73 protein-coding genes and 1 pseudogene (1 of these 74 running past the window's edge) are annotated in these 86,733 nt (G+C 62.0%); 30 read left to right on the top strand and 44 right to left on the bottom strand.

Annotated features, from left to right (window positions below; all coding sequences use genetic code 11):
- Positions 1-111 precede the first annotated feature (111 nt).
- Positions 112-447 (bottom strand): MFS transporter, encoded by a 336-nt coding sequence (locus FYJ44_RS11165; protein WP_195841018.1) that lies wholly within the window; start codon positions 445-447, stop codon positions 112-114.
- 124 nt (positions 448-571) lie between these two features.
- On the opposite strand from FYJ44_RS11165, the gene FYJ44_RS11160 reads away from it, so the two are divergent.
- The 4 genes from FYJ44_RS11160 to FYJ44_RS11145 all read left to right on the top strand — a co-directional run bounded on the left by FYJ44_RS11160 (position 572) and on the right by FYJ44_RS11145 (position 3,955).
- Positions 572-1,378: an AraC family transcriptional regulator gene (locus FYJ44_RS11160; protein ID WP_154512100.1), complete on the top strand. Its 807-nt coding sequence runs from the start codon at positions 572-574 to the stop codon at positions 1,376-1,378.
- A gap of 84 nt (positions 1,379-1,462) precedes the next feature.
- Positions 1,463-2,257 carry a 2-oxo-tetronate isomerase gene (otnI, locus tag FYJ44_RS11155; RefSeq protein WP_154512098.1) on the top strand — a complete coding sequence of 265 codons (795 nt, stop codon included), beginning with the start codon at positions 1,463-1,465 and terminating at the stop codon, positions 2,255-2,257.
- Between the two features lie 48 nt (positions 2,258-2,305).
- Positions 2,306-3,202, top strand: coding sequence for an L-threonate dehydrogenase (gene ltnD, locus FYJ44_RS11150; RefSeq protein WP_154512096.1), 897 nt, complete (start codon positions 2,306-2,308; stop codon positions 3,200-3,202).
- Between the two features lie 93 nt (positions 3,203-3,295).
- Positions 3,296-3,955 (top strand): nitroreductase family protein, encoded by a 660-nt coding sequence (locus FYJ44_RS11145; protein WP_308578936.1) that lies wholly within the window; start codon positions 3,296-3,298, stop codon positions 3,953-3,955.
- 85 nt (positions 3,956-4,040) lie between these two features.
- Here FYJ44_RS11145 and FYJ44_RS11140 read toward each other — a convergent pair whose 3' ends face one another.
- The 3 genes from FYJ44_RS11140 to FYJ44_RS11130 form a co-directional block, all read right to left on the bottom strand.
- Positions 4,041-4,589 carry a pyruvate kinase alpha/beta domain-containing protein gene (locus FYJ44_RS11140; protein ID WP_154512094.1) on the bottom strand — a complete coding sequence of 183 codons (549 nt, stop codon included), beginning with the start codon at positions 4,587-4,589 and terminating at the stop codon, positions 4,041-4,043.
- 83 nt (positions 4,590-4,672) lie between these two features.
- Positions 4,673-6,094 (bottom strand): adenosylhomocysteinase, encoded by a 1,422-nt coding sequence (gene ahcY / locus FYJ44_RS11135; protein WP_154512092.1) that lies wholly within the window; start codon positions 6,092-6,094, stop codon positions 4,673-4,675.
- Between the two features lie 48 nt (positions 6,095-6,142).
- Entirely contained in the window at positions 6,143-7,066 is a 924-nt protein-coding gene (locus FYJ44_RS11130) for an ArsR/SmtB family transcription factor (protein WP_154512090.1), read from the bottom strand.
- Between the two features lie 99 nt (positions 7,067-7,165).
- On the opposite strand from FYJ44_RS11130, the gene FYJ44_RS11125 reads away from it, so the two are divergent.
- A complete protein-coding gene (locus tag FYJ44_RS11125) occupies positions 7,166-7,756 on the top strand; it encodes a DciA family protein (RefSeq protein WP_154512088.1) in 591 nt (196 codons plus the stop codon).
- A 425-nt stretch (positions 7,757-8,181) separates the two neighbouring features.
- The gene (locus FYJ44_RS11120; RefSeq protein ID WP_287702270.1) at positions 8,182-8,553 is read left to right on the top strand and encodes a hypothetical protein; all 372 of its coding nucleotides are present in this window, start codon (positions 8,182-8,184) and stop codon (positions 8,551-8,553) included.
- 147 nt (positions 8,554-8,700) lie between these two features.
- Here the strand turns inward: FYJ44_RS11120 and FYJ44_RS11115 are convergent, their stop codons facing one another.
- A complete protein-coding gene (locus tag FYJ44_RS11115) occupies positions 8,701-9,576 on the bottom strand; it encodes a hypothetical protein (RefSeq protein ID WP_154512086.1) in 876 nt (291 codons plus the stop codon).
- Between the two features lie 279 nt (positions 9,577-9,855).
- Here FYJ44_RS11115 and FYJ44_RS11110 point away from each other — a divergent pair, with 279 nt between their 5' ends.
- Together FYJ44_RS11110 and FYJ44_RS11105 are read left to right on the top strand one after the other, a co-directional pair.
- Entirely contained in the window at positions 9,856-13,404 is a 3,549-nt protein-coding gene (locus FYJ44_RS11110; RefSeq protein WP_154512084.1) for an FAD-binding and (Fe-S)-binding domain-containing protein, read from the top strand.
- Between the two features lie 5 nt (positions 13,405-13,409).
- Positions 13,410-15,440 carry a hypothetical protein gene (locus FYJ44_RS11105; RefSeq protein ID WP_154512082.1) on the top strand — a complete coding sequence of 677 codons (2,031 nt, stop codon included), beginning with the start codon at positions 13,410-13,412 and terminating at the stop codon, positions 15,438-15,440.
- An 11-nt stretch (positions 15,441-15,451) separates the two neighbouring features.
- Here FYJ44_RS11105 and FYJ44_RS11100 read toward each other — a convergent pair whose 3' ends face one another.
- Entirely contained in the window at positions 15,452-16,120 is a 669-nt protein-coding gene (locus FYJ44_RS11100) for a class I SAM-dependent methyltransferase (protein ID WP_229772674.1), read from the bottom strand.
- Positions 16,121-16,313: 193 nt separating this feature from the next.
- Between FYJ44_RS11100 and FYJ44_RS11095 the strand changes: the two genes are divergently transcribed.
- From FYJ44_RS11095 to FYJ44_RS11065, 7 genes are read left to right on the top strand one after another with little or no spacing between them, the layout of a single operon-like run.
- Entirely contained in the window at positions 16,314-16,988 is a 675-nt protein-coding gene (locus FYJ44_RS11095) for a site-2 protease family protein (protein ID WP_154512080.1), read from the top strand.
- A gap of 16 nt (positions 16,989-17,004) precedes the next feature.
- A complete protein-coding gene (gene trpS, locus FYJ44_RS11090) occupies positions 17,005-17,991 on the top strand; it encodes a tryptophan--tRNA ligase (protein WP_154512078.1) in 987 nt (328 codons plus the stop codon).
- Positions 17,992-17,995: 4 nt separating this feature from the next.
- Positions 17,996-18,433 carry a Holliday junction resolvase RuvX gene (gene ruvX, locus FYJ44_RS11085; protein ID WP_154512076.1) on the top strand — a complete coding sequence of 146 codons (438 nt, stop codon included), beginning with the start codon at positions 17,996-17,998 and terminating at the stop codon, positions 18,431-18,433.
- Positions 18,430-19,482: an endolytic transglycosylase MltG gene (gene mltG / locus FYJ44_RS11080; protein ID WP_154512074.1), complete on the top strand. Its 1,053-nt coding sequence runs from the start codon at positions 18,430-18,432 to the stop codon at positions 19,480-19,482. Before ruvX ends, mltG begins: the two co-directional genes overlap by 4 nt.
- A 54-nt stretch (positions 19,483-19,536) precedes the next feature.
- Positions 19,537-19,773 (top strand): hypothetical protein, encoded by a 237-nt coding sequence (locus FYJ44_RS11075; RefSeq protein ID WP_154512072.1) that lies wholly within the window; start codon positions 19,537-19,539, stop codon positions 19,771-19,773.
- Positions 19,774-19,818: 45 nt separating this feature from the next.
- Positions 19,819-21,360 (top strand): cobyrinic acid a,c-diamide synthase CobB, encoded by a 1,542-nt coding sequence (locus FYJ44_RS11070; protein WP_154512070.1) that lies wholly within the window; start codon positions 19,819-19,821, stop codon positions 21,358-21,360.
- Between the two features lie 12 nt (positions 21,361-21,372).
- Entirely contained in the window at positions 21,373-22,026 is a 654-nt protein-coding gene (locus tag FYJ44_RS11065) for a precorrin-8X methylmutase (protein WP_154512068.1), read from the top strand.
- On the opposite strand, the gene FYJ44_RS11060 is transcribed toward FYJ44_RS11065, so the two are convergent.
- Positions 21,986-22,879, bottom strand: coding sequence for a hypothetical protein (locus tag FYJ44_RS11060; protein WP_195841017.1), 894 nt, complete (start codon positions 22,877-22,879; stop codon positions 21,986-21,988). The two genes, FYJ44_RS11065 and FYJ44_RS11060, sit on opposite strands and share 41 nt — an antisense overlap.
- Before the next feature lie 138 nt (positions 22,880-23,017).
- On the opposite strand from FYJ44_RS11060, the gene FYJ44_RS11055 reads away from it, so the two are divergent.
- The 5 genes from FYJ44_RS11055 to FYJ44_RS11035 all read left to right on the top strand — a co-directional run bounded on the left by FYJ44_RS11055 (position 23,018) and on the right by FYJ44_RS11035 (position 32,405).
- Positions 23,018-24,037 (top strand): NAD-dependent epimerase, encoded by a 1,020-nt coding sequence (locus FYJ44_RS11055; RefSeq protein WP_154512066.1) that lies wholly within the window; start codon positions 23,018-23,020, stop codon positions 24,035-24,037.
- Positions 24,038-24,069: 32 nt separating this feature from the next.
- Positions 24,070-26,250 (top strand): peptidase U32 family protein, encoded by a 2,181-nt coding sequence (locus FYJ44_RS11050; RefSeq protein ID WP_154512118.1) that lies wholly within the window; start codon positions 24,070-24,072, stop codon positions 26,248-26,250.
- A 110-nt stretch (positions 26,251-26,360) separates the two neighbouring features.
- A complete protein-coding gene (locus tag FYJ44_RS11045; RefSeq protein WP_154512064.1) occupies positions 26,361-27,185 on the top strand; it encodes a tRNA1(Val) (adenine(37)-N6)-methyltransferase in 825 nt (274 codons plus the stop codon).
- 8 nt (positions 27,186-27,193) lie between these two features.
- Complete coding sequence (locus FYJ44_RS11040; RefSeq protein WP_154512062.1) at positions 27,194-30,493, top strand: UvrD-helicase domain-containing protein; 3,300 nt, start codon at positions 27,194-27,196, stop codon at positions 30,491-30,493.
- A gap of 331 nt (positions 30,494-30,824) precedes the next feature.
- The gene (locus FYJ44_RS11035) at positions 30,825-32,405 is read left to right on the top strand and encodes a S10 family peptidase (protein ID WP_195841016.1); all 1,581 of its coding nucleotides are present in this window, start codon (positions 30,825-30,827) and stop codon (positions 32,403-32,405) included.
- A 154-nt stretch (positions 32,406-32,559) separates the two neighbouring features.
- Here the strand turns inward: FYJ44_RS11035 and FYJ44_RS11030 are convergent, their stop codons facing one another.
- The 4 genes from FYJ44_RS11030 to FYJ44_RS11015 form a co-directional block, all read right to left on the bottom strand.
- Entirely contained in the window at positions 32,560-33,687 is a 1,128-nt protein-coding gene (locus FYJ44_RS11030) for an acyltransferase family protein (protein ID WP_154512058.1), read from the bottom strand.
- A gap of 191 nt (positions 33,688-33,878) precedes the next feature.
- Positions 33,879-34,130: a hypothetical protein gene (locus tag FYJ44_RS11025; protein ID WP_154512056.1), complete on the bottom strand. Its 252-nt coding sequence runs from the start codon at positions 34,128-34,130 to the stop codon at positions 33,879-33,881.
- A gap of 140 nt (positions 34,131-34,270) precedes the next feature.
- A complete protein-coding gene (locus tag FYJ44_RS11020) occupies positions 34,271-35,707 on the bottom strand; it encodes a sigma-54-dependent transcriptional regulator (RefSeq protein WP_154512054.1) in 1,437 nt (478 codons plus the stop codon).
- A complete protein-coding gene (locus FYJ44_RS11015) occupies positions 35,707-38,088 on the bottom strand; it encodes an ATP-binding protein (RefSeq protein WP_154512052.1) in 2,382 nt (793 codons plus the stop codon). Before FYJ44_RS11015 ends, FYJ44_RS11020 begins: the two co-directional genes overlap by 1 nt.
- A gap of 236 nt (positions 38,089-38,324) precedes the next feature.
- Here FYJ44_RS11015 and FYJ44_RS11010 point away from each other — a divergent pair, with 236 nt between their 5' ends.
- From FYJ44_RS11010 to FYJ44_RS10995, 4 genes are all read left to right on the top strand, one after another.
- Positions 38,325-38,792: a NapC/NirT family cytochrome c gene (locus tag FYJ44_RS11010; RefSeq protein ID WP_154512050.1), complete on the top strand. Its 468-nt coding sequence runs from the start codon at positions 38,325-38,327 to the stop codon at positions 38,790-38,792.
- The gene (locus FYJ44_RS11005; RefSeq protein WP_154512048.1) at positions 38,785-40,356 is read left to right on the top strand and encodes an ammonia-forming cytochrome c nitrite reductase subunit c552; all 1,572 of its coding nucleotides are present in this window, start codon (positions 38,785-38,787) and stop codon (positions 40,354-40,356) included. The genes FYJ44_RS11010 and FYJ44_RS11005 overlap by 8 nt, the downstream gene beginning before the upstream one ends.
- A gap of 371 nt (positions 40,357-40,727) precedes the next feature.
- Entirely contained in the window at positions 40,728-41,090 is a 363-nt protein-coding gene (locus tag FYJ44_RS11000) for a C40 family peptidase (protein WP_288228891.1), read from the top strand.
- Between the two features lie 308 nt (positions 41,091-41,398).
- Complete coding sequence (locus tag FYJ44_RS10995; protein ID WP_154512044.1) at positions 41,399-41,992, top strand: MerR family transcriptional regulator; 594 nt, start codon at positions 41,399-41,401, stop codon at positions 41,990-41,992.
- A gap of 202 nt (positions 41,993-42,194) precedes the next feature.
- Here FYJ44_RS10995 and tnpA read toward each other — a convergent pair.
- The 4 genes and pseudogenes from tnpA to FYJ44_RS10975 all read right to left on the bottom strand — a co-directional run bounded on the left by tnpA (position 42,195) and on the right by FYJ44_RS10975 (position 44,560).
- Positions 42,195-42,647, bottom strand: a pseudogene (tnpA, locus tag FYJ44_RS10990) (IS200/IS605 family transposase).
- Positions 42,648-42,865: 218 nt separating this feature from the next.
- Positions 42,866-43,315, bottom strand: a complete 450-nt coding sequence (locus tag FYJ44_RS10985) for a GNAT family N-acetyltransferase (RefSeq protein ID WP_229772673.1) — start codon at positions 43,313-43,315, stop codon at positions 42,866-42,868.
- Positions 43,316-43,328: 13 nt separating this feature from the next.
- Positions 43,329-44,108 (bottom strand): DsbA family protein, encoded by a 780-nt coding sequence (locus tag FYJ44_RS10980; RefSeq protein ID WP_229772672.1) that lies wholly within the window; start codon positions 44,106-44,108, stop codon positions 43,329-43,331.
- 74 nt (positions 44,109-44,182) lie between these two features.
- Positions 44,183-44,560, bottom strand: coding sequence for a response regulator (locus FYJ44_RS10975; protein WP_320860749.1), 378 nt, complete (start codon positions 44,558-44,560; stop codon positions 44,183-44,185).
- Positions 44,561-44,910: 350 nt separating this feature from the next.
- Between FYJ44_RS10975 and FYJ44_RS10970 the strand changes: the two genes are divergently transcribed.
- The gene (locus FYJ44_RS10970; RefSeq protein ID WP_154512036.1) at positions 44,911-45,699 is read left to right on the top strand and encodes a ParA family protein; all 789 of its coding nucleotides are present in this window, start codon (positions 44,911-44,913) and stop codon (positions 45,697-45,699) included.
- Positions 45,700-45,711: 12 nt separating this feature from the next.
- Here FYJ44_RS10970 and FYJ44_RS10965 read toward each other — a convergent pair whose 3' ends face one another.
- Complete coding sequence (locus FYJ44_RS10965) at positions 45,712-46,113, bottom strand: hypothetical protein (protein WP_154512034.1); 402 nt, start codon at positions 46,111-46,113, stop codon at positions 45,712-45,714.
- Between the two features lie 388 nt (positions 46,114-46,501).
- Between FYJ44_RS10965 and FYJ44_RS10960 the strand changes: the two genes are divergently transcribed.
- Positions 46,502-47,431, top strand: coding sequence for a ParB/RepB/Spo0J family partition protein (locus FYJ44_RS10960; protein ID WP_154512032.1), 930 nt, complete (start codon positions 46,502-46,504; stop codon positions 47,429-47,431).
- A 12-nt stretch (positions 47,432-47,443) separates the two neighbouring features.
- On the opposite strand, the gene FYJ44_RS10955 is transcribed toward FYJ44_RS10960, so the two are convergent.
- The 13 genes from FYJ44_RS10955 to FYJ44_RS10895 all read right to left on the bottom strand — a co-directional run bounded on the left by FYJ44_RS10955 (position 47,444) and on the right by FYJ44_RS10895 (position 65,019).
- Entirely contained in the window at positions 47,444-48,865 is a 1,422-nt protein-coding gene (locus FYJ44_RS10955; protein WP_288228897.1) for a transcription antitermination factor NusB, read from the bottom strand.
- Positions 48,862-49,695: a DUF116 domain-containing protein gene (locus tag FYJ44_RS10950; RefSeq protein ID WP_154512030.1), complete on the bottom strand. Its 834-nt coding sequence runs from the start codon at positions 49,693-49,695 to the stop codon at positions 48,862-48,864. Before FYJ44_RS10950 ends, FYJ44_RS10955 begins: the two co-directional genes overlap by 4 nt.
- A 160-nt stretch (positions 49,696-49,855) precedes the next feature.
- Positions 49,856-50,848, bottom strand: coding sequence for a methionyl-tRNA formyltransferase (gene fmt, locus FYJ44_RS10945; protein WP_154512028.1), 993 nt, complete (start codon positions 50,846-50,848; stop codon positions 49,856-49,858).
- Positions 50,821-51,339, bottom strand: a complete 519-nt coding sequence (gene def / locus FYJ44_RS10940; RefSeq protein ID WP_154512026.1) for a peptide deformylase — start codon at positions 51,337-51,339, stop codon at positions 50,821-50,823. Before def ends, fmt begins: the two co-directional genes overlap by 28 nt.
- 14 nt (positions 51,340-51,353) lie before the next feature.
- Complete coding sequence (aspS, locus tag FYJ44_RS10935; protein WP_154512024.1) at positions 51,354-53,213, bottom strand: aspartate--tRNA ligase; 1,860 nt, start codon at positions 53,211-53,213, stop codon at positions 51,354-51,356.
- Positions 53,206-54,462 (bottom strand): histidine--tRNA ligase, encoded by a 1,257-nt coding sequence (hisS, locus tag FYJ44_RS10930; RefSeq protein WP_154512022.1) that lies wholly within the window; start codon positions 54,460-54,462, stop codon positions 53,206-53,208. The genes aspS and hisS overlap by 8 nt, the downstream gene beginning before the upstream one ends.
- Before the next feature lie 141 nt (positions 54,463-54,603).
- Positions 54,604-56,004, bottom strand: a complete 1,401-nt coding sequence (purF, locus tag FYJ44_RS10925) for an amidophosphoribosyltransferase (RefSeq protein WP_154512020.1) — start codon at positions 56,002-56,004, stop codon at positions 54,604-54,606.
- A 4-nt stretch (positions 56,005-56,008) separates the two neighbouring features.
- A complete protein-coding gene (locus FYJ44_RS10920; protein WP_229772671.1) occupies positions 56,009-56,818 on the bottom strand; it encodes a tetratricopeptide repeat protein in 810 nt (269 codons plus the stop codon).
- On the bottom strand, positions 56,811-59,378 hold the full coding sequence (gene gyrA, locus FYJ44_RS10915) for a DNA gyrase subunit A (protein ID WP_326833684.1): 2,568 nt from the start codon (positions 59,376-59,378) through the stop codon (positions 56,811-56,813). The genes FYJ44_RS10920 and gyrA overlap by 8 nt, the downstream gene beginning before the upstream one ends.
- Before the next feature lie 59 nt (positions 59,379-59,437).
- Positions 59,438-59,752 (bottom strand): hypothetical protein, encoded by a 315-nt coding sequence (locus tag FYJ44_RS10910; protein ID WP_229772670.1) that lies wholly within the window; start codon positions 59,750-59,752, stop codon positions 59,438-59,440.
- A gap of 144 nt (positions 59,753-59,896) precedes the next feature.
- Positions 59,897-62,302 carry a DNA topoisomerase (ATP-hydrolyzing) subunit B gene (gyrB, locus tag FYJ44_RS10905; RefSeq protein WP_154512018.1) on the bottom strand — a complete coding sequence of 802 codons (2,406 nt, stop codon included), beginning with the start codon at positions 62,300-62,302 and terminating at the stop codon, positions 59,897-59,899.
- 87 nt (positions 62,303-62,389) lie between these two features.
- On the bottom strand, positions 62,390-63,544 hold the full coding sequence (gene dnaN / locus FYJ44_RS10900; RefSeq protein ID WP_154512016.1) for a DNA polymerase III subunit beta: 1,155 nt from the start codon (positions 63,542-63,544) through the stop codon (positions 62,390-62,392).
- Between the two features lie 146 nt (positions 63,545-63,690).
- Positions 63,691-65,019: a helix-turn-helix domain-containing protein gene (locus tag FYJ44_RS10895; protein ID WP_154512014.1), complete on the bottom strand. Its 1,329-nt coding sequence runs from the start codon at positions 65,017-65,019 to the stop codon at positions 63,691-63,693.
- A gap of 273 nt (positions 65,020-65,292) precedes the next feature.
- Here FYJ44_RS10895 and FYJ44_RS10890 point away from each other — a divergent pair, with 273 nt between their 5' ends.
- From FYJ44_RS10890 to FYJ44_RS10880, 3 genes are all read left to right on the top strand, one after another.
- A complete protein-coding gene (locus FYJ44_RS10890; RefSeq protein WP_195841015.1) occupies positions 65,293-66,909 on the top strand; it encodes a M23 family metallopeptidase in 1,617 nt (538 codons plus the stop codon).
- A 177-nt stretch (positions 66,910-67,086) separates the two neighbouring features.
- Positions 67,087-67,311, top strand: a complete 225-nt coding sequence (locus FYJ44_RS10885) for a hypothetical protein (RefSeq protein ID WP_154512012.1) — start codon at positions 67,087-67,089, stop codon at positions 67,309-67,311.
- A 219-nt stretch (positions 67,312-67,530) separates the two neighbouring features.
- Positions 67,531-69,069: a sensor domain-containing diguanylate cyclase gene (locus tag FYJ44_RS10880; protein ID WP_195841014.1), complete on the top strand. Its 1,539-nt coding sequence runs from the start codon at positions 67,531-67,533 to the stop codon at positions 69,067-69,069.
- Between the two features lie 25 nt (positions 69,070-69,094).
- Here the strand turns inward: FYJ44_RS10880 and larB are convergent, their stop codons facing one another.
- On the bottom strand, positions 69,095-69,913 hold the full coding sequence (gene larB / locus FYJ44_RS10875; RefSeq protein ID WP_154512008.1) for a nickel pincer cofactor biosynthesis protein LarB: 819 nt from the start codon (positions 69,911-69,913) through the stop codon (positions 69,095-69,097).
- A 109-nt stretch (positions 69,914-70,022) separates the two neighbouring features.
- Here larB and FYJ44_RS10870 point away from each other — a divergent pair, with 109 nt between their 5' ends.
- Positions 70,023-71,504: a sigma-54-dependent transcriptional regulator gene (locus tag FYJ44_RS10870; protein ID WP_154512006.1), complete on the top strand. Its 1,482-nt coding sequence runs from the start codon at positions 70,023-70,025 to the stop codon at positions 71,502-71,504.
- Between the two features lie 44 nt (positions 71,505-71,548).
- Here the strand turns inward: FYJ44_RS10870 and FYJ44_RS10865 are convergent, their stop codons facing one another.
- From FYJ44_RS10865 to FYJ44_RS10800, 14 genes are all read right to left on the bottom strand, one after another.
- Positions 71,549-72,229, bottom strand: a complete 681-nt coding sequence (locus tag FYJ44_RS10865; RefSeq protein ID WP_154512106.1) for an RraA family protein — start codon at positions 72,227-72,229, stop codon at positions 71,549-71,551.
- Positions 72,230-72,402: 173 nt separating this feature from the next.
- Entirely contained in the window at positions 72,403-73,563 is a 1,161-nt protein-coding gene (locus tag FYJ44_RS10860; protein WP_154512004.1) for a UxaA family hydrolase, read from the bottom strand.
- A 3-nt stretch (positions 73,564-73,566) separates the two neighbouring features.
- Positions 73,567-73,851 carry a UxaA family hydrolase gene (locus tag FYJ44_RS10855; RefSeq protein ID WP_154512002.1) on the bottom strand — a complete coding sequence of 95 codons (285 nt, stop codon included), beginning with the start codon at positions 73,849-73,851 and terminating at the stop codon, positions 73,567-73,569.
- A gap of 91 nt (positions 73,852-73,942) precedes the next feature.
- Entirely contained in the window at positions 73,943-74,536 is a 594-nt protein-coding gene (locus tag FYJ44_RS10850) for a FumA C-terminus/TtdB family hydratase beta subunit (RefSeq protein ID WP_154512000.1), read from the bottom strand.
- Between the two features lie 10 nt (positions 74,537-74,546).
- Positions 74,547-75,428, bottom strand: a complete 882-nt coding sequence (locus tag FYJ44_RS10845; RefSeq protein WP_154511998.1) for a fumarate hydratase — start codon at positions 75,426-75,428, stop codon at positions 74,547-74,549.
- 13 nt (positions 75,429-75,441) lie between these two features.
- Positions 75,442-76,902, bottom strand: a complete 1,461-nt coding sequence (locus FYJ44_RS10840) for a cytochrome b N-terminal domain-containing protein (protein WP_154511996.1) — start codon at positions 76,900-76,902, stop codon at positions 75,442-75,444.
- Positions 76,902-78,239 carry a 2Fe-2S iron-sulfur cluster-binding protein gene (locus FYJ44_RS10835; protein ID WP_154511994.1) on the bottom strand — a complete coding sequence of 446 codons (1,338 nt, stop codon included), beginning with the start codon at positions 78,237-78,239 and terminating at the stop codon, positions 76,902-76,904. Before FYJ44_RS10835 ends, FYJ44_RS10840 begins: the two co-directional genes overlap by 1 nt.
- Positions 78,240-78,251: 12 nt before the next feature.
- Positions 78,252-78,593 (bottom strand): succinate dehydrogenase/fumarate reductase transmembrane subunit, encoded by a 342-nt coding sequence (locus tag FYJ44_RS10830; protein ID WP_229772669.1) that lies wholly within the window; start codon positions 78,591-78,593, stop codon positions 78,252-78,254.
- 26 nt (positions 78,594-78,619) lie between these two features.
- Positions 78,620-80,347 (bottom strand): L-aspartate oxidase, encoded by a 1,728-nt coding sequence (locus FYJ44_RS10825; RefSeq protein WP_154511992.1) that lies wholly within the window; start codon positions 80,345-80,347, stop codon positions 78,620-78,622.
- 345 nt (positions 80,348-80,692) lie between these two features.
- Positions 80,693-81,994 carry a TRAP transporter large permease gene (locus FYJ44_RS10820; protein ID WP_154511990.1) on the bottom strand — a complete coding sequence of 434 codons (1,302 nt, stop codon included), beginning with the start codon at positions 81,992-81,994 and terminating at the stop codon, positions 80,693-80,695.
- Entirely contained in the window at positions 81,991-82,497 is a 507-nt protein-coding gene (locus FYJ44_RS10815; RefSeq protein ID WP_154511988.1) for a TRAP transporter small permease, read from the bottom strand. Before FYJ44_RS10815 ends, FYJ44_RS10820 begins: the two co-directional genes overlap by 4 nt.
- 67 nt (positions 82,498-82,564) lie before the next feature.
- The gene (locus tag FYJ44_RS10810) at positions 82,565-83,575 is read right to left on the bottom strand and encodes a TRAP transporter substrate-binding protein (protein ID WP_154511986.1); all 1,011 of its coding nucleotides are present in this window, start codon (positions 83,573-83,575) and stop codon (positions 82,565-82,567) included.
- Positions 83,576-83,638: 63 nt separating this feature from the next.
- On the bottom strand, positions 83,639-84,556 hold the full coding sequence (locus FYJ44_RS10805) for an NAD(P)-binding domain-containing protein (RefSeq protein WP_326833683.1): 918 nt from the start codon (positions 84,554-84,556) through the stop codon (positions 83,639-83,641).
- Positions 84,557-84,576: 20 nt separating this feature from the next.
- A protein-coding gene (locus tag FYJ44_RS10800; protein WP_320860758.1) for a molybdopterin-dependent oxidoreductase crosses the window boundary here: on the bottom strand, positions 84,577-86,733 show its 3' portion. 480 nt of this gene lie beyond the right edge of the window; the window shows 2,157 of its 2,637 coding nt (coding positions 481-2,637); the start codon falls outside the window, past its right edge — the gene reads right to left on this strand; its stop codon occupies positions 84,577-84,579.

Genomic DNA, 86,733 nt, shown 5'->3' with positions numbered 1-86,733 from the left:
TCGACCGCGTGCAGTCAATTTGGCATTCTTATGGCTGTTCACCCTGTCCTCGGCTCGGTTTACTGTTGTCTGTCAACTCCAGCTTTACCGGCTTGAGGCAGGGTGAACAACCTATTGGAACATTACACCTAGATACAAGCTCCAGATGTGGCCCAAAGATCGCAGAAGGACTCCGCCGCCTACCAGCACGAGCGCCATGCCCAATGCCGGTTCCAGCCCAAGCCTCCTGCTTACGGACGGCGCGGCCGGGGATATTGCCGCGAAGGCCAGCAGCGGCAGGGCATTGACAAGGCCCGCCGCCGCTGTGCTGAGGTGAAGAGATTCCCGCACTATTTCCAACAGCGGGCCGATACTCGTAAAAGGAGCCCGCAAGCACGTGGCGATGCATAAAATGCCCACGGCAAGCATGATTTGTTTTTTTGCCCTGGGCGACTTTCTGGAATTCATGGCAACCTCAATATTGAATTTAAACTGTCGGTCCGGAAATGTTGAATCCGGGCTGGACTATGCCATCTTTCCTCTTTGATTGAATTTGGGTATTATGCCAAAAAATATCTAAATGAGGCCATAAATGTCCTTGCGGGAATTGCTGACGGTTTTCCCTCCTGACCGGCTCGATGTGCCGGTCACAGCAAAAAAGGTGGATTTCGTCCGGGACGAAAATGCCTTGCCCACGCATCAGCATGCCGTCGGGCAGCTGCTGCTTACACTGCGGGGGAGCGCGGCATGCAGGGTTTTTGGAGATCTCTGGCTGGTTCCACCGCAGTGCGCGGTCTGGGTCCCGCCGCATACGCCGCACTGCAACCGGATAACAGCACGCTCCAGCGTCTGCCTGCTCCTTATCCGGCAGGAACGTATTCAACTGCCTTCAACATGTTGCACATTGTCAATCACGCCGCTGGTCCGCGAATTAGTTCAGCGTGTCGCCGCATTCGCGCCGGAAGCCGCGCCGACGGACCATAGCGAGCGCCTTATCCAGGTGCTTCTCACCGAATTGTCCCACATGCCCGTAACGGGCCTGCGCCTGCCGGTGTCTTCAGACGCACGCTTGCAGTCTATCGCGGAGAACATTATTGATGCGCCGGCAGAGCGGAAAGACCTTTCCGGTTGGGCCGGACATATCGGCATGAGCCGCCGCTCCCTGGCGCGGCTTGTGGTCAGGGAGACAGGCTTGTCCTTCGGGCGCTGGCGGCAGCAGCTTCTTCTGGTTATGGCCATCCAGAAGCTGTCGGACGGCGCCAGCGTGCAACAGACCGCCTGGGATCTTGGATACGAATCCGTTACGGCCTTTATCACGATGTTCAAAAAGGCGCTGGGAACCTCACCAGCCAGATATGTCCGGAAAGATGCCGCGGAACAGCGGCCTGGAGCCACATGAGAACGTACCCGCGCATCAGGCCCGCCTGTTTTCCCGCCCGGAGCCCGATCCCGCCAATCCGTCCCGGACACAAGGAGGTCCGCCATGCCCCGTTTTGCCGCCAATCTGACCATGATGTTCACGGAACTGCCCTTCCTCGACCGCTTCAGCGCGGCGGCGGATCAGGGCTTCCACTGGGTGGAGTATCTTTTTCCCTATGAATTCGCACCCGAGGATCTGGCCCGCGCTCTGGAGCGCAACGGCCTCACGCAGGCCCTGTTCAACCTGCCGCCCGGCGACTGGGAGGCCGGGGAACGCGGCCTGGCCTGCCTGCCCGGCCGGGAAAAGGAATTCGATGCCGCTCTGGAGCGGGCCGTGCTTTACGCAAAGGCCTTGCGCTGCCCGCGTGTGCACCTCATGGCGGGCAACCGCCCCACGGACGCCGACGCCGCACGCCTAGAACGAACCTATCTGGACAACGTCCTGCGGGCCGCCCAGCGCCTGGCCGATGAAGGGCTGGAACTCTGTCTGGAGCCCATCAACCAGTTCAGCATGCCGGAATATTTTTTGCGCACCCAGGAACAGGCCGCCGCGTATATCGAGAGGCTGGGCCTGCCCAACCTGCGCCTGCAATTCGACTTTTTCCACTGTCAGATGGAGCAGGGCAACGTCTCGGGACGGCTGCGGCGCTTTTTCCCGCTCATCGGGCACTGCCAGCTGGCGGGCGCGCCGGACCGGCACGAGCCGGATCAGGGTGAACTCAATTATCCGTATTTGCTGGCTCTGCTGGATGAACTCGGCTATCAGGGCGTGGTGGGCTGCGAGTACAACCCGGCGGGCAAAACCGTAGACGGGCTGGGCTGGTTCCGCGCCTGGGGCGTGGTTCCGGGCCGTTGCTGAACAGGCTGAACGGACGGGTTCTTTTTTCCATATGTAAAGGAGGATACTATGCCGCAACGGACATACGCGGTCATCGGTCTGGGGGCTATCGGCCTGGGTATGGCCCAATCCCTGCTGCGCGCGGGCCTGAAAACCATCGGCTGCAATCGCGGCCCCAGGCCTCTGGAAACTTTTGCCGCAAACGGCGGGCAGACCACCCACAACCCGGCGGAAGCCGCCGCCCGCGCGGATGTGCTCTTTCTGGCCGTGGTCAACGCCGCCCAGGCGGAAGATGTGCTCTTCGGCCAGGGCGGAGCGGCCAGGGCCATGCAGGCGGGAGACCTGGTGGTCAACTGCGTCACGGTCAAGCCCGCCTTTGCCGTGGACATGGAGCGGCGTCTGGCCGAACTGGGCCTGCTTTATCTGGACGCGCCGGTTTCCGGCGGCCCGGCCCAGTCCGCCGCCGGAAAGCTGAGCATCATGGCCTCCGGCTCGCCCGAGGCCTTCGCCAGGGCCGAAACCGGCCTGAAGGCCGTGGCGGCCGTGGTCCACCGCCTGGGGGACGAGGCGGGCAAGGGTTCGGCCATGAAGGTGGTCAACCAGCTCCTGGCGGGCACGCATATCGCCGCGGCCGCCGAGGCCATGGCCCTGGGCCTGCGCATGGGCCTGGACGCCGGGGATGTCTACAAGGTCATCACCAGCGCGGCGGCCAATTCCTGGATGTTTGAAACCCGCATGAAACATGTGGTCAGCGGCGACTACACGCCCCTGAGCGCCGTGGATATCTTCGTCAAGGATCTGGGCATCGTCAGCGAGACCACGCGCGAGCAGGCCATGCCCGCGCCTCTGGCCGCCGCCGCGCTGCAGCAGTTCGTGGCCGCCCAGGCGCGCGGTCTGGGCCGCGAAGCCGACGCGGCGGTGATCAAGACCTTTCCCGGCATTGAACTGCCGCGAAAAAAAGACTGAGGGAATAGGCCGGACACTTGATCCGGCCTCCGTGAAAGGCATACGTCTCAACCGTCCCTGTGACGGCAGGACTTTCCGACGAGGAGAAGCAAGATGTCCGCAAACAGTTTGGAAAATCGCCGCCTTGTTCTGGCCGGCCTGCTGGCTGTTCCGGTGGGACTGGCCTTGACGGACGCACCCGCCCGCGCCGCCGGGCCGGGCACGGCCCCCCCAACCGCTTCAGAGGCCGGGCAATCCGGCAGCAACGCAGCCCTGAACTGCCTGATGACCAGGCGCAGCGTGCGCAGCTTCACGGACGCGCCAGTGTCCGGGGAACTGGTGCGCCGGATGCTGGCCGCTGGTATGCAGGCCCCCAGCGCTGGCAACGAACGCCCCTGGCAATTCGTTGTGGTTACGGACAAGGCCAGGCTGGCCAGCCTGGCTCAGGTGCACGCCTATGTGCATTTCGCTGCCAAAGCGCCGTTGGGCATTGTGGTCTGCGCGGATTTGTCCAAAGCCCGGCTCAAAGGCTACTGGCCCCTGGATATGAGCAATTGCACCATGAACATCCTGCTGGCCGCGCACGCTTTGGGCCTGGGCGCGGTCTGGACCGGCATCTACCCGGAGGAGGAGCGCATCAGCAAGGTGGCGGAAATCTGCGCCACGCCCGAGGGCATCGTGCCTTTCGCCTTGGTGGTCCTGGGCCATCCGGCCCAAAGCCCGTCGCCCCAGGATCGCTTTGAGGCAGCCCGGATCCATGACAACAAATGGTAAGATGCGCGAGCGGCCACGCCAGGCCAGATATATTTCCGGTCTGACGCGACCGCCCCGTGCGCAAGCCCTTTACGTGCGGAATTTGCTAAAAATTCCTTGGCTTGCAGAGGATCTCGTTGATCTTCGTCTCCAGAATATTGTTGGCGTGCGCCGGATGCATGATGACGGCGGTGTCCGCCCCTCTGCCGCTGCCCGCCACCACGATGATTTCCTCGCCGTGGGGGATCAGGCCCGCATCCAGCGCCATGACCGCGATCTCCACACAGACTTTGACGCCCTGACCCAGCATGCGCAGGGTTTCAGCCATAAGCTCCACCGGGCTTATGCCGCCGTGCTTTCTGCTGATGCCCCGCTCAGCGCCGCTGAGCACGTGGGTGGTGGTCAGCACCCGGATGCCCGCGCGCTCCAGCTCGTCCCTGGCCGCGTCCGTCATTTTCGTCTTGCCCGGCTCCTTGAAGCCGTAGGCGTTGGTCACGCAGACCACCTGCGCCGTACTGGCGCCCGCAAAAAGCTTTGCCGTGTCGCCGCTGCCGCTGGCCACGACGATATGCCGGATGTTTCTTTCCACCGCTGCCTTTACGGCCAGATCCACGCACTGCCCGGTATTTTCCGCGCCTTTTTCCTCAAAATACATTTTCAGATCTCCTTGATAAAACAGCCCGGCAAACGTGAAGTGCACGCCTGCCGGGCCTGATGCCTTCCGCCGTCAGACGAAAATCAATACCTGTACATCTCGCCCTTGTACGGGCCTTCCACCTTCACGCCGATATAGTCGGCCTGTTCCGGGGTGAGCTTGGTCAGCTTGGCGCCCAGGCGGCCCAGATGCAGGCGGGCCACTTCCTCGTCCAGTTCCTTGGGCAGGGTATAGACCCTGTTTTCCAGCTTTTCGGCGGCCAGCTTGATCTGGGCCAGGGTCTGGTTGGTGAAGCTGTTGGACATGACAAAGCTGGCGTGACCCGTGGCGCAGCCCAGGTTGACCAGGCGGCCTTCGGCCAGGATCAGAATGCTGCGGCCGGACTTGAGGGTCCACTTGTCCACCTGGGGCTTGATGTTCAGCTTGCTCACGCCGGGCGTGTTCTCCAGGTAGTTCATATCGATTTCATTGTCGAAGTGGCCGATATTGCAGACAATGGCCTCGTCCTTCATGCCTTCCATGTGCGCGCCGGTAATCACGTGATAATTGCCGGTGCAGGTCACGTAGATGTCGCCCAGGGGCAGGGCGTCTTCCACGGTGGTCACCTCATAGCCTTCCATGGCGGCCTGAAGCGCACAGATGGGGTCGATCTCGGTCACCAGCACGCGCGCTCCGAAGCCGCGCATGGACTGGGCGCAGCCCTTGCCCACGTCGCCGTAGCCGCAGATCACCACCACCTTGCCCGCCACCATGATGTCCGTGGCGCGCTTGATGCCGTCGGCCAGGGACTCGCGGCAGCCGTAAAGATTGTCGAACTTGGACTTGGTCACCGAGTCGTTGACGTTGATGGCCGGGAAGAGCAGTTTGCCTTCCTTTTCCAGCTGATAGAGGCGGTGCACGCCGGTGGTGGTTTCCTCGGAAACGCCCTTCATGCCGGCCGTCACCTTGTGCCAGTGCTGCGGGTCTTCCTTGAGGCGCAGGGCCAAGCGGTCCAGCACGCACTGAAATTCCTTGTTGTCGGTCTTCTGCGCCAGGATGGAGGGATCATTTTCGGCCTCCACGCCCTTGTGGATGAGCAGGGTGGCGTCGCCGCCGTCGTCCACGATAAGATCCGGGCCGGAACCGTCGGGCCAGGTCAGGGCCATTTCCGTGCACCACCAGTAGTCTTCAAGGGTTTCGCCCTTCCAGGCGAAGACCTTGGCCAGCCCCAGTTCGGCAATGGCCGCCGCCGCATGGTCCTGGGTGGAGAAGATGTTGCACGAGGCCCAGCGGATGTCCGCGCCCAGGGCGTGCAGGGTTTTGATCAGCATGGCCGTCTGGATGGTCATGTGCAGGGAGCCCATGACTTTGAGGCCTTTGAGGGGTTTCTGCGGGCCGTATTTTCTGATGCATTCCATGAGGCCGGGCATTTCCCGCTCGGAAAGCTGCATTTCCTTTTTGCCGAAATCGGCCAGGCTCATGTCCGCCACTTTATGGGGCAGGCTCAAATCCAGTGCTTTGGTCATCTTAACTCTTCTCCTTGGAAGTTTTTGGCGTATGGCCGACGCAATGCCCTACCGGGCCGCGGCCTCCATCAGCAGCAGCGCAAGCCCCCGGCCCACGGGTTGCCGCGCGCTGTTCAGAATGGCGAAACCGGCCTGCTCCAGGCCCGCCGCCAGTTCGTTTTCCTCAAAGCCCAGCCAGCGGTCGCCATAGCGGCTGCGCATGGTCTCGTCGTTGTGGCGCAGGAAATCCGCCACAAACAAACGCCCGCCGGGGGCCATGATCCGGCTGATCTCGCGCAGACCTTCCTCCGGCGCGGACAAATGGTGCAGCACGAGATTGATGCAGGCGAAGTCCGCCTCATGATCGCGCAAGGGCAGATGACTGAGCTCGCCGATGCGCAGGGAAACCCGGCCACCGGCCAGATCTTCCTGACTGAAACGGCGGCGGCAGAGTTCCAGCATACGGGCCGAGCCGTCCACACCGATGACCCCGCGCGCCAGGGGCAGCAGGCGGCCGAGCACCGCACCCGTGCCGCAGCCCAGGTCCACAGCCGTGCCGCAGCCCTCGGGCACGGCGGCGCAGACCGCCTCCGGCAGGTCAAACGCGCCGAGCACCTCGCGGTTGAGTTCGTCCCAATCCTCGGCGATGGCATTGAAAAACTGGCGGGTTTTGCGGGCGCGCTCTTCCAGAATCTGCGCCGCCATACCCAGATCCGCGCGCATGACCGCGTCGGCGGGCACAAAGGGCATGACCGCGCGCAGAAAGTCGCGCTCCTCACCGGCGCGCGGCGCGGCGTAAAACACCCACAGACCGTCACGGCGCGAGGTCAGCAGCCCGGCTTCGGTCAGAATTTTCAGATGCCGGGAAACCCGCGACTGCCCCATGCCCAGAATGTGCACCAGTTCGTTGACCGAGAGCTCGTAATGCAGCAAAATGTGCACAAGCCGCAGCCGGGTCTCATCAGAAAGAGCCTTGAAATGCAGCAATGCCATGAAGCGCCTTTTTTTACGGATAAATCAACTTAATTTGATACTAATATCCGTCTATCCGGATATAGTCAAGCAAGTCTTGGCAGCGACAGGTGAGCCGGAATGAAACAGCAGCCCCAGACACAACGCCCCATGCGGAACCTGACGCGGCGCGGGCCGCGTCCACGGCGCAAAGGCGGCGGCCCCGCGTTGGCCGGAGATCTGCTGGCCGCCCTGCTGGCCGCCCTGGGCGGCGGGGCGGAGCGCGCCCGCCTGAGCCTGCTCTGGCAAAACTGGGAGCAGGTCATGGGCCCGGAGCTGGCCCCCCTGGCTCTGCCCTTGGGGCATCATAAGGATATGCTGCTGATCGGCGCGGAAGACGCCATGCTCATGCAGGAGTTGCACCTGATGAGCGGTGAAATCCTGGAGCGGGTTAACGCCTTTATGGAAAACCCCTTTTTCACCAGCGTGAAAGTTACGCTGGTGCTGGGCAAAAACGTGTTGAACACGGCCGCTCCTCCTTCCCCGACGGAAGAAACGTCACGTGGAGAGCAGTCCGACGCCCAGCCGACCCTCCGGCCTGTCCGGCCCAGCGGTTCCTTTCTGGCGGGCATGGATCCCGCCTCGCCCGTGGCCCGCTGCTATGCGCGTTTTGCCGGCAAACAGGCCGACGGCACGCCTCAGAACCCGTCCCAAGAAAACGCAACAAGCTGAGACAGCGCGCCAGCTCTTGCTTTTCAGACAATTAAAGCAGGACTTCAAAGGTGATGCTTTAAAACCGCAATGCGAAAAACAGCGCCGCGCCCAGCGGTCCGGAATCGGCTTTCGGCGCAATGGGGCCAGCGGCGCGGGCGTGGCCCTGCCGGCTGCTTTCGGCGCAGCGTGAGGCCATGGCGCTGAATCCAGGCTTATTCATGAGTTTTTTAGATGAACCGCAAGACTATTTCTAGATATGGATCGCTATTTTTATATGTTATTTCAATATATTGAAAAAATGTAACAGCCCAACGCATGCGATTTTGCTGTTTGGTTGCTGCGATTATTGACAAGGCTTTGCCTGCAATGCTAGCTTGCCTCCAGCAACACCCGCCAGTGTCCCGGTCTCCGTCCGGCAAGAGCACGCGGAGGAAGGAGTGAACGTGCAGAAGAATATGGAAGAAATCTGTCTGAAACACGACAACGGCAGCGATTTTCAGTTTCGCGGCCGCCTTTTTTCAGAGTGCTCCTGGTATGACGAGGAGCACGGCATGCTCACCCGCCAGAAGCTCTATGTGACGGACAACAACGAACAGGTGTATTACATCGTGCGTTCCAGCGGCCAGGAACGCAGCCGTCACGCCTACCGCCTGTCGGTGCGCGGCGACAATTGCATCATTGACAACGGCGTGACCGAAATGGCCCTCCAGTTCGACATGCTCATGCTGGCCGTGCGCGGCCTTTGCGGCCTAGAAGCCGGAGCCACCCCCACCCTGTCCATGGTGGAGGAAATGCTCAAGGCCGCCAACGCCTAGCGCCGCCGCTTTCCCGCGATTTTTCGCCGCTCCCCGCCGTTTCCGCCGGGGAGCGTTTTTTTGGCAAAACGAAGCCCCTCCAGTGGAATGCGGAGGGGCTTCGCGCTGTTCAGCGATGCGGGGAACGCGGCGGGCGCGTGTTCACGTTCAGTTTCCGCCGCCTTTTTCTTCCGGCTCCAGATGGGGACTGAAAAGGTTGGTGCCCCAGGTCAGCGCCAGGACGAAGAGCGCGGCGAACAGGCCGATGACCGGACTCCAGAGCGGCGGGGCCGACAGTGAAAGCCGCATGAGCAAGGTGCCGATGACAAAGCCGGAGTTGCGGAACACCGCGTGGTAGCAGGGCATGTACCGCTGGGCGATGAGCACCATGGCGATGTCCGCGAAAATCAGCACGGTATAGATGGTTTCAAAAAAGTGCTGTTCCTTGCCGGTTTGCAGATGGATCACCAGATCATACACGCCGAAGCTGAAAAAAATCACGAACAGACTCAGGGCCAGCAGCTTTTTGCTCATAACATAGCGCATACGCATGTCCGGGCTTTGAATGAAACGCTGCCGCCGCGCGATGCGCCGGTACAGGCCCAGACAGAGAAAGACGCACAATGCCCCGGCCCCGGACACGCCGATTTCCACCACAGCCTGAATATTGTCGAAGCCGATGTGCACCGGCTCCGGCAGGGCGGCCAGCTCCTTGAAGGCGTTGCGCAGCAGGATCAGGGTGAGAATCTCGAACTGCTTGCCCATGGATTGGGACAGGGACGAGGGGATCACGAAAATCAGGCTCATCACCTCCATGGCCAGGATCAGGGTGAAGGCCATATGGATGGCGTAAAAATGGCTGTCCGGAGGCTGGGGCAGCCAGAGCGGATACAGGCCCATGCGCTTCAGTTCCACGCCCGTCAGGGCAAGCAGGTAAAACCACAGTAAAAACAAGGCGATGCGCCGCTGCGTGGACGGACGTTCCCAGAAATGGTGCAGCCAGTCGAGCACATCGGTGAGCGGCTGGAGTTTGTGAATCAGCATAAAACCTCTGTATTGCGCGCCGTGCGGCGCTATTCAGGCATGGTTACGGACAGGCACGAAGATAGCCGGACGGCCGCAAATGTCAAAGACGGATACGAGGCGTTTCGGCGTCAATCACCGCACCCGCCGGACAAGGCGCCTCGCAGCCGGGGATAAAGCCCCCGCCGCCCGTCTCTCCACCGCGCTTGCCATCCGCGCCCGGACAACGTAGAAAAAGAGCTTCCTCCACGAGCCCGCGTACCTTGCGCCAGCCATTCACAGCTATTGAGGTAGATGATCATGCCCCATAAGGGTCCGCATATTTCCATTTCACCCGACTATGTGGTGAACCGCATCCTGAAGATCAATATCGACGATTTCGCGGAATGGCCCGAATCCGTGCGCAATCTGGCCATCGCCATCGCCGAGGAGCTCTTCCTGGTGGCTTACAATCCCTTTATCGACGCCGACACCGTGCGCGGCAGCGTGCGCGAGAGCTTTGAGCGGGAGTCCGTGGCCCTGGCCCACTATTACGCCACGGCCATCGGCGAGGGCATCACCATGTTCTGGTCCGCCTACGAGGCGGAGGCCGAATTCCGGGGCAGACTCATCGACGCCCTGCGCCGCGTCCTGCCCGAGGAGTGTATTCTCACCGAGCCCTCGGCCCTGGTGGAGACGGCCACCGACGCCACGGACCTGCGCATGGAGCTGCCCCTGCTGGTGGTGGAGCCGGATACCACCGAGCAGGTGGCCGAACTGGTCAAGCTGGCCAATGACATGAAATTCGCGCTGATCCCGCGCGGCGGCGGTTCGGGCATGACCGGCGGGGCCGTGCCCGCGCGCAAGCGCACCCTCATCGTCAGCCTGACCCGCCTGACCCGCATCGGACCCATTGACCTGGAGGAGATGACCGTCACCTGCCGGGCCGGGGCCATCACCCAGGAAGTGATCAACGCGGTGGACGCGGCAGGCGCGCTCTTTACCGTGGACCCGGCCTCCAAGCAGGCCTCGTCCATCGGCGGCAACGTCTCGGAAAACGCGGGCGGCCCCAGCGCCTTTGAGTACGGCACCACCCTGGACAATCTGCTCTGGTGGCGCATGGTCACGCCCACGGGCGAGATCATTACTGTGGAGCGCGAAAACCATCCCCGCCACAAGATCCTGCCCGACGAAACCGCCGTCTTTGTGGTCAAGGACGTCAGCGGCGGCGTGCGCAACGTGGTCCATCTGCGCGGCGACGAGATCCGCCTGCCCGGCCTGGGCAAGGACGTGACCAACAAGGCCCTGGGCGGCCTGCCCGGCATGCAGAAGGAAGGCGTGGACGGCATCATCACCGAGGCCTGCTTCATCATCCACAAAAAGCCGCAGCACAAGCGGGTCATGGTCCTGGAATTCTTCGGCCGCTCCATGCACCCGGCGGCCGTGGTGGTGCGCGAACTGGTGGCCCTGCGCAACCGCATCCGCCAGGAGGGCGACTATGCCCACCTTTCGGCCCTGGAAGAATTTAACGCCAAGTACGTCCAGGCCATCGAATACAAACGCAAGTCCGAAAAATACGAGGGCCTGCCCATTTCCGTGATCATCCTCCAGGCCGACGGCGACGATCCCTATCTGCTGGACAAATGCGTGGGCGACATCGTCAGCGTGGTGGAACAGCAGGACAACGTGGACATCATCGTTGCCGCGGACGACAAGGAGGCCGAACGCTTCTGGGAGGACCGCCACCGCCTTTCGGCCATCGCCAAGCGCACCTCGGGTTTCAAGCTCAACGAGGACGTGGTCATTCCCATGGAGCGCATCCCGGATTTCGCGCTCTTTCTGGAGCAGCTCAATCTGGAGTGCACCGCGGCGTCCTACCGCTTCGCGCTGCAGGAAGTGGGCCGCCTGCCCGGCTTTCCCATGGAGGACAAGGACTTCAACCGCGAGTTCTCCCAGGCCTCCAAGGCCGCGTCCGGCGACGTGCCGGCCACGGACGTCTCGGACAGCGAAATGGGCGCGCGGGCCGAGGCATTCCTGAAGCAACTGGCGGAAAAATACCCCCATCTGGCCAAAAAGATCGGCAAAATCCGCGACTACATGGAGGCGGGCCGCATTGTGGTGGCCAGCCATATGCACGCGGGCGACGGCAACTGCCACGTGAACATCCCGGTGAACTCCAACGACGCCCACATGCTGGAAGAGGCCGAGGAAACCGCCGCCAGGGTCATGGCCGAATGCCAGGAAATGGGCGGCGAAGTCTCGGGCGAGCACGGCATCGGCATCACCAAGATCGCCTTTTTCGGCAAGGACAAGATGGACGCCCTGCGCGCCTTCAAGGAGCGCGTGGACCCCCGCGACGTCATGAATCCCGCCAAGCTGGTGCACCGCGAGCTGCCGGTGCGGCCCTTCACCTTTTCCTTCAACCGGCTCATCGGCGACATCCGCGAAAGCGGCCTGCCGGACAAGGAAAAGCTGATCAGCCTGCTCACGGCCATCCAGATCTGCACCCGCTGCGGCAAGTGCAAGCAGGTCTGCTCCATGTGCTATCCCGAGCGCTCCATGCAGTACCACCCGCGCAATAAAAACATGGTGCTGGGCATGCTGCTGGAGGCGGTCTATTATTCCCAGGTCAACAAGGGCCGCATCGACGAGCGCCTGCTCAAATGGCTGCGCGATCTGGTGGAACACTGCACGGCCTGCGGCCGCTGCATGGCCAACTGCCCGGTGAAGATCCCCTCCGGCGAGGTGGCGCTGACCCTGCGCGCCCTGCTGGAGCACGAGGGCGCGGGCGGGCATCCCATCAAGGGCCGCGCCCTGGAGTGGCTGGCGCGCGACATTCCCCACCGCGCGCCCAAGGCGGCCAAGATGGCCTCCCTGGGCCAGAAAATGCAGAACAAATTCCTGGGCTTTGTGCCGGAAGTCTGGAAACGGCGCATGCAGAGCCCGCTCTTTTCCGGGCGCGGGCCCAAGATGGGCTACACCAACCTGTACGAAGCCCTCAAGCTGCACCGGGGTTCGGTTTTCGCCCCGGCCGAACCCGCACCGGGCATGCCCTGCGTGCTGTACTTTCCGGGCTGCGGCGGCGCGCTCTTCTACGACCGCATCGGCATTTCCTCCATCATGCTGCTGCTCAAGGCCGGTTTCGCCGTGGCCGTGCCGCCCCGGCACCTTTGCTGCGGCTATCCCTTGCTGGCCGCGGGCATGGATACGGCCTTTGAGGACAACCTGGCCCAGAACCGCCAGTATCTGGCCTCCATGCTGCGTAATCTGGCCAAGCAGGGCTTTGACTGCAAATACCTGGTTTCAGCCTGCGGCTCCTGCCGGGACGGCCTGGAACGCCTGCGGCTGGAAGAGCAGTTCCCGGACCTGCAGCGCCGGGATGTGAGCCAGCTGGCGCTGCCCCTGCTGGACAAGACGGCCATCCTGCCCGGGGAAGGCCGGGGCCGGGAGCTGGTCTACCACGGAGCCTGCCACTGCGAATGGGCCGACGTGCACAAAATCAAGGGCCAGAAACAGCTGGTCAAGGCCCTGGGCGACTTCAGCGGCCTCAAGGTCAGCCTCAATCCCGGCTGCTGCGGCGAATCGGGCATGGGGGCCATGACCTCGCCGCAGATCTACAACCTGCTGCGCTCGCGCAAGCAGGAACGCCTGGGCAAAGCCTTTGACAACGGCTACGACGGCCCGGTGGTGGTGGGTTGCCCCTCCTGCAAGATCGGCATCGCCCGCAGTCTGATCAAGATGCACGACAAGCGGCCCGTGCTGCATGTGGCCGAATGGCTGGCCGGTCTGTTGGACGGCGAGGACCGGCGGCAGAGTTTCCGCAAAAAGGCCAATGAAACGCGCGGCGAGATCCGCATCATTGAGGTCTAACCGGGATGGGGCGGCCCATCCCGCAGTCATCCGGAGCCGGAAGCCGCTTCGGCCCGTTCTGCTGGCTCCTGCTGCTCGCGCCGCTGCTTCCCTTTGTTTATGCCTTCGGCTTTCTCTTTCCGCGTGGGGATGATTTCGACGAAGTCACCCGGGCCATGTTTCTCTTTGATCTGCCCGGCGGCCTGTACGAGATCGGCCGCGAATGGCTGATCTGGAGCGGCCGCTATACCTATCACTTTCTGGCCGTGTTTCTGGGCAAGGCCGGTGAGCTGCGTCCGGCATACGGTCTGGTCTGCGCGGCGGTGGCGGCCCTGTACGGCCTGGCCGTCTACGGACTGGCCCGCGAGACCGGAGGCGGCGAGCGCATATCCCGCCGCGACGCCGCCTTCTGCGGCTGCTTCGCCGTACTGGCCCTGTTCTGCTGCCATCAGAATCTGCAAACATTCTATATGCTCACCGACGCCCTGACCATGGGCCTGCAACCGACGCTGGCACTCTGTTTTCTCTGGGCGCTCTGCCGTCTCTGGCGCGTGCAGGCCGACGCGGACGCCGTCAAAACAAAACGCGCGCGGCGCGCGGCCATTGCGACCGGCGTGCTGGCCGTGGGCGTGTACGAGCATTCCGCCGCAGCCGTGGCTCTCTGCGCGGGCGCGGCCTGCGTCCTGGCCTGGCGCGCTGACCGCGAGGCCGGAAACAGTCAGGCCGTCGGCACAGGGCGACGCCTGCGGGATTTCCTGCAGGTGGGAGCCTGGTGTCTGGGCGCGCTGCTTTTTTCTTTTCTGGCTCCGGGCAATTTTTACCGCAAAGCGGTGCGCCACATCAGCCCGGACGTGCAATGGCAGCAGCTTTGCGCGGCTTGGGACGAATGGCTGCGCAGCGCCTTCTGGTTTTTCGACGGGCTCTGGCCGTGGGCCGTGCTGGCTCTCGTGGTTTTTCTGCGGCTTGCCCGCCCGGCGGACGCGGGGGGAAAAACCGCTCGCGGCCGCAAGAAGGCGCTGTGGCTGGCCGGCACGGCCATAGTGACCTATCTGCTGCTTTCCGGCGGCCTCACCATACTGCACGCTCTCAGCGACGTGACCATCAGTTCCTCGGACAAACTTCCTGCGGGTCTGAGCCTGTATGCCGCCTGCGCCTTCGGTTTCGCGCTCCACGCCCTGCTCGGGACGGCGAACCCGGCGCCGCATCTGATCCGCCGTCTGCCGCCCTGGCTGCCGCTCCTGGCCCTGGTGGGGGCATTCTGTCTGAGCGGCAATCTGAGCCAGACCTTCGTCAATGCCGTCAACGGCAATATGATGATCCTGGCCGAAACCCTGAGCCGGCGTTACGGCTATCTCGCGGCACTGGGCGCGGCCGAAGCCAAAGCCGACGACGCGCCCAAGTTCGGGCTGCTGGGCGAAATCTACAGGCCCGACGCGCGCAAACGCCGCATTGATCCCGCTCTGCCGCAGGCTGTGGTGCAGGAACTGCCGCCCGCGCCCGTCTTTCCCATTCACATGGGCGAAACCCTGCCCGACGAAGCCGAAGCCTGGCCCAATCTCTGGGTGGCCTGGATGTATGGCGTGGGCGGCGTGCGCAGTGCCCGACCGGACCCCCTGACCGCTGTCCGCAATGTGGGGAACGCCGCCACGCCCACGGTTCTGACAGTACCTCCGGCCCTGCGGGAGCGCGGCGTCAGCGCGGCCTGGCGCGTCCGGGCCCAAGGCGGTCCCAACATCACCTTTGCCGACACATGGCTGGTGCTGCGCGCGGACGGCCCTTTACCCGAAAGCATTGCGGTCTTGCGGCCCAATCCGCCGGACCGGCGGCGTCTTGCCCCCCTGCCCGTCCAAAACTGGCTGCTGACGCGCCTTCTGGAGCAAGACAGCCTGAAAATCGGGTTTTGCGAGCGCCTGACGGGCGAACCGCTGTCTTTCAAAACCAAGCTCTGGCGGACGGCCGGTTTCTACGCCTTTCCTCTGGGCCCGGCCGGGGAGAACTGGCCCGGCCTGTTCCTGAGCCTGGACCGCCGGAACTTTTACCGCCTGCCCGACGCCTGAGAACCCGCGCGTTATGCGTTGCGGAAACGCTCGACCTTGGCGGGCGGCAGATTGCACAGAACCAGATCGCGTTTTTCACAACGGCAACCCGCGCGGCTCAGGGGCGAGCGGCCCCAGAGCGCGTAGGTGAACTGGATGATGCAGCCCTCGTGCGCCGTGGCCGCGCGCATCTGTTGCACAATGGCCGTCTGGAGCGGCGCGGGCAGACTGAGCAGTGGCAGGGAGGAAACAATGGCCGCCACGGGCCGGTTCGCGGGCAGATAGTCGGCAAGACGGGCCGCGTCCCCCCGGATGACGTTCAGATCGGGAAAGCGGCTCCGCAACAGATGACAGAAGGCGGGCAGACGCTCCAGCACAAGCAGGCGTTCCGGGGGCACGCAGGCCAGCAGCGCGCCGGTCACGGCGCCGGTGCCCGCGCCCAGTTCCACCACCAGGCCGTCGCCCGGCGGCAGCATGGCGGCCATGCGCCGGGCCAGATGCGCGCCGCTGGGGCAGACCGCCCCCACGCTGCGCGGCTCACGCGCCCACTGTCCGACAAAGGCCTCCACCCGCCCGAAACGGTCCAGCAGCGGCGCCGGACGCAGACGGGGCAGCATCACGTCCAGGGTCTGCCGGGCAACGCTCCGCGCCGACGCCGCCAGCAGCTCCCGCGCCGCTTGCGTGGACAAAAACAGTTTCATGGCTCGCTCCTTTGAAGAGAACAATCTTCGTGGACAAAACATCGCGCGGAGAGCGTCAGCAAAGCGTCAGGCCGGTTTCCGCCGCGACGGCGCGTCCGGTCCGGCGCAAAAGACGGCGACTGACGCCGCATCGCGCCAAAGCGGACCGCCGCGCCATATCGACATTCCGGCCCGAACATGATACCCGCCAAGCATGTTTAATCTTGATTTCTCCCAAGCTCTCCATACGCTGGCCATCGCCTTGGTGCCCGCCCTGCTGGGCATCATCCTGCACGAAGTGGCCCACGGCTGGGTGGCCGCGCGGCAGGGCGACCCCACAGCCCGCGCCATGGGCCGCCTGACCCTGAATCCCCTGCCGCACATCGACCCCATGGGTCTGCTGGTCTTCGGCCTGACCAGCCTGTCCGGCGCGTTCGTTTTCGGCTGGGCCAAGCCGGTGCCCGTGAACCCGCGTTATTTCCGCAATCCCGCCAAAGGCATGATGCTGGTGGCCCTGGCCGGGCCGCTGACCAACTTTCTGCTGGCCATAGTCTTCGGCGTGGCCCTGAGCCTCACCCTGGCCTTTTTCCCCTTTGAGGCCTGGCGGCAGCACAATCTCTACATTTTCGCCCTGTCCTCGCTCCAGGCCGGCGTGGTGATCAATTTCGGCCTGGGCTGGCTCAACCTCGTGCCCATTCCGCCGCTGGACGGCAGCAAGGTTGTGGCCTATTTTCTGCCGGGAAACACGGCCTGGCGCTACCTGGGCATGGAGCGCTACGGCTTTGTCATTCTTTTACTGCTGCTGTTCACCGGGGCCCTGGGCTACGTGCTGGGGCCGCTGGTCAGCGGAAGCGCCAGGGGGCTGTTCTCCCTTCTGGGCATATTGTAAGCCGACAAGGATAGTTATGAGCAAAGAACTGCGCACTGTTTCCGGCATGCGGCCCACGGGGCCGCTGCATCTCGGCCATTATTTCGGGGTGCTCAAGAACTGGGTGGAGCTCCAGGACCGCGAGGAAGCCTATTTCTTCGTGGCCGACTGGCACGCCCTGACCAGCGATTACGCGGACCCCTCACGTATCCGCCACAATATCGCCGAAATGGTCAAGGACTGGGTGGGCGCGGGCCTGGACCCGGAAAAATGCGTCATTTTCCGCCAGTCCGCGGTCAAGGAGCACGGCGAGCTTTCGCTGCTGCTCTCCATGATCACGCCGGTTTCCTGGCTGGAGCGCAATCCCACCTATAAGGAGCAGCAACAGCAGATCAGCAACAAGGATCTGGGCAACGCGGGCTTTCTCTGCTACCCGGTGCTGATGGCCGCCGACATTCTCATGTACCGGCCACACGGCGTGCCCGTGGGCGAGGACCAGTTGCCGCACATGGAGCTGACCCGTGAAATCGCGCGGCGCTTCAACTATTTTTACGGCGACCTCTTCCCCGAACCGCAGGCCATGCTCACCCCGGCGGCCAAGTGCCCGGGCCTGGACGGACGCAAGATGTCCAAAAGCTACAACAACGGCATCTTCCTCTCCGATGACTTCGCGGGCATTCAAGAAAAGGTGCGCGGCATGTTCACGGACAAGGCCCGCCTGCGCAAATCCGATCCCGGCAATCCCGACGTCTGCAATCTCTTTCCCTATCACGTGCTGCTGAGCAGCCCGGAGGAACAGGCCGAAATCCGCCGGGGCTGTACCTCGGCTCAACTGGGCTGTGTGGACTGCAAGAAGATTTTCCTCAAAAATCTTGAAGCCTTCCTGACTCCCCTGCACGAACGGCGCGCCGCTCTGGACGCCCGTCCGGGCGCGGTGGAGGAAATCCTCGCGGCGGGCAACGAGAAGGCGCGCGCCTTTGCCATGAGCACCATGGCGCTGGCCCGGGAAAAAATGGGGCTGTAAACGCTTGAAGTACGTGGGCGTCGATTACGGTCTGGCCCGCACGGGCCTGTCCGTGTCCGACCCGGAAGGGCGGCTGGCCTTTCCCCTGACAACCCTGCGTCTTGAGGACTATGCGGACCGCAAGGAGTTTCTGGCGGCCCTGGTTGCCGGAATCACCGCGGAGGGCGCCGGGGCCGTGGTCATGGGCCTGCCCTTGCTGGACGACGGCACGGACAGCCTGACCACCCGGCAGGTGCGCAACATCACTGGGCGGCTCAAACGGCGGCTGGATCTGCCCGTCTTTTACATGCCCGAGTTGCTGAGTTCCGAAGAAGCCTGGAGCGATCTGCGCGAGGCCGGTCTCAAGGCCCGCAAACGCAAGGCCGTCCTGGACCAGCAGGCGGCGGTGCGTATCCTTGCTTCCTTTCTGGCCCTGCCGCCCGGGCAACGGAGACCGGCATGAAAACCCTGCTGCGCATTGTGGGCCTGCTGATTGTGCTGGCTCTGGCGGTCTGCGGCTGGCTGTGGCACGAAGCCCGGATCTTTCTGGACAGCGCGCCCGAAAGTCCGGGCCGCGAAATCTATTTTGACGTGACGCCCGGCGCGCGTCTGGGACAGGTTTCCGCCGCCCTGGCCGAAAAGGGCCTGATCACCGACGCCCGCAAGTTCAGTCTGCTGGCCCGCTACAAGCAGTGGGAAAACCGCCTCCAGGCCGGGCGCTTCGCCCTGAACACCGGCTGGACGCCCGAACAGGTGCTGGACGCCCTGGTCAACGGCAAACCCGTGCTCTTCCGGATCACCGTGCCCGAAGGGCTGACCTGGTGGCAGACCGGCCGTCTGCTGGAAGAGGCCGGACTGGTCCGCTTCGCGGATTTCCGGGACGTGATTGCCGATCCGGACTTCCTGCGCCATTACGGCATCCCCTTTGCCACGGCCGAAGGCTTTCTGATGCCGGACACCTATCTGCTCAAAAAGGCAGACGCGCCGGACGACGCCCAACTCAAAGCCCAGACCCGCGCCGTGGCGGGACGCATGGTGGACAATTTCTGGCGCAGGACCGCCGCCGTCTGGCCCGGCAAGGTCAAACCCAAGACCGACGACCTCAAAAAATGGGTGATCCTGGCCTCGGTGGTGGAAAAAGAAACCGCCATTGACGCGGAACGGCCCCGCGTGGCCGGAGTATATCGGAACCGCCTGGCCCGGCAGATGCTGCTTCAGGCCGACCCCACGGTGATTTACGGCCTGGGTCCGGCCTTTGACGGCAATCTGCGCCGCAAGCATCTGGACGATCCGGCCAATCTCTATAATACCTATCAGCGGCCCGGCCTGCCGCCGGGGCCCATCTGCTCCTTCGGCACAGCGGCTCTGGCCGCCGCCGTCAACCCGGAAAACCATGAGTTTCTCTACTTCGTAGCCAAAACCGACGGCGGCGAACACGTTTTTTCCACCACGCTTACGGAACACAACCGCGCCGTGCGCCAGTATTTGCAGAACCGGCGCGGCGGGCGTTAAGATACCGCAACGGGCCGTCTTGGCCCGCGCCCGCAAGCAACGCCAGGAGGCCGTATGAAATATCTGATTGTGGAAGACTTTTCCGGTCAGGCGGTGCCCTTCATTTTCCCGCGCCGGGTGGACCACGGCGACATGCGCGAGCAATTGCCCTACGGCCAGATTCTCTCCGGCGGCGTGCTGGAACTGGGGCCGGAGGGCTTTCTCTGCTCCGGCGGCAACAGTGAGCTGGGCATCAAGGCCCGGCCGGAAGAGGATGCGGCTATTATTGCCGAGGCTCTCCGCCACCGTTAGCTACGGCTTGAATGCCGCCGGTTTCCCAGGCATCCGGATCTTCGCATGGCACAGACAACGCCGAGCCGCATTCCCGGCCTTATTGTGGGCGGCACCGGCAGCAACGCCGGAAAAACCGTCACCACCCTGGCCCTGCTCTGCGCCCTGCGGGCCAGAGGCCTGCGGGTCCAGGCCGCCAAAAGCGGGCCGGATTTCATTGACGCCGCCTTTCACGCCGCGCTGACAGGCGCGCCCGCCGCCAATCTGGACGTCTGGATGTGCCGCGAGGCGCGGCCGGACAGTGGGAAAAGGCCGTTACGCCGCATCCCCCAAGGTCTGGCGCGGGTCTTTGCCCGCATGCACGGGCCGGGCGCGGACGGACGCAACGCGGACCTGCTGCTGGTGGAAGGGGCCATGGGCCTCTATGACGGCGGGACCGGGGGCGCGGGCAGCACGGCCCAACTGGCCGTCCTGCTGGGTCTGCCCGTGCTGCTGGCGCTCAACGTCCACGGTCTGGGCCAGTCCGTGGCGGCCCTGGCCGAAGGCTTTCTGCGGCATCGTCCGGCCTGGACCGCCGACGCGGGCCACCCGGCCTTTGTCGGCATGATCTGTACCCATGTGGGCGGCGAAAAGCACAAGGAAATTCTGCGCCAAGCCCTGGCACCGCTGACGGCGCAAACGGGCGTGCCCCTGCTGGGCCTTTTGCCGCGCGACGGCGCGCCGCAACTGAAATCCCGCCATCTGGGCCTTGTAGAGGCGCGCGAAAGTCTCCCCGGCCTGGATCATGAGAGCTTGGCCGCCTGGCTGGAGACCCACTGCGATGTGCGGGCGCTGCTGCAGGCGTTGGGCGCGCCCCAGAGCGGCCTTCCGGCCAGCCCCCCGCGCGCGGACGCGCCGCCGGTCCGTTTTTTCGCGCCCCGCGTCCGCAGCGGAAAGGCGGCACGGCGGCCAAGGCTGGGCGTGGCCTGGGACGTTGCCTTCAGCTTCTGCTATGCGGATCTGCCCGCTCTGTTGCGGGAACTGGGCGCGGAATTATGTTTTTTTTCGCCGCTCAGGGACGCCGCCCCGCCGTCCGCATGCGACGGCCTGTATTTTCCCGGCGGCTATCCGGAACTGCACGCCTCAGCCCTGGCCGCCAATACGAGCATGCGCGCGGCCCTGCGCACCCTGGCGGAACGGGGCCTGCCCATCTACGGCGAGTGCGGAGGATACATCTATCTGATGCGCGCGCTGCGCCAGGACGGGCGGGACTATCCCATGAGCGGTCTGCTGCCCCTGACCTGCCTGCTGGGCGGGCAACGGGCGGCCCTGGGCTACCGCGCGGCCCGCGCCCTGCCCGGCTGGCCCGCCGCTTGCGCGCCCGGACAGTCCGGCACGGCAACGACCTTGCGGGCGCGCGGCCATGAGTTTCACTACGGCCGTCTGGAGGGGAGGGAACTGCCCGCCGGCTGCGCGCCGCTCTGGCAACTGAGCGACAGCAAGGGCGCGGTTCTGGGGCCGGAAGGCTGCCGTCTGGGCTCCGTGGCCGGTTCCTGGCTGCATCTCTACCCGGAAGGCGCGCGCCGCTTCTGGCGGGCCTGGCTGGCGGGACTGTCCGCCCAAGCGTAATAAGAGGAAACCATGCCTCAGACCATTGAACTGGATCCGGCCGCCACGCCGCAGGACATCGAAAACCGTTCCTTTGCGATCATTGACGCGGAGATTCCCGAACCGCGCCCCTTCCAGGACGGGCTCTGGCAGGTGGCCCGGCGTTGCGTGCACACCCTGGGCGATACGGAGATTCTTGCGGATTTGCGTTTAAGCGGGAAGGGCCTCGCGGCGGGCGTGGAGGCCCTGCGCCACGGCTGCACGGTCTTTACGGACACGCGCATGGCCGCCGCCGGTCTGCCCCTGCGCCGCATGACCCCCCTGGGCGTCACGGTGACGCCGCTCATGGCCTTGCCGGGCCTGGAAGACACGGCCCGAAAGCTGGGCGTCACCCGTTCCCGCGCGGGCGTCGCGGCTGTGGCGGACAGGCTGGCGGGACAGATCATGGTCATCGGCAATGCGCCCACGGCCCTGCTGGCCCTGCTGGAGGCGCTGGAGCGCGGCGCGCCCGCGCCCGCCCTGATTGTGGGCATGCCCGTGGGATTTGTGAACGCGGCCCAGTCCAAGGAGCTGCTCCACCAGAGTCCCTGGCCGCACTTTACCCTGCTGGGCCGCAAGGGCGGTTCAGCCGTGGCCGCCGCCTGCGTCAACGCTCTGGCGGAACTGGCCCTGGCCCGGCGGGAGTAATCTCCCCTTTGTCCGCGCTTTCTCCTTCCGGAAGCGGACGGGGATCTTCCGCGTCCGGCGCGGCGCCGTCCACATCCAGCACCGGCGGCAGCGCCTTGGCGCTTTCCGCCGACACCAGCATGGCGCGCTGCTGATCATTCTGCGGCAAGGGCACGCAGCCCCTGTCCACCAGCACGATACCGGTGCGCTCCAGCACTTCCCGGCGAAAGGCGTATTCCTGCTCCATGCGGCGCTGGCGATAGGCGAACCAGCGCTGGACCAGAAAACAGACGGCCAGCAGGCCCGCCGCGCTGCCCGCGATCCAGGGGATATACGGCGTCAGCGCGCCCCCCAGACTGACCAGGGCGGAAAAAGCCCCGTCCACGAAAAAAAGCCCCGCGCCCAGCAGCAGAATGCCCAGCAGCAGAACCACGGTAGGCGCGTTACGCACCATGGCGTAAAAATGCCGCAAACGCTCGGGCACAGCGGCATTGTCCGCGCCGCCCGGCTCCCCGTCCCGCTCCTCGTCCAGCGTATGGGAAAGCCAGCGGCCCGTAAGGTGCACCACCAGCAGCAGGGCCACGGGCGCAAGCACCGAGGCGAGCGCCCAGACCAGCCAGGGAAAACGCGCCACGGGCGGCCCGCCGGGCGTCTCCGGCGCGGCGTGCATCAGGCCGTAGAAAAAGGACACGCCGCCCACGATCATTTCCACAAAAAGCACGGCGATCAGCAGATAAAACAGCATGTCCTTGTGCTCCCCGGCGTACCAGGGCTGGACGCGGCCGCGCCCGCTCGGCGAGGACGCCATCGCGCGGGCATCCGGCCGGGCCTGGCCGGAGGAATCTTGAGGCGAATGCTCAGGAGAAACTTTCATACCTACCTCAATGCAATATGGCGCAGCATACGTGGCCGCCTCCCATCCGGCAAGCCCCGTGAGACCTCGCGCCCCGGCCCGCCCTTGCCCCCGGCGGCCATCTGGCTTACTTTGTGGCGTACACGCAAAGGGGGCGACATGCATGTTCTGGTAACCGGCGCGGCGGGCTTCATCGGCTATCATCTGGCCCGGCGGCTGCTGGCCGACGGGCACACGGTGGTGGGCATCGATAATTGCAACGACTATTATGACGTGCAATTGAAAAAGGACCGTCTGGCCGATCTGGGCGCCATGCCGGAAGCGCGCGGGCGTTTTCGCTTCGAGCTTCTGGATCTGGCCGACGCGGACGGCATGGCCGGGCTGTTCCGGCGTGAGCGCTTCAGCCATGTGGTCAACCTGGCGGCCCAGGCCGGGGTGCGCTACAGCCTGCTGAATCCCGCCTCCTACGTCAATTCCAATCTGGTCGGTTTCGGCAACCTGCTGGAAGGCTGCCGCCACGGCGGCGTGGAGCACCTGCTCTTCGCCTCCTCCTCCTCGGTCTACGGCCTCAACGCCGCCCGGCCCTACTCCGTGCACCACAACGTGGACCATCCGGTGAGCCTCTACGCGGCCACCAAGAAGAGCAACGAGCTCATGGCCCATGCTTACAGCCATCTCTACCGCCTGCCCTGCACGGGCCTGCGCTTCTTCACGGTTTACGGCCCCTGGGGCCGCCCGGACATGGCCCTGCACCTTTTCACCAGCGCCATTGTGCGCGGCGAACCCATCAAGGTTTTCAATGAAGGCCGCATGCGCCGCGACTTCACCTATATCGACGATATCGTGGAAGGCGTGGTCCGCCTGCTGCCCCTGGCCGCCGCGCCCGACCCGGCCTTTGACGCCGCCGCGCCCGATCCGGCCTCCAGCTCCGCGCCCTGGCGCATCTATAATATCGGCAACAACCAGACCGTGGAGCTCAACGAATTCATCGCCGTGCTGGAAGAAGCCCTGGGCAGAACCGCCGTCAAGGAACTGCTGCCCATGCAGCCCGGCGACGTGGAAGCCACCTGGGCCGACATCGACGCCCTGACCGCCGCCACCGGCTTCGCCCCGGTGACGCCCCTGCGCGAGGGCATAGCCCGCTTTGTGGACTGGTACAAAGAGTATTACAAAATATGAGCACACAGGACATCTCTCCCGCCGCGGACCACATGAGCCAGACGGAAAATCCCTCCGCCTCGCCGCGCAAACCCGAAATTCTCGCTCCGGCCGGGGACGCCTCCTCTTTTCTGGCGGCCCTGGCCGCCGGGGCCGACGCCATTTATCTGGGCCTGAAGCACTTTTCGGCCCGCATGCAGGCGGAAAACTTCGGCCTCACCGAGCTGTCCCGGCTCACGGATCTGGCCCACGCCGAAAACGCGCGCGTCTACGTGGCCATGAACACCCTGGTCAAACCCGGCGAAAGCGCCGCCGCCTACCGGCTGGCCGCGCGTCTGGCCCGCCAGGTGCGCCCGGACGGGCTGATCATCCAGGATCTGGCCATGCTGGATCTGGCCCGGCAGGCCGGTTTCGAGGGCGGGCTGTTCCTGTCCACCCTGGCCAACCTGACCCACCCCGAAGCCCTGCTTCAGGCCAGGGGGCTGGGCGCCGACCGGGTGATTCTGCCGCGCGAACTGTCCATCGACGAGATCCGGCGCATGGGCGAAGCCTGCCCGGACGGCCTTGATCTGGAATGTTTCATCCACGGGGCGCTGTGCTATTGCGTGTCCGGGCGCTGTTACTGGTCCAGCTATATGGGCGGCAAAAGCGGCCTGCGCGGCCGTTGCGTGCAACCCTGCCGCCGGATCTACCGCCAGGGCGGCGCGGCGGCCCAGGCGCTTTTCCGCAATGCGGAAAACGAAGAGCAGGAAGCCGTCCGACGCGACGGAAAAAACGCGCGCACGAGCCGTGACGGCCGGTCCGTCCGCGAGGCCCGCCCCTTTGAGCTTGAAGGGAAGACCGCGCGCCGCGCCCCACGGCCGCCGCGCGGCAAGGAACACAGCGGCCGCTTTTTCTCCTGTCTGGATCTTTCCCTGGACGTGCTGGCCAAGACCCTCCTGGATATTCCCCATCTGGTGTCCTGGAAAATCGAAGGCCGCAAAAAAGGCCCGCATTACGTCTACCATGTGGTTACGGCCTACCGCATGCTGCGCGACAACGTGGGCGACCCCAAGGCCCGCAAGACCGCCGAGGAAATTCTGGAAATGGCATTGGGCCGCCCCGGCAGCCGGGCGCGCTTTCTGCCGCAGAAAAACAACGTGCCCACCACACCCGACGGCCAGACCAGTTCCGGCCTGCTGGCGGGCAAAATCCGCGTGGAACCCGACGGCCGCCTGGTGCTCAAGCCGCATTTCGAGCTGCTGCCGCAGGACTATCTGCGCGTGGGCGTGGAGGACGAACGCTGGCACGCCACCCTGCCGGTGACCCGGCGCATCCCCAAGGCCGGGAGCCTGATCCTGCGCCTGCCCAAGCACAAGACGCCCAAGGCGGGCACGCCGGTCTTTCTCATTGACCGGCGCGAACCCGAGCTGATGCAGTTGCTCAAAGCCTGGCAGGCTCGCCTGGAGGTCCTGCCGGGCCGTCCCAGCACAGCCGTGGACAGCGCCCCCCGCCTGCCCAGCGCTGTGAAATCCCGCCCTAGGGCGGACATGCTGCTGCGCGCCACCCTGCCGCAAGGCCGGGAAACGCGGGGCAGCCGTAATCAGTTGCTGGCGCTCTGGCTCTCGCCGCGCAGCGCGGAGATTTCGCGCACGGTGGCCCCGCGCGTGGCCTGGTGGCTGCCGCCCGTGGTCTGGCCCGAAGAGGAGGACAGCCTGCGCCGGATGATCGCCCGGCTCTGGCGTGACGGCGCGCGCCATTTCGTCTGCAACGCGCCCTGGCAGCGCGGCTTTTTCCCGGCGGAACTGCCCGAGGACGCGGACCTTTTGGCCGGGCCTTTCTGCAACGCGGCCAACGCTCCGGCGCTGGGCGTGCTGGCGGGTATGGGCTTTGCCGGGGCCTTCGTCAGCCCGGAACTGGCCCGCGAGGACCTACTGGCCCTGCCCGGACAGAGCCCCCTGCCGCTGGGCATGGTGCTCAGCGGCTTCTGGCCCGTGGGCCTCAGCCGCTTCGGTCTGCTGGGCGTCAAGGCCAACGAACCTTTTATGAGCCCCAAGGGCGAGGTTTTCTGGGCGCGGCAATACGGCGGCAACATCTGGCTCTATCCCGGCTGGCCCCTGGATCTCACGGCCAAACGCCAGGAACTGACGGCCGCGGGCTACGGCTTTTTCGTCCATATTCAGGAAAACCCGCCCGCCGGATTGCCGGAAGCGCGGCGGCAGGGCTTGTTTAATTGGGACGGCGCACTGCTGTAACGCATTCGAGATTTTTTGCCCGGCTGCTCCAGTCTTCACTTTCCTTGCCGGCGGCAACGATCCCGGATGCGGAACAATGACGTTATACATCACGTCGTAAAAGTCAGACCTTGGTAGTACGGGGAATATATACGCAAGAAAGCATCCGCGACGCCCGCGCCGCTTTCCCGCGCGGTCTGGAGCAGCCCGGCGGGAGCTTGCGCTTCGGTCTGGACGCGTTGTTGCTGGCGGCCTTCGCGGCCCGGCATTGCGAAGAACGCCGCGCGCGTCTCTCCAGAGCGACGCCCCAGGCCTTGAGCCTGTCCGTTGCGGAACTAGGTTGCGGTTGCGGAGCGGCCCTGCTGGGACTGGCCCTGCGCTGCCCCGAGGCGCGCGGGCTGGGCCTGGAGAGGGAGGAAAATTTGCTGGAGGCGGCCCGGCGCAATGCCCGCGAGCTGGGCCTGGAGCAAAGTCTGCTCTTCCGGGCGGCGGACCTTGCGGTTCCGCTGCCGGAACTGGACGGAACGCGCGACATGGTGCTGGCCAACCCGCCCTACGGCCTGCCGGGCCAAGGCCGGGCGTCGCCCTCACTCCTGCGGGAACGCGCCCTGCGCGACGCCGACGCTCTGGGCGTTTTCTGCCGCGCCGCCGCCAGGCTCTTGCGCCACCACGGACATTTTTTCTGCATTTTCGAGGCGCGCTCCCTGCCCCGGCTTTGCGCGGCCTTTGAGGAAGCGCGTCTGGGCCTGCGCCGGATCATTCCCGTGCGTCCCCACAGCCACAGCCCGGCCACACGCCTGTTGGCGCAAACCCGCAAGGGCGCGGCCCCGGAACCGCGCCTGGAGGCCCCGCTGACCCTGCACCGACAACAGCCGGGCCGGGCGGCGCGAACAACCCCTCTCTGGACGGCGCGGGCGCTGGCGTTCTGTCCCTGGCTGGCTGCGGCCACAACATGAGGTTAGACATGAATTTTATTGCGGATCTGCACATCCATTCGCGTTTCTCCCGGGCCACCAGCAAAGCGCTCAATCCCCGGCATCTGGCGGCCTGGGCGCGCTGCAAGGGCATCGACGTGCTGGGCACCGGCGACTTCACTCATCCGCAATGGCGGGCCGAGCTGCGTGAGCAGTTGGCCTTCGATGAAGTCAGCGGCCTCTATCGTCTGAAAGGGGAGCCGGAACAGCTGGCAATTCTGGCCGACGCGCAGCCCCGTCCCCATGCGGGCAGGCAGGGGCCGCTGTTCTGCCTTCAGGCGGAAATCAGCTCCATTTACAAGCGCCACGGCAAGGTGCGCAAGGTGCACAATCTGGTCTTTGTGCCCGATCTGGACGCCGCTGACCGCCTTTCCGAACGTCTGGCCCAGATCGGCAATCTCAATTCCGACGGGCGGCCCATTCTGGGCCTGGACTCGCGCGACCTGCTGGAAATTATGCTGGAAACCGTGCCCCAGGCCGTGCTGGTGCCCGCCCATGTCTGGACGCCCTGGTTCGCCCTGTTCGGCTCCAAGTCCGGCTTCGACCGGCTGGAGGACTGCTTCGCCGACCTCTCGGAACATATTTTCGCCCTGGAGACCGGCCTCTCCTCGGACCCGGCCATGAACCGCCTCATCAGCCGCCTGGACGGCTATGTCCTGATCTCCAATTCCGACGCCCATTCCGGGGCCAACCTGGGCCGCGAAGCCAATCTTTTCGCCGGACCGCCCTCCTACGCGGGCATGTTCACGGCCCTGCGCGCGGCAGCCCGGCGCGAGCCGCAGGACAGCCTGGACTGCCGCTTTCTAGGCACCATGGAATTCTACCCCGAGGAAGGCAAATACCATCTGGACGGCCACCGGGCCTGCAATGTGGTGCTGGAACCGCGCGAAGCCCTGGCCCTGAACAATATCTGCCCGGTCTGCGGCAAGCCTTTGACCGTGGGCGTGCTGCATCGCGTGTTGGAACTGGCCGACCGCGAGGCTCCGGCTCAATTGCCGCTGGAGCCTGAAGCCCGGCCTTTGATCCCCCTGCCGGAAGTGGTCGGCGAAATTCTGGGCGCGGGCTCCGGCTCACGCAAGGTGCAGGAACGCTACAGCCGCCTGCTGCGCGAGCTGGGGCCGGAACTGGACATCCTCTGCCATTTGCCGGAAGCGGACCTCCGCGCCCACTGGGAGCCTCTGGGCGAAGCCGTGGCCCGCATGCGGCGCGGTCAGGTGATCCGCCAGGGCGGCTTTGACGGTCAATACGGCGTGGTGCGCGTGTTTGAACCCGAAGAATTGCGCGACGTGCGCGGCGGCGGCCAACGCCTGCCGGGATTGGCCCGGCCCGGACGCCCGCGCAAAAACGCAACGGCAACGGCCCCAGCGCAAGGCGGCGCCGCCGACAACTCCCTCTCGCTTCTGAGCCTGACAAAAGCCGCGCCGGAACAGAAAAGCGACGTGGTTCCCGCGCCCGTTGCGGCGGCTTTTTCCGACGAACAAGACGCGGCTCTGCGTGCCGGTCCCGCTCCGGTTCTGATTCTGGCCGGTCCCGGCGCGGGCAAAACCCGCGTGCTCATCGGCCGTCTGCAACGGCTGCTGGAAGAAGGCGCGCGGCCCCAGGAACTCCTGGCCGTCACCTTTACCCGCCGCGCCGCCGGGGAACTGCGGGAACGTCTGAACGCGGCCCTGCCTCAGCTCGCCGCCCTGCCGCAATGCGACACCCTCCACGGCCTGGCCTGGGGCGAACTGCGCGCGGCCGAACCGCAAAGCCTGCTCCTGGCCGAGGACGCGGCCTTCCGCCTGTTCGGCGCGGCCAATGCGGATGTACCCGCGCGGCGGCTGCGCACGCTCTGGGATACCCTGAGCCTGGCCCGCGAAAGCCTGAATGAGCCGACTCCGGGCAGCGAACTGGCGGAAGCCGCCGACCGCTACCGCCGGCGTAAAAACGCCCGGAGCCATATGCGCTATGTGGACTACGCCGACCTGCTGGACTGGCTGCTGGCGCACGCTCCCGAACTGAACGGGCGCTGGCGGCATGTGCTGGTGGACGAGGTGCAGGACCTTTCACCCGTGCAGCTGGCCGTGATCCGCGCCCTGCTGCCGTCCGGCGGCCAGGGCTTTTTCGGCATCGGCGACCCGGATCAGGCCATCTACGGCTTTCGCGGGGCCACGGGCCAGAGCGAGGCTTCTTTGCGGGCCTGCTGGCCGGAGCTTGCGGTGCACAGGCTGGGCCGGAGCTACCGCGCCAGCCAGGACGTGCTGGACATGGCCCAGAACCTTTTGCAGGGCCGGGGGCAGTGCGGCCTGTTGCGCGCGGCCCGGCCTCTGCGGGCCCAGTTGCAGCTCTTCGCCGCGCCGGACGAGCGGGCCGAAGCCCGCTGGCTGGCCGGACGCGTGCAGCGGCTTATCGGGGCCACGGCCCACACCTTGCTGGATCAGGCCCAAAAGCGCGCCGACGCCACTGAGCTGGACAACAGCCTGTCGCCGGGGGACGTGGCTGTGCTGGTGCGGCTCAAAGCCCAGATTCCGCCCCTGCGCGCGGCTCTGGAACAGGCGGGCGTGCCGTGCGCGGCCCCGGCGCAGGAAGAGTTCTGGCAGGAACCGGTCTGCGCCCGCTTTCTGGCTCTGGCCGCCGGACATTGCGGTTTTGCGGACATTTTGCCGGCCCCGCCGGAGCAGGCGGACGCGGCGGAGCGGGACACGGCCCTGCCCTGGCCCGCCGGGAACCTGCCCAAACCGCAGGACATGGCCGCCTGGCTGGACGCGCAGGCCTGGACCGGCGAACTTTTTTGCCGGAGCCGCCAGTGGCGCTCGCTCTGCCGTCTCTGGCAGGAATGCGGCGGCTGGCAGGCCCTGTTCCAGCGGCTGGCCTGGCTGCACGAGGCGGAGTTGGTGCGCGCCAAAGCCGAGCAGGTCCAGATTCTTACCCTGCACGCCTCCAAGGGACTGGAATTTCAGGCGGTCTTTCTGCCCGGCCTGGAAAGCGGCCTGCTGCCGCTACGGCGGGAACTGCTGTTTGAAAAAGAGGCTGCGGAAGCAGAGGGCCCAAGCAATCAGGCGGCCCGTGACGCCCGACTTGTGGAGGAACTGGCGGAGGAGCGGCGTCTGCTCTATGTGGGGCTGACCCGCGCCGCGCGGGCATTGTTTGTGAGCTATTGCGCCCGGCGCACGCTGTACGGCAAAAAACTGCGCCTCGCGCCTTCGCCCTTTTTGGCCCAGATCCGCGACTTCTGCCGCCAGAGCACGCTGACGCCGCACACGCGCAAATCAGAAGAGCATCTTTCGCTCCTGTCCGGGCTGGATGAATGACGATTACCGCTCTTTGAAACGGCACGGATTCCGGCAAGCCCCGCTTTCACCTGAAGGAGCGGGGCTTGCTATCTATGAGCAATACTTCCGTTAAATCAGAAAAAAAAGACGCGTCTGTCCCCCCTCTGCGCGCTTTTGATTGATGCGCCGTTGAAATAACGGTAGACTATGGGAAAGAACACTGACAACGGCAACTGGTGCGCATTAACGTTAGAAAGCTATATTTCGGGCATTCGAAAACGTCCGCTTCGATGCTTAACAGTGTAAAGACATTATGGTTACGCCTTCATATATAACTGGTCTTTCCCCGCGCCTGAAAGGAGGTGTTCCAATGCATTCGGAATCAAAACCGTTCCTTGCGCTTCTCGTGCTGCTGTTGTGCGCCGTCGTCGCGCCGTCACTCGCGTCCGGCGAAGGAATAAAGCCCTCCGGCACGGCGGCTGTGAAGGCTACGGCCAAGGAAGACTGTCCGGAAAAGGGCGAGAAGAAGCTGACCGCCGCCATTGACGGCAAAAACATGGCGTACACGGTCAAGACCGGCCTTACCCCTATCCTCGACAAAGACGCCGGGGAAACGGCATACATCTTTTCCGCCTCATACATCCTGGACGGCGGCCCTCGCGAACGCCCGGTGATGTTCCTCTTCAACGGCGGTCCCGGCTCGTCATCGGCCTTTCTGCAAGTCTGCGCCTTCGCGCCCATGACCGTTCCGGGAATAAACCACGGCCTGGAAATGGCCGCGCCGCCGTATAAATTGCAAGCGAATCCCCATAGCCTGCTGGACGTGGCCGACATGGTCTTTATCGACCCGGTGGGCACCGGTTACAGCCGCATGGCGAAACCGGACAAGGAGGGCAAGGAAGGAGAAAAAAAAGAACCGGTGAAGATGGACGCCTATCTGGGAGTGCAAGGCGATCTCGAATCAATGGTGGAATTCGTCCGCATGTGGCTTACCGAAAACGATCGCTGGGGAGCGGAAATCTACTTGGCCGGCGAAAGTTACGGAGGGCTGCGCGCGGCCGGAATGGCCGGGATAATGGGGCAGCAAATCGGTGTCGCGCCCTCGGGAATCGTGCTGATATCCCCGGCCCTCTCCTATCAGGACACCACGTCCGGCCTGGACAACAACGTCACGCCCTTTGTGAACAGGATTCCGTCGATGGCGGCGGCGGCGCAGTATCACAAGCGCCTCGGCGGCGCGCTCAAAAATCTGTCCCGCGACGAAGTTGTGGAGCGAGCCGTCCGCTGGGCCGCGGAACGCTTTGAACCCGCCCTGCGAAAAGGCAACAGGCTGGAACGCGGGGAACGCGAAACGCTGCTCCGCGAGCTTTCGGAATTCACCGGCATTCCGGTGCGGGAGCTTGACGCGCAGGACATGCGCATGGAAGCGTCTGAATTTTCCGCCCAGCTTCTCCGTGACGAAAAAAAATTCGTCAGCATATACGACGCACGTGTCACGGCGCCGGGGAGCGCATGGAGCATGGACGAAGACCCGATGTCAAACATCGTCGGCGAACCGTGCAGGACAGCCTTCATGCGCTTTTTGACGGAAACGGTGGGCATCAGGCCGAAGCGCCCGTATCTGTTCACCTCCTTCGAGATAATCCAGACGTGGGATTTCACCTTGGGGAACAAAGGACGCGAGGGCTTCGTCTCGACGAACGTTTTTTTGGCGAAGGCGATGCGACGGCTGCCGTTTATGCGGGTATATCTGGCCATGGGCCGATTTGATCTGGTCACGCCGCCGGAAAGCGCCCTCAGCAGCCTGTCGCGCATGGACGTCCCGGAAGGCCTTCTGGAGCGGAATCTGACGAGCCGGTACTATGAGGGCGGGCACATGATGTACACGAACCCCGAGGCGCTGAAAGCGTTGAGCAATGATCTTCGCGTATGGATTTCAGGGAAAAAATAAGCCCACCGCCAGCCGGATCGTGTTTGTTGTATAAACTCTTCGGCGACGTCCGGCGAAGACTTTCCGCGCGGAGCCGCCGCAATCAAGATCGCCTGTCCTTCACTGGCGTAACGCGGCGCAATCGCCAGAGGAGCTGTTGCGCCGCCTGCGCGCCTCAGGCGACACAGCGATATATCCAGTGCGCGAAGCGCTCCGCCGGGCCTTCCGCAAAGAGCTTGAACAGGAGCGTGAAGGCATAATTGACCGGAACGGCCGTCGCCAGCGTCAGGGTCAGCGCCGGGACGTAGGATAGCCCCTGTCCCTGCACGGCGAGAAAAAACCAGGCCGAGAAAGACATCAACACGGTAAAGTGCGTCAGCACCAGAGCAAAGGAAAGCTCTCCGGCGCGGACGAGCCAGGAACGCGAGAGCAGCTTTTGCAGCGCCGCCGAGCGGGCGCAGCCCAGAAGCAACAGAAATGCCCCTATGCCAAACAGGGTCTGCTCCGTCAGACCGGACGGCAACAGAACTTCCGGAAAAATGCCCGCAACCAGACCGGCCAGCGCCAGCAGGCCGCCCCAACGTCCGCTTTGCGCAGCGCCGCCGCGGGCCGCCAGCACATCGGCGGCGGCCAGACCCCCGAGAAAGGCGGTATATACGGGCGCGGTGAAGCTCAGCAGGAAAAAGGCCGCGTAGACCCAAAAACGCCGTCGCAACGAACCGAAAAAGAGCAGCGCGCCGTACGAAAAATAGGAGCCGAAAAGGATCACATTCATGCACCAGAGCACGCTGCAATAATCGGAATTGCCGTTCCACAGCGCATCAAAAAGCCCGTTGGCCAGCGCGCCCGTCCAGGACAGCGGGGCCGTATAAAAAGCCCTGTCCCAATTGTTATCAAGATGCGCGGCAAGATCCTGATTGAAAAAGCCGCCGCAGGCAAAGACCGCATAGGCGCAAAGCGCACAGACCAGCACCGGCGGCATCAGGCGGAAATAGCGGACGACAGCCTGCCGTTTGACGCTCTCGGCCTTGCCGTTCTGAAAAAAACGCAATGCGGGAAGAAAAGCGATGACGGCAAAAAAGACATAGAGCGGGAAAGAACCGTTGCTGAGAATGGAGTAGGGAAAATAGCGGAAATAGTAGCCCGCCCGCTCGGCCTGCGGAATGCCCGACTCCCAGCCGATATAGCCGAAAGCCGCAAAAGCCAGCAGATAATGGAATAGACAGATCCAGATGCCGCACAGGCCCTTCAATCCGTCAATATAGGCAATGTGGGCGCTGGTCCCGGTCCGTGCCTGTGCCATGGCGGCATTTCCCTCCAGATGAAACACTCCGGATCACCGCGGCGGCGTCCAGCGAAGAAAGCGCAGACGATGACATCCGTCGCTGTTCCGCAAGCAGACACAAAGACAACCCGCCTGCACTGCCGGAGGCAGAGCACGGCGGGAACAAAGGGAAACACGGACTCCCTGATTTTCTTCAGGATTCCTGTCTGTTATTCCTCAAGCCAGGAATCGTCTTCCAGAACCTTGTAGCCGCGCACCGTAAGGTAGAAGACGCCGTCCGCCTCTTCCACCAGACCGGTGACCTCCACAGGCACGCTGACCTCGCCGGCCAGATCCACTCCGGCTCCGCGCGGCATCACGCGGTATTCCATATCGTCCTGCACCACGGCCACTTTGGCCTGGCGCTCATCCTGCGGCACAGCCGCGACATAGCCTTTAACAGTAACGGGACTCTTGTTCATGCGCTGACATAGCCTCTGCAAGCCTTTTTTTTGGGCTATAGCGCCTTTTATGGCATGAGGCAAGAGAAGCGGGGATACAAATCGGCTTATGGCGCGGCCTGCGGCCATTTTTTCCATGGGCCCGCGACTGTCCTTCCGGTTCAGACATGATATTTCTTGATCAGCTCATACCAGTGTCCGCGTGAAATGCCCGCCAGACCGGCGGCCCGGCGGACGTCGCCCGCACTCACGGCCATGACCCGGCGCACATATTCCTCTTCGGCGCGGGCTTTCCAGTCGCGCAGGCTGGGCAGTTCCCCGGCGGCGCTTCCCGCGAGGCCCGGGCCGTCGCCTCTCAGGTCCGCCGTGGCCGCGTCCCGGGCCGGGGGCGGCACAGGTTCCGGACTCTGCTCCCGCCCCCGGCTCACCCGGTGCCGGGCCACGGCCACCCGCATCTGGGTGGGCAGGTGTCCGGGCAGAATCAGATCGCCCTGTCCGGCGGCCAGACAGGCCCGTTCCAGTGCGTGGATCAATTCGCGCACATTGCCGGGCCAGGGATATTCCATCAGCATGTCCAGCACGGGTTCGGCCAGGACCTTTTCCGGCAGATCGTTGCGCAGGCAGAAGGCGGTGACGGCCTGACGGGCCAAAGAGGGAATTTCGTCGCGGCGTTCGCGCAGGGGCGGAATCACAATGGTAATGCCCTGAAGCCGGTAGAGCAGATCGCCGCGAAACTGCCCGCTGCGCGCCATACCCTCCAGATCGCGGTTGGTGGCGGCCACCAGCCGGAAGTCGCTGTCCACCTCCTGCACCTCGCCCACCGGGCGGAAACGGCGCAACTCCAGAGCGCGCAGAAACGCACCCTGCATGACCAGGGGCAGATCGCCCACTTCATCCAGAAAAAGCGTGCCCTTGTGCGCGGCCAGCAAAAGCCCCTCACGGGCGCGCTCCGCTCCGGTGAAAGCCCCGCGGCTGTGGCCGAAGAGATGGCTCTCGACCAGGGTTTCCGGCAAGGAGGCGCAGTCCACGGTCACAAAGGGCTGGGCCGCGCGGTTGCTGTTGCGGAACAGGGCCTTGGCGAACAACTCCTTGCCTACCCCGGTTTCGCCCAGAATCAGAACATTGACCTCGCTCTGGGCGGCCTGGGCCAGCAGTTTGAGGGCCTGCGTCATGCCCGGCCCGGAGCCCAGAATATGCCCGCTGTCCACCTTGAGCGCCGCCGGACCGGGCTTGCGGCCCTGACGGAAGGCCAGAATGTGGCGCAGGCATTGTTCAATGTCGCGGATTTGCAGGGGCTTGGTCAGAAATTCCCAGGCCCCGGAACGCAGGGCGGCTTCCGCCGCGTCGCCGTCGCCGTGTCCGGTGATGATGACGATATCCGGCTCATCGGGGAGATGGGCGAATTCGCTCTGAAATTCAAGGCCGTTGCCGTCCGGCAGCCAGGCGTCCAGCAGCACCACGTCCACGCCCTGACGGCCCAGGCTGAGCCCGTCCTTGAGCGTGGAGGCGCAGACGGCTTCATGACCCATGCGCGCGCAGACCACTTCCACCATGGTGCGCATCAGGGCCTCATCGTCCACCACCAGTATACGCGCCATTATGCTCTCCCCCGCTGATCGGCGGCCGAAGCGGCCGACCCGTTTTCGTCCGCGTCGGCGGCGTCCAGCAGCGCCAGGGCCTCCCGCATGGCATGGACCAGTTCGGCCGCAGCCGCGGCCAGATGCGCATCTTCCGCTTTTTCCGTCTGAGAGGCCGTGGCGTGCAAGCGCATCAGCCGCATGGTGCCCGCCGAATTCTTGCAGGCGTGGACCAGTCGGCGGACGCATTGCGCATCTTTGACTGATGCGGCTCCCTCCAGCTGCGTCAGCATCTTCCGCAAATCCTCACGCAGCACCGCAAGCAAACGAGCGAAAATCTCCGTATCCCCGTCCATGGCGGCCAGAGCGGCCTCACGCTCCCAGAGCGGAACTTCATCTGGGGTATGGTTTTTTTCCAGCATGGGCGCGCGCTCCTTTTCATCCTCTTCTCTGCCGCACTGCGCTTGGAGCAAGGCTGCGAGACGTTGGCGCAGCAAGGCGAAGGATGCCGGCTTCAGCAGAATGACGTCGGGCCGCAGGTCGCGGCAGCGCTCTTCGGCCTCATTATCCAGGGCGGCCGTGTACAGAATTACGCGCTGATCCGGAGTAGCGCCGGTTTGTCCTTGGCGGATGCGTCGCAACACCTCCAGGCCGTCCGGCGCGGGCATGCGCGCGTCCAGCAGCACCACATCCCAAGTCTGGCCGTCCGGCCTTGCAGCGGCGTCATTCAGAGCGGCCAGGGTCGCCTGGCCGTCGGCCGTCATCCGCACCAGCGCGCCCTCCCGGCGCAGGGCCTGCTCCAGAAAATAGCGGGCGGCCGGATTGTCCTCGGCGGCCAGGATGCGGCGGCCCGCCAGCGGACCGGCGGCTGGCGCAATGCTTCTGTCGTCCGGCGGCGGACAGCCGCATTCTTCCGATCCATTGGTTGCGTCCGCGCTTTGCCGGTCTTCGCGCATCACCACTTCCAGCGTGAAGCATGAACCCCGGCCCGCGCTGGAAGCGACCCGCACGTCGCCGTTCATACGCCTGGCGATAGTCCGGGCGATGTTCAGGCCCAGGCCCGTACCCGGCTTGTCGCCCGCGTGCGAACCTCGCTGAAAGCTCTCGAAAATCCGCTCCAGTTCGTCCGCCTGAAGGCCCGGCCCGCTGTCCCGTACATGCAGCCGCAGAGCAAGGCGGTCCGAGCGCGTGTTTTCCGCTTCCACTTCCAGCCGCACAAAGCCTTTTTCAGTAAACTTGACCGCATTGCTGATAAGGTTGCCCAAAGCCTGGCGTAAGCGGAAGGCGTCGCCATAGAGGTTGTCCGGCGTTGCCGCCGGCAGGTCCAGCTCCAGCCGCAGGCCCTTGGCTTCGGCGGCGGGACGGTAGAGTTCAAGGCATTGAGAAAGTGCGGCCCGCAGGCTGAAAGAGCTTTTATGCAGCGTCAGAGAGCCCTGCTCCAGAGCTGCATAGTCCGTGATGTCGCTGACCATTTCCAGCAAAGCCCCACCGGCCCGGATCAGATAGCGCAGAGCGCGCTTTTTTTCCGGCGCGGCGGCGTCGCTGCGCTGCAACAGTTCGCTCATGCCCAGAATAGCGGTGAGCGGCGTGTGCATGTCATGACTCAGCCGGGCCATGAAAGCGCTTTTCATGCGACTGGTTTCCTCGGCCTGCCAGCGACGCCGGGCCAGATTGAGGGTCAGCCCGCCGATGGCCAGCACGCCTGTGAGGCCCAGCAGCGCATAGAGAAGGCGCATATTGGCCTCCTGCCTGGCCGCGTTGCGCAGATACGGTGCGGCGTCCTGACTGACGCTGATGCCGCCGAGCACCTCGCCCACGCGGCTGTCCACATGGCAGCGCAGACAGCTTTGCTGCGCCACCAGCACGGTGAGCAGGCGCAGGCGGCCCTGCCCGTTCTCATCCGGCGGACTGAAAATTTCCTGGCGCCCCTCGGTGCATTCGATGAGAGCCTCACCCTCCCAGGCGTCGGACTGATTTTCCGGCCGCAGGGGCTTGCGTCCGATAATGGCGATGCTGATGCCCGGCCAAGTGCTGCGTTCGGCAAGCTGGCGGCTCATATAGGCGGGATTCATCAGCACCAGGGTGCGGCCGTCGGCGGTTTTCAGCGTGCGTTCGTGGGGCGGCAGCCAGGGATTGGGCCTGCCGTACTCGCTTTCCGGCACATAGACCCCGCCGTGCGCCGCGTTCCAGTTGCGCGCGTCCAGCAGTTGTTGGGCCACGGTGGAAAGACGGGTACGCTCCAGTTCCAGGCGGTGGCTTTCATCCACATGCGCGGCGTGCCGGTAGAGGCCCAGAGTCAGGCCCAGCCAGAACAGGCTGGCCAATACGGGCAGCCAGAACAGGCTGGCCAATACGGGCAGCCAGAACACGCGGAGAAGTCTCCCGGCTGAGGGATGCGCCATGTTTCCTCCGATGCGGAATGTGGGCGGGATTGTCAGCTTTTTCTGATTTTTTGTCTTTTTTTTCTGAACAACACAAGTATGCTATTGGTAGGCATTATATATTTGTCCAAAACTACCTGTCTTTACATGATTTATTTTTTCGTACTTTTTATCTTGTCCTGGCATGTTTCTTGATTCACAAAAAGGATAACGCCGTCATAGGGACGGCAATGACGGAGTGAGTGAAGGAGGCTTCTATGGGAACACCCCGCAATGGACCCTGGCTTAAATGGCTGTTGGGCGGCGTTGCGGTGGGCGTGGTGCTTTTCGGCGTGTTGGCCTATGCCATGACGGCAACGGATCAGCGCCCGTTCTGCGCCAGTTGTCACATCATGCAGGAGGCGGCCGTGACCCACAAGCTGGGCACGCACGCCGATCGTTCCTGTAATGAATGCCACGCCCCGCACAACCTGCTGGCCAAGCTGCCGTTCAAGGCGCAAGCGGGCCTGAGTGACTTCATGGGCAATCTGTCGGGCAAGGACGTGCCGTATCCGGCCAGTGTGACTACGCGCGACGTGGTCAATGAAAACTGTAAGGCCTGTCACGCCCAGACCAACGTCAACGTGGCCAGCATGAACGCAAAACCTTATTGCGTTGACTGCCACCGCAATGTGGCCCATATGCGCCACAAGCCCATCAGCACAAGGACGGTAGCGTATGAATAAGCATATTTGCAGTATGGCTCTGGCCGTATCGGCGCTGCTGGGAGCGGCGCTGCTCAGCGGCTGCAATGATGTTTCGACGGAACTGAAGGCGCCCACCTACAAGACCAACATCAAAGCGGATGAAACCCGCATGTCGGCGTTCAAAGCCGAATTTCCCGATCAGTACGCCTCGTACCAGAAAAACAACGAATCCGAGGTGATGACCGACTACAAGGGCTCCATTGCCTATCACAAGAACGACAACGTCAATCCCCTGCCCAAGGGCTTCAAGCACGCCCAGCCCTATCTGAAAAATCTCTGGCTGGGCTACCCCTTCATGTACGAATACAATGAAACCCGCGGCCACACTCATGCGGTGGAGGATTTTGTCAACATTGACCGGCTGAACCGTTACGGCGCCGACGGCAAGGGCTTGATGCCCGCTACCTGCTGGAACTGCAAAACGCCCAAGATGATGACCTGGATCAAACAGTACGGCAACGACTTCTGGTCCAAGGACGTCAACGAATTCCGGGGCAAGGACAAGATCGACGCCAAGGAAGAGAGCATTTCCTGCTCCACCTGTCATGATCCCCAGACCATGGAACTGCGGCTTTATTCCGAACCGCTGCAGGATTGGCTGAAGCGCACCAACCAGGACTGGAACAAGCTTTCCCGCAACGAAAAGCGCACCCTGGTCTGCGCCCAGTGTCACGTGGAATACTACTTCACCCATCCCGACAACGGCCCCAAGCTGCGTCCGGTCTTCCCGTGGGACAACGGCTTCAACCCCGAAGACATGTACCAGTACTACAAGGGCCACGGCAAAAAGGACGCCAACGGCAAGCCCGGTCCTTTCGCGGACTTTGTGCATGCCGCCTCCAAGGTGCCGGTGATCAAGATGCAGCATCCCGACTTTGAAACCTTCCAGGACGGCCCGCACGGCGCGGCCGGCGTTTCCTGCGCGGACTGCCACATGCCCTACCAGCGTGTGGACGGGAAGAAGATGTCCAGCCACTGGATGACTTCGCCCATGAAGGACAAGGAAATGCGCGCCTGCCGTCAGTGCCATGCCGACAAGACGCCGGAATACTTGCGCCAGCGGGTGATCTACACCCAGCAGAAGACGTTTGACCAGCTGCTGAAGGCCGAAGCGCTTTCGGTCAAGGCCCATGAGGCCGTGCGCCTGGCCAACAGCTATGACGGCGAACGTGCGGCCGATTACGACGCCCTGATGACCGAGGCCCGTGAAATGGTTCGTAAGGGCCAGCTTTTCTGGGATTACGTCTCCGCTGAGAACAGCGTGGGCTTCCATAATCCGGCCAAGGCTCTGGACACGCTGATGACCTCCATGGAATGCAGCCAAAAGGCCGTGGACCTTGCCGGTCAGGCCACTCATTACGGCATTGCCCCGGCGCTGGCCGGGGATATCGAAAAGATCGTGCCGCCTATTCTTGAAATGAGCCGCAAGCTGCAGCAGGACCCCGAATTCCTGCAGAAGAATCCCTGGACAAAGCTGCTTCCCGTGCTGCCCAAGGCTGATCAGGTCTGGGACGGGCAGGAGCGCCTGACCTCCACCAAGTAATTCTTCGGACGCTGAAAACGCGCATGAGATGAGAGGCCCCCGCACTGCGGGGGCCTCTTTTATGTCCCGGACAGCGTTTTCACAAGTTTTTTCTGATTTTGGCTTTTCCATTAGCTGTTTGTATTGCTTTTTTCACTTAAGTTTTTCTGTGATATGCCGAAAGGATCAATAGTGATATTTTGAGAGATGGCTTTAATACAGTTTTAAAAATTTTCTATACATTATTGAGACAGTTTATGGAGAGAGAACACCACACATCCACGCACTTCTGGCGCGTTTGCGTTCTCGGGCCGCTGTTGGCGGCGCTGTTGACGGGCTGTGGTTTGTTCCGACCGGCGGATAATGGTCCGACGCCCGTTAAAGCGCAAAAAGTGGTACATACCGCCTACAGCCAGATGGGCAAAAAATATCGACTGGGCGGCGCCTCACCTCAAAAAGGCTTTGACTGCTCGGGTCTGATCTGGTGGGCCTACCGTCAGAACGGTCTGAATGTGCCCAGAATCACGGTGGATCAGGCCCGGGCCGGGCAGTCCGTGCCGAAAAATCTGGCCCGTCCCGGCGACATTGTGGTTTTCCGCACCGGGCAAAGCCCGCGCGGTCTGCATACCGGCATTTACGCCGGCGGCGACTCTTTTATCCACAGTCCGCGCCGGGGCGAGCGCGTGCGCATGGAAAGCATGAACATTCCCTACTGGCGCAGCAAACTGATTTCCGTGCGCCGAGTCGTGCGCTGAACCACATTGCGTTTATTGATGTTAAGCCCCGCACCCTTTGGCGCGGGGCTTTTTTCGCAAGTACGCAGCTTGCTATCATAGATTGTTTGAAGTATGTCTGGAAAATAGATTAGGGGATTTGCGCCTGCCGCTATTGCGTTTTGTTGCGCATGACGTCTGTTTTTCCAGCCGTCCGGGCTCAACAGCAAGGTAATCCGCGTTTTTTCAGCACGCGGGCAGCGCAATTATTGAAAATAAAATATCTTCAACGGCAAATCGCTCTGGATATTCCACCACAGCAATGCTGCGATACGCTTGCAGGAGGCGTCATGGCGCGCACGGCATCACGGACCGAAGGCCTTCTGAGCATTGCGGATATTTCCCGCCATTTTTCCCTGCCGGAATCCACAACCCGCTATTACTGTAAACGCTTCGCGGCCTTTATCCCCAGTGTGGGCGAAGGCCGCCGACGGCGCTACCGACCGGAAACCCTGGAAGTTATTGCCGCCATACTGGAGCAGATGCAGACTTCCCGCACGGCGGCCGCTGTGGAAAATACGCTGCTGGCCCGCTTTCCCCGTAACGCTCTTGCTGTTCCCGAGCCTGAGCCCTGCCCGGTCCGGCAGGTGGAGAATTTGGTTGCGGAGTTGCTGCCTACAGCGGCCCTGCAGCTTCTGGAGCGTCAGACCCAGGCCCTGGAGAGCATTGCGCAGCTCATGCATGCGGTGATTGAACGCCTGCCGCAAACCGGAGCGGCGGCGTCTGAAACAGCACGCGAGAATCAGCAATTGCGTAGTGATGTGGAAAATCTGCGCGTTCTGCTGCATGCCTCGGAAAAAACCCAACAAGCGGATCTGGATCAGCTGCGGGCCTGGATGACCAGGGTAATTCAGCGACGGGACAAAACCGCTCCGGCGGACTGACAGCAACAGCATTCTCTTTTTGCGGCATTGCTGAACGGATATTTCCATTGTGGCGGAATCAGCACCGCCTTTTGAAGGGGCTCCATCAAAACCACCCGCATAGCGGGTAGTTTGCTCCAGCCCTATAAGGGCTTGTTACCGGCCAGCGTCTAAAGGCGCCGGCTTTCACTTTGTTCAAGCCCAGAGCCCTTGCCGCCTTGGCCTACCCCTTGAAGGGGTCTTGGTATTCTCGTGGACTCAACCTGTCTTGCATAATGTCATGCTTCTCTTGCTGCTAAATATATTTTTTAATCGTTGTCTCATTGAGTCCGACTGTGCTCACATAATACCCTTCGGCCCAGAATTTTCTGTTGCCAAACTTGTACTTAAGATTTGCGTGCTTATCAAAAATCATCAACGAACTTTTTCCTTTCAGATACCCCATAAAATTCGATACACTCATTTTTGGTGGAATAACCAGCAGATGCACATGATCCGGCATGAGATGGCCTTCCAAAATTTCAACACCTTTGTATCTACAAAGGTCTCGAAGAATTTCTTTTATGCTGTCACGTAATTGGGAAAATATTATTTTTCTTCTGTACGTTGGTGTGAATACGATATGATACTTGCATAGCCATTTTGTGTGCGCTAAACTTTGGACTCGAGTTCCCATATAAAAACACCTTTCCCTTAAAAGTTACGATGGGCCTGAACAACTCTATCGTATGGGAAAGGTGTTTTTTTGTGTAACACATTATCGCCACCCGCGTAGCGGGTGGTTGCTTGTTTTGCGCACTACGTGCGCTCAACTGGCTAAAGCCTATAACAACACAGGGCGCATCCGTACGGATGCGCCCTGTAGCATACGCGCACCGGTCGTGCGTAGTGCTCTTATTTTTCCAGAAAAATCAGACGCAGACCGGGCGCCGCTTCCTCTTCGCGAACCGGACGGTAACCCGCGCGCACGTAAAGCCGCACGTTGCGCAGACTTTGGCTGCTGGTAAAAAGCTCGTACCGCGCTTGCGGACAGGTTTTAGCCATGACGGATTCAACGGCCGCCAGTAACTGCGTTCCCACTCCCCTGCCCTGCCGATCCGGATGCACCATCAGCTTTCCGATATGCACCGTATTTTGATCCAGCCGGGCGCGGACGGACCCCACAAGCGTCGCGTCTTCGTCCGCGGCCTTGAGAAAAACCACGCCCCCCTCAAACTGACGCAACAAATCCTCCACGTTTTCCCGTAACGGCGGAATGGCGAAATTGTTCAGCAGGCGGGCTTCGCTCTGGTACGCCAGGTATTGCAGGGCAAGAATCCGCTCCAGATCCGCCCTTTCCGCCATGGTGATCATCACCTTACTTGCCGCTTTGCTTGAGGGACATGTCCACCGCGCCTTTGAACAGATCCAGGGGCAGCGCGCCGCGGACCACCAGATTGTTGACCAGAAAATATGGCGTGCCCTCCACGCCGAGCTTTTGCGCATCCTGCTGATCCTCCGCAAGAATGTCGCTGACCTTCTTGCCGCGCACGTCCCGTGCCAGGCGCTTCATATCCACATCCAGATCCTGCGCGGTCTTTTTCAGAAAATCCTCACCCTCGGTCACCAGCCGGTCCCGGTCGGCGAACAGGGCTTTGTAGAACTTCCAGGCCTTTTCCTCGCTCTGCTGCGAGATAGCCACAAAATAGGCCGCCGCCTGCCCACCCGGCCCTTTTTCATCCAAAGGCAGATTTTTGAAGACCAGGCTGATGTCCTTGCCATATTCCTGCAAGAGAGCATCCACGGTTTTGGAAGCCTGCTGGCAGAAGTGACAGGTAAAATCGGAAAAAGCCACAATGCGCACCTTGGCCTTGGGCGATCCCAGCACCGGACGGCCTTCCAGGCGCACGCTTTTGGGCGTTTTCATATCTTCACGCCACTGAGTTTCCAAATTGCGCTTGCGGCGCATATTGGAACCCTGCTGGGCGATATCCAGCACAGCCTCGCTATTGCGGCGCAACACGTCCAGCACAATATCCGGGTGCTCGCGCAAGGCCTTTTCCAGCAGCTGCGGCAGGTTATCTTCCGTGACCTGACCTGCCGCGCGGGGCGCGCCGCCCGGCAGACAAAGCCCACTCAAGGCCAACAGCAAACTCAAAGCAAAAAACCTTTTAGCGAAAATACTCATATGTCCCTCATAATAGGTTGTAAGCTTCACCGAAGTAACGTTCTTCAGCGCCCCGTCGCTTCATTGCCGTATTCCAACCGGCTTTGCATGGCGGCATCTTCAATTTTAAAGAGCAGATCATCAAAGTCCACGGGCTTCATTAAATAACCGAACGCACCTTGCGTCATGGCCTGAACCGCCAATTGCATATCGGCATGTCCCGAAAGCAGTATAATCTGCGTCTTTGGCCAACGTTCGGCAATCCGCTGTAAAGCGCCCATGCCGTCCAGCACCGGCATTTTTACATCCATCACCACAATGGGAAAACATTCCCCTTCCATGGCCTCCACGGCTTCCTGGCCGTTGGCGGCCCGGCCGCAGGAATACCCGCGCCGTTCCAGGCGTTTTGCCAGTATTCGGGTGACATCTTCCTCATCATCCACAAGCAGGATGCGCGTCCCACACATAAGCTCTCCCGATCAAGTGTCGCGCCGCTTACGACGTTCTTGCATTTTTATCCAGATTTCGGCCATCCGGCAAGAGATCCAAGAGGTTCCGGCGGCGACAAAATACTTTTAATCTATCCACACACTGACGACTCGCTTGAGCCCGCAAATAAAACATACGCCTTGACGCGTTTGCCCGCCTCTTTTACAAACAACATTGTATGGCGGCGCGGTGCCTTGAAAATTGTTTCATGTGAAACACTCAAAAAACAAGGACCCAGCCGCCGGATTCAATCCCGCAGTATTAATCAGCCGGTCAGATACGCAGAGGAAGCGGAGGTCACTGTATGGCGCGCATCATTTCCATTGCCAATCAAAAAGGCGGGGTGGGCAAAACCACGACTGCCATCAATCTTTCCGCGGCCCTGGCCGTTATGGAAAAAAAAGTGCTACTGGTGGATTGCGATCCACAGGCCAACAGCACCAGCGGCCTCGGCCTGAACCAGGAAGAGTTGAGCGGCGACTTGTACAGCACGTTTTACTCGCCGGACAATATACGCCAGAGCATTGCCAAAAGCCGTACTCCCTTTCTGGATATCCTGCCGGCCAGCACCAATCTTGTCGCCGTTGAACTGGAACTGGTGGATAAAATGGCTCGCGAGTTTTACCTGGACGAATGCCTCAAGCGGGTCAACGACGACTACGAGTACATTATCCTGGACTGTCCGCCTTCACTGGGCCTGCTGACGCTCAACGCCCTTTGCGCGGCCACGGAACTGCTGATTCCCCTGCAATGCGAATTTTTTGCCCTGGAAGGCATCGTCAAATTGCTCCAGACCTACGAGCAGGTTAAAAAACGGCTCAACCCCAATCTGGCGCTGCTCGGTGTGGTGCTGACCATGTATGACATCCGCAACCGGCTCACCCGTGAAGTAAAGAATGAAGTGCGCCGTTGCTTCCCTGATCATTTGTTTGAAACGGTCATCCCCCGCAATGTGCGCCTTTCGGAAGCTCCCAGCCACGGCAAATCCATTATCCATTACGACATCAAATCCAAGGGTGCGGAAGCTTACCTGGGCCTCGCCAAGGAAGTGGTGCTGCGGCGGCCTTCCAAAAAGAGCACCGTGCTGCAATAACGCGCTAACCTGTCAGGCCTTGGGTGCAGTATGCTCCACAGCCATATGGTCACGAAAATGTTTCTGCCGGATTGTCGCGCCACAGGCCCGGCAATGAAAGACCAGCAGGCCGCCCAGGTTGGCGTTGGTCAAGCGGAAAGGATGCGCCGGGTCGTCACGCCAGTTCTGCGTGGCCGCGCCGCAATGCGGACAGTTCACAGCCGGACTGTAGGGGTAGCGGAAATCCCAGTAGTGCAAAAATTCCTCAAAAGCCGGAAGAGGTTCAACAGGCTCTTCAGAAGACGGTTTCATGAGAGAATCCAGCACCGGCCGGGCCAGGGGTTCGATTTTCCGCCAGAGTTCCCAGGGAATCTGCACAGCCTGGACATGCTTGTCGGCATCAGTGAGATAAAGCAGTTGCAACGAATCTGACATAAGAAATTCCTTCAGCTGAGAAAATGTCGCGAACAGTTAAAAGTCGCTCTCGCCGGAACAGGTTAGAGTTGAGAACTTCAGTAGCAAACACAATGAAACAAAACGCGCAAGCACTCTGTTGTCGCCAAACGCGTGCACTTATCCGCCAGAAGATGCCCCGCGCGTTAATGATTCAGCCTGAGGGCCTAAGACAGCCCAAAGAACAGGCGCCGTTAACGACAAAAGAGCCAAACGCGTGCCGCTGATGGTGATCGGCAACAACGCCGACGCGTCTTGCAGCTGAGCAAATTTTCGAAACGCACAGCCCTTCAAAAATAATCAGGTTGGAGCAGCGTGCCGCGCGACGGGGTCACTTGTCAAGGCGCGGGCAACACGACAAGGAGAAGACATGAGCAACGCAAACAAGGGTCTGGGGCGGGGCCTGGACGCGCTTTTCGGCGGGTCCGAACCGCAACGCGAAACCAAGGGCGACATCAGCCTGCTCCCGCTTACGGTATTGCGGCCCAATCCGGACCAGCCGCGCCGGCATTTTGACCCTGAAAGTCTGCGGGAACTGGCCGACTCCATCAAAGCTCAGGGCATCATTCAACCGCTGCTGGTGCGCCCGCAGAGCGACGGGACAACCTACCAGATTGTGGCCGGTGAACGCCGCTGGCGCGCCGCGCGCCTGGCCGGGCTGGCCCAGGTGCCGGTCTTCGTGCGCGAGTTGAGCGACAAGGAGGTTATGGCTGCCGCCCTGATCGAAAACCTGCAACGCGAAGACCTCAACCCCATTGAAGAGGCGCAGGCCCTGCAAGGCCTGCGCGACGCGCTGGAGCTGACCCAGGAGGAGCTGGCCGCGCGCCTCGGCAAAAGCCGTCCGGCCATTGCCAATGCCCTGCGTCTGCTGCAGTTGAGCCAAGCCGCACGTGATGATCTGCGCGGTGGAAACATCAGCGCCGGGCACGCCCGCTGCCTGCTGGGCGTGACGGATGCGGAAGCCGCCGAAGCGCTGCGCCGGCGTATCATCAGCCACGCGCTGACCGTGCGTGATGCCGAGGAAGCCGCAAGCTTCTGGCGGGAAAACCATCTCCTGCCCTGGCAGGCGGAAAACGCCTCACCGGGCGAAGCCCGTACCGAAAAAGAACCGCGCGCCCGCACGGGGCGCAAAAAAAGTGCGCAAATCCGCAGCTTGCAGGAAAATCTCAGCCAAACCTTAGCCTGCAAGGCGCTGGTCAGCGGCAATGAGCAGAATGGAAAAATCACCCTGTCCTACGCCAGCGCCGGGGAATTGCAAAACCTGCTGGCGCGTCTGGGCGTGGACCTGCCGAACGCATGAACAGGCCGCGACTCAGGCCCGGCGCAACACAGCGCCGTACATGCCCTCCAGCCAGGGGTGCGCATGGGGGGTCTGCCACTGGCGCAGCAACGCAAGCTCAGGCCGTGCCCGCAACAAGCGGGCCACGGCCTGCTCATTTTCCGCAGGGTTCAGGGTGCAGGTAATGTAAGCCAGTTCCCTGCCCGGCTGCAGCAGGCCGCCGAGCCTGTCCAGCAGGCGGCTCTGCAAATCCGCAAGCTGCTCCAGATCCGCCGGAGAGCGGCGGGAAGCCTTGCGGATGTCAGGCCGCCGCGCCAGCACGCCCAACCCGCTGCAAGGCGCGTCCAGAAGAATATGGCCGTCCCAGCGGGACAGCGGCGGCGCTGTCGCATCCGCCAGACAGACAGCCGGAGCCGGCAGGCGCAAATCCCGGCACAGACCCGGAAGATGGCGCAACCGCGACCAGGCGCGGTCCGTACTCAGGGCCACATCCACGCCGCGTTCCAAAAGAGCCGCGCTTTTACCGCCGAAACCCGCGCAGGCGTCCCAGACCTTACCCTGCCAACAGGTAAGGCCCAGCTCTTCCAAAACCAGTTGTGAACCCGCAGACTGAAAGGAAAGCGCTCCGCCGCGTCGCCAATGCTCCAGACTGTTGCCCAGCACTTCCGTGGGCAGTGCGCCCGGCGCAAAAGCCATGCCCCAGAGCCCCACAGCCTGCCCACGGCCATTTTCAGCAAGGGCAAGCAAGGCCGCGCGCAAGTCCGGCGCAAGCGCATGGCGGGCATTGATCCGCAAGCCGGTCCAGGGACGGGCGAAAGAACGCCGCATCAGGGACAGCGCGCTCTCCTCGCCGTAAGCCGCAAGCCAGAGATCCGCAAACCAACGCGGCAAACTGTAATAGCGGCAAAGGCCGTCCCATGCGCCAAAAGTCCCCCGACCAGTATCTTCGGTATAAAATTCGGGCGTATTCACAGCCGCGCCGAAACGCTGGATGGAACGCAATGCGCCGTTGGCCACTCGCGCCAGAGAGCGGCCGAAAAGGCGTTCCGCCTGCTCCACCGCGCCATGCACGGCCGCATGGTCAGGCACACGCTCCTGAAACAGCAGGGCATACACCGCAAGTACGAGAATATGCGACAGAGGAAGCGGCAGTCGTTCGGGCCGGGGCAGGACCCGTCCCAAAAGATACGCAATGCGGATTTCAGAACGCAGGCAGCCGTAAACCAGTTCGGCACAAAGATGACGTTCCTGCGACGACAACGCGTCATTCCGCCCCGGCAGGCCGGATTGCGTGTCGGCCAGGGCGGCGGCCAGGGCCTCCTGCGCGCTCAGACCCGCGCCAGTCAGCAACAGCGCGTGCAGGGCGGCTGTGCGCCCGTCGCGCGGCAATTTTTTCAAGAACCGCAACGAGGGGGCAGTGTTCCGGCCCGACAAAGCGCGCTTGCCGTTGTTCACGCCCGTCCCCTCTGGCATGCGCCCGCAGCCGTTTCTGAAAGGCCGAGAAAAAGACGGATGACCTCTTCCAGAGCCGTCAGCGGCGCCAAGGTATCCAGACAGGGACCGCAAGGCCGCTGATTGAGCACGCCAAAAACCGGCAAGGGATAGCTGTCCTGAATGCCGGAGGTCAGGTCGCGCTCACAGGCGACTGCCACAATGCAGCGCGGCCTGGTCTGGACCACAATGCGGCGGGCAATGGTGCCGCCCGTGGCAATGGCGAACTGAATGCCGTAACGGTCGCGCAGGTCCAGAAGGCTGCCCACTTGGCATTGTCCGCAACGCGCGCAAAGGTCCACCTTATGCGTCAAGCGGCGCGGGCAAACGCTGTTCTGCACGCAATGCGGCAGCAGAAGCAGCAGTTCGCTCGGGACCACAGGACGGCGCACCGCCAGCACCAGCTCATTGTTCACCTTGACAAAAGAACGCCGCACCTTGTTGCGGTCAATGCCCACAGCTTTGGCCAGCAATTCCATCAGCGGAAAAAACAGGCGGATGATCACATGCCGCACGCCGTGCATGCCGGGTAAAGGCAAGCCGGTGTAAATATGAAAAACCAGGGTCAGGCAGAGCCAGGCCAGAACCGCAATGCCCAATCCCCCCACCGCCATGCTGAGCAGCGGCAGCCAGCGCAGGCCAGCGCCCAGATCGGACCAGGGCAGGATCAGAAAAAAACAGAGCGCCAGACACAGCAAGATGCAGGAGGCCAGCATCAGGCCGATAAAAATTCGTTTGCGGCCGCCGCCGTATTGTTCGGGAGGCAGGGAATAGGGGGATTTGCGCAAGAACATGCCGCCGCCTCAATAAAAAAGACGCCTGAACTTTTTCAGGTCAGAAACAGCACAAAAAAGGGCTTCTGACGGTTTCAAGCACACAGGCCGAAGTCTGACCCGGAAAATGAAAAAAACAGCCTTAAATTGCCCGCTGTCACAGCTCCAAGACAGCGCTCTTTCAGCCAAGACGCAGGGCGCGCCCGCAGATGCCCTCGGGCAGGCCGCGCAAACGTCCGTTGATGAAATCGCGCACCGGCATATCCTTGCGGCCTTGCGGACGCACAAGGGAAAGCCGGTACCAGCAATCGCCGCAGGCCACGCTCAATCCGCGGGCATCGTGCCGCACGTCGCCGGGGTTCGCGTCTTCTGCGCTTTCCCCCACTTCGCCGGGCGCAAGCAGAAGGTGCAGCGCTTCCGCCTCGCCCGTCAGGGCAAAGGCGGCGTGCGCGCCGGGCCAGGGCGTCACGCCACGGATGCGGGCATGCACTTCCGCCGCCGGGCGCTCCCAGTCTATGTAGCCGTCTTCCTTGCTGATCTTGGCCGCATAATCGGCACGGCTTTCGTCCTGCTCACGCGCCACGGCCCGACCGTCCAGCAGATCATTCAACACGCGGACCAGCAGATCAGCGCCCAGATGAGCCAGGGCGTCATGCAGGCTGCCCGCCGTGTGCTCGCCAATGGGCAGGGCAGCGTCGGCATAGACCGGTCCGGCGTCCAGACGGCTGGCCACCCGCATGATGGCGACCCCGCTTTGCGCGGCAGGTCCCCAATTTTCCATGATCGCGCGCTGAATGGGCGCGGCGCCGCGATAACGCGGCAAAAGCGAGGCATGCACGTTGATCGGGGCCAGACGCGGCGCAGCCAGCACGGCGTCCGGCAAAATCAGACCATACGCGGCCACGACCAGCACGTCCGCCTGCAGAGCGGACAGTTCCGCCTGAGCCTCGGCGTTTTTCAGGCTCTGCGGCTGCAGCACCGGCAGGTCCAGTTCCTGCGCCAGCCGCTTGACCGGAGAGGGCGTCAGCTTATGGCCGCGCCCGGCGGGACGGTCCGGCTGGGTATAGACCGCAACAATCTCGCCGCGCGGCCATTGCGCAAGCGCCTTGAGGATCACCGCCGCGAAATCCGGCGTGCCCATGAAGACTAGGCGGCATTTTTGCGCTTGAGCCATTTTTTTACCTTGCTGTCATACAGCGTGCGCCGCAGACGGCTGATCCTGTCAATGAACAGCACGCCGTCCAGATGGTCGGCTTCGTGCTGGACAACAATGGCCGGAAAACCCTCCAGTTCTTCCGCAATGCTGTTCCCGTCGAGGTCCATGGCCTTGAGCAGAACGCGGCTCTTGCGGATCACGTCCGCACGGTAATTCAGGGGCACGGACAGGCAGCCCTCCAACTCGCTGACCACATCCTCGCCGGAAAGCTCCAGCACGGGATTGATCAGCACGCGGGGCTGCTTTTCCTCATCCTTGCCCGCCGGGTCCATGACCAGCATGCGTATATTGCGGCCCACCTGCGGCGCGGCCAGACCCACGCCGGGCGCGGCGTACATGGTTTCCAGCATGTCGGCGGCCAGACGGCGGATCTCGTCCGTCACTTCCGCCACAGGCTCGCACGGCTGCTTCAGGCGCGGGTCGGGATAGGTCACAATATCAAGAATCATGCTTGAGGCTCTCCTTAGGCCTGAGCCACGCCGCCGCCCTGTTTGGCCTCGCCTTCCTTGGCGGGCTGCTCACGCAGGCGCAGGCCCAGTTCACGCAGCTGCTTGGCCGCCACCGGGGCCGGAGCCTCGGTCAGCAGGCAGGTGGCCTTCTGGGTTTTGGGGAAGGCGATAACGTCGCGGATGCTGGACGCCCCGGCCAGCAGCATGACCAGACGGTCCAGGCCGAAAGCCAGCCCGCCGTGCGGCGGCGCGCCCTGCTCCAGCGCCTGGATCAGGAAGCCGAACTGCGCCTCTGCCTGCTCCGGCGTAAAGCCAAGCGCTTCAAACATCCGCCGCTGCACGTCGCCGGAATGGATGCGGATGGAACCGCCGCCCACTTCATTGCCGTTGAGCACCATATCGTAGGCGCGGGCACGGGCCTTGGCCGGATCGCTGCTCATCAGTTCCAGATGGCCGGACGCGGGCGAGGTGAAGGGATGGTGGCAGGCCACAAAGCGCTTTTCCTCCTGGTCGTACTCATAGAGGGGAAAATCCGTGACCCAGAGAAAGTTAAAGCTGTTTTCCGGAATAAGTTTGAGCTGCCCGGCCAGATGCACGCGCAAATTGCCCAGAGCCGCGTTGACCATATCCGGTTCGCCGGCCTGGAAAAAGACGATGTCGCCCACCTGAAGATCAAGGGCTTCCGCAATGCCCTTGCGTTCCTCATCGGACAAAAACTTGGCGATGGGTGACTGCCATTCGTCGGCCTTGATCTTGATCCAGGCCAGGCCCTGCGCGCCGTAAATCTTCACAAATTCGGTGAAGGCGTCAATTTCCTTGCGGGTCAAGGATTCGCCGCCCGGCACCTTCATGCCCTTGACCAGTCTGGCCTGAGCGAAGAGCTTGAAGCCCGAACCGCGCACAATCTCGGTGATATCCTTGAGTTCCAGGCCGAAACGCGTATCCGGCTTGTCCACGCCGTAACGCTCCATGGCTTCATCCCAGCGCATGCGCGGGAACGGAAGGCTGAGCTCCCTGCCCATGACTTCCTTGAAGACGCGGGCCATGAGGCCTTCGGCCATGGACATGACCTTTTCCTCGTCCACAAAGCTCATTTCAATATCCACCTGGGTGAACTCGGGCTGGCGGTCAGCGCGCAAATCCTCGTCGCGGAAACAGCGCACGATCTGGAAATACCGGTCCAGACCGGAAACCATCAGCATCTGCTTGAAAAGCTGCGGAGACTGCGGCAGGGCGTAAAATTCGCCGGGGTTCAAACGGCTGGGCACCAGAAAATCGCGCGCCCCTTCGGGCGTGGACTTGGTCAGCACCGGAGTTTCCACTTCCACAAAGCCGCCCTCGTCCAGATAGCGACGGATGGTCTGGGCCACCTTGTGCCGCAGGCGCAGATTTTCCTGCATGCGCGGACGGCGCAGATCCAGATAGCGCCAGGCCAGGCGCAGGTTCTCGCCCGCATCGCAACGATCCTCAATGGGAAAAGGCGGCGTCTTGGAGGTGTTCAGCAGCTTCCACTCATAGGCCACCACTTCGATTTCACCGGTGACCATTGTGCTGTTGACCATACCCTCGGGCCGGGGACGCACCTTGCCCTTGACGGCCAGCACGTATTCGGAACGCAGGATATGCGCGTTTTCATGGGCCGCCGGGGCGATATCAGGACTGAAAACCACCTGGGTCAAACCGTCGCGGTCGCGCAGGTCCACAAAAATCAGGCCGCCGTGGTCGCGCCGGTACTGCACCCAGCCCATCAGGCAGACCTCGGCCGTGTCGTCGGCCAGGGTCAGCTGACCGCAGGTGTGACTGCGCTGCCAGTCGCCCAAGTCTTCAATAAATTTCTGATGTTCCTGCTGTATGTCCTGCGTTTGCTCAGTCATTGGCTGTTCCCGTTTGCAGATAAAGGATTGCGTCGGCCTGCGGCAGGCTGCGCTGCTCGCCGCTGTCCAGATGTTTGATGCTCACGTCGTCCTTGGCCGCTTCGTCCGGTCCGATAATCAGGCAGTAGCGCGCGCCGGATTTGCCCGCCTGGCGCATCAGGCTTTTGAAGCCGCCCGCGCTGAAATTCATTTCTCCGCGCAATCCGGCGGCGCGCAGTTTCTGGGCCAGGGCAAAGGCCTGCGCGCGACCGGCCTCTTCCATGCCCAGCAGATAAAAATCGGGCCGCTGTTCCGCGCCGTCGCCCAGAAGCAAGGCCAGGCGCTCCATGCCGCAGGCAAAGCCCACGCCGGGCACATCCGGTCCGCCAAGGCTCTTGATCAGACCGTCATAGCGGCCGCCGCCGGCCACCGCAGATTGCGCGCCGATGCTCCCGCTTACCACCTCAAAGGTGGTCCGGCAATAGTAGTCCAGCCCGCGCACCAGGCGGTGATCCAGCTCCAGCGGCAGATCTTCAGCGCGCAGCATGGCCAGCACGGTTTCAAAATGGGCCTTGCACTCAGGGCAATTATAGTCCAGCAGTTTGGGCGCATTGTCGGTCAGGGCGCGACAGCCGGGCTGCTTGCAGTCCAGCACGCGCAACGGATTGCTCTCCACGCGGCGGGCGCAGTCCGGGCAAAGCGCATTGCGGTCCACCCCTTGCAGATACTCCAGCAAGGCTTCCTTGAAGCGCGGACGGCATTCCGCGCAGCCCAGGGAGTTGAGCTTGAGGGTCAGTTCCCCAAGGCCCAGGGCGCGCAGAAAACGCATCAGCATGATGATCAGTTCCGCATCGGCCAGAGGGCTTTGCGACCCCAGGCATTCACAGTTGATCTGATGGAACTGGCGCATGCGGCCCTTCTGGGGTCGCTCGTAACGGAACATGGGGCCGGTGGTGAAAAGACGGCTGACCGACTCGCGGTTGGCCAGGCCCGCTTCGATATAGGCGCGCATGACCCCGGCCGTGGCTTCGGGGCGCAAGGTCAGGGAACGCCCCTTGCGGTCCGGAAATGTGTACATCTCTTTCTGCACAACGTCGGTTTCTTCACCGATGGAGCGCTGGAAGAGTTCGGTAAATTCCAGGAGCGGCGTACGCAATTCCACAAAACCGTAGCGGCCGAAAATATCCCGCGCGCAGTTTTCCATACGGGTGAAATTGTCGCTCTGGGGCGGAAACATGTCCGCAAAACCCTTGATGCGTGCAATGCTCATACTGTCCTCTGCTGATCTCTATCGACCCTTGAAGCCGTAGCGGCCCTCTATCTTGTCGGCGCGGCGGCGTCAAGCCGGATGGCGTACTGCCGGAAGAGCCATGTGGGGGAAAGGGACACTTTTGAAAAAGTGTAAAAGGCCCTATCGGGCGCCGCAGACCCCTTCCAGCCGATACTTCCCGCACTCCTCGCAGGGCACGGGGTATTCGCCGGTGAAACAGGCCAGACAATAGCTGTCCGAATGCATAACCGAGCGCAGCAGGCCGTCGATGCTCAGATAATGCAGGGAATCCACGTCCAGGCGACTGACGATTTCCGGCAGGCTGCACTGGGCCGCGATGAGTTCGCCGCGCGAGGAAAAATCAATGCCGTAATGGCAGGGATATTTGACCGGCGGACAGGAAATCCGGATATGCACTTCTTTGGCCCCCAGTTCACGCAGCTTTTTCACGCGGGTGATCATGGTGGTGCCGCGCACGATGGAGTCGTCCACAATGCAGATCCTCTTGCCCTCGATCATGGCCCGCACCGGATTGATCTTTACCCGCACGCCGAAATTGCGCATGCTCTGCGTGGGCTGGATGAAGGTGCGCCCCACATAGTGGTTGCGGATCATGGCGTGTTCATAGGGCAGTTCCGCGCACTGGGCGAAGCCCACAGCCGAATAGACCCCGGAATCCGGAAAGGGCAGCACAAAATCCACGTCCGGCGTGGATTCGTGGGCCAGTTGCCAGCCCATCTGCTTGCGGCAGAGATAGACCTGCTCGTTGAAGACATAGGAATCGGGCCGGGCGAAATACACCAGTTCAAAGATGCACTGGCGCGGTTTCTCGGGCAGCGGCCCGCGCAACTGCTCGCTACGCTCGCCTTCAGCGTCCACAATGACCATCTCGCCGGGCTCCACCGAGCGCTCGTACTCGGCTTCCAGCAGATCGAACGCGCAGGTTTCTGAGGCGAAGACCGGCCTGCCGTCCAGACGGCCCAGAGCCAGGGGATGGAAGCCGAAAGGATCGCGCACGGCGACCAGGGTCGAACCGGCCAGCACCAGCAGGCAATAGGCCCCGCGCACCCGGGAGCAGGCTTCGCGCACGGCCTCGGGCAGATTATGCCGACGCAGGGCCCGCACCAGCAGATGCATGAAAACTTCCGTGTCGTTGCCGGTGGAAAAGATGGCCCCCTCATTTTCCAGCTCTTCGCGCAATTCTCCGGCATTGACCAGATTGCCGTTGTGGGCCAGGGCGATGTCCCGGCCCTTGTAATGGGCCAAGAAGGGCTGGGCGTTGCAACTGGAGGAGCGGCCCGTGGTGGAATAGCGCACGTGGCCCACCGCAGTGCGGCCGGTGAGAGAGCGCAGGCTGGTTTCCGTAAAAACGTCGGGCACCAGACCCATGCCCTTGTGCTCATGCACGCCGTCCGTGTCCTGGGTGACGATGCCCGCGCTTTCCTGGCCCCGGTGCTGCTGAGCGTACAGGCCGAAATACGCCAGACGGGCCGCGTCATCATGCTCATAAATGCCGAAAAGGCCACATTCATGCCGAATCATATTCTTATTTCGCCTGCTTCTTCAGTTTATTGCGCAAATGCGCAATGCGATTGTCCATGACCGACGGATTGGGATATTCGTCGCGCGCCAGTTCAAATTGTTTGAGGGCTTCCGCGCCCTTGCCCAGTTGTTCCAGGGCGTCGCCCAGCAGATAGCCGCTCAGACCCCGCAGCTCCTTGTCCGGCCCGCTGTCCAGAATCTGCTGGCAGAGGTCCGCCACTTCCTGCCAGCGTTCGCGGGCCATATTCTGATCCGCCAGATCATACATGCACATCATCTTGTCATGGTCCCGCAGAGGCAGCGCCAGACATTGCTGAAGGGTTTCCTCGCCCGCCTCAAAACGCCGCTGGCTGAACTGCACGGAGGCCAAATGGCGGTAGCCTTCCACGGTTTCCCGCGGCGTCAGGCCCGCCAGGCCGATATAGGCGCTCCAGGCGTCCGCCGCCCGCTCATAGCGCCGCAGGCTTTCGTTGAGGCGGCCCATGCGCTCCAGAACCAGTTTGACGCGGGCGTCGTCGTCCGCGTATTCCGCCAGCATGGCTTCCAGGTAATCCAGGGTGGCGCGGGCTTCCGGATTGGCGGAATTGACCACGGTCAGCAATTGCTGCCAGGCCTCCCAGCGCTTGTCCGGGCTCTGCTCTTCACGCAGACAGCGTTCCAGCAGGCGCTCGGCCAAGGGCCAGTTGCGTTCGGCCACCGCCGTACGCGCCGCGCTGAGGTCGTCCGCCAGTAGCGCGTTCTGTTCGCAGCCGACGGCCAGACAGGCCCAGAGGACCAGTGCCGTCGGCAGAAGGACGAACGGAACCTTAGGCATCACCGTCCTGATCCGTCTCGTCAGCGGAATTTGCGGAATTTGCGGAATCGGGACCGGAAACGCCAGTGGACGGCGCGTCTTCCTCCGCATCCAGCTCCACGCTGAGGTCGCGGCCGGTCTGGCCGCCCTCGTCCACGCGGTCAAAGCCCACCACGCGCCCGCCTTCGTCTAGGCGCACCAGCATCACGCCCATGGTGGCTCGGCCCTTGCTGCGCACTTCATCCACGCCGATACGTACGATCTTGTTGGACGACGTCAGCAGAATCAGGCCGTCGTTGTCCCGCACGGGCATGGCGCCCACCACCGGGCCGGTCTTGCCCGTGACCTTGAAGTTGATGATGCCCTTGCCGCCGCGCGACTGCAAACGGTAGAGATCCACCCTGGTGCGCTTGCCGTAGCCGTTGGCCGAAATGGACATGATTTCCGTGGTCTGGTCCACATCCTTGAGAATCACCCCGGCCACCACGCTGTCCTGGCGGCGCAGGGCAATGCCCTTGACGCCCGTGGCCACCCGGCCCATGGGCCGGATATCCCCGCAGGAGAAGCGGATGGCGAAGCCGTCCGCCGTGGCCAGCACAATGTGGTTGTCCTCGCGGATGGGCCGCACCACCACCAGTTCGTCGTCCTCGCGCAGACCCACGGCCATCAGCCCGGTCTTGCGGCAACGGGCGTAAAGCGAGGCCGAGGAGCGCTTGACCATGCCGCGCCGGGTCACGAAGAGGAAATACTTGTCCTCGGCGAACTCGCGCAGGGCCAGCACCGTGGTGACCCATTCGCCCTCTTCCAGGGGCAGCAGGTTGTTGATGTGCACGCCCTTGGCCGTGCGGCTGCCTTCGGGCACCTGGTGCACCTTGAGCTGGTGCATGCGGCCCTTGTTGGTGAACAGGCAGAGATATTGATGATTGGTGGTGGTCAGGAATTCCTGCACATAATCGTCGTCCGAGGTGTGCAGGGCCGCAATACCCTTGCCCCCGCGCTTCTGCTGCTGGTAGTTTTCCAGATTGGTGCGCTTCATGTAGCCGCGGCGGGACAAAGTGATAACCACTTCCTCGTCCGGAATAAGATCCTCGATGTCGATGCCGGTCAGGGCCTCGGTGAGCACTTCCGTGCGCCGGGGCGTGGCGAAGGTTTCGCGGATCTCGCGGATCTCGCGCTTCATCTCGTTGCGCAGCACTTCTGCATTGTCCAGCACGGACTTGTAGAATTCAATTTTCTGCAAAAGATCCTTGTACTCGGCCAGCAATTCCTCGCGCTGCAGACCGGTGAGACGTTGCAGGCGCATGTCCAGAATGGCCCGGGCCTGAATTTCGGACAGTTCAAAGGTCGCCATAAGGCCCTGGCGGGCTTCGTCCGGATTGGCCGACGCGCGGATCAGGGCCACCACCTCGTCGATGTGGTCGATGGCGATGCGCAGGCCTTCCAGAATATGGGCCCTGGCCTCGGCCTTTTCCAGGTCATAACGGGTTCGGCGGATGACCACCTCGCGCCGGTGGTCCACAAAGCAGGACAAGGCGGTCTTGAGATTGAGCAGGGCCGGTCTGTTATCCAACACGGCCAGCATATTGATGCCGAAGCTGGTTTCCAGGGGCGTGAATTTGTACAGGGCATTGACCACAATGTCCGGAATCACCCCGCGTTTGAGGTCAATGACCACGCGGATGCCCTTGCGGTCCGATTCATCGCGCAAATCCGCAATGCCGTCGATTTTGCGGTCATTGACCAGGGCCGCGATTTTTTCCACCAGGCTGGATTTGTTCAGGCCGTAAGGAATTTCCCTGATGACGATGGCCTGAAGGCCTTTTTTGCGCTCTTCAATTTCCACCCGGCCGCGCACTTTCACCGTGCCGCGGCCCGTATGGTAGGCGTCGTACAGACCTTTGCCCGCGTAGACGAAACCGGAAGTGGGAAAATCCGGCCCCTTCACGTATTCCATGAGGTCGTCCACGCTGCACTGGGGATTGTCCAGCAGCAGTTGGAGCGCGTCGCAGAGTTCGCCCAGATTGTGCGGCGGAATGTTGGTGGCCATACCCACGGCAATGCCCGAAGAGCCGTTGAGCAGCAGGTTGGGCACCTTGGTGGGCATCACCGAGGGTTCCTGCAGGGTATTGTCGTAGTTGGGCCGGAAATCCACGGTATTCTTGTCCAGGTCGCCCAGAAATTCCTGGGCCAGCCGGGACATGCGCACTTCCGTGTAACGCATGGCCGCCGCCGAGTCGCCGTCGATGGAACCGAAGTTGCCCTGGCCGTCCACCAGGGGATCGCGCATGGAAAATTCCTGCGCCATGCGCACCAGGGCGTCATAGACCGCCGAATCGCCGTGCGGGTGATACTTACCGATGACGTCACCGACGATGCGCGCGGATTTCTTGTGCGGCCGGTTGTAATTGTTGGCCAGTTCGTACTGGGCGAACATGATCCGCCGGTGCACGGGCTTCAGGCCGTCGCGGGCGTCCGGAATGGCGCGCCCGATGATGACCGAAAGGGAATACTCCAGATAGGACTGGCGGAGTTCTTTTTCTATGTTGATTTGCGGATGCTGTCCGTCTTGCACTTCAGACACGTTGGCCTCGCGGGTAGAATATCAACCGTGGCCGCGCAGCGCGCGACCGGCAAAATAACTCAGGCTCCTATAAAAAACCTGCCCCATCCATAAAGAAGCAAAAGCAGGGCGCCTTCGCTCAGACATACGCGGCACACGGCCCGGAACAGCTTTCCGGCATGCGCCCCGTAGCGTGACGCCATGAACATAAACACCAGAATATTGCTGAACAGGACGGCCACCACCGCCGGAAAAACAAAATCATACGCCCTGGGCCAGACTTCCAGCCGGATGGTCAGCACAAGGCACATGGCCGCGCAGAGCAGCCAGCCGCCCACGGCCGTCAGCCAGGACAGCCAGCCTCCGGAGGATTTTTCTTCGGTTTTCATTTTCATGCCTGTTCGCCCGGCGCTGTCTAGAGCATGTAACACTTGAAATGCTCGCTTACGACGTGCAAAGCCCGCCTACTCGCATTTCGTGGCAAGAAGTTGCACACAAATCCTTACAGAGCGGTTGGCGCATTTCATGCGTGAACCGCTCTAAATATCCAGATCCTGCACGGCCAGGGCGTTGCGCTCAATGAAGTCGCGGCGCGGCTCCACGCGGTCGCCCATCAATTCCTCAAAGGCGTCGGAGGCGGAAATGGCGTCCTCCACCGAAACCTGCAAAAGAATCCGGTTGTCCGGGTTCATGGTGGTCACCCAGAGCTGGTCCGGGTTCATTTCGCCCAGACCCTTGTAGCGCTGGATGTTGAGGCCCCTGCGGGCCTCGTCCAGCACCATCCGCAGAAGCTGGAAGACATTGTCGGCCACGGCTTCGCCGTCCTTGCGCCTGAGGGTGAAGGACAGGCCCCCGCATTCCTCGCGCAGTTCGGAAAAAAGCTGCCAGGTCTGGCGGTAGAGACGGGAAGCGAAAAACTCCATGCCACGCCGGGTGTGGTGGCTGCCGGTGCTTTCAAAAATCGCGAACAGGCGTTCCTCGTCATCTTCCTCGCTGTGTTCGCGCTCCAGGGTCAGCAGATAGCCGTGCTCATTGAGCCAGGCTGTAAATTCGCTGTTCTGGTCCTCCAGCATACCGGCTTCCACCCTCACCGGATAAGTAGTCAATGCCAGGAAGAGATCACGCGGGGTTCCGGCCCCTTCGGCGTCGTTCACGCGCTGTTCCAGTTTCTCGATACGGCGCATGAGGCTGATCAACGGCTCGCCGCTGAAGCTTTTGCCGTTGCGGGCCACAATACTGACGTCCTCGCTGACTCGCGAGAGCAGAAAGTCGTTGAGCTCCGCGTCATCCTTGATGAACTTTTCCATACGCGAATTGTGCGCGCGGTAGAGCGGCGGCTGGGCGATATAGACAAAACCCTTTTCGACCATTTCCTGATACTGGCGGAAGAAGAAGGTCAGCAGCAGGGTGCGGATGTGCGCGCCGTCCACGTCGGCGTCGGTCATGATGATGATCTTGTGATAGCGCAGCTTTTCCAGGTCCGTGTCGTCCTGAATGCCCGCGCCCATGGCCGTGATCAGGGCTTTGACTTCCTTGTTGGCCAGCATGCGGTCAAAGCGGGTGCGCTCGGTGTTCAGAATCTTGCCGCGCAGGGGCAGGATAGCCTGATTTTTGGGATTGCGGCCCTGTTTGGCGGAACCGCCTGCGGAATCGCCCTCCACGATGAAAAGTTCCGATTCCACGGGGTCCTTGCTCTGGCAGTCGGCCAGCTTGCCGGGCAGGGCGTTGTCCGACAGCGCGCCCTTGCGCCGCACCAGTTCCTTGGCCCGGCGGGCCGCGTCCCTGGCCCTGGCCGCGTCCACGGCCTTGTCGATGATCAGCCGGATATCCTTGGGATTTTCCTCAAAATAGACGTTCAGACGGTCATAGACCACCCCGGCCACCAGGCCGGCCACCTCGCTGTTGCCCAGCTTGGTTTTGGTCTGGCCCTCGAACTGCGGCTGGGGCAGCTTGACGCTGATCACCGCCGTGAGTCCCTCGCGCACGTCGTCGCCGGACAGAGCCGTGTTTTTCAGCTTTTTGACCAGATCCTGCTGTCCCTTGATATAGCCGTTGATGGCCCTAGTCAGCGCCGTGCGGAAGCCCACCAGATGGGTGCCGCCTTCCTTGGTGCGGATGTTGTTGGCAAAGGTGAGGATATTTTCCTTGTACCCGGCGTTGTATTGCAGGGCAAAATCCACACTGACGTTTTCTATCACGCCCTCGCCGAAAATAATCGAATGGATGCCCTGCTCGCCGGAATTGAGATCCGCCACAAACTGGCGTATGCCGCCCTCGGCGTGGAAAATGTGGGTTTCACCGATGCGCTCGTCAATGCACTCGATGATCAGGCCCCTGTTCAGATAGGCCAGTTCCTCAAAACGCTTTTTCAGCGTTTCGTAGGAAAATTCGAGCACCTCGAAGATTTCCTCGTCCGGTTTGAAACGGACCGTGGTGCCGTGGCCCTCCACATCCTCGCCGATGACCGCGAGTTGGTCCTGCGGCACGCCGCGCGCGTAATGCTGGCGATAGCGCTTGCCGTCACGTCGCACCGTGACGGTCAGCTCCTCGGAAAGCGCGTTGACGCAGGACACGCCCACACCGTGCAGGCCGCCGGACACCTTGTAGCTGGTGTTGTCGAACTTGCCGCCGGCGTGCAGCTTGGTCATGACCACCTGGACGGCGGGCACGCCTTCCTTGGGATGGATGTCCACCGGAATGCCGCGCCCGTCGTCACGCACGGTCACGGAATTGTCCGCATGCAGGATGACCGTGATCCGCGAACAATACCCGGCCATGGCTTCGTCGATGGAGTTGTCCACCACTTCGTAAACCAGATGATGCAGGCCGCGCCCGTCCGTGGAGCCGATATACATGGCCGGACGCTTGCGCACGGCGGAAAGGCCTTCCAGAATGGTAATGGACGAGGCAGTATAGTTGCCGTTGCCGGAGGTTTCAGGGACCATCAATATTTCCTTTCTTAAAGCTCGGTTGCTGTATGCTCTGTCGAGACGTTCCGGGACCGTTTCCGAACAGTCTTTCGGAAACGGTCCTTACACGTCCTCTTCGCTGTAATAGGTGGTTTCGGAAACCTTCATGGGCATGATGATCACCGTGTAGTCCGGATCTTCCGCGCCCCGGATGCCGCACGGCCCTTCCGTGCCTGTGAGCAGCATGTCGATCTTGCCGGAAACAAAATGCCCGAGCACGTCCAGCAGATTGCGGGTGGGGAAGGCGATGCGCGAAATGTCGCCCCTATAGGTCACCTCCAGGCTTTCCGAAGCCGAGCCCACGTCCTGGCCCTGGGCGGACAGCCGGGCCTCGTTTTCGGAAAGATCCATATAGGTGCAGCGGTCGCTCTCGGTATTGAAAATCAGAATGCGGCCCAAGGCGTCCATGCCTTCCTTGCGGTCCAGGGTCATGGCGCTGACGCCTTCGTCCGCGAGTTTGGACATGAAAATGTTGTAATCCGGATATTCGTAGGCCGCGCGGGGCAGACTGAGGGTTTCGGCTCCGTCCAGACTGCGCAGGTAAAGACGCTTGTCCGTAATATTAAGTTCGATTTCGTCCACGCCCAGCCATTTTTTGATGTCCTGAAGATATTTTTTCTGGATCAGCATGCCTTCGGCGGGCAGACGCGCGGCCAGTTCGTCATGGGTGAAGGAAACCAGGGCGAATTGATGGCCATTGAGGCCGCAGACGTCGATATGGCCGTTTTCGCCGGGCTTCATGCACAGGCAGGCGATGGCGTCCATGGCGTCGTCGTCGCTGATGCAGAAGCCTACCTTGTCCAGCACGTCCTGCAAAAAGTCGCCGGACCAGGTCACCGCGTTCTCGGCCGGAAATTCCGAAAAATTCTGGAACCATTCGGAACCGCTCACCGGCAGTTTGTAAACGCGGCGTCCCTGCTCCAGCAGCAGATTGCCGGAAGCTTCGTCCAGCGTGAGGTTGAGCACGCCCGTGGGCAACTGGCGCACCAGATCCACAAAGGCCCGGCCCTGCACGCCGATGAGGCCCGGCTGGCTGGTCTCCGCAGGATAGCGGCCCGTAAATTCAATGTTGGCGTCCGTGGACATGACCGCGAGACTGCCCTCGTCGGCCTTGAGCCAGATGGAACGCAGATAGGCAGCGCCGGCCTTGGCCGGGATGATGGCCGCGGCTTTCTGCAGGCCTTCAATGATCTGCTCTTTGTTTACAGTAAGTTTCATATTTTTTCCTTGATATTATTAATGTCTGTTTCTTTGTGCCTAACTCTCAAAACATGCTGGAATATTTTATTTTTTTATGGCCAATGTTAGGAAGATGCGGGGAACGGCGCGCACACGACGGCTTTTTTGGGGGCCATGGGCCGTGCTCAGAGGGCCGTTGTTTCCAATTGCGTCACCAGGCGTTGCACATCTTTGTTACTAATCAGCAATTTCTTAATCTTTTTAATAGCATGAATGACCGTGCTATGGTCTCTTCCGCCAAAGGCCCGGCCCAGTTCCGGGTAGGACAGCCCCAGTTTCTGGCGGCAGAGGTACATGGCGACCTGCCGGGCCAGGACCAGATCCGGACGGCGTCTGGCGCCCAGAATGTCCTCGGGCCGCAGATTGAGCCCGCGGGCCACTTCATTCAGTATTTCGCGGCAGCCCGGCGGTCTTTCCGCCCCGCCGGTGCGCACGATGTTTTCCAGATCCGCCGGGGTCAGGCTTCTGCCGTGAACAGCGGCAAAGGCCTCCACTTTCAGCAACAGACCCTGAAGCAGGCGGAACTGGGCGCAACGCTGGGCCAGGTACAAAAGCTGTTCGCGCCCCAGGTTCAGTCGCCGTTCCTTGCTGAGCGTCTGCAGATAACGCAGGCGCACGTCCAGGTCCGGTTCCAGCAGTTCCACCACCAGGCCGCTTTCCAGGCGGGAGCGCAGGCGCTCATCCAGGTCTTTAAGAGCCTGGGCCGGTCCGGCGTGGGCGAAAATCATCTGGCGCGGTCCGCCGTGATCCGGGGAGGCCGTGAAAGACCTGCCGTCACGGGGACAGGCGTCCATGCAGACGATCAGTTTTTGCTGCCAGGCGCTCTGGTCGGCCAGATCCTGCATGTCGTCCAGCACGAGCGCGTCGCACTGTTCCCAGAAAAGTTCCGGGCGGCGCGTCCAGGAAGTGTTCTCCGCGCAGAAGCGCGCGGCGTTCTGGCAGATGACGCGCGCGTTGCGGCGTGTGAACGTCGCGGCCAGAGCCCGCAGCAGATGCGTTTTGCCCGTGCCGCTACGCCCGCAGAGCAGAAAAGGATTGTAGGCCTCGCCGATGGCGCTGGCGGCTATTTCTCTGGCGGCGGCCAGCGGAAAAGCGTTTTTGGCGTTGCTGATAAACGCGGCGAAACTGTCTTCCGCGTTACGGACGCCCGTTTCATGAACTGTTCCGCTTTTTGCGCCCGCGCTGTCACGGAGGGCTTCCGGCGCGGCGGGGCGCGCTGTCGCGCCGCCTTGTTCATAAACCACGCGTGGCGGGACTTTGTCCGTGAAATGGCGGTGGAGCGCGGCTTCAAAAGCGCGGCGTTTATGGCGTGAAAACCAGGCGGCGAAATACGTATGGGGAAAAACAACCCGCAACGTATCGTCTTCCTGATGCAGGGTCAGGCCCTCGAACCAGGTTTCCGTTTCCTGTCCGCCTTCCTGACTCAGTATGTGCCGCAGTTCATTTTTCAGCATGGAGTCCCATGTCGCGGGCGCTGACGCGCCGTCCTGTGGATAAGCTACCGGACCGTGCGCCGCAGGGCGCGGATAAAGTTCCCCGTACTTCTCCGCCTCAATGGAAACAAGGTGGATATGTAGCATAAAAACTTTGCTGAAACAAGTCTTGTCCGCGAGACGGGCGCGGCCTGTGGATATCTGTGGACAACGCGCCGAAGGGCGGTTACCGTGCCGTCCGCCAAACTGGACAAGGGCCTGAGGGCCGGATATAGTAATTCAATGGGGTTGCCGATGAAACGACTCTGGCTGGTGGGAATTTTTCTGATTTTGCTGGTAATGGGCGTGCTGGTGCAGCATGCCGGCAGAACCGGTTTTACGCCCGCTGAAAAGCCGGAACAGCAGCAAAATGCCGCGGCGGAGCCTGAAGCGTCAGGACCGCCGGACTCCTCGCTTTCTGCACTTCCGGATGTTCCGCCGGCGTTGCCTCAAGCCTCCGCTTCCGCTGAAGCCGGGCGCGCGCCGGAGGCCGTAGCCGTCGAAGATTACGCCGGGGTTCGCCTTCCGCAGCCTGTGCCAGGTTCCTCCACTGACGCGTCCGGCACGGTTTCCGGCAACAGTGCGCCTCAGCCTGCTCTGACGCCGGACACGCCTTTGGTTTTTCCCTCTCCGGACCAACCCGCCACGACCGCAAGCACAGAGGAACAGGCCGACGGGACGGCTTCCGGCGAGGAAGTGGTCAAAGGTACTGTGGAAAAAGGCGACACCATCAGCAAAATCCTGGAAGGGACGGGTAGCGAAGGCATCTATCAGTACATCAGCGCGGCCCGGCAGGTTTTTTCCATGCGCTCCTTCCGTGAGGGCCAGCCTTACGCCATCGTCACGGATACGGCTTCGGGCCGGGTCAAGCGCTTTGAGTATGAAATCGACAACCGCCGCCGCCTGGTGGTGGAAGGCGTCGAGGAACCGGTGGCCAGGGTGGAGGCCATTGAGTACGTCACCCTGCTCGGCACGGTGGAAGCCACCATCAGCGACAATCTCTTCCAGGCGGTGGCCGATGTGGGCGAAAGCCCGCAGATGGCCCTGCAACTGGCCGAACTTTTCGGGGCGGAAATCAACTTTATCCGCGATCTGCAGGAAGGCGACAGCTTTTCCGTGCTGGTGGAAAAACGCTACCGCGAAGGGGAATACAAGGGCTACGGCCGTATTCTTGCCGCGCATTTCACCAATAAGGGCAAGACCTTCGAGGCCTATCTTTTCCGCGATGGCTCGGAGAGGGCGCAGTATTACAACCGCAAGGGCGAAAATCTGCGTAAAACCCTTTTGCAGGCTCCCTTGGCCTTCACCCGCGTGACCTCCCGCTTCACGTCGAGCCGCAAGCACCCCATTCTGGGCTACAGCCGCCCGCATATGGGCGTGGACTACGGCGCGCCCACCGGCACGCCGGTCAAGGCCGTGGGTGAGGGCACTGTTACCAAACGCGGCTGGGCCGGCGGCTACGGCAACCAGATTATCGTCAAGCATGTGGCCGGGCTGGAATCCATGTATTCCCACCTTTCCGGCTATGCCCGGGGGCTGCGTCAGGGTCAGCGCGTGCGTCAGGGCCAGGTCATCGGTTTCGTGGGCAGCACGGGTCTGGCCACCGGGCCGCATCTGGATTTCCGCCTGCGCCAGAACGGCAATTTCATCAATCCCACCAAGGCCATCAACCCGCGCGGCGCGCCGGTTTCCGCCAAACGTCGGGCCGCGTTTGAAAAAACCGTGGCCGAGGAACTGGCCTATCTGCAAGGGCGGCGTCCTCTGGCCGGATACACGGTGGACAGCGTGGTGCCGGAGCATCCCGTGCTCACGGACAATACGCCGGATACGGAGCAGGAAAAAAAGCCCGCCCGCAAAAAACGGCGGGGTTAGACAATTTCAATGAGAGAGCGGTCGCCAGCCACGAAGGCCTGAGAATAAGTTATTTGCGCTGTTGAGCGCTGAAGTGGGCGTCTTTAACGTTTAAGAATATAACCTGCTGAAAGTAATCTGCTCCAAGACCTGTCCGTGTGGCCGGACCGTTTCAGGGAAGAAACGGAGGAGGGCCGGATGATTTTTTTTGATCCCATCACCGGGATTGCGCCCGTGGTGCAGGACACGCCGCCGGGCGACGCCCTGGTAATTTCCTACATGCCGTCCGAATTCATCGACGGCACGGCCGCTGTGGCGCAACTGACCGACGCGGCCAGCGCCGTTTCCTTCATGCAGAATCAGTGGCGGGCCGTGGCGGAAAATATGCGGGATATGGGCAATGTGGTCAGCGCGTATGGTTAGAGCGGTTCACGCATAAAATGCGTCAACCGCTCCTCTGTAACGGCTTAGAGTCAGGCGTATATTGAATGAAGCTGCGCGCCGCTCTGCACAAAAATGTCTCTCCGGAGGCATTTTTTATTTTTGACGGGAGAAAACATAAAGAGTATTTTTTATCAAATAGCGTCAATAAGTGGATTTGCAATTTTAAAAATCTTTTGACCGTTCAAAAATACTATGGATATGAAATTCAGAGATAAAAATCAGGCTGTATTCCTGGGAATACGCGTTGGGTTTATTTTTCTGATTACAGTAATTATTATTATTTTTGCGGCATATTATACCTTATCTCAAAATTTTCAGACCCTTCTGGCTAATTATACAATTAAACTTGTGCAGGCGATGGTGGCGCAAGGTGTGGACAGGGTTGAGTCCGAATTGGCAATAGGACGCAAGGAAGCAGCAATGTCCGCCGCTTTTTTTGATACGGCCGGGACCCCGATTCCATTTTTCCCCGGACCGGATACAGTGCGCATGGTGTACGTTACGCAAACGCAAACCATCGCTTCTGATGGCCGAAAGCAAGTTATAAACGACCGCCCGGATATCCGTGCCGCCTTTGGCGGAAAAATCGCCGTTTATGGGCCGTATTTCAATGAGCGCCATGAATTTGTGATCTGCTATTCCGCGCCGGTGATACGCAATGGAAAAATCAGGGGCGCGCTGAGTATAGAAAAAAACGGTTATACGTTCTGCAGGCTGATTGAAAGTATCCGCTTCATCAATACGGGAGAATCCTATATTATCAATGCGGAGGGTACGGATATAGCGGTCAGTGACCCGCGACATATGGAATGGGTCACTTCACAATATAATGCAAAAAAAATACTCAGCGGGCAAGAGGATGCGGTAACGCGTTCCATTCTGGAACTGGAGCAAAAAGGCCTTGACGGCGAAAAGGGAATTGGAACGTATTTTTGGAAAAACGGCTTGGTCTATGTGATCTATGAACCGATTCCATCCGTAGGATGGGTGTTGTTCGGCGGTTTACGGGAAGAAGAACTTGCCGCCATGACGCAATCCGTTTTTTTTACGTCCATCTCCGGGGGGCCCACGTTAAAAATTTGCCTTGCCGTGGTGCTTCTGCTCACGGTATTGATTATCTACTGGATTATTTCCAGTATGAAAAAAAGCGCTGAAATCAATAAAAAACTGGAAATCATCGCCAATCATGACGCTCTCACCGGTTTGCTGAACCGCCGTTTCATTGAAACCGGTCTGGCCGAAGTCTGGAAGTACCCTGTCAGAGCCTCCGGGCAGGCGGCGCTTTTCATGCTCGATATTGATAACTTCAAAAAATATAATGACTTTTATGGACATCTGAAAGGTGATGACTGCCTGCGCCAGATAGCCGCTACGCTTAAAAAAGCTTTTGATGGCTATAACAGCTATGTCATACGCTATGGCGGCGAAGAATTTATTGCTGTCGTCTTTTTGGTTGAACGCAAGCTTACTTTGGAATTGGGCGATAAGATTTGCCGCATGGTGGAGAATGAAGCATTGCCGAACGCTGACGGCGGTGTGGTGACAGTCAGCGTCGGCATGTGTCATATGCCAAGTACGGTTGACGTTTCCCTCACTGAATGTATTCAGATTGCCGATAAGGCTTTATATGAGGCTAAAAAAGGCGGGAAAAACAGGGCCGTGATGTTGGATGTCCCGCAACAGGCTCACGACGCTGCTCCATTACAAGAGTTTTTCGGTTCCACAACAATTAGTTAAAACCATTTGTGCTTCAGGCTGCGTATCAGCACGGGCAGTTTGAATCGTTTTGTTGCGGCTGGTACCGTTTTTTACTTTTTTCCAGCAGCTTGGCCGCGAAGGCCGCCGCGCCGAATCCGTTGTCGATATTGAGCACAGCCACGCCGGGCACGCAGGTGCAGAGCATGGTGGAAAGGGCCGCGAAGCCGTGCGTGCCCACGCCGTAGCCCACGGAGGTGGGCACGGCCAGCACCGGTGCGGGTGTGAGGCCCGCCAGAACGCCGGGCAGGGCCCCTTCCATGCCGGCCACGGCAATAATTACCCTGGCGCTGTGCAGAGCCTCCAGATGCGGGCTCAGGCGGTGCAGTCCGGCTACGCCCACATCCGTGACGCAGCCGCAGTCGCAGCCCCAGAATGACAGCGTGCCGAAGGCCTCCAGAGCCACGGCCATGTCCGCCGCGCCGGCGGAAACCACCAGAGCGTCGCCCTTTGCGGGCCAGGGCGGGGTCATTCGCTGTTGCAGATTTTCCGGACCGCCCAGAGAAAACAGGCGGGCTTCGGGCCAGTGCAGGCCCGTCGGGAAACGTCCGCTCAAAAGTCCGGCCTGTTCCGGCGCGACGCGGCTGACCAGCACCGGCCCGTGCCGGGAAAGGCCTTCCACGGCGGCCAGCAGAACCGCCTCGCTCTTGCCCTGAGCGAAAACCACTTCTCCCAGACCGGCGCGCAGTTCACGCTGCGGGTCCAGGTTCAGGCCGTGCAGGGTATCTCTGGCGGTTGAGAAACTCAATTGATTCAAGGCCTTGTCAGGATCAAGACCGCCCGCGGCCACCTGGGCCAGAATATCTCGAATGACGCTTTTTTGCATGGCGCATGTATACGCCAGGCCATGTCCATTGTCAGCTTTTTTCCAGTAATCAGGCCGTTTTCAGGCCATGCTGTTGCATTGTGGAACGCGACACGATACAAAAAAGTCCATGTCGACCCGCCGCCTCCTCTTTCTTGCTCCGGCCCAGGCCATTACCGCTATTTTCCCGTCCTTGCGGGATGCCGGTTATGAACTGGGCATTGCCGAAAACCTCAAAGGGGCCTCGGTATTCATCCGCAAGTCCGGTCCCGGCGTGATTTTCGCGCGGCCCGCCCTACCCGGTTTCCGGGTGGAGGATCTCCTGGCCGTGAGCGCGGAGGATCCCAATTTTCCGCCGGTCATCGTCACCACTGACAAAGGCAGCCCGGAAGAAGCGGAACGCCTGCTCGGCCTGGGCGCGCGCGACTACTGGCTGGAGCCCCTGGATGTGGAGCGGATCATGGCCGTGGCCCGCGAACCGCGCAAGGCAGCGCCCGTGCCGCCTTCCAGCACGTTGGGCGGGCACAGGCCGCAGTATGCCGAGGGCCAGGGCGGCCCGCGCATCGTGGGGCGGCATCCGGCCATCGCCAGAGTGCTGCAGCTGGCCCGGCAGGTGGCGGCCTCCAAAGCCACGGTACTGATTACCGGCGAATCGGGCACGGGCAAGGAAATGTTCGCCCGCTACCTGCACGCCATGAGCAAACGGGCGCGCGGGCCTTTTGTGGCCGTGAACTGCGCGGCCCTGCCCGAACATCTGCTGGAAAGCGAATTGTTCGGCCATGAAAAGGGGGCTTTCACCGGGGCCATCGCCCGCAAGCTGGGCAAATTTGAACTGGCTACGGGCGGCACCCTGCTGCTGGACGAAATTTCAGAAATGGACATGGCCCTGCAGGCCAAATTGCTGCGCGTGCTTCAGGAAGGCGAGATTGACCGGGTGGGCGGCGCGGAAACCGTGCGGGTGGACGTGCGCGTGCTGGCCACCACCAACCGCGATCTGGAAGACTGGGTCAAACAGGGCAAATTCCGTCAGGATCTGTATTTCCGGCTCAATGTCATACCCCTGCGCCTGCCTTCCCTGCGCGAGCGCGGCGACGACGTACTGGAACTGGCCCGTTTTTTCGTGGACATGTATGTGCGCGAGTACAAGCTGCCGCCCGTGGCCCTCGGCGATGCCGCGGTGGCCTGGCTGAAACAGTATGATTTTCCCGGCAATGTGCGCGAATTGCAGAATCTCATGGAGCGCGCCGTGCTTTTGGCCAACGGCCGCCCGGTGGAGCCCTGCCATTTTCTGCTGGAAAACGAAGCCTGGCCTCTGTTTGAGGAAGACATTCCGGATGCCGGGGGAGAGGACTCCGGCGATGCTGCCGTAGCCGCTACGAGCGCCGCTTCGGGCCAGGCGCCGCCTGCGGGCGGGGCGACGCCGGAGGCGGCTACGGGGCAGTTCGCCGGGCCCGTGATTCCGCTGCATGAAATGGAGCGGATCATGATCATCAAGGGCCTGGAAGCCACTTCCGGCAACCGCACCCAGGCCGCCGAACTGCTAGGCATTTCCGTGCGCACCCTGCGCAACAAGCTCAACGAATACCGTTCCCTCGGCCTTCCTGTGGATTGACGGGCCGACGGTTCGCCCTTTGTCTTTGTCGGGCCGGAAGTCTGTCAGTCAAGAATGGCGCAGGAGCTGGCCGCCAGCTTTTCATACAGCCAGTTGAAATTCAATTTGCCGGTTTTTCCGATGGCCGCGAGTTTGCGCAGGCCCTCGTCCCTGAGGGCGCGGGCCCGCTCCGCCACGGCTTCGGCCTCGTCCCGGCTTATGGCCACAAGGCCGTCGCCGTCGCCCACCAGAATATCGCCCGGCCGGATGACCGCGTTGCCCATGGCGATAGGCGCATTGATCTCGCCGCAGCCGTCCTTGTAGGGACCGTTGGGAGAAACGGCGCGGGCGTAGACCGGAAAATCCATGGCCCGCAGGGCGTCCGCGTCCCGCACGGCCCCGTCCACCACAAAACCGGCCAGACCCCGCTTGCGGGCCAGAGCGGCCATGATCTCGCCGCATACGGCGCGGTCCTCGTAGGCGTCGCAGGCCACGGCCAGCACGTCGCCGGGGAGGGCGTTGTCCACGGCGTAATAGAGCAGCAGATTTTCACCGGCGGGCAGATTGACCGTATAGGCCGTGCCCAGCAGGCGCGCCGCGCCCAGGGGCTTGATGGCCGAGGGCAGGGCTGCGTTGCGGCCCAGGGCGTCGCAGATGTCGGCCACGGCCAGATCCCCGAAAAGTTCCGGCAGGGAAAAGGACGGTCGTTCACTGTGCGGCAGGATTCTGTAACGTATAGTGCTCATGGCCGCCCTCCGGCGGATGGCGATGTGTGGGGTCCCCGGCGGGCAGGGCATGCCCGCCGGGGCATCCCCGCGCCGTGGACAAGAGGGCGCGGGGATGTCCTTGGCCGCCGCGCCGCGCGTGGTTTGCGCTCGGGACATGGGAGGGCGCGGCGCGACGGCTTCTGGAATGTGCGTCAGGCGCTTTCGTACAGGCGCGTCATGACGAATTCGCGATGACCCAGAGCTTCGGCGCTGGTATTGCGGCCGTTGCAGGTGCGGATCATCATGTCCAGCAGTTTGTCGCCCGCCGCGTTCAGGTCATATTCACGCTGAAGCAGGCCGGTCACGTCCACGTCGATGTGTTCGCTCATGGTGCGCACGGTGCGCGGATTGGCCGACAGTTTGATGACCGGCAGAATGGGATTGCCGATGACGTTGCCCTGGCCTGTGGGGAAGAAGTGGACCACAAAGCCGGAGGCCGCCGCCAGAGTGACCATTTCCGCCGCGGCGGACGAGGAATCCATGAACCAGAGGCCCGGCCCGGTGGGGCTTTCGGCCTTGTCCAGGCAGCCCGTCACCGGCGCTTTGCGGCCGATTTTCTGGATGTTGCCCAGGGCCTTTTCCTCAATGGTGGTCAGCCCGCCCTCGATATTGCCCTTGGTGGGCTGGGAGTCGCAGAGGTCGTTGGTTTTGTGGTCGTCCACCACCTTGGCGTAGCGGTCGAAAAAGTACATGAACTTTTTCTTCACGTCCTCGTTGATGCAGCGCGCGGCCACCAGATGCTCGCCGCCGGTGATTTCCGTGGTTTCGCCGAACAGGGTGGTGGCCCCGGCTTCCCAGAGTTTGTCAAAGGCGTTGCCCACCGTGGGATTGGAGGCGATGCCCGAGGTGGTGTCCGATTCGCCGCACTTGGTGGAGACCCAGAGTTCCTTGATGTCGCATTCCACGCGCTGGTAATCGGTGACCTGCTGGAGGAATTCCTTGGCCTTGCGGGAAGCCGCGGCAATGGTGTTCAGGTCGCCGTTTTTTTCAATGGAGAATCCGGCCACGGGTTTGCCGGTTTTGGCGATGCCGTCCACGATCTGCTGCGTCCAGACCGGCTCGATGCCGATGACCACCACGGCGGCCACATTGGGGTTGCAGCCCGCGCCGATCAGGGTTCTGAAATGCAGGTCCAGATCTTCGCCGAACTGCAGGCGGCCGTAATGGTGCGGCAGGGCCAGAGTGCCCTTGATGTTGTTGGCCACCGCCTGGCAGGCCGCGTTGGACAGATCGTCCAGAGGCAGCAGAATGACGTGGTTGCGGATGCCCACACGGCCGTTTTCTCTTCTGTAACCCCAGAATTTCCTATTCATGTTCTACCACCTCTTGGTTTTGACGTTGTGCACATGCAGGTGTTCGCCCTGTTTGATGGGCTGCACCACCTTGCCGATGTCCGTGCCGTATTTGATGACCGTGTCGTTGACTGCGAAATTGTGCAGGGCCACCTTATGGCCGATGGGGATGTCGTCCAGGATCTTGAAGGTGATCAACTCGTCCTCCTGCATGATCCAGCCGGTGCATTCCTGCCCCTTTTTCAGGCCTTCCACGACCACAACGCCCACGCCGTCGCCTTTTTCGTGAACAACAAAATCAACGCCCATATGTCCTCCAAAAAGGTTGCGCATGCTCCGGCCGATACGCATGCCGCTGTTCGGGAGATATCCGCCCTGGCCGGCGGGCATGGATCTCTGCCTACAACACGCCGAGTTTGGCGTATATGCCGGGCAGTTTTTCCTTGATGCTTTCATTGACCCGCTCGTAGAGATGCACGCCGTGGCTGTCCATGGCCACGGTCAGTGGTCCGAAGTTTTTCACCCGGAAGCGGTAAAGGGCTTCGGGATGCAGCTCTTCGAAATAGACCTGCTCCACCTCTTCAATCTGTTCGGTTTCCAGGGCCGCCGCGCCGCCCACAATGGCCAGGTACACGGCGCCGTATTTTTTCATGGCCTCCAGGCTGTCCTGATACAGGCCGCCCTTGCCGATGATGGCCCGCACCCCGTACCGGCCGATGAGTCCGGGCGTGAAGCGCTCCATGCGCGTGCTGGTGGTGGTGCCCACGCAGATTTTCTCCCACTTGTCGCCGTTCTTGCGCAGGCTGGGCGCGGTGTGGATGCAGGGCATGCCCGCCAGGCTCACCGGCGGGGGATTGTTGTGGTCGAAAATATGGATCTGGGTCAGATCGCGGATGCCGAACAGCGGACCGTCAAAGTAGACGATGTCCCCGGCGTGCAGGCTCCGGATGACCTCTTCGGAAAAAGGCGACGCGAGATGGTGGATTTTGCTCATGGCTGCCTCCTTAATATCCGTAGGCCACTTCGCCGGCGGGCGTGATGACGGCGCGGGCCCGGCGCGCGGGCCAGCACTGGGTGTTCACGGCCACGGGGTTCTGGGTGATGTGGGTGTAGGCGCTCTCGATGTGCACGGCCAGACAGGACACGTCGCCGCCCAGACCCATGGGGCCGCGCCCCGTGGCGTTGATGGCCTCTTCCAGCTCCTCTTCCATTTCGGCCAGCATGGGGTCGGGGTTGCGCTGGCCCACGGGCCGGGCGATGGCGTCTTTGGCCAGTTTCATGACCAGGTCGGCGGTGCCGCCCAGACCCACGCCGATGATGCCCGGAGGGCAGGGATTGGCGCCGCTTTCAATGACCGCGTCCAGAATGAATTTCTTCACGGCCTTGATGCCGTGCTGCGGGTAGAACATTTTCATCTGGCTCATGTTCTCCGAGCCGGAGCCCTTGGGAACCATCAGAATGTCCAGATTCGCGCTGTCCCCGTCAAAGTCGAAGTAGGTCACGGGCAGGCCGGGCCCTACCGAGGTCTGGGGATTGACCCGGGTGATGGTGTGGGTGGAGCTGCTGCGGAAGGGGAATTCCTGCGTGGCGCGCTTGGCCCCTTCATAGAGGGCGGCCTTGATTTTCGCGCCGTTCCAGGCGTAGGCCGAACCGATGCGCACCTTGTAGATGGGCAGGCCCGTGTCCTGGCAGAGCAGGGTCTTCTTGCTGTCCGCGATTTCAATGGCCTTGAACATGGCCTCGAAAACGCTGCGGGCAGCGGGCTTGGTTTCCCTGTCATAGGCCTTTTTCAGGGCCGCGCGCACGTCGGGCGGCAGGTCGCAGAGCGCCTTGATGTAGCATTGCTTGGCCGCTTCTTCCACGATGGCGTAATCAAAGGTATCCATACAGAGTTCCTCCTTAGGAGCCGGACGCGGCAGCCGCGTCGGCGTCCGGTTGCTGCGCGTGCCCGGTCTGCCCGGATTTTTTCGTCCCGAGAATTTCGCTGACCGGCTTCGCCACGGGCTTCACGCCCCTGAAATCCAGGGATAGCAGGAAGGCCGCCATGTCCTTGAGCTGTTCGGGCGTCAGGTCATAGGCCGGCATGGTGGACGAAGAGTAGACCTTGAGCGGATTTTTGATGTAGTCCGCCAGATACTGTTCGCTTCTGCCTTTTCTGACCATGTTGCTCATGTCCGGCCCGGTGCGGTGGCCGCCCTTGCCCATGATGTTGTGGCAGTAGGAGCATTCGCGCTCCGCATAGAGGAACATGCCGCGCCGGGCCTGTTCGCTCATGGGCTTGTCCGGCAGCGTCAGGAACTTGTTGTAGGGAGCGGCCTCGGAGTAGGCCATGAGCGTGAGATAGACGATGCAGACCATAAAGGTGACGGCCACGGCCAGGGACACGGGCCTGTTGCCCACGCCCTTGAGCCTGCTTTCGCTGAAAAAGGGCACGCCGAAGAGCATGACGAGGCCGCCGCCGAAAAGAAAGAGGCTGCCGATCATCTCCCAGGAGCCGGTGAAGTAGGTCAGCAGCTGGAAGAGCCACATATAGTACCACTCGGGCCGGGGCAGATAGTCGGGAATGAAGGTGCCGGCCCTGGCTTCCATATGCGGCGGCGCGTAGTGGGCCAGCAGCAGCAGACCCGCGAAGACGAGGCCGAAGGCCAGGGTGGTGCGGTTGATATGCTCGGGGTAGAAGCGGTAGGGCTTGCCGTCGGAAGGCGGCAGAATCTCGCCTGCCAGGCGCTCGCGCGGGTCCGAGATGTTGTGGATGCGAATCAGATAGATGTGCACGGCCATGAGCAGCAGCAGACAGGCGGGCAGAATCAGGGTATGCACGGAATAGAAGCGTGAGAGCGTGAAGCCAGAGATGTCGTTGCCGCCCAGAATGAAGCGGGTGATGTAATTGCCCACGCCGGGGTACTGGTTGGGAATGTTGGCCCCGACCACCGTGGCCCAGTAGGCTTTCATGTCCCAGGGCAGCAGATAGCCGGTGAAGCCCAGGCCCAGGGTGACCAGAAAGAGGCAGACGCCGGTGAGCCAGGTAAGCTGGCGCGGCTTGGCGTAGGAGCCGTGCATATAGGTCACCATCAGATGACAGAAGACCAGAAAGACCATCAGGCCCGCGCCCCAGTGGTGCAGCCCGCGCAGGATATTGCCCAGGGGCACGTCATTGCTGATGTATTGCACGGAATCCCAGGCCTTGTCCGGCGACGGCACATAATAGAAGGCCAGAATCATGCCGGTCACCACCAGGACAATGAAGGTCAGCGCGCAGAGCGTGCCCAGCACGGCGCTCCAGCCGGTGCGGTCCGGCAGCCTTTTGTACAGGAAGGGCTTGAGATGCTTGTCCCAGCCGATGTCGTTCCGGAAGCTCATTAGACTACCTCCACCTTAAGAATGCCGTTTTCCAGCTTCCAGGGCAGCCGAGGCAGAGGCGACGGCGGCGGACCGGCGATGACCTTGCCGTCCCGGTCGAACGCTCCGCCATGGCAGGCGCACTTGAAGCGCCGGGAAAGCTCGTCCCAGCTCACGGCGCAGCCCAGATGCGGGCAACTGCTGCTGAAACAGATGAAATCCTGTTCCGAATCGCGGCGCACCAGCACGGGCACTTCCTTTTCCTCGGAGTGGAAAGCCTGACTGCGTTTGTAATGCAGGGTCACGCTGGTGATGCCGCCCACCGGGAAGTCCTTTTCCGGCCCGGCGTTCACCCATTGGCTGGGCTGATTTCCCAGCGTGGGGCCCACGGCGCTGACGCCCAGCACCGCGCCCAGAGAAACCACGATGCCCGCGCCCACCAGGCCGCCGGCGCCCTTGAGGAAGGAACGGCGGGAGGCGTCGGACGCGTAGCAGGCGCAGGGCCGTGTGTTTTCAGCGGTACGGCCGCTCCGCGCTTCCGCTGCCGTTTCCACCTGGCCCGCCGGGGCCGGAGCGCTTTTTTCCGCCGCTTCTTGCCCGGCCAGCTCGGCGGGATGGGGCGGCAGGGGCTTGACGGCCTTGAGGTTTTTCAGGGCCAGGCGCTGGATGTACTTGATGGCCCGCGTGCCGCTGATGGATTTGGGACAGACTTCCGTGCAGTTGAATTCGGTGCGGCAGTTGTAGCAGCTGTCCAGGGCCTTGGTCAGGCGGGCCTCGAAGAGCGCGTCGCGTTCGTCGGCCAGCAGGGTGAAGGCGCGGTTCAGGGCCGCCGGGCCGCAATAGCCCTCGTGGCTGTCCACCATGGTGCAGCTCGACACGCAGCAGCCGCAGGCGATGCAGTCCGTGGCCATGCCGATGTCCACACGGTTCTGGTCGTCCGGCTTGATGACGTAGGGCTCGTCGCGTTTTTCCCTGGGCTCGAAGAAGGGCAGGGCGTCTTCGTACTTGGCGAAAAACGGTCCCATGTCCACCACCAGATCCTTGATGACGGGAAAATGGTTCAGGGGCCGCAGGGTGATGTCCTGCCCGGCGGGCAGGTCGCAGACGTTGGTTTTGCAGGCCAGGCCCTCGCGCCCGTTGATGACCATGCCGCAGGAGCCGCACATGTTCACGCGGCAGGCGAAACGGAAGGCGATGCTCGGATCCTGTTCTTTCTGAATGCGCAGCAGCACGTCCAGAATGGTGGTGGTGTCGGGATCGGGTATATCCAGAGTGTAGCTCAGGAAACTCCCTTCCCCGCCCTTTTCCGGGTCATAGCGGAATATCCTTACTGTGCGCGTATTGCTTGAAGATTGCATGGCGTCCTCCGTTTAATAGATGGCGAACCATGCGATCAGCGCGGCGGTAAGCCCCAGGCCCAGCGTCCAGGGCACCAGGCGGCGCGCGGAACATATCTTGGCGAGGTTGAAGTCCAGCAGGATGACGCGGATGCCCAGCGAGGCGTGCAGGGTTACGGCCAGCAGCAGAAGAAACTGGACATAGGGCTTGTAGGTGAAGCAGAGGTGCAGGATCAGCAGCAGCACGATAAAGACGGCGCTGACGCGTTGCAGCAGCCAGGCCCACATGCCCACATGCGCGCGCCCGCGCCGGTACGGATCGATTTCTCCCCATTGCATGGGTTTTCTGTAGTCAAGTTCGGGCGTATTCATCATTTCCCCCATTGTTTGCGTGTGGAACCTTATTTTTTGTGCTTCTGACAGGCCTCAAGCGACTTGTGCCTGAAGACCACTTCCCGCTTTTCAAAGACCGGCAGGCCGTCCTCGCCGCGCCACATGAAGGTGTTGAACAGGCCGTAGTCGTCGCGCTGCCCGGGGAAATCCTCGCGGGTGTGCGCGCCTCTGGTTTCCTGGCGCTGCAGCGCGGAAGTGGCGGCCATGACGGAAACGTCGATCATGTTCAGGGTGTCCAGATGGGTGTTGAACTGCATGTTGTAGGCCTGTCGCCCGCTCACGCTGGCCCGCTCCACATCCCGGCGCAGTCCGGCGAAGTCGGTGAGAGCCTCTTCCAGGGCGGATTCCTTGCGCACCACGCCCACCTTGACCCAGTTGGTCTCCTGAATTTCACGGCGGTTGTCGAAGGGCGAGGGGCCGCCCCTGCGGCTGAGCGGTTCGCTGATGCGGGCCATGGCTTCCTTGGCCATGCCCGGCGCGCTGTCCTTGATGCGGCGGTTTTCCGGCCTGGAGAGATAGGCGGCGATGGACTTGCCGGCCAGACGGCCGTAGACGCAGGATTCGCCGATGCCGTTGCCGCCCAGGCGGTTGGCCCCGTGCACGCCGCCGGCGTCCTCGCCGGCCACGAAGAGCTTGTCCAGAGAGGCCCGGCAGTCCACGCCGATGGCCGCCCCGCCCATGAAGAAGTGGGCCGAGGGCGACACGGGCACCATGCCGTGGGCCAGATCATATTTGAACTGGGCGCAACGCTCGGCCATGCCGGGGAAGCTTTTGAGCACGAAGTCCGCGCCGAGGTGGGCCGCGTCAATGCGCACACCGCCTTCGGGACAGGCGCGCCCGGCCATCATTTCCAGGTAGGCGGAACGACTGACCACGTCGCGCGTGGCGCGTTCGGCCACGTCCGGCGCGTATTTGAGCATGTAGCGCTCGCCCTCGCCGTTGTAGAGGTGGGCTCCCGCGCCGCGCAGGCCTTCTTCCAGCAGAGCCCCGGCCACCACGCTGCCGGGAATGATCAGGCCCGTGGGATGGAACTGGATCATTTCCATGTCGCGCATCAGCGCGCCCGCCCGGTACAGCATGGCGATGCCGTCCGCGGATTTTTCCGGGCCGGGGGCGTGGAAGCGGTACTGGGTGGGGCCGCCGCCCGTGGCCACCAGAGTGGCCGCGGCCTCCACGGTGACGAATGCGCCGCTGCGCATATTGTAGAGCAGCGCGCCGGTGACCGTGTTTCCCTCGGCGTCCAGCAGCAGTTCCACGGCGCGGGTTTCTTCCAGCACCGGAATCCGGCGCTTGAAGATCTGTTCCGTGGTGCGGCTGATGATTTCGATGCCCGTCAGGTCGCCTTTGTGCACCGTGCGGTCGAAACACTGCCCGGCAAAGGCTTTCTGATGGATGTGCCCGTCCGGGCGGCGGTCGAAAAAGCAGCCGCAGACGGTTTCCAGTTCCTTGACCGTGGGCGTGGCCTGTTCCACCAGAGCCAGGGCCAGATCCTGATCATTGATGTACTGGCCGCCCTTGAGCGTATCCATGAGGTGTTTTTCATGGGAATCGCCGGGGTCAAGCACCACATTGAAGCCGCCCTGAACCATGCGGCTGCATCCGCCCTTGCCTTTCAGCGCCTTGGTGGCGATGAGGATGTTCAGGTCCGGGTCTGCGTCATGAGCGTAAATGGCGGCCAGTTGCGCCGCCGCGCCCATGCCCAGCACCAGCAAATCCACTTTGTAGTCCGCATTCATAAGATTTACCCCTGTAAAACATTGCGGCAGCTGCGTTGCCTTGAATCAGCAAAGATGGTGCCAGCTTAATTTTTTTATGTAACACATTGATTTTTTGCAGTTTTGTCTTTGATGCTCCCCCCTTGCCCCAGGCGGCTGCCCAAATAAGGACGATTTGCTGCCCGCATCCGGGCGAAAAAGCCCGCATGGCCGTCAGGGCAGGAAGGGCCGGACGCGTGGAATGACCGGCAGGGAAAGAGCGAAGACCGCGAACCGCCGGGGCATGCCCCGGCGGTTCGTGTGAAGCTGGGGGGCATGAAGCCGGCGGCGTTCACGGCAATGCCCCGGATGAGACGCGCGCTTTTTCTAGCCCCCATAGCCCATGACGCGGGGCAGCCATGTGCATACGCCGGGGAAAAAGGTAAAAATCAGAATGCACACGGTCAGGCAGAGCAGATAGGGAAGCACGGCAATAGAGTTCTGTTCCACCGTGATTCCCGCCAGGCGTGAGGATATGAACAGGTTGACGCCCAATGGCGGCGTCAGCATGGCCACATTGTTGGTGACCACCAGAATGATTCCGAAATGGATGAGATCTATGCCGAGCGTATTGATCATGGGCAGCAGCACCGGCACAAGGATGATGATGGTGGACAGGGTTTCCATGAACATGCCCAGAAAATACAGTACGGCGATAATCATCAGCAGCACTGTTTCCGGCGTGTCGGAAATCTGCAGCACGAGCCGGGCCAGTTGTTGCGGCGCTTCCTCATACGTCAGGATTTTTCCGAACAGGGTGGACACCCCGACGATCAGCAGGACGGTGCCGCAAAACATGGCCCCTTCCAGCAGGGAATCGTAAATATGCCTCCATGAAAGGGCCTTGTTGATGCATACGCCCACGAACAGCGCCCAGAAGATGGCGATGACCGAGGCTTCCACGGGCGTGGCCATGCCGGAATAGATGGAGCCCAGAATGATGACGGGAGTGGCCAAGGCGAAACCGGACCTGCCGCAGGCCGTCAGAAACGTCCGCAGATGGAAAGGCGGCGTATCCTTGTCGCCCTGAAAGCCGTGTTTTCTGGCCAGCAGATACGCGGTCAGGCACATGCTGAAAGCCACGATGAAGCCCGGTATGAAACCTGCGGTGAACATGCCCGTCACGGAGACGTTGCACAGAATGGCATAAATGATCATGGGATTGCTGGGCGGGATGAGAATGCCGATGGTGCCGCCGGAAGAGGTGGTGGCGGCCGCGTAGTTCTTTGAATAGCCGGAGCGGATCATGGCCGGAATCATCAGCGTGCCCACAGCGGCCACTGTGCCCGGTCCGGAACCCGAAATGGCCGCGAAAAACGTGCAGGCCATAATCGTGGTGATGCCCAGACCACCGTGCAGACGGCCCACCATCTGCTTGGTCACGTCGATGATCTGTTTGGTGATGTTGCCGTATTCCATCAGCATGCCCGCCACCACAAAGCAGGGTATGGCCAGAAGCGGGAAGAGGTTGACGCCGTCAAACAGGGAGTTCGGCACCACGGACAACGGCAGGGCGCCGTCCATCGCCAGAAGCGCCGCTATGGCGGCGATGGCCAGAGACATGAAGATGGGCATGCCCAGTATGAACAGAATGACCAGCACCAGCATGCAGACAGCGAGAGCGCTCATGACGTCACCTCGTCCCGTACCAGTTCGAGGAGCGTGCCTCTGTGGATATTGCGGCAATACTGCTCCACAATGCGCCACGGCGTGAGGAAAAAGCAGAAAGGAATGATGGCTTCGACCCAGGCTTTGACAATGCCCAGCGTCGGCGACATTTCAGGAAATTCAAGGCCTTCCCGGAGTAATTCCAGGCCGTGAAAAGCGATGTACAGCGAAAAGGCGATCCAAAGGGCGTCCGTGCCCATCCTGACAAGCAGCCGCGCTTTCAGCGGCAGGAGCAGCAGGGCGGCTGTGATGCGCACATGGGCAAGCCGTTTGGCGGCCAGGGACATGCCCAAAAATACGGCCCAGATAAAACTGTAGCGCGAAAGTTCCTCCGACCAGGACAGACCGCCGCCCACGGCCGCGCGGAAAACGATCTGCAAGGCGAGGCAGACGATCATCAGCGCCACGGCGGCCACACAGCAGTATTCCTCAAAATTGTCGTAGAGTTTTTTCACTATCCTCATGCGCTCCTCCTTGGACAAAGGCCCCCGGCGCGACAGCTTTGGACCGCATGCGCCGGGGGCTTCTTTTTTACTTCGTCTTCATCACGGCAAGCGCCTCATCCACCACCGCCTTGCCTCCGACCTTATCGTAGAAGCGTTCCCAGGTGCCGCGGGCGGCCTGAAGCCACTTCTCCTCGTCTTCAAGCTTGCTGAGCTGCATGCCGTGGGAGAGCAGTTCGTTCCGCGCGACGATTTCCTGCTCCGCGGCCCAGCTCCATTCGTGCTTTTGCGCCTCAAGGGCGGCCTTTTTGATCAGAGCCCTGGTGGCGTCATCCAGCTTTCTGTACCAAGTCTCACTGACCAGAAGCGGGGCCACAAAGAAGGTATAGTGGAGCTCGGTTATGTATTTCTGAACTTCCCAGAACTTCTGGTCCCGGATCACGGTATAGGAGTTGTCCTGTCCGTCCACCACGCCCTGCTGCAAGCCGTTGAAGGTTTCCGTCCAGGCCAGGGGATGCGGTTCCACTCCCCAGGATTTGTAGGATTCCAATTGTACTTCCACGGGGGGGACACGTATCTTCAGGCCCTGCAAATCGGCCATTTGGGTGACCGGCTTCCTGGAGTTGGTCAGATGCCGGTAGCCGTCCACAAACCAGGCCACCGGCCTGACCCGGCTCTGTGCGGCGATGGCGTCGGCCATTTTGGACATGAATGCGTCGTTGGAGAAAAGCCTGAGCGCCTCTTCCGTCGTGGGAAAGATATAGGGCATGACAAACAGTGTGGACGCTGGCGCGAAGGGGGTCAGGTTGCCGCCTGCCAGACAGGCCACCTGGATCTCTGCGTTGCGCAGCTGTTTGACGTTGGCCTGCTCGTCTCCCATGGAGCCGCCATAAAATGTCTGGACGCGAATGGCGCCGCCGGACTCTTTTTCCACGACCTCCTTGAATTTTTCGATGCCCGTGACGTGAAGGCTGCCCAAAGGGTTGGCTGTGGCGGCCCGAATGGTCATTTTTTTATATTCGGCCGCGGACGCGCTGGTGACGCAGCACAGCACGGCCAAAGCGACGACGGTCAGCAATATTCTTTTCAGCGGCATCATCACGTTCTCCTGATGAAGGTTACGGTTATTTCCGCTTCACGTTGCAAAGGTCAGTTCCTGAGGCTACTGCGCCTGTGAGAGCTGCCGGACGACCTCCAGCATGGCGGTCCAGTCCTTACGGCCGTATCCCCGGGCGCGCGCCAGAGAATAGGCCTGACGCGCCGCGCCGCCGGTAAACAGGGGCACGTTTTTCGTATCCGCCACCTCAATGGCCAGGCCCAGATCCTTGTTGGCCAGATCAAGCATGAAGGAAGCGCTGATATCGCCCTTGAACACCTTGCCGGGGTAGGTGGCGTTGATATGTCCCCTGCCCGCGGGAGTGCCGCGCAGCACTTCCAGGAGGCGGTCGCGCTCAAGTCCCAAGGCCTCTCCCAGGGTCAGGGCTTCGGCGGTCAGGACGTTGAGCGTGATGCTCATGTAGTTGTTGACGATTTTTGTGGCGATGCCGCTCCCCAGGGGGCCGCAATGCAGAATGGTGTCGCCCATGCACTCAAGGCAGGGCCTGACGAGGGCCAGATCTTTTTCTTCGCCGCCCACCATGAATAGCAGCTTTCCCAGCAAGGCTTCCGCGCCGGTGCGACCCACGGGCGCGTCCATGACGCGCATGCCCTCGGCCCGCAGGCGCGCTCCCACCCGCAGCGTGACTTCCGGCAGAATGGTGCTGCAATCCACAAAAAGGGCGCCTTTGGCCATGCTGCCGACGATTTTTTCGACCGCCTGTTCCACATGCGGGCCGTTGGGGAGCATCGTGAACACGATGTCCGCGCCTTTCGCCGCTGCGGCCATATCGGAGCAGGGAACGCCGCCCGCCTTTTCAAAACGCTCCAGCGCCTCCGGGGCAATGTCGTAACCCTGTACGCTGAAGCCCTTTTTTATGAGATTCGCAGACATGGCCCCGCCCATTGTGCCCAAGCCGATGAAACCGATTTTCATAGCCGTTCTCCTCAATAGTTGATGACCCTTGCTGACATCAGCGTGCATACAATCCGGCCAGAGCCGCATCAGGCGTGTTTTCCCCCATCGGAGTCGGATTGTGATCCGGCCGCCCACCATTGGGGATGGGCTTTCAAGTACTCCAGCCGCTCATACAGGTCGCAGCCCAGTTCCCAGCGCGGCTGGGCGTAGGGCCTGCCCGCCGCTTTCGCCTCAAGCGCGGCCTTGACCTTCTCCGGCGTGGCCGGAAGCGTCGTGATCCGGATCCCGGCGGCGTTGGCGATGGCGTTCAGAATGGAGACGTGCCCGCAGCTCTGAAAACCTTCGGCGCAGCCGGTGGAACCATGGGGGCCGTTAGCGCGGGGCGTTTCGTGGAAGATGACCGTGATGTTGTCCGGCACGTCGTTGCAGCGCGTGATGCCGGCCCCGCGCATGGAGGCGTGCTTCTTCATGTCGTCATACCGTTCGCTCAGCGCGTAGCCCACCGAATGCGCGTAACTGCCCCAGGCCTGGCCGAGCGCGCCTTCGAAACTGCCGACTTTGCCCACATCCGCGACGATGGTTGTCGCAAGCACCCGCGTTTTGCCGGTGGCAACGTCCACTTCGACTTCGGACATGAACAGCACGTAACTCTGCGCCACGGCGCCGTAGCCATGGCCCGTATCGGGGTCAATATCTCCCCAGTTGGAGGATTCTTCGCCACGATATTTGGTGGGAATGCCTTCGTCCCGCATTTCCCGCCAGGTGCGGAAAGTTCCGTCCGGCTTGCGCATGGCTTCCAGCAGTTTTGCCGCGGCGTTGATGGTGGCGTTGCCCACCACATGGTGCGACCGGCTTCCCGAAGCGGGCCCGCTGTCCGGGCAGGTGGCGGTATCGTTGCGAACGAGGCGTATCTGCCCTGGGTCCAGGTGAAGTTCACGCAGGGCTTCATGCACATGCACGACGCTGCCGGTATCCGCGCCTTGTCCCACATCCGCCCAGGTGCTGTAATGCGTGATCGAACCGTCCTCGTTCAGTTCAAGATCAATGAGGCATTTGTCCGGAACCTTGGAGACGTGGTATCCCCCCCAGGAAATGCCGACCCCGCGGCGCTTTTCCGGGGTGTCTTCCCTTTTGGCGCGCGCTACGGCCTCCTGATAGCGGGGGCGCATGATATCCATCATCCCGCGCATGGGATATTCGCGGTACGGGACGGAAGTCGTGCATAAATCGCCTTCAACGGCCACGTTCCGGTAGCGCAGTTCAAAGGGATCCATGCCGAGTTTTTCCGCCAGCATATCCACAAGCTGCTCGCTGCCTGTGTAGGTTTGGGGAGAGCCGAACGCGCGGTAGGCTGTTCCGAAGTTGTTGTTGGTGAAAGCCGTTCGGACCAGGCCGCGAATGTTGGGCACGGCATAGGGATAGCCCCAGAAGCGGCAGACCTTGTTCGTGAGATTGCCGGCCATTTCGCTGTACGCTCCATGATCCAGCCCGACGAGGTAGTCCAGCGCGATGAACCTGCCGTTCGCGTCGCAGGCCAGGCGGGCGTTGGCGTGGATGGGAGAGCGTTTGCCGGTGGTATGTTGTTGCTCCTCGTAGCTCATGACCAGAGAGACAGGGGCGTCGAGGGCCAGGGCGCAGGCCGCGATCAGCGCCGGATTGCCCGCCGACATGCTGAAGCCGAAGCTCGCGCCCGCCGGGTTCATGATGATTCTGATCTTTTCTTTGGGCAGGCCGACGGCATCGGCCATCTGTCCGATGATTCCGTATACGAATTGGGCTTTGCACTGGATGGCCACGCCGCCGTCCTGCGGATAGGCCTGAAGCACATCCGGCTCAATGGGCATGTGCGGCTGGCGGGTGGTGCTGAAGCTTCCCTCCGCCACATGGGCCGCGCCGGCGAAGAGGTCGCGCGTGTCGTCGCCCTTGTACACGGGCTGTTCAATGTAGATATTGGGATATTGCGCGAACAGCCGGGGGGCGTCTTTTCGGGCCGCTTCCATGAACGTCATGCAGGCCGGCAGCATTTCGTAATCCACAACAACCTTTTCCGCCGCCGCGCGGGCCTGTTCGCGGCTGTGGGCGGCGACGACGGCGACGATATCGCCGTGGCGTCGGACGATGTCATCGCAGATCACCGGACGGTCCCGTCCGTCGCAGGCGCTGTGGACCGCTCCCTGGGGAACGCAGAAGCGGTTGGTTCCCTTGACGTCCTTTGCCGTAATGACTCTCACCACGCCCGGCAT

It is taken from the genome of Desulfovibrio porci, from assembly GCF_009696265.1.
In the GTDB taxonomy this organism is placed as follows: Bacteria; Desulfobacterota; Desulfovibrionia; order Desulfovibrionales; family Desulfovibrionaceae; genus Desulfovibrio; species Desulfovibrio porci.
The sequence above is the reverse complement of the archived record's forward strand: the minus strand, read 5'-3'. Positions and strand labels throughout refer to the sequence as shown.

What these genes read in the sequence shown, in the direction of transcription:
- FYJ44_RS10970 (WP_154512036.1), top strand. Translation starts at nt 44,911, where the DNA reads ATGGCGCGCATCATTTCCATTGCCAATCAAAAAGGCGGGGTGGGCAAA.
- ahcY (WP_154512092.1), bottom strand. Translation starts at nt 6,094, where the DNA reads ATGACCAAAGCACTGGATTTGAGCCTGCCCCATAAAGTGGCGGACATG.
- FYJ44_RS10870 (WP_154512006.1), top strand. Translation starts at nt 70,023, where the DNA reads ATGTCGACCCGCCGCCTCCTCTTTCTTGCTCCGGCCCAGGCCATTACC.
- gyrB (WP_154512018.1), bottom strand. Translation starts at nt 62,302, where the DNA reads ATGGTCCCTGAAACCTCCGGCAACGGCAACTATACTGCCTCGTCCATT.
- def (WP_154512026.1), bottom strand. Translation starts at nt 51,339, where the DNA reads ATGATTCTTGATATTGTGACCTATCCCGACCCGCGCCTGAAGCAGCCG.
- FYJ44_RS10840 (WP_154511996.1), bottom strand. Translation starts at nt 76,902, where the DNA reads ATGAGCTTCCGGAACGACATCGGCTGGGACAAGCATCTCAAGCCCTTC.
- FYJ44_RS10865 (WP_154512106.1), bottom strand. Translation starts at nt 72,229, where the DNA reads ATGAGCACTATACGTTACAGAATCCTGCCGCACAGTGAACGACCGTCC.
- FYJ44_RS10805 (WP_326833683.1), bottom strand. Translation starts at nt 84,556, where the DNA reads ATGCACGCTGATGTCAGCAAGGGTCATCAACTATTGAGGAGAACGGCT.
- FYJ44_RS11020 (WP_154512054.1), bottom strand. Translation starts at nt 35,707, where the DNA reads ATGGCGCGTATACTGGTGGTGGACGATGAGGCCCTGATGCGCACCATG.
- FYJ44_RS10860 (WP_154512004.1), bottom strand. Translation starts at nt 73,563, where the DNA reads ATGAATAGGAAATTCTGGGGTTACAGAAGAGAAAACGGCCGTGTGGGC.
- FYJ44_RS11075 (WP_154512072.1), top strand. Translation starts at nt 19,537, where the DNA reads ATGAAATATCTGATTGTGGAAGACTTTTCCGGTCAGGCGGTGCCCTTC.
- FYJ44_RS10830 (WP_229772669.1), bottom strand. Translation starts at nt 78,593, where the DNA reads ATGATGAATACGCCCGAACTTGACTACAGAAAACCCATGCAATGGGGA.
- FYJ44_RS11110 (WP_154512084.1), top strand. Translation starts at nt 9,856, where the DNA reads ATGCCCCATAAGGGTCCGCATATTTCCATTTCACCCGACTATGTGGTG.
- FYJ44_RS10835 (WP_154511994.1), bottom strand. Translation starts at nt 78,239, where the DNA reads ATGCAATCTTCAAGCAATACGCGCACAGTAAGGATATTCCGCTATGAC.
- FYJ44_RS10810 (WP_154511986.1), bottom strand. Translation starts at nt 83,575, where the DNA reads ATGATGCCGCTGAAAAGAATATTGCTGACCGTCGTCGCTTTGGCCGTG.
- FYJ44_RS10910 (WP_229772670.1), bottom strand. Translation starts at nt 59,752, where the DNA reads ATGAAAATGAAAACCGAAGAAAAATCCTCCGGAGGCTGGCTGTCCTGG.
- FYJ44_RS10960 (WP_154512032.1), top strand. Translation starts at nt 46,502, where the DNA reads ATGAGCAACGCAAACAAGGGTCTGGGGCGGGGCCTGGACGCGCTTTTC.
- fmt (WP_154512028.1), bottom strand. Translation starts at nt 50,848, where the DNA reads ATGGCTCAAGCGCAAAAATGCCGCCTAGTCTTCATGGGCACGCCGGAT.
- FYJ44_RS11050 (WP_154512118.1), top strand. Translation starts at nt 24,070, where the DNA reads ATGAGCCAGACGGAAAATCCCTCCGCCTCGCCGCGCAAACCCGAAATT.
- FYJ44_RS11165 (WP_195841018.1), bottom strand. Translation starts at nt 447, where the DNA reads ATGAATTCCAGAAAGTCGCCCAGGGCAAAAAAACAAATCATGCTTGCC.
- FYJ44_RS10985 (WP_229772673.1), bottom strand. Translation starts at nt 43,315, where the DNA reads ATGGCGGAAAGGGCGGATCTGGAGCGGATTCTTGCCCTGCAATACCTG.
- FYJ44_RS11095 (WP_154512080.1), top strand. Translation starts at nt 16,314, where the DNA reads ATGTTTAATCTTGATTTCTCCCAAGCTCTCCATACGCTGGCCATCGCC.
- mltG (WP_154512074.1), top strand. Translation starts at nt 18,430, where the DNA reads ATGAAAACCCTGCTGCGCATTGTGGGCCTGCTGATTGTGCTGGCTCTG.
- FYJ44_RS11070 (WP_154512070.1), top strand. Translation starts at nt 19,819, where the DNA reads ATGGCACAGACAACGCCGAGCCGCATTCCCGGCCTTATTGTGGGCGGC.
- FYJ44_RS10890 (WP_195841015.1), top strand. Translation starts at nt 65,293, where the DNA reads ATGAAACGACTCTGGCTGGTGGGAATTTTTCTGATTTTGCTGGTAATG.
- FYJ44_RS10820 (WP_154511990.1), bottom strand. Translation starts at nt 81,994, where the DNA reads ATGAGCGCTCTCGCTGTCTGCATGCTGGTGCTGGTCATTCTGTTCATA.
- purF (WP_154512020.1), bottom strand. Translation starts at nt 56,004, where the DNA reads ATGATTCGGCATGAATGTGGCCTTTTCGGCATTTATGAGCATGATGAC.
- FYJ44_RS10815 (WP_154511988.1), bottom strand. Translation starts at nt 82,497, where the DNA reads ATGAGGATAGTGAAAAAACTCTACGACAATTTTGAGGAATACTGCTGT.
- FYJ44_RS11125 (WP_154512088.1), top strand. Translation starts at nt 7,166, where the DNA reads ATGAAACAGCAGCCCCAGACACAACGCCCCATGCGGAACCTGACGCGG.
- otnI (WP_154512098.1), top strand. Translation starts at nt 1,463, where the DNA reads ATGCCCCGTTTTGCCGCCAATCTGACCATGATGTTCACGGAACTGCCC.
- trpS (WP_154512078.1), top strand. Translation starts at nt 17,005, where the DNA reads ATGAGCAAAGAACTGCGCACTGTTTCCGGCATGCGGCCCACGGGGCCG.
- FYJ44_RS11140 (WP_154512094.1), bottom strand. Translation starts at nt 4,589, where the DNA reads ATGTATTTTGAGGAAAAAGGCGCGGAAAATACCGGGCAGTGCGTGGAT.
- larB (WP_154512008.1), bottom strand. Translation starts at nt 69,913, where the DNA reads ATGCAAAAAAGCGTCATTCGAGATATTCTGGCCCAGGTGGCCGCGGGC.
- ltnD (WP_154512096.1), top strand. Translation starts at nt 2,306, where the DNA reads ATGCCGCAACGGACATACGCGGTCATCGGTCTGGGGGCTATCGGCCTG.
- FYJ44_RS11055 (WP_154512066.1), top strand. Translation starts at nt 23,018, where the DNA reads ATGCATGTTCTGGTAACCGGCGCGGCGGGCTTCATCGGCTATCATCTG.
- FYJ44_RS11065 (WP_154512068.1), top strand. Translation starts at nt 21,373, where the DNA reads ATGCCTCAGACCATTGAACTGGATCCGGCCGCCACGCCGCAGGACATC.
- FYJ44_RS11160 (WP_154512100.1), top strand. Translation starts at nt 572, where the DNA reads ATGTCCTTGCGGGAATTGCTGACGGTTTTCCCTCCTGACCGGCTCGAT.
- FYJ44_RS11030 (WP_154512058.1), bottom strand. Translation starts at nt 33,687, where the DNA reads ATGGCACAGGCACGGACCGGGACCAGCGCCCACATTGCCTATATTGAC.
- FYJ44_RS10965 (WP_154512034.1), bottom strand. Translation starts at nt 46,113, where the DNA reads ATGTCAGATTCGTTGCAACTGCTTTATCTCACTGATGCCGACAAGCAT.
- FYJ44_RS11060 (WP_195841017.1), bottom strand. Translation starts at nt 22,879, where the DNA reads ATGAAAGTTTCTCCTGAGCATTCGCCTCAAGATTCCTCCGGCCAGGCC.
- FYJ44_RS11105 (WP_154512082.1), top strand. Translation starts at nt 13,410, where the DNA reads ATGGGGCGGCCCATCCCGCAGTCATCCGGAGCCGGAAGCCGCTTCGGC.
- FYJ44_RS11025 (WP_154512056.1), bottom strand. Translation starts at nt 34,130, where the DNA reads ATGAACAAGAGTCCCGTTACTGTTAAAGGCTATGTCGCGGCTGTGCCG.
- FYJ44_RS10880 (WP_195841014.1), top strand. Translation starts at nt 67,531, where the DNA reads ATGAAATTCAGAGATAAAAATCAGGCTGTATTCCTGGGAATACGCGTT.
- aspS (WP_154512024.1), bottom strand. Translation starts at nt 53,213, where the DNA reads ATGACTGAGCAAACGCAGGACATACAGCAGGAACATCAGAAATTTATT.
- FYJ44_RS10845 (WP_154511998.1), bottom strand. Translation starts at nt 75,428, where the DNA reads ATGGATACCTTTGATTACGCCATCGTGGAAGAAGCGGCCAAGCAATGC.
- FYJ44_RS10855 (WP_154512002.1), bottom strand. Translation starts at nt 73,851, where the DNA reads ATGGGCGTTGATTTTGTTGTTCACGAAAAAGGCGACGGCGTGGGCGTT.
- FYJ44_RS10885 (WP_154512012.1), top strand. Translation starts at nt 67,087, where the DNA reads ATGATTTTTTTTGATCCCATCACCGGGATTGCGCCCGTGGTGCAGGAC.
- FYJ44_RS11100 (WP_229772674.1), bottom strand. Translation starts at nt 16,120, where the DNA reads ATGAAACTGTTTTTGTCCACGCAAGCGGCGCGGGAGCTGCTGGCGGCG.
- FYJ44_RS11015 (WP_154512052.1), bottom strand. Translation starts at nt 38,088, where the DNA reads ATGGCGCATCCCTCAGCCGGGAGACTTCTCCGCGTGTTCTGGCTGCCC.
- hisS (WP_154512022.1), bottom strand. Translation starts at nt 54,462, where the DNA reads ATGAGCATTGCACGCATCAAGGGTTTTGCGGACATGTTTCCGCCCCAG.
- FYJ44_RS11010 (WP_154512050.1), top strand. Translation starts at nt 38,325, where the DNA reads ATGGGAACACCCCGCAATGGACCCTGGCTTAAATGGCTGTTGGGCGGC.
- dnaN (WP_154512016.1), bottom strand. Translation starts at nt 63,544, where the DNA reads ATGAAACTTACTGTAAACAAAGAGCAGATCATTGAAGGCCTGCAGAAA.
- FYJ44_RS10825 (WP_154511992.1), bottom strand. Translation starts at nt 80,347, where the DNA reads ATGAATGCGGACTACAAAGTGGATTTGCTGGTGCTGGGCATGGGCGCG.
- FYJ44_RS10920 (WP_229772671.1), bottom strand. Translation starts at nt 56,818, where the DNA reads ATGCCTAAGGTTCCGTTCGTCCTTCTGCCGACGGCACTGGTCCTCTGG.
- FYJ44_RS11040 (WP_154512062.1), top strand. Translation starts at nt 27,194, where the DNA reads ATGAATTTTATTGCGGATCTGCACATCCATTCGCGTTTCTCCCGGGCC.
- FYJ44_RS10995 (WP_154512044.1), top strand. Translation starts at nt 41,399, where the DNA reads ATGGCGCGCACGGCATCACGGACCGAAGGCCTTCTGAGCATTGCGGAT.
- FYJ44_RS11005 (WP_154512048.1), top strand. Translation starts at nt 38,785, where the DNA reads ATGAATAAGCATATTTGCAGTATGGCTCTGGCCGTATCGGCGCTGCTG.
- FYJ44_RS10950 (WP_154512030.1), bottom strand. Translation starts at nt 49,695, where the DNA reads ATGTTCTTGCGCAAATCCCCCTATTCCCTGCCTCCCGAACAATACGGC.
- FYJ44_RS11035 (WP_195841016.1), top strand. Translation starts at nt 30,825, where the DNA reads ATGCATTCGGAATCAAAACCGTTCCTTGCGCTTCTCGTGCTGCTGTTG.
- FYJ44_RS10895 (WP_154512014.1), bottom strand. Translation starts at nt 65,019, where the DNA reads ATGCTGAAAAATGAACTGCGGCACATACTGAGTCAGGAAGGCGGACAG.
- FYJ44_RS10850 (WP_154512000.1), bottom strand. Translation starts at nt 74,536, where the DNA reads ATGAGCAAAATCCACCATCTCGCGTCGCCTTTTTCCGAAGAGGTCATC.
- FYJ44_RS11130 (WP_154512090.1), bottom strand. Translation starts at nt 7,066, where the DNA reads ATGGCATTGCTGCATTTCAAGGCTCTTTCTGATGAGACCCGGCTGCGG.
- FYJ44_RS11115 (WP_154512086.1), bottom strand. Translation starts at nt 9,576, where the DNA reads ATGCTGATTCACAAACTCCAGCCGCTCACCGATGTGCTCGACTGGCTG.
- FYJ44_RS11145 (WP_308578936.1), top strand. Translation starts at nt 3,296, where the DNA reads ATGTCCGCAAACAGTTTGGAAAATCGCCGCCTTGTTCTGGCCGGCCTG.